The organism is Paraburkholderia sp. GAS41 (genome assembly GCF_050436545.1).
Taxonomy (GTDB): Bacteria; Pseudomonadota; Gammaproteobacteria; order Burkholderiales; family Burkholderiaceae; genus Paraburkholderia.
This window is the reverse complement of the sequence record NZ_JBNDMK010000002.1, coordinates 230687-344584: the sequence shown is the minus strand read 5'-3', so window position 1 is coordinate 344584 and position 113898 is coordinate 230687. Positions and strand designations below refer to the sequence as shown.

Genomic DNA, 113898 nt, shown 5'->3' with positions numbered 1-113898 from the left:
CATACAGTTCGAGCATCGCTGTTTCAGCTTGCGTGAGCGTCTCGTTGCCTTCCGGATAGAGACAGCATGAATACTTCAGATGCGCTCCGAGATGCAGATGAAAGAACGATGCGGGGACTTCGTAGTGCTGCGTGTTGGCGGCTTGGGTTTCAATCGCGATTGGACTCGCGCGTAACTCGTCGAGCAGACGATTGAGCCGTTGCGCACGCAACTCGCCATCGCCGATGCCCTCGTCTCGCAGGCGCTGAGCCATGAGTCGACGCATGCCGAACCGGATCAGCGCGTCCGGTAGCCAGCCGCGCTCACAGCAGCGGATCAGCCAGCCGTCATCGGAGTTGGCGGAAGCAAAAGCGGAAGCGGATGCAGGTGCGGCTGCGTTCCGGTCAAGCGTCGAGAGGCTCATGAAACGGGCTCCTTGTCTGTCGCAGCGCCGGCTTGACCGGCATCGCAGGGGTCTAGTCGTGACATCGTCGAATGGATCCGGCAGCTAGTCGCCTGTCGAGCGGCGCGGCGGCCAGGGAATCAGGGCGTTCGTGGTGCGTATATATTCGGCGTAGCCGGCGCGGTTTTTCGCCAGGCTGGCTTCAAGCAACGGGATGCCCGAGAGCTTGAGCAACAACCACGCCATCAGCACGGGCGGCAGAAACGTCAGCCAGATCCACGGCGAGCCGATCGACAGCACGAGGTACGACACCCAGTGCACGCATTCGAAAAAGTAGTTCGGGTGCCGCGAGTAGCGCCACAAGCCCACACGGCAAACCTTGCCGTGGTTCGACGGATCGTCCCTGAAACGGCGCAACTGACGATCCGCGAGCCCTTCGCCCGTCACCGAGACGATCCAGACCGCTACCGCCAGCAGGATCCAGATCGCGGCCGGCTCGCTCGAGCGATAGGCCGGCACCAGAAAAGCGGCCGAAAGCAGCAGCGAAATCACCACTTGCAGCTGGAAAAACCAGAACATCCGGCGCGGCGCGGCATCGCCCCACTCCTCGCGAAAACGCCGGTAACGGGCATCTTCCGGCTGGCCGAAATTGCGCCGCCACAGATGCGTCCCTAGGCGCGCGCCCCAGATCAGCCCGCCGAGTGCGGCGAGCGCACGAGCGGAAGGATCGCCCGTGCCAAGCACCGCATAGAGCACCGCGACAGCGCCGAGCGAATACGCCCAGACCGGATCGACCATGCCCGCGTTTTCCGAGCGGAGCTGCCATGCCCAGACGGCGGAAAACACGAGGATCAGCCCAATCAGGGCAATCACGGCGGCAGCGACAGGCGGCATGGCATCCTCGGGGAGGGGCGATGCAGGTTTATACGCACGCAAATGGGCAATGGATGCGATCCACGGGGCAGCAAGGCAGCGGGCGGCCCGCGAGGCAGCGTGCCGCCCGGCGCTAGTTCTTGTCTCCCGGCGACGCAAAGCCCGGCATGCCGATCTGTTCGGGCCGCTGCGGCACCCGTTTGAAGCGCGAGGTGTCGTAGCCCAACGCGTCGAGTTTCGCCAGCATGGCGTGATACGTGTCGTCGCTCATATCGGGGTCACGCGAGAAAATCCAGCCGAGGGTCTTGCCCGGATAGCCGAGGATCGTGTAACGGTAGTCCGGATCCACATACAGCGTGAGTTGGGTGAAGCGGACCGGCCAGAACACCTGCACGCTCCACTGTCCGCCCCCGCTGCCGGGCACCGGTGTATCGAGGAACTGATAGTGCTTCAACGGCGCGTTGAAACTGCCTTTGTGAGCGAAATACGAGTCCTCGATCTTCCCATCCGGGCGCAATTTCCATTCCGCGTAGCTGTTGACGAAGTCCCGTTCGGCAAAGTACGGAATGTTGGCGATGATGTACCAACGTCCCATGTAACGCGGCAAATCGACCGGCACGCTCTGAAGCGGCACACTGGCGCGCGGATTGGGATTGGGTGGCTCGGCGGAACAGGCGTTCAGCATCGACAGCAGGAAAACGGCGGCAGCAACACAAGCAAAGCGGCGCATGGTGGCCTCGGACGTCGTGACGATATGTCTTATTACGCTCAGGACACGCAGGCGGATGCACCCGCCTGCTAACGCCGTCACGGTCCACCGAACGGATTGCTACACTGTGTGTGAATCCAGCACTCTTCATCGCGCCGCCGCCCACCGCAAACTGCGCGCAGTACGAGATCTCTCACCATGTCAGCCCGTCTCAACGCCCCCTTTACTGCGCTGCTCGCCGCGGCGCTTTTCGGTGCAACCACACCGCTAGCGAAGGCCTTACTCGGCACACTGTCCCCTTTCATGGTGGCGGGGTTGTTTTATCTCGGCAGCGGGATCGGTCTTGCCGTCACCATCCTCGTGCGCCGGATCGCACGTAGCACGCGCGAGCAGGCCAACGCAGGACACATTCCGCTGCGCGAAGTCCCATGGCTGCTCGGCGCAATCGTCACCGGCGGCGTTGCCGGTCCCGCGTTGTTGATGCTCGGCCTGAACTCGACGCCAGCCGCCACCAGTTCGCTGCTCTTGAACCTCGAAGGTGTTTTCACTGCGTTGATTGCATGGCTCGTCTTCCGTGAGAACGTCGATATCCAGGTGTTTCTCGGCATGGTCGCGATTGTCGCGGGCGGGGTGGCGTTATCGTGGCATCCCGGCGCTGGGGGCTGGCCGCTCGGCGCCATGCTGGTCGCCGCAGCATGCGGGTGCTGGGCGATCGACAACAATCTCACGCGCAAGGTCTCAACCCACGACGCGATGGTGATCGCCTGTCTGAAAGGACTGGTTGCCGGCTCGGTGAACTTTGCGATCGCGTTGCTGCTAGGCGCGCGATTGCCGCATATCGCCACCATGGCGGCGGCCATGCTGACCGGCTTCGCAGGCTATGGGGTCAGCCTCGTGCTGTTCGTGGTCGCGCTGCGCAATCTCGGCACGGCACGCACCGGCGCGTATTTTTCGGTGGCGCCGCTGTTCGGCGTCACGCTCTCGCTGATCCTGTGGCCCGAAATGCCCCCGCTCCTGTTCTGGGTCGCGGCAGCGCTCATGGCGCTCGGTATCTGGCTGCATATCCGCGAACGCCACGATCATCCGCATACGCATCGCGCGCTGGAACACAATCATCGGCACCGTCACGATGAACATCACCAGCACGAGCATGATTTCGAGTGGGACGGTCAAGAACCTCATTCGCATCCGCACCACCATCTTCCGATCACGCATTCGCACGCGCATTTCCCAGATATTCATCATCTTCACTCGCACTGAACGGCAGCATCGCGGCTTGCGATCGGTCCCTTTCGCGATTGCAAGCCAGATCGTGTAGCAGGCTGTTACGTCATAGAGCGATTCAATTGGCAGGATCGCCGGGCACGTCCTGTAATGGAACTCCTGTTGTTTGCAATTTGCCCCTCGCCAAACCCGGAGAACCACATGGCTCAGCCTCAGACCAACGTTGACGAAGTTGTACAGGCCATTGCCGCGGAAACCAATACGCCCGCGGAAACGGTCTCGAAGATCTACGCCGATACTTTGGCCGACTACAAGACTGACGCACGCGTGTTCGATTACATGCCGCTACTGGTTGCCAAGAAAGTGCGCGACCGGCTACGGCATTCCGCAAACAGGAAGAACTAGCGCTGCGGCATATCGCGTCCAGGCGCGCTACGCGTTGCTCCGTGAAGTTCGACACCAACAGGTTCTAGTCCCGATGCGTGGCCCCATATTTTCGTGGCCGCGTGGAGCTAACAATGGCGCCATAAATTTCTTAAGCTGACGGGGTGGTCGTGCTACTCGCCACGACACGCCAACAAGGAGCCCCGCACGTGACGCAATCTTTTCGCATTCGGCCCGTAGCCACCGACGACTTCCCCGCCTGGTTGCCGCTATGGGACGCGTATAACGCTTTCTACGGACGCTCCGGCGAAACCGCGCTGTCACGCGACATCACGCTCCTAACGTGGAGGCGGTTTTTCGATGGTTATGAGCCGATGCATGCGATGGTTGCGGAGCGCGACGGCCAACTGCTCGGTATCGTGCACTTTCTCTATCATCGGCACACGACAATGGCCGGCCCGATCTGTTATTTGCAGGATCTCTATACGCTGGAGACCGAGCGCGGCAAAGGCGTAGGACGTGCGCTGATCGAAGCGGTCTATGAACGGGCGAAGACCGATGGCTCGAGCCGTGTGTATTGGCAAACCCACGAGACCAATCAGACGGCGATGAAGCTCTATGACGGCGTCGCCGACCGATCGGGGTTTGTGGTTTATCGTAAGGCGTTGTAAAAGCCCGCGCCGCCGACTTACAACATCTCCGTTTTCGGACAATTTCGATATCCGATATATTTTGTCCTGCTCAGATTGCCGTTTGTTCTTCCGCTACGCGCTTCGATGCGATGCGTGAAGCCGGCCGAAATCTGAGGAGACCAAAAGTGGATAGACTTGTTGGAAAGGGCGATCGCACAACGACGGGCGGATACGTGTGTGGCGCATCGTCGATGTTCTTGGACAACGACAGGCCCATGTCGCGCAAGGGCGACATCGCAACCTGCGGCACATGCGAAGGTATGTTCCCGATATTCGGCACGTGCTCGACATGGCTGGACGAAGGCCGACCCATGGTAAAGGACCGCGATCCCGTGCTATGCCCATGCGGGAAAAATCGGGTTCTGGCCGTTTCGAGCACGACCTCGTTTTGTGGAAACGGTACTGACAAGGCCGACACCCAGTCCCCTCGCGCTGCGCCCTCTCAATCTTCCTTGATATACACGTTCAATGAACAGGTCCTCGCGTCCGTGCCGGGCGCGTCATGCGAAGGTTATCCGTATCTGATTGAAACCGATGATGGACAATTTTCTTCGGGGCGGCTGGATGGAAATCAACGGTTGCCTCGGGTCCACACCGAAGGTCCCGAAAACTTCGTCATCTATTGGGGTGACGAAGCTCTCGACAGACAGGACACAGCCCGGGAATGCCGAACAAATCAACGGTAGTCCGAACGAATTCAATACCAAACTCCGTCCGTGTCGTGCAGCTGAAAGTGACATTCGACGAATTATGGTCTGCATATCCAGACGAAGAGGATCCTTTCGTCGACCCCAAGACTGGAAAAAGCCCCATACCCTGATAATCAATGTGCGATTCGCATGAGTATCATGCTGCACAATCTCGGCGTCGAAATGAAATCGTTCCGAGGGGAAGAGCAGATTCGAATTGATGGAAAGCGAACCGCCCTCCGCGCTCGCGAGATGGCAGACTGGCTAAAGTTGCGTCCATTCGCTGGACTGCCTTCACCCGAAGACGTCACAGGGCGAAACTGGCAAGCGCGGATCAAGGAACGCACCGGAATCGTGTACTTCGCCGGGTACTGGGCCCGCGATACTGACAGTCAAGGACAGACAACCGGCGATCACATCGATCTGTGGAACAAGGACACACTGAGTTCACCAGGGCTCGAAGGTCGGGTCACCTCGTTTTTTCGGCTTCGCATGGGATTGTCGCGGGCATGGTATTCCGATCTCGCGAAATCCAAGGAAATCCTCTTTTGGGAAATCAAGTGAGGCGCGCGGCGTGGTCTGTGGGATGTATCGTCATAGGGACTCTGGTCTCCTGGCGATCAGCCTTGTTCGCTAGCCGCTTCACAGAGAGCCACCCTTGGCCACCCGCTCATGACCACTGGCGCAGGTGCTGGGATATTGAACACTGCAGCGTTTCGTGGCCCGGCTATGCAGCGATCGTTCTATTCATTTTCGCACCCGTCGTGACTTGGGCCCTCGTGGACTTTGCACAAGCCCGAACGCTCACCGTATCTCGTGCTTTCGTGACTGGGTCAGTCCTGACTCTGGGAACAGTCCTCTTTTATCTGTGCTTTTACGGTGCCGTTTGGCCATAGCGACAGAGGTCCAAACATCCGCCGGGTTGTGAAAACCAAATAAAAATGGGCGCACCCACCGTGCGCCCTTCCCCTGCACGTACGTGCTAGCTGACTCGACCTCCCTAAGCCTCCAACTGCTCCAGCACTTTCCCCTTCGTCTCGATCCCGAGAAAGTGCACGGTCAAAGCAGCGAGGAACGGGACGGCGGCGAGAATATAAAACGCGATGTTGAGATGCCCGCCCACCATCGTCTTTGAGACGATGGCAGGAGCGAAGATCGCCGCCACCTTCAACCACGCGCCACCCACGCCGCACCCAAACGCTCGAATGCTGGTCGGGTACAACTCCGGGGTGTACACATAAGCCGTGATGAAGCCGCATGCGAGGAAACCGAGCGCAAACGCGCAGCACGCGGCAACGACATACACCGACGAGTTATGCAACACACCCGCCAGCACCAGCGACACGGCACACAATACAAACGACAGGTTGATAATCGGCTTGCGTCCCACCTTGTCGACCAGCAGCGCACACGTCAACGATCCAAGTACGCCCAGCACTGACGCCGCCACCGCCAGATTCAACGCCAGTTGCAACGGTGCGTGATACACCGTGCGATAAATCGTCGGCAACCACGTGGAAAGACCATATTGGATAAATCCGCACGTTATCCACAACATCGCCACGGCCAGCGTGCGTTTCAGATAAGCGGGACCAAACAGATCGCCGATGCGGCGCTTCGGATGCCGGTTCGCCATGGCATCGAATTCCGCGGCATGCTCGACCGGCGGCAACGGGCCCTTGGCCGCGCGTTCGAATGCCGCCACGGCTGTGTCCGCGTCGGCCATGCGCTCGCGCTCCGCCAGCCAGCGCGGCGATTCCGGCACCAGTTTGCGCAACACGAAGAACAGGATCAACGGCATGCCGCCGATGAAATACATGGCCTGCCAGCCAAAGCGCGGCACGATCCACGCGCCCAGCGCATTCGACGCGAGCAGCCCCACCGGAAACACGATTTCGTATAGCAGCACGAAACGTCCACGGCCATGCGCCCGGCTGATTTCGTTGATGTAAGTCGCGGCGACCGGTAGCTCACCGCCGAGACCCAAGCCCTGGATGATCCGTAGTACAACGAACACCGCGAACGATGGCGCAAAGCCGCAGGCAATACTCGTCACACCGATGATCCCCGAGCTCAGCGCGATCGCCCGCACCCGGCCTTTCCGTTCTGCATAGCAGGGGAACACGAACGCGCCGACCAGTTGCCCGATCGATCCCGACGCAATCAGAAAGCCGATTTCCCACGGCGTGAGTGCCCATTTCTGGATCAGGATCGGCAGCGTGGCGGCGATGGCGATGACATCGAAGCCATCGAAAAACGTTGCCAGCCCGATCAGGACACGCGCGCGAATCTGCATTGCGTTGGCCGGCAAACGTTCCAGACGCGCAATGATCGAGCCCCGGGTCACAGGGCCTGAGACACCGGCGCCGCTGCGGTCCCCCATGGTGTTGTCGATGGTTCTCATGCCGTTATCGCCGTCCGAAAAGAGTTACGCGAGCGCCGTGCTGGCGTCAGTCAGAGTTGCAAGGTCGATCGTGCGGCCCTGGTTCATCCATTTGCGCGCGAGTTTCAGATCGCGCGGTGTGTTGATTGCAATCGCCCCGCGAATCGCGCTGTCTTCCACATAGAAAAGCGTCGCGCGCCTGGCCTGCAGATCGCCGCGCACGGCGAGTTGAGCGTCGTTGGGGATGTCGCCGAGTATCTGCAGGTTCACGTCGTACTGATCGGACCAGAACCACGGAATATCCGCATACGCTTCGAAAACGCCGAGCAACGCTTTCGCCGCGGAGATGGCCTGGTTCTGCGCGTTTGCCCACGACTCGAGCCGCACACGGCGCTTCAACCACGCGCTCGGATGATTCGCCACGTCGCCGCAAGCGAAAATTCGCGGGTCCGAAGTCGCGCCGAAATGGTCGACGACGATGCCGTCCGCCACGGCGAGACCCGCGGTTTCAGCGAGCGCCGTATGCGGCGTAAGGCCGATCCCGGCGACCGCGAAGTCCGCATCGAGTGTCGTGCCGTCGGCCAGCGTGGCGCGCACGCGATGCGCGTCGTGCGGATGATCGTCCAGCGAAACAAGGCCCGAATTCAGCCGCACCTCGACGCCGTTGGCGCGATGCAGTTCGACCAGAAAATCCGAAATCACCGGCGGCACCGAACGTGCGCATAAACGCGGCGCACCTTCCACCACGGTTGCGGCGACGCCCAGCTTGCGTGCTGTTGCCGCCACTTCGAGCCCGATCCAGCCGCCGCCGATCACCAGCACACCCTGGCTCGCCCGCAGCCGCTCGCCGAGCGCGACGGCTTCATCGAGCGTGCGCAGATAGGCAATGTTCGCGGTCTTCACCAACGCGGCCGGCAAGCGACGCGCCGCGCCACCTGTGGCGATCACGAGCCGGTCGTACTGCACTTCGCGACCGGAATGCGTCCGCACCACGCGTTGCTCGCGGTCAATCGAACTGGCGGTGTCTGGTTGCCATGCCTCGATATCGAGCGCGGCGAAGTCGTCCGGTTTGACGAGGCGCACGGTGTCGATGTTCGCCTCTCCCGCCAGCACCGCTTTCGAGAGCGGCGGGCGTTCATACGGCAAATGGATCTCATCGGCGATCATCACTAGGCGGCCGTCGAAGCCCTCCTTGCGCAGCGTCTTCACGACCCAGCCTGCCGCCTGGCCACCGCCGATCACGACGATCGTACGCGGTGCTTCCAGTCCAGCGTGCGCCGCCTGTGCGTGTTGAGTAGCAGCATCAGTCATGTTTGCGCTCCGTCATGAACTTGCCTTCCGGCGCCTTGGCGTTTTTCTGCCGGCGCGTGTTGCCGTCGATACCGCCGTCGATCGCCCATTCGGCGAACACCGTCGGGCCCGGTTCGAAATCGCGCGGCTGCCACTCGGGCGTGAGCTGGTCTTCATCCGCGTAGTACTCGATCAATGCGCCGGCCGGGTTCTGGAAATACCAGAAGTAAGCCGACGACACGGGATGGCGGCCCGGCCCGAGTTGCGTGTCCCAACCGCAGCGGCTGATATGCATGCCACCGCCGAACACTTCGTGAATATCGCGCACCGTGAAGGCGACGTGATTCAGGCCACGCTTGCCGTTGGGCAGCGCCAGCAGGAACAGGTCGTGGTGACCGCCGTGCGGCGCGCAGCGCAAGAACGCGCCACGGTCCGGATAACGGTCGGACACTTCGAAGCCCAGCCGTTCCCGATAGAATTTTTCCGTTTCCGCGAGGTTGTTCGTGAAGAACACCACGTGCCCCACTTCCACGGGCTCCGCGCGCTCATAGATCGGCGAGGGCTGATTGACGCGTAACGTCTGACCCCACACATTCGACGGCGAACCGTGCGTTTCCAGCTCGCGCTTACGGGTCACTTCTACACGAATTGCCATGCCGTTCGGGTCGATGCAACCCACCGCGTCGTCGTGTTCGAAGTGTCCCGGCTGACCCGCGAAGCGGCCGCGCAGGGCATCCAGTTCAACGCGTGTCGCCACACCCCACGTCACTTCCCGCAACGTCGGACTTTCTTCGAACGCAGGCGGCAGCGACGGATCGTTCGCGTCGACGACCAGAACCGTGCAACCGTTCAGCGATTCAAAGCGCGCGCGGGTTTCGTCGTGTGCGGTCTCTTTCAAACCCCAGTCGGCGAAAAAGCGCCGACTGGTTTCGAGATCCGTTACACCGTAGGTAATCTGTTCAATGCCAAGAATCGTCATGTCGTGCCTCTTACTTAGTTCGCCCGCGGCGCATTGGCCCATGCCAAAGGCGCGTCGTTCAAGCCCCAGTAGAGGCTCTTCTGCTGCATGTATTCGCGGATGCCAAGACGGCCTTTCTCGCGCCCCAGACCGCTGTCTTTCCAGCCGCTGAACGGCGTGGAGATCGAGAACAGCTTGTAGGTATTGATCCACACGGTGCCCGCTTCGAGCGCGCGCGCGACGCGCCATGCGCGCTTGTAGTCGCGCGTCCAGATGCCCGCGGCGAGACCGAACACGCTGTCGTTGGCTTCCTTGAGCAACGAGGCTTCGTCGTCGAACGGCATGGCGACCAGCACCGGTCCGAAAATTTCTTCCTGGCAAATGCGTGCGCTATTCGCGAGGCCCTCGAGAATGGTCGGCTGATAGAAATTGCCTGCTTCACGTCCGTCGCCTACGGGACGTTCACCGCCACACAACAAACGACCGCCTTCCTCCAGACCCAAAGCAACATACCGCTCCACCGATTCGCGATGTGCCGGCGTAATCAGCGGACCCATTTGCGTTTCAGCGCGCGAGGGATCGCCGACCCGCAGCTTGCGCGCACCTTCGGCCAGACGCTGCATGAACGCGTCGTAGATGGGACGCTGCACGAACAGGCGCGAGCCCGCGATACACGCTTCGCCCGACGAACTGAAAATGCCGTACAGCACGCCGTTGACTGCATGCTCGATATCGGCGTCATCGAACACGATGGTCGGCGACTTGCCGCCCAGTTCCAGCGAGACCGGCATCAGCTTGTCCGCGGCAATGCGCGCGATGCCGCGGCCCACTTCGGTACCGCCGGTGAACGACACTTTCTTCACGAGCGGATGGCGCACCAGCACGTCGCCGATCACCGAGCCTTTGCCCGGCAGCACACTGAGCACGCCTTTCGGCACGCCGGCTTCTTCGCAGATGCGCGCAAGTGCGAGCGACACCAGCGGCGTCACTTCGGCGGGCTTCAAAACCACCGCGTTGCCGCCGGCAAGCGCAGGGGCAAGTTTTTGCGCGTCCGAGGCGATGGGCGAATTCCACGGCGTAATCGCCGCGATCACGCCAATCGGCTCATGCACGCTCATCGTCATATAGTCGCCGCGCGAAGGCGTGAGTTCGTCGTCCAGCGTTTCGAGGCAAGCACCAAAATAGCGGAAGGTGTTGGCAGCGCTCGCCACCAGCACGCGCGTTTCGTTGATGGGCTTGCCGTTGTCGCGCCGTTGCAGTTGCGCAAGCGCTTCGTGCTTCGCCATGATCAGGTCGGCGATGCGGTACAGAACCAGCGCGCGCTGATGCGGCTTCAGGCCTGCCCAGTCCGGTTTGCGCCATGCTGCGTCAGCCGCTTCGACTGCCTCGCGAGCATCATCGGCGTTGGCCGTGGAGATTTCCATATTGACCGACTGATCCGCCGGATACAGGCTTGTGAACGGGTTGCCACGCCCTTGCCGCCATTCGCCGCCGATGAAAACATCGCCGGTGGGCACAAGGCTGGTATCGAAGTGAGTCATGTCGGTCATCCGCTCGGTTACGTCAATTCAATCAGGTCAGATCACACAGCGCGCCGCGCGGTTGCGCAAGGCACGGATCGCGCTGAATGCGGTCAGCGCGGAAGTCTTCGGGTTGTCGGGCAATGGCTTGCCGCACATTTCCAGCGACATCTCGCCGAACGCGCCGCGCGCCAGAATCCGGTGCACGTTGCGCGTGACCGTCGGATCTGCGATCAGCCGTACGATCGTCTGATCGAGGCCGAGACCCGCCAGCGCAATCGTCGCCGCCACATTGGCGTTCTTCGGATACAGCCGCGCCGCTTCGCGCGCGCTGCCTTCGAAAATGATCCGTTCTTCCGTGAGCGTCTGCAGATCGCACACGTCTTCGGCGGGCGTGCCGAGCCAGCCCGTGGGCGGCTTGCGGCCGGTGTACAGCACCTCGTCGAGGCCACCCAGTTTCGCCGCAGCCAGCGCATCCACGCCGCCAATCGCGCCGGACAGCAACGTCAGCGTCGCGTCGCCTTCGTCCGCCGCTGCGGAGAGCGCATCGAGCAACATCACGTCGGATAGCGCACCGATCGACGCCACCGCGCAATCCGTTCCAGCCTTCAGCAACGGGACCACGTGATCGACCAGGGCGCTGTGGCCTGCACATTCGAGCGCGAACTGCGGGCGGCTATTCAGCGCCGCCACCGACGACACCACGTCCACCGACGCGCCCACCACGTCCCGCACCGCCGCCGCATGCCGCTCGGGCACGATCACGTGCGAGACGCGCACCTGAGGATCCGCGACGACCGAGCGATACACGGCCTGGCCGATCGCGCCGAAGCCGATCATCGCAACATCGACAGGCGCGTGATGCCCAGGATGCCCCAACTGTCGGCCATCAAGCATGTTCAGGCTCCTGCTTCTTGACCGGCGGCCCGGCAAACGCGGTGGCGAACGAGCCCACCGACAGCATGTCCACTTCGACCAGCACCGGGCCAGTCTTCGCCAGACCCTCGCGGATGATTTCGTCCGCGTCGTCGAGCGACTTGATGCGGTAATGCGTGAGCTTCAGGCTTTCGCAGAACTGCGCGAAATCCGGCTGATGCAGATCGACGAAGCAGCGGCGGCCGCCATAATGCGCGTCCTGAATGTTGCGGATCACGCCATAGCACTGATCGTTCATCAGCACGATCATGACGTTGGCGTTTTCCTGCACGGCCGTCGCAAGTTCGCCGACGTTGACCATCAGACCGCCGTCGCCCACCAGGCACACGGTTTTCGCGGCGGTTTCAGCCAGTGCAGCGCCAATCGCCATCTGCATGCCCTGACCGATGCCACCGCCCAGCGCATGCACGCCTGCGCGCGGCGCGAAGATCCTCAGCAGGCGGTTGCCCCACGTGCTGTTCGAAATGGTGACGTCGCGCACCCAGTTGTAGTCGGTGCCGACCGAGCGCTGCAGCGCGTCGACCAGACGCTTGTACGGGCCGAGGCCCTTGCCCACGTCGGCCACGGCGATTTCGCGAGCGGCGGCCAGATCGGCGCCAAACGCCGGATCGACCTTCAGACGACCTTCGAGCCGCGTGGCCAGTTCTTCCAGTACTGCAACGGCGTCGCCATGCACGAACAGATCGTTGCGATAGCCGCGGTTGTCGGCGAGCGCATCAGCGTCCACGCGATACAGCGGTTGCGGCAACGCGAGCTTGTACTTCAGCGTTTCGTTGCCACGCAGACGCGAGCCGACCACGAGGACTGCGTCGCAGGTCTTGTAGAAGCTTTCCACCGATGCATGCACGTTGAACGCACCGAGTGTCGCCGGATGATCTTCCGGCAGAATCCCGCGACCCTGCACGCTGGTCACGACGCCGAAGCCCAGCGCCACCAGTCGCTCCACCGCCGCGCGAGCGTGACGCGTGCCGCCGCCCAGCCACAACAACGGGCGTTTAGCCTTGACCAGCGCGTCCGCGAGTTGCTCGACGCGCTTGCTGTCATGCGTGAGGGTGGTCACGTGCGGCGCGCCCATATCCGCCGGCCACTCGATTTCGGCGGCCTGAATGTCGATCGGAATCTCGACGCTCACCGGACCGCTCGGCGCGGTTTGCGCTACGCGCACGGCTTCGCGGATCGTCGGCAGCGCGGTTTCGACGGTACGCACGCGGTACGCCGCCTTCGAGATCGACGACAGCATCGACAACTGGTCCGGCGCTTCGTGGATATACGCGAGGTCCCGATCCAGATACTCGGTTTCGATCTGCCCGGTGATGTGCAGCAGCGACGTGCCCGCGGTCAGCGCTTCGACCATGGCACCCGCCGCATTGCCGGCTGCCGTGCCGGTGCTGGTGAACGCAACGCCCAGGCCACCCGACACGCGCGCCAGGCCGTCGGCCATGTTGACCGCGCCGGCTTCGCCGCGCGCGCCGACATAGCGGATGTTGCCGCGCTTGTTGATCGCGTCGAGGATCGGCATGTTGTGGATCGAAATGACGCCGAACGTAGTATGAACGCCGCATTGCTCGAGAAAGGCGGCAATCAGCTCGCCGACGGTGGTGGTGTTAGACATGTCGTGCATTGCCTCCAGAGACATCGATATGACTGCCGGTCGTATACGACGACAGGTGGGTAGCCAGATAAAAGAGTGCCTGCGCGGCCTCTTCGGGACGGCCGAAGCGGCCAAGCGGGATGTTCTTCTTGCGTGCGAGTTCTGCGGTCCAGTCTTCCCAGCTCTGACCGGGCGCAGCTTGCGTGTCGAAACGACGGCGCCATTGGCCGGACTCGACGATGCCGATCAGGATCGAGTTCATGCGGATGCGCTGCGGCGCCAGTTCGACCGCGAGCGACTTGATCAGACTGAGCAGACCGGCGCGTGCCGAGGACGTCGCCACCATATGCGGCTCGGGTTGTAGCGCCAGCAGCGAATTCACGCAGACGATCGACGCGTTGCCTGTCCCGGCTGCATCGCGCAACATCGGCAGGAAGGCGCGGGTCGGGCGAATCACGCTGAAATACTTCAGGTCCAGTTCTTCACGCCAGGCGTCATCAGTTGTGTCCGCGAAGGTCGAAACGCGGCCTTGGCCGGCGTTGTTCACCAGCATGTCGGTGCGGCCGAAACGGCGCTGCACGGTTTGTGCGAAGGCGTTCACTTCGTCTGCGTCGAGCACATCGCAGCGCGCAGCCAGCAGTTGCGCGGTCGGGAAGCGCGCCTTTAACGACGCCTCTGCCTGCGCGAGCCGTTCGGCATCGCGACCGCAGATCGCCACCGACGCGCCCGCCTGAAGAAACAGTTCGGCAGTTGCGAGGCCGATGCCGGACGAACCGCCCGTCACCACCGCCACCTGCCCGGTCAAATCGATCTGGATCATCAGAGCCCCAATGCCTTCATGTATTGGCTGCCCGCACCCGGCCCGTGCTTGGGCCGGTAGTTCAGGCGCTGCGAGAGTTCGTCGGCCGCGTGACGGACCTTGTCGATCAGGCCGCTGTCGAGCAGCGACGCATCGATTTCAGCGCGCGGAATGGTGGTCGTAATCACTGCGACGATACGGCCCGTGTCGTTCCGCACCGGCGCCGTCACAACCGAAATGCCGCGTTCGAACGACGACTCGCTGACGGCAAAGCCGCGTTGAGCGTCGTCACGAATCCGCTCGTAAAGCTCGTCGACGGTTTCCGGCGTGAGCTTCGTATAGCGGTGGAGTTTCGACTCGGGGTACAGCGTGTGCAGTTCGTCGAGCGTCAGATCGCCCATCAGCACCTGACCGTGCGTCGTCGCATGCGCTGGCAGGCGCGTTCCAACGTTCACCTTCACCGAACTGAAAATCGGCGTATGACTTTGCGCCTTGGCGACGAACACCACGTCGCGTCCGTCGCGAATCAGGATGTGGCTCGTCAGGCCAGTCTCATTGCGCAAGGCCTCGATGATCGGCAAACCGAGGTCGGTCAGTTCGAGCGAACTCAGGTATTCAAAGCCGAGCCGCAGCACCGCGACGCCAAGGCGGTAGTTGCGGTCCTTGTCGGCGCGCTCCAGAAAACCGAGCGACTCGAGTGTCTGCAGCAGACGGAACACCGTCGTGCGGGGAATCTTCAGGCGCCGGGACAACTCCGGCGCACCGAGTACCGGCTCGCGAGGCGAAAACTGGGTAAGAATCTTCAGTCCGCGTTCGAGACCAGGCACCTTGTAACCGGAGTCGGCACGGTCGTCGTCCTGGTCTTCGTCGGCTACGCGCTCGGCGCGAATCGTGTCGGGCGTCATTCAGTGGCTCCGTGGTGCCGCGCTGGCGCGGCAGAAGGTATCGATGATCGCGGTGTACGTGTCAGCGGCTTCGATATAACCGGCGTGGCCGGCGCGCGGCACGACCTGCAGCGGCGTACGCGCGGCCTGGGCCAGGCGTTCGCAAGCGGACGGCGGCGTGATCGCGTCCTCCGCACCCACCGCCACGTTGATGCGACCGTGAAACTGGCTGAGGTCGGCGGCGAGATCGGCGTTGGCGAGCAGGTGTGTGGCTTGCGCATAACCTTGCGGCACGATGCGCGCCATGTTCCAGCGCACCCATGCGCGCGCGGTGTCGTCCGCATGTTGCGAGAGCATGTTTGCGCTGCGCTTCTCCGCGAGGCCTGCGGGACCGAGTTCGGCGAGCATGGCGAGACGCTGGTCGCGCTTCGGCTCGCGCACATCGGGCGCCGCTGCGCCATAACCGGCGGCAGGCGAGATCAATAACAGGCCCGCGACCCGCCGCGGATTTGCAGCAGCAAATGCGCCCGCGATGATCGCGCCCAGCGAATGGCCGACGAGCATGCAACGTTCAATACGCAACGCGTCGAGCCAATTGCACAGTACTGCTGCGTAATCCGAGGCGTTGGGGGAAGCGGGTGCGACCGGCGTGGAGACACCATACCCCGGCGCATCCCATGCAAGCACCTGCCGCGTCGCGCCGAGCACTTCGAACTGCTGCAGCCACGACGCCGCACCCGAGCCGATTCCATGCAACAGCACGAGTGGCAACGTGTCGTGGCTCACATAAGCGTTGCCTGTTTCGCGATACCCCACCGTCCTGCCTGCCGCAACGACAGCCTGCTGCGCGGGAAAGCGCGCAAGACGCGCTTCGAGCCGGGCAGCGAGATCAGCAGTGACGGACGGGACAGCGGACATGGTTTCTATCTGCGAGTACAAAATTTCGTAGGGTCAAGATGGCAACCGCTTGGTGCACGGATTGCCGTTTGCAGGATTGCTGGCGCGTGGCGCTCAATCAGCGGCGTCGCGTGCCGCCTGACGCTTCGCGCCTAACGCTTCAAGCTGGCCAACGGCGAATCCGGCGGATAGGTCGGCGTGATCGGCTTCGGTGAACCCAGCATGACGCACATCAACGCATCTTCTTCACCGATATTCACTTCCGTGCGATACACGCCCGGCGGCACCGAAATCAGGTCACGTTCGCCGAGCACCGATTCCCAGGTCTCGCCGTCACGCTCGCAGATCACTTTCATCTTGCCGCGCAGTACGAAGAAAATCTCTTCGACATCCATATGAATATGGCTTGGCCCGATATTGCCGGCCGGAATCACCATCGTCGAGAACGTGAAGCCGCCAGCCGGCACCGTGTTGACGTCCTTCGCGACACCCGTGCCGCCCGTGCCGACATAGCGCATCTGCGCACGGCGATACTTCGGGTCATAGTCGGCCTGGAACTTCAGCGCGTCCCAGTCGTAGCGACGGGTTGCAAGGCGTGCGACGCGTGTTTCCATCCACTGCGCAAAGCTGGCTTCCGTGGGTTGATCCCACGATTTACGTTCGATATCGGTGTCCGCCATCTCTTTCTCCTTTCACTTAAGACAAGATCAATTCATCACGAAGCCGCCGTTGACCGGCAACAACTGGCCGGTCACGAAACGTGCGGCATCGGACAACAGGAACAGGACCGGTCCCGTCACGTCGTCGGGGACCTGGGCGCGGTTCAGCGCGCGGCCTTTCAGGTAGTACTCGTGGCGTTCGGCCGGCACGTAGGCGGTGGCTTCGACTTCGGTCAAGCCCGGTGCAATCGCGTTGACCGTGATGCCGTGCGTGCCAAATTCGCGGGCCAGCGAGCGAGTCATCGCGATCACGGCCCCCTTGCTGGCGACATACGCCAGCAGCTTCGGCGCTCCCCACATGGCGGTATCCGAGGCAATGTTGACGATCGCCCCGCGGCCCGAGTCACGCAGATGCGGCAGCGCCGCCGCGCTCATCAACCAGGTGCCGCGCACGTTGACGTTCATCACCGCGTCCCATGTATCCACCGCCAGTTCGCCGGCGAACTTGCCGCCCGAGCTGGTAATAGCGGCGTTGTTGATGAGCGCGTCGAGCCCGCCGAGTGACGCAACAGCCTGAGCGACGAAGTCCTGGATATTCGAAGGGTCCGCGAGATCCAGCGGCACAAAATGCACGGCGTGGCCTTCACGCTGTAGTGCGTCGGCGAGGGCTCTGCCTTCGTCGTGCAGGACGTCGCCAAAGGCGACCCGCGCACCGGCTTGCGCCAGCGACCGGACAAACACCGCACCGAGGCCACGCGCGCCGCCCGTGACGATGACGCGTCGGCCGCTCAACGTCGCAGCCGCAGCGGTAGCGGTAGCGGTAGCGGTAGCGGTAGCGGTAGCGGTAGCATCATGCATGGCTATGCCCTGCTGCAGCGCCGGTTTCAGCCGTGGCAGCTTGCGCGCGGTGTGTCGCCAGCGCGTCAAAGTCCTGCTGCGCACGCTGGCGCAACATGCGCCGCACGCGCGTCATGCCGACATCGTGCTGGTAGAGGAATTCGTGCTTGCGTGCATTCGGCGCCAGGCTTTCGAGGACATAGCGGTCCTGTTCCAGCACGTCCCAATGCAAACCTTCAAGGCGGTTGCGGTACAGGAAGCGCCATGCGTCGCGCTGCCAGCCCGAGACCTTGCGGGTACGCCAGAAGTACACCTGACAGTTGTCTTCATCGACAGGAACCGCGAAGCCGATGATCCCGAAGTTGCCGCCGGGGCCAAACTTCTTCTTGTACGGAATCGCGAGACGCATCCACAGGCAGCCGGTTTCGCCAAGCTCGACCCAGTCGAAATTGACGTCGCGCTGGCCAACTTTCTCGAACATCAGACCGGTATCGGTCTTGCGCACGCGCATGTCGGCCTGTTTGTCACCCTCGGCCATGGAATGCGACGTGGCATGCAGATACGCGCCGTGCATTGGGTCCATCACGTTGTCGATCGCGTACTGGTAATTGCACTTCCAGTTCGACATGCACAGGAAGCTTGCGTACTCCTCACCAACCAGTTCTTCCGGCAGCGCGAGCGGAGCGGGTTCCTTATGGGCGTCGTCGCCGAACCACAGGAAGACCGCGCCGGCGCGTTCTTCAACCGGATACGACTTCACGCACTTCTGGCCTTCCAGCGGGCAGTTCGAAACGGCCGGCACCTTGGTGACAGTACCGCCGCCGTCGATCTCGATGCCGTGATACCAGCATGCGACGCTGCCACCCAGATTCCAGCCGAGCGACAGGCGCGCGCCGCGGTGCGGGCAACGGTCTTCGAGTGCATGGACATGGCCTTCCTGATCGCGCCACAGCACGATCTGATCGCCAAGACGCGTCAGCCCGATCGGCGCGTTGCCCACCTGCCAGCTCGGCGCAACCGGATACCAGTAGTTGCGCAGACCGAGGTCGAGATAAGACTGAAGCGGATCGGCCGTGCCGTTGTCCGTCGTGGTGTGGGATGTGGGGGACGTCATGGAGAAACTCCGGATACGTGAACGTGCGACGGGTTCGCGAGGTGTGTCTGGGTAGCGCGCTTATTCAGCGAGCAGGCGGAATTCGGCAGTGAGGCGTTCGGCCGTCCAGCTCGCGCCTTCCGGCGTGCGGAAGCCTGCGCGGTTCAAACCCGCCACGACATCCTCCAATTCCACCGCGCCGGCCTCGAAAACTTTTTCGAGCGCGTCGCCGAAATCGTTCTCGTATTGCGTCGGCTCGGCCTTGCGGTTTTGCCACACGAGGTTTTGCGCCTCACCCGGCTTTTCGATGACACCCTTGCCGGCCACGTTGTTCGGCTGCGGCGCGAGCCACGGCTTCAGGGAGGGATTGAATTTCACGGCTTGCTCTTGCATGTCATTCCACCTTGATCTGGATTTCTTCACCGGCAAGACGGACCGCATACACCTTCAGGTCGCGGCCGCCCGGCTCTTTCAGGCATTTTCCCGTCGGGATATGAAATACGGCTTCGTGCAGCGGGCATTCGACGGTATCGCCGTCGACAAACCCTTGCGTCAGCAACGCGTATGCATGCGGGCAGACGTTTTCCAGCGCGTACAGCGCATCGCCCACCCGGTAGATGCCGATCTCCGTGCCGTCGAGCTTGAACTCGAGCGGCGCGTCTTCGGACAGTTCGCCGGCATGTCCGGCGCAACGCCATTGTTCAGTCATGTGCCACCTTCTCCTGAAGTCTTTTGTTCCATCTAAGAAACATCAGTTCGTGTATGGACAATTATAGGAGTCGTCCAAGCAGGAAAAAAAGAAAAATCTGCGGCGTTAGGGGAAAACACCGATGTAGCGCCGTAACGAGACCTCGCTGCCTCCGAGGCTCACCGTCATCCATGCCGTACGTGTCTATTTCATAAGACTTTTCCTTCGTCATCCGAAGCAATCGCTCACACGGCATTCGGGTTTCCTCGGGGCCCAAAAATTTATTTTGACCACTTCTAAAGACCCTATACTTTCCATAGGCGATACAAACGTCCATAGGTGGAACACAAAGAAGCGAAGTTCTGGCGCTTGAACCACGACTACCGCTCCCTCATTCAACGCAATACGGACGACGCAATGGAAGCGAGCCATTCGTCAGGAGAACCAACGGTGAAACGAATCATTGCAATCGGTCTTTTCGCGATGTGCGCCGCGCCAGGGACGTGGGCACAAAGCAGCGTCACGCTGTACGGCAGTCTCGACGCCGGCGTCGCGTACGTCAGCAATGTGGGTGGCGCAACGAAATGGATGGCGGAACAGGGCAACATGCAGCCCGACCGTTGGGGCTTCAGGGGTGTGGAAGATCTGGGCGGCGGTCTGCACGCCCTCTTCCAGCTGGAAAACGGCTTCGCCACGACGACCGGTGCGATGTCATCGCCCGGCACGCTATGGAACCGTCAGGCGTATGTAGGGTTGACCTCGGATCAGGTCGGCTCACTGACGCTGGGCCGCCAGACGCCGTTCAATTTCGACGTGCTCGGCCCGCTCAGCACGGGTTATCTCGCCGCCAGCTGGTATGCGTTTCACCCGGGCAATATCGACGAACTCGCCGACACGAGTGTCGTCCCGTTTAATAACTCGGTGAAGTTCCGTTCGACGACCTTCAGTGGCTTTTCATTCGGCGCGATGATGGGTCTCGGCAACACAACCAACTTTGCGACCGGCCGCACCTTGAGCTTCGCGGCGAGCTATGCGAACGGTCCGTTCAAGGCCGGCGCGGTGTATTCGGACGAGCACAACCGGACGCCGTCGATCATCACGACGGGCATCACGAACTTTCAGGGTGTCGCGGCCGCAACTTACACGGCAGACAAGATGCAGAACATGGGCGCCGGCCTGTCGTACCAGTTCGGCAAATTGCTGGTGCATGGCTTGTACACCCGCGTGAAACTGGACAACCCAGGGTACTCGACCACGTATCAGAGCTACGACGCCGGCGCGAACTATCAGTTCACGCCGTTTAACAGCGTCGCGGGCGGCGCTGCGACGACGAGCTTCGACGGCCATCGCTGGACGCAGTTTGAGATCGGCGATATCTATGCGCTGTCGAAGTCCACACAGGTGTATGTGAATGCGCTCTACGAGCGCGCGGGGTCGAATACGGACGCTGCGTTCTTTACGGCGGGCGTTTCCAACAGCCGCAATCAGACGATCGTCCTGACCGGGATTCATCACTCGTTCTGAGTGCGTTTGCGGCGGGTTGTGAGATGGGCGGCGGCGGTGGTTTCTGCAGCACTCCGCGCGCCTGGTTCGCTTAGTTCGCCTGATTGGCTGCCAGAGCGCTGCGGCGTGCCGCGACCATCGTCGGATCGTCCGGACGCGGTCGGTAGTTGAGGCGCGTCGACAGATTGATCGCCGCGTTGCACACCGCCGCGATCAACGGCTCGCGTTCGCCGGCCTCGCCGATATCCGAGCGCGGCACCGTCACCGTCAAAGCCGCTACGATGCGACCGGTCTGGTCGCGCACCGGTGCCGTCACCACTGAAATGCCCCGCTCGAATGATGCCTCGCTCACCGCGTAACCCAGCGCCGCGCTTTCCCGCACGCGCTCGTTCAACTCTTCGACTGTTGCCGGCGTGCGATCCGTAAAGCGTTCCAGTTGCGCGTCCGGATAAAGCTGGCGCAGCTCCTCGTAGCTCAGATCGCCCATCAGCACCTGACCATGCACGGTGGCGTGTGCCGGCAAACGCGTGCCAACGTGCACCTTGACCGAGCTGAACATGGGATCGTGCGTCTGCGCTTTGGCCACGAACACCACGTCGCGCTGATCGCGAATCAACAGATGCGTGCTGAGTCCGGTTGCGTCGCGCAGGCGTTCGAGGAGCGGCGTACCGATGTCGGTCAATTCGAGCGAACTCAGATACTCGAAGCCCAGCCGCAAAACCGCCACGCCCAGCCGGAAATGACGGTCGCCGTTCACGCGCTCCAGAAAGCCGAGCGCTGCGAGCGTCTGCAGCAAGCGGAAGGTCGTGGTGCGAGGAATGCCGATGCGCTTCGATAACTCCGGTGCGCCGAGTACCGGCTCACGGGCGGTGAATTCCGCGAGGATGCGCAGACCCCGTTCGAGGCCGGGCACAAGGTAGGTCGAGCCGCCAGCGCCCTCTTCGTCGGCGGTTTCGTTGGGATCGACGGATTCTGTGGCCTCGTCGCGAGCCGGCGGCGCATCGCCGCGCGGCCTGGCCGGTTTGCGTCCCGCTCCTGTCATGTCTTCTTTTGCCATATACGGCTGTGGTTTGTACTGGTCGTCTACAGGTCAGCATGATAGCGCGAAGCGTCGCGGGCCTATCGGGCACGCCCGGCACGACGGGCCGTGGCGCCGGCGTGGCGGCATGGCGTAGCGGCATCGCAGCGTTTCGGCATGGCGGTATCACGGCATCGCGGCGTCTCGGCCGTTCCGAACGCCGTTCCACTCATGCGTTGACCGAATCCGCCGCGGTCACCGACGATCGCAAGGCAATCGAAATGTCGATCCTTCACAACATTCGCCCGTCCGAACGCCGCCTGACACACAAAAACAACCTCTCTCGCGCGATCATTGGCAGATCGTCGACGCGCGCCCACATCGTGCGGTCGACGAAGACATTTCCCCGCTTCAGCAAGCGAGCCGCAAAAACGAAGTGCGAAATACCCGGTGTAAAGCGCCCCGGATAACGGACGCGCCGAAGCACCCCGACCGGAGGAACCCGCTCAATGAATCAGAAGGACGATTTGCCCCTGCCGCACGCGAACCCTGAACCCGGCGTGGACGAGGGCCCCGACAATCCCGAGCGCCGCCGGGTCCTCACCGGGATCGCGGCGGTCGGCTTCGGACTTGCGCTCGCCGGCTGCAATACCGAACAGCAGGCGGCAGCCACCTCGAAAAGCGCAGCCGACCTCAGGCTCGACGCCGCCTTGCATGACCAGGTGCGCCACATCGTGGTGATTTACGCCGAGAACCGCAGCTTTGCGAACCTGTATGGCAATTTCCCCGGCGTGCAGCATCCGCTCGACGCGGTGCCGGCAGAACGCTACGTGCAGCTCGACCGCGACGGCAAAACGCCGCTGGCGCAGTTGCCGAAAATCTGGGGTGGACTCGTGCCGCAGGCGCAGGACGTGGGCGGCAAGCGCTACATGATCGGCGAGAACGCGATTGTCGATCTGCGCAACCAGCCGTTCCGTATCGCCGATACCGAAGGTGCGCCGCTGCCGACTGGCGTGATCACCCGCGACCTCGTGCATCGCTTCTATCAGAACCAGATGCAGATCAACGCCGGCCGCAACAATCAGTTTGTCGCGTGGGCCGACTCCGGCGGGCTGGTGATGGGCCACTACCGCAATTCCGCCGAAACGCTACGGATCTGGAACCTCGCGCAGCAATACACGCTGTGCGACAACTTCTTCATGGCGGCCTTCGGCGGCTCCTGGCTGAACCACATCTTCCTGATCTCCGGGCAGGCGCCGTTGGTGCCCGATGTGCATAACGGCGCGGCCAAGGCGTTCGTCTCCGCAGTCGAAGGTGATGATCCCACCGGTACGCGCTTGAAACTTGCCGACCATTCGCCAGCGTCGGCGCTCGACGGTCCGCCCAAGTTCGTCAACGACGGCCTGTTTACGCCCGACGGCTATGCCGTCAACACCATGGCGCCGCCGTACCAGCCGAGCTTCGTGCAGCCTGCGGCGGGAGGCAACCCGGCGTTTGCCGATCCGTCGAATCCGCGCGTGTTGCCGCCGCAAAACTACGCAACGATCGGCGATCGCCTGTCGGACAAGGGCGTCGACTGGGCGTGGTACTCCGGCGCGTGGCAATACGCGATCGACCATCGCGACACCGGCAATGTGCCCGACTTCCAGTACCACCATCAGCCGTTCAATTACTTCGTGAGCTTCGCGCCGGGCACCGACGCGCGCCGCCAGCATCTGCGCGACGCCGGCGTGGGCGACGATGCCTCGACCAACCGCCTGATCGCCGACATCGAAGCTGGACGCTTGCCCGCCGTCACGTTCTATAAACCGCAAGGCAATCTGAACATGCACGCGGGCTACGCGGACGTCGAATCGGGCGACCGTCATATCGCTACGGTGATCGAGCATCTGCAGCGCGGTCCGCAGTGGGCGAATACGGTGGTGATCGTGACCGTCGACGAAAACGGCGGCTGGTGGGATCCAGTGTCGCCGCCAAAGGGCGACCGCTGGGGTCCGGGTTCACGTATTCCGGCGCTGGTCGTTTCGCCGCTCGCGAAAAAGGGTTACGTGGACCACACCGTCTACGACACCAACTCGATCCTGCGCTTCATTAGCCGGGTGCACGGCTTGCCGCCACTTGAAGGGGTGGCCGCACGGGACCGCGCATTCGCGCAAAACGGCCTCGCGCCGCTAGGCGATCTCACCGGAACGCTCGATCTCGCGTGAGATGTTGATAGCGATCCCGCTGGCTCGGCGGGATCGCGATTTGTGCGCATAAAGTAATGAGTGGGCACTCACCTCAGTGAGAGGCAAGCCTGTGCGCCTGTCCTGCGGTCACTGCAGTTTGGCTTTCAACTTCGCCACCACCGCATCTGAAATCTGCTGCGCCGTATTTTTGATGGTCGATGCCTCATCGTGACCGGCCATCACGAACTTCGCGGCGATCACGTAGGGGTTGAGTTTGATGAAGGCGCCGGGTTTGTCTTTGCTCGTGCCTTCCTCGGTGCTCTCGTAAAGCGGCGGCTGATCAGGCACGGAGAGGTCGTCGAGCGTGACGGCGACCTGCAAGTCGTTCTGCCCGGCGCCGAAACCCACCACGGCACGTCGCAGCCGGTTACCGTCATCGACGCTCAGGAACACGCCGCGCACCTCCCAGCCTTGCGCTGGCGCGGCCTCGCCTGCCATGACCCGGCGCGCGTCGACGCCTGCCTGCTGCAGATCGCCAACCAGGTCGTCAGCCATTTTGTTGACGATCTCTTTCGCATGCGTCTGCGGGTCTTTCGACGACCGCAACGGTCCGCCCGGCAACACGCCGCCGAGAAGCCGCAGACGGCTGCCGGGACCGCTATCCGGCTTGACGCTGGCGGCATCGAGATCGAAATCCGCCACATAGACGACCGGCGCGGGCGCCGGAAAAGGTGGACCGCCAGCCGCCAGGCTGGCGACGCTGATCGCACTGAGCCACACCCCCGCAAGGGCGGACTGCAACCATTGACGCACCATGACGCGCCTCCGCGTTCGTCCTCTCGACGCCCTATCCTACATGGCCGTACGCGTCACCTAAAAGGCCCGCACGCGCGCAGCGCACAGGCTTGCGTTCATTGCGCGCCGTTCGCCCCGCCCGATCACGTGAGATCTTTCGCCAACGCCGTGCGCACGCGTGGCTCGACGGTTTGCGTGGGCACCGGATAATTCGGATGATCGCAGCCAATCTGCAACGCCGCCCCGTCGCGTAGTCGCGCTTTCATTGCGGGCGTAAATTCGAAGCGCACAAAGTGCACGGCGGAGGTCTTCTGATCGTTGTCGCGCTCCAGATCCTCATCGGCGATCGCGTAGACCGGCGCCTCGTCTTCTACCTGCATGAAGACACGATCCTCGATGCCAATGAGGCGCGCCAGCGCCGCAGCCCGTTCGATTTCGTTTTCGTATTCGATCTGCATCGTCGCCTTCAGATTGCTGCCGTCGGGGACCAGCGGCAAATAGGCGTTCAGTTCTCCTTGAATTCCGTCTTCGTCGAAAATCTTCTCGATATGGAGCATCTCCTGAATCTGATAGCGGATCGTCGTTTCGTCTTCGAACAGGAACGTGACATGGTTGCCAAGCGGCACGGTGCGATCCTTCTTGTGCTCGATCACCTTGGCGCGCATGGCGATGCGTGATTTCGAATAGCTTTCGAGCGACAACAGCGAATTGCGGGCGATGCTCATCATGAGTCCTTACAGACAGTCAGGGTTGTCAGAGGCCGTAGGCCTTGCGCAGCAGCGTGAGCGGATGCGCAAGTTGTCCTTTCGACAAGCCGTTCTCGTCGAGCCCCTGTTCAATATGATGGCCGGCCAGCTGGCAATCCGAGGAAATGTAGTCGGGGTGCGGCCGCGCCATCGCCTTGAAAACCGGCGTGCCGATCTGCATCGCCGTGCGGTGAAACTCCTTTTTGACGCCGAACGTGCCGGCATGCCCGGAACATCGTTCGACTACGGTGACCTGCGTATCCGGCACGAGTGCCAAAGTTTCGGATGTCTTACGGCCGATGTTTTGCACCCGCGCATGGCACGGCACGTGATACGACACCTTGCCGAGCGCGGTCTTGAAGTCGGTCTTCAGGAGTCCGTCGCGATGACGCGATACGAAGTACTCGAACGGATCCCAAAACGCCTCGCTGACGGCGCGCACGTCGGCATCGTCGGGGAACATCAGCGGCAGCTCGTGCTTGTACATCAGCACGCAACTTGGAATCGCGCCGACAATCGCGTAGCCCTCGCGAGCGTATTTGGCGAGCACCGGCAGGTTCTTTTTCTTTTTACCGGCGACACCCTGCAGGTTGCCCTGCTCGAGCAAAGGCATGCCGCAACACGCTTCGCTTTTCACCAGTTCGTAAGGAATCTCGTTGTGTGCGAGCACGGCGAGCAGATCGTGGCCGATGCCCGGCTCGTTGAAATTGACGTAGCAGGTCGCATAGATCGCCACTTTGCCAGGCGTGCGTTCTCCGTCGCGCACCTGAACGGCCGGCGACTTTTTCGCAGCACTACGGAATTTGCGTGGAGCGAAATCGGGTAGCCACGCGTTTTTGTCGACACCGAGCGCGCTTTCCATGATGCCGCGCACCGCCGCCGTGCGATTCACCGCGTTCACCGTTTGCGTCACCACCGGAATGCCTGCAATGTGCCCTAGCGCATCGGTATTCGAAAGAAACTTGTCGCGCAGTTTGACGTCGCCCCTTTTGTAATCAATCGCTTTGGCGCGCAGCATCAGATGCGGAAAATCGACGTCCCATGGATGCGGTGGAACATACGGACACTTGGTCATGTAACACAGGTCGCACAGATAGCACTGATCGACCACCTTGCCGAATTCGGCTTTGTCGACCTCGTGTGCTTCGCCGGTGTCGGTGGCGTCAACCAGATCGAACAGCGTCGGGAAAGCACCGCACAACGAGACGCAGCGACGACACCCCGCGCAGATGTCGAAGACGCGCGCCAGTTCCAGGTCGAGCGCATCCTGATCGTAGAACGCATCCGAAAGCCAGTCGAGCGGATGCCGGGTGGGCGCCTCGAGGCTGCCTTCTTTGTGGGGCATGGAGTTGGACTCCTTGTTTGCACACGAACGGGAGAGCCTGCGGACCCTTTCCGCAAGCTCCCAGTGCCTGTTTCAGTGAGGCGGCGCTCGCGCCGCTGCGTACCGTGTCAGTCGACGAGTGCTTCGAGCGCTTTCGTATAGCGATTGGCGTGGCTACGCTCGGCTTTCGCGAGCGTTTCGAACCAGTTGGCGATTTCGTCGAAGCCTTCTTCGCGCGCCGACTTTGCCATTCCCGGGTACATGTCAGTGTATTCGTGGGTTTCGCCCGCAATCGCCGCTTGCAGATTTTGCCGCGACGAACCAAACGGCAGTCCGGTGGCAGGGTCGCCTACCGCTTCCAGATATTCGAGGTGACCGTGGGCGTGACCGGTTTCGCCTTCAGCGGTTGAGCGGAACAATGCCGCTACGTCATTCTGACCCTCGACATCCGCCTTGGCTGCGAAATACAGATAACGACGGTTCGCCTGCGATTCGCCGGCGAATGCTGCCTTCAAATTTTCCTCGGTCTTCGAACCCTTGAGTTGCGACATCTGAGCCTCCATGCAAACCTGTATTGTGGGGCGCGCGACGGTGGACGATCGATCGTCTCGGTAGCTTCCGGGCAGACGCGCGTGGCTGCGCCGTACCTATAAATCTAGAAGCTGCGTCGAACGTTCCCCAATAGTGTTTTTCAATGCCGCCGATAGTCGTTGGCCTTGCATAACGTGATCCTGCGTCTAGACTGGTAGTGGACGACTTCGCACTCTGAGTAACGGAACTACCATGCGCTTGACGATCCTCATCAATGGTTCCGATCCCACCGTCAATCATGACTATGCCGTGCTATGGCTCGACACCGACGAACACCGGTGGTCGCGCGAAGCGCATCAAGGGATCGATCTGCCCCCCTGGGGCGAATTGCACGACACCGACGGCGTCACGACGCTGTGTGCCCCGAGTACCGACGCGCCACTGTGCACGTTGCGCGGTCTGCATGTAGACCGTAAGCAACGGGTGAGCTCGGCAGAGGGTTCGGCCGCGTGGACGGGCATCCAGGCGCGCGCGCCGGCGACCGGCTATTGGCGTTTGCAAGCGGTCGACCGTCAGCCGGTTCACGCGGAACACCGCGTTTTCGACAGCTGATTGCCACCAGGCACATCGGGTTGCCGTCTGCTTTTCATCTATAACGCATGCTGCAATGCGACGGGCGGGTGTGCGCCCGCGCTCGCGTAACACTCGCTGGAATCCTGCGGGCGACGCTATACTTTTGCCCCCCGTTCCTCCGATGCCCGACTCATGAAGAAGTGGTTTGCGTTTCTATTGTTCGTCGTCGCGGCCCACGCGATGGCCGCCCCCTCCTGCACGGAATTCACGCCCAACGCGCAGTGGCCGGTGCTGGTCAATCCGAAGATGGCGCCGAAGACGCGCATGCTTTGCTATGCCGATTTCGCCGTTCTGCATTCCGGTATCACGCACGGCCCGTTGTGGTCCGCGGAACATCTCACGCGCGACCATATTGAAGCCGCGCAAGACATGGTGCGCACCAACAAGTTTTTCGAAGATGCGCGTTTGCCCGACGGCGAAGGTGCGACGCTCGCCGACTACAAACGCAGCGGCTACGATCGCGGCCATATGAGCCCCGCCGGCAACCGCTGGAATCCGCAAGCCATGGCGCAGTCGTTTTCGCTGGCCAATATCGTGCCGCAAAATCGCGAAAACAATCAGCGCCTTTGGGCGCGTATCGAAACCTCGGTGCGTTACATCGCGCTGCGTAATGACGATACATACGTGGTGACCGGACCGATGTTCAGCGGTCAGCAGTTGCAAACCATCGGACCGAGCCGCGTGTTCGTGCCGACCCAGTTTTTCAAGCTGATCTATGTGCCGTCGAGGCAAACCGCGTTTGCGGTGGTGGTCGACAATGTCTCGACAAATCGCTACGACATCAAAACCGTACATGAACTGGAAACGATGAGTGGGATCCGCTTTCCAGGCATTCCCGAGTCGTTGAAGGATCAGCGTCCAGGAGGACTTAAAGGTGTTTAACGCTTTCTCGAATGACGACGACGTACTCAACATTCAAGGCGACGCGCTCACTGTCAGCAATGGCACGACGCGGGTCACGTTGAGCGGCACGCTTGCGTTGACCAGGGATCAACGTGGCCTGAAGGCCGCACTCGCGCTGCAGCAAGCGCTCGATAGCATCGTCGGTGCGCTGCGGGCAGAGGCAGACCTGCCTGAACGGATCAAGGATGAACCCAACGCACAATCGGGCGTTGTGGATAATCCGTTCAATTAGTTTTCCTCTACACCTGTGGCGACGGCGTGACGCGTGCGAACATTCGCGCGCGCGGCATGAAAAGCATTTATTTCAGCCGTTACGTTTTGTCACCAGAACAGCGTCAACTCCTGTGATCCGGCTAGCGTTAAACCGGCAGCGCTGAACCTTTTTCAGCCGCGACATCAGGAGTTAAACCATGAAGACGATTTTCGCTGCGCTTGCTTCCGCCCTGCTCGTTTCGACGGCCTTCGCACAAACGGCCGCACCGGCGATGTCAGGCGAACAACCCACTCAAGCGGCTGGACAGGCAAATCTCAAAGCCGGTGGCGCAACTTCCACTGATGCAGCGAAGGCCGACACGTCGACGAAGCAAGCCAGCACGTCCACCGAGAAATCCGACGCAAAGGTTCACGCCAAGAAACCCGAGGTCGCGCATACGCAAAAGACTCAGGCGCACAAAGTCGGCAAGAAGAAGCACGCCGCCGTTGCCAGCACCGAAAAGACCAAGGCCCAGGGGGATAGCAGCAAAGAGGCCAGCACTGCGCCGGTCAAGTCCGACGGCGTCAAGACCGACACCACCAAGACCAACTAAGGTGATCGGTCCTCGACATCATCCGGCCACCACGTTGTCATAGTCGATGCCGAATATGTCGTTTGGGGAGGGGCGAGTCTGCGGACTCGCCTTTTTTGCCTTGCAGTCCGGCAAGCGAATGAGCGTTACACCATCGAACGTTGCGTCGCGTGCGGATCAGCTAGCGCGGCGAGTTTGCCGGCATCGACAATTTCAATTTCCGCATACCGCAGTTGCAGCGCGCCTTGTGCTTCGAACTGCTTAAGAATCTGATTGATGGTTTGCCGTGACAGCGCCAGCATCATCGCGAGATCTTCTTGCGGCACCTTCAGCACACGCCGCAGAACGCCGGGCTCGCCGTAGCCGCCCGCCATCAGCAGCAGGCGGCGAGCAATGCGCTGTGCCGCCGGCAATAGCGCCGCTTCCTCGATCGCATCGAACGCGAGGCGCAGCTTTTGCGTCAATAGCAAGCCGAACCAATGCCAATACTGCGGTGAGCGGTTGAGTAGCCCGGCCAGTTCCGTCCGCGGAAGATGAAACAGGACAGACTCGCGCTCGGCATACGCATCATGCGTGCGCGCAAGGCCGTCAAACAGCGCGATCTCCCCGAACCAGTTGACCGGCTCGATCACCGCGAGGAGCGCTTCCTTGCCGGCAAAACTCGCTGCGCCGATCCGCACGAGACCATCGAGCAAGCAATAGATGCCATCATCGGGATCGCCGCGCATGAACAGGCGCTCGCCTGCCTGAAGGCGTTCCACACGGCCAAGCTGAACCAGTTGCGCGCGCAACGTCTCGGGCGCCGCGCGAAACCATGCGCTGCGCTCGAGCATCGCAAGCGGCTCATGCGTGGAAGAAGATGGCGAACTCATAGGCTGGCACCTTGCGTGACTGGAGTGCGGAGATTGTCGGCTACCCGAAGGTTTCAGATCGGCTTGAGCGCGATTATGATGACTTTGATCGAGGAGCGGCACCCATGAGAACGCTGACCCAGCAACTGACCCAGTACGCGGCGTACCACCGTGACAGGCGCAACATCGCCACGCATTGCGTCGGTATTCCGATGATCGTGCTGGCGGTCGCGGTGTTGTCGGGCCGCCCCGCGTGGCTGTTCGCCGCATTCCCGGTACCGCTCTCGCCGGTGTGGGGGCTATTTGTAGTGGCCGCACTCTACTACCTCGTGCTCGACGTGCCACTGGGCCTGATGATGGCGGTCTTCCTGGCGCTGTGTCTCGCGTGCGGTCAATGGCTGGCGGAACAATCCACGCTGACCTGGCTCGCCGCCGGGGTTGGGCTGTTCGTCGGCGGCTGGGTGATTCAGTTCGTCGGCCACATGGCGTACGAGCATCGCAAGCCTGCCTTTGTCGACGATCTCGTCGGCCTGCTGATTGGGCCGTTGTTCGTGCTGGTTGAAGCGTTATTCGCCTTTGGCTGGCGTCCGGCGCTACGCGAGGCGATCGAGGCGCAAGTGGGTCCGACGCGCATCAATCCCGAGCGCGCTGCGGCACATCACGGGCGGTGATCCTTACAGTAAATCCATGTCGCTTTCACGACGCAGCACGAAGTAAAAACGCCTGACATAGTCCGGGGCAACGTCCCGCATGCATCCATGCAATGAGGCAACCTTACCAGGACAGGAAGCACCGCCACCCTTTCGCCTCACTCGCGAACCCGGCAGATTATTGACGCCGAAAGCCTGCGCATAGCTGCATTTAGTCCTGCACAATCGCTTGCGATGATCTAGAACATAACTTCACGCGTGCGCCGGTCTTGCAGCGCACGCTGCGGGAACCGCGCGCAAGCCTGGTTCTTGCTTGTTCTCCCCGGCCTGTCCGGTCAATACGCCGTCCATGCCGTCCACGCGGACCCAAAATCCGCACCTCCGCGATGCGTGCGACACCTTTCAATGTCGCGCACAGCAACACTCACACCCCGACAGAAAATCGTCACCGGAAAGTGAACATTGGAGCAAGCATGACTCAGCCAGCCCTATCGCAGGATGTCTCGCCCGATTTCGCCGCCGAGGTTCGCGCCGGACTCTCACACGCGCCGCAGAAGGAGTTGCCCTCCAAATATTTGTACGACGAAGTCGGCTCTGCGCTTTTCGAAGTGATTACGGTACTGCCCGAATACGGTGTCACGCGCGCCGAAGAACGCCTGCTTGCCAGGCATGCGGCGGATATCGTGGCGCACTTTCCGCACGACGTCACCGTCGCCGAACTGGGCAGCGGTAGCGGCCGCAAGACCCGGCGAATCCTTGAAGCGCTGTGTAAAAAGCGCCCCACTTCTTATTGCCCGATTGAAATTTCGCGCAGCGCGTTGCAATTGTGCAGACGTGAATTGGGCGACATCGAACGCATTTCGATCGTCGGTTACGAACGCGATTATCTGGCGGGTCTCGCCGAAGTCAGCAAGAAACGCGCGTTAGGCGAACGGCTGCTCGTGCTGTTTCTCGGCAGCACGATCGGCAATTTCGGGCGGCTCGCGGCAACGCGCTTCCTGCGCGCCATCCGCAGCATGCTGAGCCCGGGCGACGCGTTGCTGCTCGGCACCGATCTGGAAAAACCGATCCCCGTGCTGGTGGCCGCATACGACGATCCGATCGGCGCGACGGCCGCCTTCAATCTGAACCTGCTGGCGCGTATCAACCGCGAACTGGACGGCGATTTCCCGCTGGACGCTTTTCAGCACGTGGCGCGCTTCAATCCCGACGCGCGCAGCATTGAAATGCACCTGCGCGCGCGGCGTCCGGTCACCGCTCACATCCGCGCGGCGCAACTGACGGTGACCCTAGAGGAAGGCGAAACGATCTGGACCGAGAGTAGCCACAAATATCGGCCAGAAGAAGTCCACGCGATCGCCGACGACGCCGGCTTTCTGTGCAGCCATCAGTGGGTCGAGCGGGATTGGGGGTTTGCGGAGAGCCTGCTGATCGCCCAGTAGCAATGTAGCAATGGCCCAGGGCCAACGGTGTCGACGGCGCATCCAGCCATTGGCGCCGTCGACACCGTTGGCCGCACGCACCCGCGTCGTCATGGCACGGCGCCAGCGCGCTCAGTGCTGCTCGAAGCGATCGTAGCGTTTTTCCGTGAACCGTTCTTCGCCGGCCACTTCGCTCACGCGGGCGGCCGGTGGCCCGTGGCGCAGCCACGAAAGCATTCGGTCGACCTGATTGGCCGGCCCCTGCAAGATGGCCTCGACGGAGCCGTCCTCAAGATTGGCCACCCATCCTTTGATGCCAAGCGCGTGCGCCTGGCGCACCGTCGCGTGACGGAAGCCGACGCCTTGCACGACGCCGCGTACCCGCACGTAATAGGTTTCGATCCGCGAATCCAGATCCGGGGCTGTCATGCCATTCTCTCCTTGTCGACCGGAGCGCGCGCCTTGGCGCTGACTCCGGTTCCATGCCACGCAAAATCTTTCAAGCCGGCATTCTAGTCGCGTCGTGGCGAGTTTGCCCGGAATGCGTCGGACAAGCGCAACGCGACACGCGGGACAGACGCCACGTACAATCCGACGACCGTTATGCAGGGAATTGGAAAAGAATGATTGATCAGAATCGCGATCTCGTACTCGTCACCGGCGCTTCCGGCTTTGTCGGTTCGGCGGTGGCGCGCATTGCGCAACAGAAGGGTTTCAACGTGCGCGTGCTGGTGCGCGCCACGAGTCCGCGCCGCAATGTCGAAGCGCTCAACGCGGAGATCGTCGTCGGCGACATGCGCGACGAGGCATCGATGCGCACCGCACTGCGCGGCGTGCGCTACCTGCTGCACGTCGCCGCCGACTATCGCCTGTGGGCGCCGGACCCGAGCGAAATCGAACGTTCGAATCTGGAGGGCACCGAGGCCACCATGCGTGCGGCGCTGAAGGAAGGCGTCGAGCGCATCGTCTACACCAGCAGCGTGGCCACGCTGAAGGTGACGAGCTCCGGCCAGTCGGCGGACGAAACCTCGCCGCTGAAGGCGGACCAGGCGATTGGCGTGTACAAGCGCAGCAAGGTGCTGGCCGAGCGCGCAGTGGAGCGCATGATCGCCGAAGACGGGCTGCCCGCGGTGATCGTCAATCCGTCCACGCCAATCGGTCCGCGCGACGTGAAGCCCACGCCGACCGGCCGCATCATCGTCGAGGCGGCGCTCGGCAAGATTCCGGCCTTCGTCGACACCGGGTTGAACCTCGTGCACGTCGACGACGTCGCGGCCGGGCACTTTCTCGCGCTCGAACGCGGCCAAATCGGCGAGCGCTATATTCTCGGCGGCGAAAATCTGCCGTTACAGGCAATGCTCGGCGATATCGCGGCGCTGACCGGGCGCAAGGCGCCGACCATCAGCCTGCCGCGCTGGCCGCTCTACCCGCTCGCCGTGGGCGCCGAAGCCGTCGCGAAGATTACGAAGCGAGAACCGTTTGTGACCGTCGACGGTCTGAAGATGTCGAAGAACAAGATGTACTTCACGTCCGCCAAGGCGGAACGCGAACTCGGATACCGCGCCCGGCCGTACCGCGAAGGCTTGGCCGACGCGCTCGAATGGTTCAGGCAGGCGGGTTATCTGAAAGCATGAAGACAGGTGCGTGCCGGGTCGTGTCCCAACCTGGCGCCTAACATAAGGCCAGGCTTATGCACGAATCTGCACGCACTTTGTTACAACGTCGTCCGACCCACGGTGGGTCAAAGCCCGCACGCAACATGTAAAATCGCGGGTCTTACCAGAGAATCCTCGCATGAACCTTCACGAACAGCTCGGCGCGCTTGAAGTGGGCGTCGATCAGCTCATTCAGGCTGTCGTGGCCCCGCAGGCCCAAAACATTCCCGAGACATCCGCAGCACCTGCAGCGCCCGAGGCATCTGCCGATCAGGCTGAAGCCGCTACGCTCGCGGTAACGGAAGCCCCAGCAGAAGCCGTGGCAGAAGCACCTGAGGCCGCAGCGGTACCGGTTGAGGAAAAACCCACCTTGTCGATCGGTCGACCGGCGCAGAACGTCATCACCATGACGATCGCCGGCAACACCGTGGCGCTGCATCCCGAGCAGGTCGGTCAGTTGATCGAGGAGTTGTCGAATGCGCGCGCCTCGATGACGCCGGAGCCGGCGATGGGCGTGCCGTCCGGCTGGCGCTTCGTGTCCACCAAAAACCCGGTGTTGGCCGTGCAGAAGCAGTCGAACGGCGACCGCGTGGTGATCATGCGCCATACCGGCCACGGCTGGGTGCCGTTCACGTTCTCGCCGGACAACGTGATCCAGATGTACGCGCTGCTGACGCAGCGCTGAGATGAACGGCGGCGCGTCGCGCGCCGCCTGCCGGGCGCCTGCGGCGCCCTCAGCCACTCACCGATCCTGTTGCACGGGCGCCTGCACCCGCGCCTTCCACTGCCCGCCCTTGCCGCGCCAATACCGCACAGCGGACGCAAAAGTGGCACCGACATAGAACAACGCCACCAGCGGCAAGAACGGCGCCCACAGGGGCGCGCGACCGTAATAGCGCAGCATCGGCGCATACGCGGTGCACATTGCCGCCCATGCCAGCCATGCCGGCAACCCTCGCGCCCCGAGCGCCAGCGCGGCCACCGGCGGGATCAGATAGATGATCGCCATCCCCGCCAGCGTGCCGGCCAAGAGCCACGCGGAGTAGTGCAACTGGGTGAAAGCCGTGCGCGCAATCATGTTCCAGATCTCGCGCCAGTTGTCGTAAGGACGCAGCGAGACGCTCCGCGCCGCCACATCCAGACGGATCGGATGACGCCCCTCGCCGCGATGCTTGATGCGTGCGGCAAGACTGCAATCGTCGATCAACTCGGCGCGGATCGATTCGATGCCGCCCGCTTCTTCCAGTGCCGTGCGCCTCACCAGCATGCAACCGCCCGCCGCCGCGGCCGTCTTGTTGCGCGGATTGTTGACCCACGAGAACGGATACAGCTTGGCGAAGAAGAACACGAAGGCCGGAATCAGCGCCTTTTCCCAGAACGAGTCGCAGCGGAGCCGCACCATGAGCGACACCAGATCGCGCTGTTCTGCCTCGGCCCGGACGACCAGTTGCATCACGGCGTCGGTGGGGTGGCCGATGTCGGCGTCGGTCAGCAACAGAAAGTCAGCAGGCAGGCCCAGCGCGCGCACCGCCTCGATGCCTTGCGACTGCGCCCAGACCTTGCCGGACCAGCCCGGCGGCAGCGGCTTCGCGCTCAACACCGTCAGGCGATCGGGACATTGAAGCGCTAGTGCCGCAGCGCGGGCCGCGTCGGCAGTACCGTCCGTGCTGTGGTCGTCGACCACGATCACGTGAAACGGGCCTGGATACGCCTGGGCGAGCAGCGTACTGACTGCCTGCGCGATAACGTCGGCCTCATTGCGGGCCGGCACCACAGCGGCCACGGCCGGCCATGCGTCACGCGGCGCGCTCGCGAGCGGCGCAGCGGGACGTGCCCGCCAGAAACCGCCGCGGGCAAACAGCAGCACACACCAGATCAACAGGGAGAGACACGATAGACCAAACAGAACCACCTGCATTACGCGTTGCCCTCGATTGAAGTGGCGCGCACACCGACGCGCCGGGACAGCCACATTGCGAGCGCGCGCGCCGTGACGACAAACCAGTCGAAGCCATCGAGCGCCGGGCGATGACGGAAAACGTCATAGCCCGCCTGTTCGATGCGTTCGAGAATGCGCAATCCGCCGTGGACGATACCGCACAGCACCAGCCGCGCGCGCCCGGGCATGCGCAACGCGAGCGGTGCCCCACGGACCAGCATCGTACGGGCATACGCGACCTCGTAGGCCATTAGCCTGCGCCACGCGTCATCCGTGACGCCGCTGGCCATGTGGGCTTCGGTGACATGAAAGCGCTTGAGGCTGCTCTGCGGCAGATAGATACGGCCGTTTTTCAGGTCAATCGCGATGTTCTGCCAGAAATTGATCAGATGAAGCGCGGTGCAGATCGTATCGGAATCGGCGAGGTTGGCGGGCGTTGCGGCATCGAACAGATGCAGCATCAGTTGGCCCACGGGGTGCGCGGAACGGCGGCAGTATTCGAGCAAGGCTGGGCGGTCGGCGAAGCGCGTGGTGTCGATCTCCTGATCGAGCGCTGCGACGAGGTCGTAAAATGGGGCGAGCGGCAGTTTATGCTGCGCCACCACACCGGCCAGCTTGCCGAACATGAGCGGATGAACGGGCGCCTTCACGCCGTTTGCCACAGCGTCGAGTCCTGCCCGAAAATCGGCAAGACGCGTGTGACGCTCGGCAGCACTCCAATCGCCTTCTTCGACGATGTCAGCGGCCGTGCGGGCAACCTGATAGATCACGCCGATCGGCACGCGCAACGGTTTGGGTAACATGACGCTGGCGATCGGCAAGTTTTCGTAGTGGTCGGCTTCCATACGGCGAGCCTCAAATACATGCATAAGGTAATGCGGTTGTAAGCATCAACCGCAGGAGCCCATAGTTTAAGGGTTCCGCAACTTGACTGCAGCGCGCCACTCATGCCGGACGGCCCTCGCAGGCTACGCTGGACGGGGCCACAGCAGAGCAAAGCGCGCCCGATAGCGTTAGAATGCGCGTTTAGTTTTCGACTACCGGTTTTGCACCGGTTTTCAGACATCAATTATTATCAATGTCGCGGCGATAAAGTCCTTTGAACGACTTCTTCGAAACCTGCGTCAGTCGGAGTTCGGTAGCCTATGCGAGTCATCCTTGCTCAACCCCGTGGCTTTTGCGCGGGGGTGGTCCGGGCGATCGAAATCGTCGATCGCGCGTTACAGCAACACGGCGCCCCCGTGTATGTGCGTCACGAAATCGTCCACAACCGCCATGTGGTGGATAACTTGCGTCAGAAGGGCGCGCGCTTCGTCGAGGAACTCGACGAGGTGCCTGAAGGCGCGGTGGCAATTTTCAGCGCACACGGTGTTGCGCAGACCGTCGAGCGCGACGCGGAACAGCGCGGCCTCGACGTGCTCGACGCCACCTGTCCGCTCGTGACCAAGGTGCACGTGCAGGGGCGTCAGTACGTGGGCGCAGGCCGCACGCTGATCCTGATCGGCCACGCGGGGCATCCTGAGGTCGAGGGCACGATTGGCCAGATTCCGGGCAAGGTCCTGCTGGTGCAGAGCGAGGCCGAGGTCGCACATCTGGACTTGCCGTTGGACGCGCCGTTGGCTTATGTGACGCAGACAACACTCTCGGTCGACGATACGCGCGGGATCATCGACGCGCTGTTGCGCCGATTCACGAACATCGTCGGTCCGGATACGCGGGACATCTGCTATGCCACGCAAAACCGTCAGGCGGCGGTGCGCGAGTTGAGCACGCAGGTTCAGGTGTTGCTGGTCGTCGGTGCGACCAATAGTTCGAACTCGAATCGCTTGCGGGAGATTGGCAGCGAGACGGGCGTCGCGAGTTATCTGGTTGCCGATGGCTCTGAAGTGAAGGCGGAATGGTTCGCGGGTGTGCAGACCGTAGGGATTACCGCGGGGGCTTCGGCGCCTGAGGAGATGGTCGAGAATGTGATCGATGCGCTGCGCGCGCTTGGGCCGGTTGATGTTTCTACTATGGACGGCCGCGAGGAGAAGGTTGAGTTCAAGCTGCCTGCCAAGTTGATTCAGCCGTTGGCTGCTCGGGAGGTTTGAGGTTTTTTTGTTTGTCTGGTTGCTGGTTTGTTTGTCTGGCTGATGGCTTTTGGTTTGCCTGCGGCGTTGGGTTGTTTTCCTGCGGTGTTGGCCTTTCCTTGCATTCTTAGTGGTCTATTTGCTTCGCCCCTGTGCGGGGCAGCACCTACTTTCTTTGCCGCCGCAAAGAAAGTAGGCAAAGAAAGCGGGCTACAACCGCTAGCCAGTAGTGAGCCGTCTAGGTCTGCCAGTGGAAACGGCGCAAGACGAGACGTGTCCTCGCGTTTCCCCTGTCCGTGACAAGGCGCTCATCCACCCCACTCCGCACTCTGTGCGTCGCGGATGGGTTTGCTGGGGAAAGCGTGGGGCGCCACACTTAGTTTTCCTACAGACTTTACCGAAACGGTTGTGCCCGACGGCGGGCCGCGAAGCGCGACGCTGGAACGGATGACAGCTTTGTCACTGAGGTGTGTGGTGCGAGGGCAGCTCTCGTGTTGGGCCGTTTCCGGATCACGGCAGAGATGGCTCACTACTGGCTGGCGGTGTGAGCCCGCTTTCTTTGCCTACTTTCTTTGCGGCGGCAAAGAAAGTAGGTGCCGCCCCGCACAGGGGCGAAACTAATAGACCAATAACAAAACAAGGAAAGGCCAACACCGCAAGAAAACAGCCCAACGCCGTAGGCAAACAAAAACACCAAAAAACCAGACAAACAAAAACCCCTACCCAGCACTCCGAGCATTATGCTCAGTCAAAAATTTAATCAGACCATCAACCCCGCCCTTGGCGAGCTGATCCGCAAACTGCGTCTGATAAACCTGAATGAGCCACGCCCCCATCATGTCGATGTCATACACCTTCCAGCCCGAGTCGGTCTTCTCCATCCGGTAACCGACCGAATCATCCCCGCCGTTGCTGATCACGTGCGACTGCACCACCGCGTCCTTGCCCCCCGCCACCACGTTGGCCGGCGCGAACTTGAACGTCACCGTCTCATCGCGCAACTGCGCCAGTGAAGCCGCATAGGTGCGCACCAGCAACGTCTGGAATTGCTCGTACAACTGCTTCTGCTGTTCCGGCGTCGCCGTCGTCCACGCCTTGCCCACGGCAATCCGCGTCGTGCGCTGAAAATCCGTCGCAGGCACGAAATGTGTTACCACCACCTGCGTGATTTTGCCCATGTCGCCGCTGCGCGCCTGCGGATCAGCCTTCATTGCCGCAACCGTGCCTTCCACTGCGCTCTTCACCACCGCGTCTGGGGCGGTCTGCGCATAAGCCGTAGTGGAAACCACTGCGGCCGCCAAAAAAGCAGACAGATAACGTTTCATAAGCTCTTCAGGACAGAAAAAATGACCACTGGATGACCCGCCGGGCCACGCTGAAAGCCAGTATACCGACTTTGTACCTTTGTCCGCTCCCTACAACCCTGAGCTAATTAGTCCCACGTCGGTATACTTAGGCCCTCATGCTCAAAACGCCGTCTGTGACAGGGCCAAACTCGCCTACATGCTGAAGTCATCTATCGTCCGTCTCGTCGCCTGGTCGGTGAGCCGACCATTGCGCGTCATCCTGCTCTCACTGATCCTCGCGGTCCTGAGTGGCCATTACGTTGTCGACCACTTCAAGATCAATACCGACATCAGTCGGCTCGTCGAGAACGATCAAGCCTGGTCCTCCCTCGGTGACGCCATCGACAAAGCGTTCCCGCAACGTGGCCAGACCGTGCTGGTCGTCGTCGAAGCCCGCGCCCCCGAGTTCGCCGACGCCGCCGCCAACACGCTCACCGCCGCGCTCAAAAGTCAGCCCAAGGAGTTCGTCGCCGTTACGCAACCGGCCGGCGGTCCATTCTTCGAACACAACGGCCTGCTGTTCCCTTCGCTAGACGAGGTCCAGTCCACCACCGGGCAACTCGTGCAATCGCGGCCGCTCATCAACGCGCTCGCCAAAGATCCCAGCCTGACGGGTCTCGCAGGTCTCCTCACCACCAGCCTGCTGTTGCCGCTCCAGCTCGGCCAGGTGAAGCTCAGTGACATGGGCCATCTGCTCGCCCAAAGCGCGGACGTGCTCGACCGGGTGCTCGCCGGCCAACCCGCCGCGTTCTCATGGCGCGCGCTCGTCGACAAAGACATCGCCACCAACCCCGCACGTGCCTTCATCACCGTGCAGCCGGTAGTCGACTACGGCGCGCTCGAACCGGGCGCACGCGCCTCGGCGGCCATCCGCGCCACCGCGGCATCGCTCGACCTCGGCGCACACTACGGCGCCTCGATTCGTCTGACGGGCGAACAGCCGCTCGCCGACGAAGAGTTCGCCTCCGTGCAGGACGGCGCAGCGCTCAACGGCGCCATCACCTTCGTTGTCGTTCTGGTGATCCTGTGGCTCGCGCTGCGTTCGGGTCGCATGATCCTCGCCGTGCTCATCACGCTATTCGTCGGCCTCGCCATTACGGCGGCGCTCGGCCTGATGATGGTCGGCGCGCTCAACATGATTTCGGTCGCCTTCATGGTCCTGTTCGTCGGGCTCGGGATCGACTTCGGCGTCCAGTTCGGCGTGAAGTACCGCGAAGAGCGCCATCACGACGACCGCATCGCCTCCGCGCTCATCAACACGGCCCATACCATCGGCGTGCCGTTGACGCTCGCCGCCGTGGCGGTCGCCGAGGCGTTCTTCTCGTTCCTGCCCACCGCTTATCGCGGCGTCGCAGAGTTGGGGCAGATCGCGGGCGTCGGCATGTTCGTCGCGTATGGGACCAACATGACGCTGTTTCCAGCACTCCTGAAGGTCTTCAACCCGCCGGGTGAACCGGCAGCGCCGGGTTTCAAACAGTTGGCGCCAGTCGACGACTTTCTCGACCGCAACCGCAAGCCCGTGCTGATCGGCACGCTCGTCGTCGTGATCGGCGCGCTGCCGTTGCTCACGCATCTGCGCTTCGACTTCAACCCGTTGCATCTGAAAGACCCGCATACGGAATCGATGGCGACGCTGCTCGCGCTGCAGGACTCTCCCGAAGCGGCGGTCAACAACGTGCGCGTGCTGGCGCCTTCACTCGCCGCAGCGGATCGGATCGCGGCGCGTCTGAAGAAGCTGCCGGAAGTCGGCCGCGTGACTACGTTGAGTACGTTCATCCCCACCGACCAGCCGCAAAAGATCCTGCTGATCAATAGCGCCGCTCAACAATTGCTGCCAGCGTTGACTCAAACGCCTGCTGCGCCCTCGAGCGACGCCTTGCGCGTCGCTGCATTGAAGCGCGCAGCAAACCAGCTCGTGCTCGCGGCCGAGGACCATCCGGGTCCGGGCGCGGCCGAGGCACAGCACCTTGCCGCCACGCTGCAAAAGCTCGCTGCGGCCGATCCAGCCACGCGCGACCGCGCTGAGACCGCAATGTCGGGCACGCTAAAGATCGCGCTGGCGCAACTCGCCGCTCTGCTGCAACCCACCGAAATCACACGTGCAAGCTTGCCGGCGGAGATCTCGCGCGACTGGGTTTCAACTGACGGACAGGCACTCGTGGATATCGCGCCGAAGGTTGCGCCCGGCGCTGACTCCGGCGACGATGCAATGCTGCGCCGGTTCGCGCATACTGTGAAAGCCGCTGAGCCTGGAGCGATCGGCGGCACGATTTCGATCCTGCATTCCGCAGACGTAATCATCAAGGCGTTCCTGCAGGCAGCGTGTTGGGCACTGCTGACGATCACGATTCTGTTGTGGCTCGCGCTGCGACGTATCGGCGACGTTATGCGTACACTGATCCCGTTGCTCGTGTCCGCACTGGTGACACTCGAGTTGTGCGTAGTGTTTGGCATGCCACTGAATTTCGCCAACATTATCGCGTTGCCACTCATGCTCGGTGTGGGCGTTGCGTTCAAGATTTACTTTGTCATGGCATGGCGTAACGGGCAGACGGGCTTGCTGCAATCGAGCCTGACTCACGCCGTGATGTTTAGCGCAGCCACTACGGCGACTGCGTTTGGAAGTCTCTGGTTGTCGCATCATCCGGGAACGTCGAGCATGGGACGGCTGCTTGCGCTCTCCCTCCTCTGCACACTGATTGGTGCCGTGGTGTTTCAACCCGTCTTGATGGGTAAGCCGCGCGCGCGTCGCGCTTCAAAAGAAAAGCAAGGAATCGTCAAATGAAGATGCGAACCACCGCCCTGGCCCTGGTCCTCGCAGGTGCTGTCACAGGGTGCGCGACGGGTCCGGACCGCAAGCCCGGCGACCCGCTGGAGCCGATGAACCGCCAGATCTTCAAGTTCAACGACGCGCTCGACCGCACGATCGCGCAGCCTGTCGCGCGCGGCTATCAGAAGGTGACGCCGCAACCTGTCCGTCAGGCCATCAGCAACTTCTTCTCGAACCTGGGCGACGTCGGCAATGCAGTAAACAACATCCTGCAACTGAAGATCACCGACGCGACCGAAGACATCATGCGCTTCGTGATGAACTCGACGTTCGGGCTTGGCGGGCTGCTCGATTTCGCCACTCAGGCGGGCCTGCCGAAACACCATGAAGACTTCGGGCTGACGCTCGGACGTTGGGGCGTGCCGGCGGGTCCGTATCTCGTGCTGCCGCTGTTCGGTCCGAGTTCGGTGCGCGACAGCACCAGCTACATCGTCGACTTTCGCTTCAGCGTGATCCATTACCTGAAACCGGCGGTGCGCAATCCGATGTACATCGCCCAGTTCATCAGCGCGCGTTCGGACCTGCTCGGCGCGTCGGATCTGCTGCAGGCGGCGGCGCTCGACCAGTACTCCTTCGTACGCGACGCGTATACACAGCAGCGCGCCTCGATGCTGCGAGGCTCGAGCACGAATACCGCGCCATTGCCGAACTATGGCGATCCGGACGCGCCGGGCGGCGCGGGCGCAGCACCGGCACCGGGCGCATCGGGCGCCGCGCCGGCTGGCTTGCCGGATTACAGCGATCCGGGTGATTCATCGGCGCCGGCGGCACCGGCGAATGGCGCGTCGGGTAATGAGCCTGCCGGATTGCCAAACTACGAGGATCCGGGCGAGACGGCGGCGCCAGCTAACGGTGCGTCGGGCGCCACGCCCACCAATCAGGCTAGCCCGGCAAACAATGCTCAAACGGCCCAGCCAGCGATGAGCGCAAGTTCGCCGAACGCAGCGAGCGCGCCGGCGATGGGTGCGCCGGTTCCGGTCAAGTAGCGACACCGCCCTTATCATGCAAAACAGCCCGACCGGCTCACGCCGTGTCGGGCTGTTTCATTTCCACGCTCGCACGTCTCCTGATCCGAGCCGCGTGAAGCCGCCTGAGTGCCGCTCAGGCCACTTTCGCGCGTGTCGTCTTCAGTGCATGGTGTCGGCTTCGACGCGAGCCGTCACTTCCTCGACGCTCGCGCTCACCGCGGGCTGCGTAGCCGGGCTCAAATCCGCACGATACCGCTCGAACGCTTCGTCTGCGTAGCGAATCCGGGTGCGGCCATGCGGAGCCGGTTCGCCGTTTTCGCCGAGATTGACGAACACCATCTTCTCCACCGTCAGAATGCTCTTGCGCGTGACCTTGTTGCGCACTTCACAGCGCAGCGTGATCGACGTGCGGCCGAAATCCGTCGCGGTCATCCCGAGCTCGATGATGTCGCCCTGGCGCGCCGAGCTGACGAAATTGATCTCCGACATGAACTTGGTCACCACACGCTGGTTGTCCAGCTGGCAGATGGCGTAGATGGCAGCTTCTTCATCGATCCAGCGCAGCAGGCTTCCGCCGAACAAGGTGCCGTTGGGATTGAGATCTTCAGGCTTGACCCATTTTCTGGTGTGAAAATTCATCTGGTATCCCCTTCGTAAGGTGATGGGGGCTCGATCGGGGGATCGAAACCTAGGGTTAATACCTAGATTATACCAAATATAAGGGTTTTCCCTTGGTCACCAAAAAATGGCCTCCATAGGGCCGCCCGTCGTTATCGACTCTGACTCAGATCGTCAGCTGCAGTGCGCTCGCCGCACCGAGCGCCCGACGCGCCTGGACCAGCGCCGTGCGCGCGGCGCGGGCATCGGCGGCGACCTGTAGCAAGGGCCAAAGCTGTGACGGTTGCTTCAGCAATTCGCGCAGGATCGGTGCAATGGCGGTACTACCGTCGTCGCGCAGTCCCGCCGTCGCAGCAGACGGCAGCGTGCGCCACGCAGGATCGACAATCGCGCGGCACACGGTGAATGGCACACCGTGCGAGGCAGCAATGGCGCCAGCGATATGCGACTCCATGTCCACCGCGAGCGCGCCGTTGGATCGATGCAGCACGGCTTTGTCTTGTGCACCCGTCAGCGGCGTCGTAACGCCGGCCAGCAGACCACGGTGCAGGCGCGTGCCGATTGGCGTCGCCGCCAGCGCGGCGGCCAGCCGGTCGGACCAGCGTAAATCGGTGGCGAAGCGCCCGAGCGGGCCTTCCACCGCATCCGCAACGATCACGGCGCCAGGCGCCAGATCAGGAGCAAGACCTCCAGCGGTGCCAAAACTGATAATCCCCGAGCAGCCGCGAGCGACCGCGGCGCTCAGCGCCCGCTCGAGCAGATCGGCGCGTGCGGCGTACACCACCTCGATGCCCTCGCCGCGCACGATCCGCGCCTCGAAGGCCATGCCGGTGACGGCGATCACCGGCAAGCTGCCGCTCGCGACCCGCGACGACGCAACCGACTGTGTAGAGCGCGTGGACGTGCTCACCTTCACATTCCGACCACAACGCGCGTCAGCCCGTCGCGCTTCAGTTGCCGGTAACGCGCCAGCGCCCAGAGCGGGAAGAACTTGCGATAGCCGTGATAACGCAGATAGAACACGCGCGGGAAGCCGGTTGCCGTGAAGCGGGTTTCGTCCCACAGACCGTGTTCGCGCTGCTCGCGCAGCAGGTATTCGATGCCGCGCGCCACCGCCGGATGGTCGACGCAGCCTGCCGCCATCAGCCCCATCAGGCCCCAGGCCGTCTGCGACGCTGTGCTCGCCGCCCGTTCGTAGCCGCGGTAGTCCAGCTTGTAGCTCGTGCCGTCTTCGCCCCAGCCGCCGTCATCGTTCTGGATCGACACGAGCCACTGCGCGGCACGCTTGATACGCGGATCATCGTGCGCCATGCCGGCTGCATTCAACGAACAGAGCGCCGTCCAGGTACCGTAGACGTAGTTCATGCCCCAACGGCCGTACCAGCTACCGTCCGGTTCCTGCTCCTTGAGCATGTAGTCATAGGCGCGCCGCGCCGGCTCGCTGTTCGCCGGCAGCTCGCCCAGTTGCGCGAGCATGGACAGGCAGCGGCCCGACACGTCCGCAGTGGGCGGATCGAGCAATGCGCCGTGATCGGAGAACGGAATGTTGTTCAGGTAGTACTGGGTGTTTTCCGGCTCGAATGCGCCCCAGCCGCCGTCGCTGCTCTGCATGCCGACCACCCACTCGCGGGCGCGGGCAATCGCCTGATCGTCGACGTTCGACCGCGTGAGCCCGGCCGATCGCTGCATCGCCATGACGACCACGGCCGTATCGTCGACGTCCGGATAATAAGGATTGGCGTACTGGAACGCCCAGCCGCCGGGCCGTACGTCCGCGCGGCGCGAGATCCAGTCGCCGCGCACGTCGAGAATCTGCAGCGGACGCAGCCATTCCAGGCCGCGCTCGGCGGCCTGTTCGGCGCGCGGGTCGCCGGTTTCGAGCAGCGCATGGGCGACGAGCGAGGTATCCCATACCGGCGAGAGGCACGGTTGGCAATACGCTTCGTCGTCCTTGATGACGAGCAGCTTGTCGATCGACTGACGGGCAATCGCGCGACTCGGGTGATCGGCCGGATAACCCAGCACGTCATACATCATCACCGAGTTGGCCATGGCCGGGAAAATCGCGCCGAGTCCGTCTTCGCCGTTCAGGCGTTCGTCGACGAAGGTCTGAGCCGCCTTGACCGCGCGCTCGCGCGTGTACTTCGGAAACAGGCCGTCGACCAGGCGCAGCACGTGATCCACGCCACGGAAGAAGGTGAACCAGCCCTTGCTCTGATGCGGCGCACGCGGCAGCAAGCCGGTCGTGACGGGCGCGCCGTGGAACAGTTCGTCGATCCGCACGCCGCGCGGGTTACGCGCCACCGGCCGCTTCGCGTTCAGCACGAGCAGCGGCACGATCACGGTCCGCGCCCAGTACGACACCTTCGACAGATGGAACGGGAACCATTGCGGCAACAGCATGATTTCGACCGGCATCATCGGCACGGCGTACCACGACACCACGCCGAACAACGCCAGCAGGATGCGCGTGAACACGTTCACGGCTTCCGCGCCGCCGTGCGCCAGAATCGCTTCGCGAGCGCGGCGCATGTGGTCGGCGTCTTCCGGCTCGCCGATCATCTTCAGTGCGAAGTAAGCCTTGACGCTCGCGCTGACGTCGAGCGCGCCGTCGGTGAAGAGCGGCCATCCGCCGTTGGGCAGCTGGATGCGGCGCAGATAGCGCGCAATCTTCTGCTCCAGTTCCGGATTCGCCGCTTCGCCGAGATAGTGGACCAGCAGCACGTATTCGGCGGGGATGGTTGCGTCCGCTTCGAGCTCGTAGACCCAGTGGCCGTCCGGCTTCTGCGCGGCAAGAATCGCGTCGGTGGCTCGCGTGACGGCGGCGTCGAGTGCTGCGCTGGTCTGCGTCGCCGGAATCGCCGCGGCGTCAGGTGAAATGGACACTGCGGTTTCATTAGCGGCGGCCGTGCTCACTACCGCGTCGGGCGTCGTAACGGCTGCGGCCGCCGCGTCGGCGCCAGCGGCGAGACCACGCGTCTCGGGTGAATCGGGCGATTCGTTGCCGGTCGTCCGGGCAAGGGATAAGTCGTTCATCTGCGTTCCATCGGTTCGTTCAGCAGCGTATCCGCGGCCTTCTGGCCTGAGCGGATCGCCCCTTCGATCGTCGCGGGCAGGCCGGTGGCCGTCCAGTCTCCCGCGAGCATGAGGTTTTTCCAGCGTGTGCGCGTGCCGGGACGATGCATCTCCTCGCCAGGCACAGCGGCGAACGTCGCCTGCGATTCCATGACGACGCGCCACGCCGGCATGGGTTCGAGCGGCAAGCTGGCAACCTGGGCCACTTCCGCCCACAGCGTCTGCGCGAGGATGTCGTGCGGCGTATCCAACAGCCGCTCCGCGCCGCTGATCGTCACGCAAAGGCGTCCGTCGAACGCGAACAGCCACTCGGCGGTGCCATTGAGCAGGCCGGTCAGCGGCGGCACGCCGAATGGCAGTTCGACCGCGAAGTGCACATTGACGGTCGCGCTAAAGCGCCGCGGCGCCTGCAACCCGGGCACCAGCGTGCGCGCGACCGTTGGCGGTACCGCCAGTACCACGGCCGCGCCGGCGTCGAGTGCGAGGCGCTCCTCGCCGGCGAAATCCAGCGCGCTCACCCGGCCCGTGTCCGCAAACACGATCTGCTGCAACCGCGCACCCAGCCGGATCGCGGCGCCGCCATGCTGCAACAGACGCAACGCCGGATCGACAAAGGCGCTCCCCAGGCCATTGCGCGCGACCAGCGGGCGGCTCGCCGGGCCGCCTGCCGCAAGGGTTTCGCGCGCCACCGCCGCCGCCAGCTCGGCGCTGGCATCACGCGGTTCGTGGTTGAGCACCATCCGGAACAGCGGCCGCAGCAAGCGGTCCCACAGCACGCCGTCGCAGCGCATGGTCTGCGCCATGGTGCGGCCAGGCTTCGCGAACAGCAGCGGCGCGAGGGTCAGATAGTCGCTCGGGTGGGTGTTCGGCACCCGCGCCGTTTGATCGAAGATCCACCAGGGCAGGCGCCCAGCCGACAGGCGTACGGTCCAGCGCGCGCGCGTTGCGAGGTCCATGAACGGGTACTCGGCCTGGGCCGGTCCCGTCAGTTCGTCCGCAGCGCCGATCGCGCGTAAATAATTCAGCGTCGCGGCATTGCCGGACAGCACCACATGATTGCCACTGTCGATGGTCGCGCCAAGTGTGCGATCGTAATACGAGCGGCACCGTCCACCGGCCTGTTCAGCCGCCTCGTGCAGCACGACCTGCGCGCCGCGCCGCTGCAATTGCACCGCAGCGGCCAGACCGGCGAGGCCCGCGCCGATCACGTGGACGAGCTTTGGCATCAGAAAAAGGCGTACTTCGCCAGGATCCACAGCAGGCGCGCGCGCGGCTTGCCGACCTTCGTGCGCGGCAGATCGAAACCGCGCTCAACGGTGCGATCGAGTAGACAGCGATAGACCCCGGACATGATGCGCGGGGCGCGGACCTGATTGCGCGGCGTGGCGTCCATGATCGCGTCCGCCTGGGCGAAGTGCTGTCGGGCGCGCGCCACCAGCTTGGCGCAGACACGCGGCAGCGACGGGTCGTCGGTGACGGTATGCGGCGTGGTGGTGGCGATGCCTTCCAGCGCCAGCAGTTCGCGCGGCAGATAGCAGCGGTTGATGCCGGCGTCTTCGTCGATATCGCGCAGGATGTTGGTCAACTGCAGCGCGCGGCCGAGGTGGTGCGCCAGCAGGCGGCCAGGCTCTTCCTGCATCCCGAATACCCTCACCGATAAACGACCCGCGGCACTCGCGACCCGATCGCAATACAGATCGAGCGTGTCCTCGTCAGGCGCGCAGATATCGGCGGCGGCATCCATCGCCATACCGTCGATCATCGCGTGAAAATCTTCGCGTTGCAGGTGAAACGTATGGATGTGCCGCGTCAGCGCGCGCAATGAAGCGCGCGGCGCGCCGGCATAGCAGGCGTCGATGTCGGCACGCCATTGTTCGAGCCCTGCGGCACGCTCGGCGCGCGGCAGATCGCTGTCGGCAATATCGTCGACAGCGCGGCAAAAAGCGTAGACCTGATACATCGCGTCGCGCTGCGCAGCCGGCAGGATGCGCATCGCAAGATAAAACGAGCTGCCCGATGTTGCGGCAGCGGCGTCGGTTTCTGTATCGTCCACGACAAGATTGGAAACAGCCAAGACGATCTCCGCTGAGGGGCCCTCTGGAGGCGGTCAAGAAGTCGCGCCCACCGCAGGGTGAGCCGCGCGCGCGGACACGCGCAAATACGCCGGCCAGGATGCCGGAAACGCCGAAAAGTATAACAATCTTTGCGGGATAACGCAGTTTAGGCCGGTAGAGTCGGCCATTATTGCCGGATCACACGCCGCGTGGTACGCCCGGCGCGGCTCGCGGCCGCACCTCAGATAAAGGCGACCGACCGGTTGCGGCCCTGCCGCTTGGCGCTGTAGAGCGCCGCGTCGGCTTCGTTGATCAGGACGTCGTAGTTAGGCACCCCGACGCGCGCCGCGGCACCCCCCACGCTTGCCGTCACCGGCACGGACACGCCCTGCACGTCGACCGATACGTCGCCGATCGTATGGCGGATCTTTTCCGCGACCTGCATGGCGTCTTCAAGCGGCGTGCACGGCAGCAGCAGCGCGAATTCCTCACCGCCGAAGCGGCCGAACGTATCCTGCACCCTCACGACCTGGGCGACCCGCTGCGCCATCTCGCGCAACACCGAATCGCCGACCACGTGACCGAACTGGTCGTTGATCTTCTTGAAGTGGTCCAGATCGAACAGCAGCACCGACATATCGCCGCCATAGCGCTGCCAGCGCGTGTATTCGTCGCGTAGCCGGGATTCGAAGAAGCGGCGATTGGCGATGCCGGTCAGGCCGTCGCGGTCCGCATATTCCTGCAGCTTGGCGACCGCTTCTTCGCGTTCGCGTTGCACGATGCTGACGTGCGTCACGTCCGAGATGGTCACGCACACGGCCACCACTTCCCGCTCACGCGTGAGCGGCATGAAAGTGCAGTCCTGCTGCATGAAATCGACGCCGCCGGTAATGGGCCGGTCGTGGTCGAACTTGAACAGATACGGGCGCTGCTCCCACGAACTGAAGGCAAAGCTGCCGAGCTGGAACACGCTCTCGAGCTTGCGGGTCAGCCACACGCGCGGCAGTTCGGGGAAACTGGCGAAAATCGACTTGCCAACCACCCGCTCGGCCGACAAGCCGCTGTGGTCCTGCATGAAGCGGTTCCACATCAGCACCTTCATGTCCCGATCGAGAACGAAAATGCCGAAGCCGACGCGCTCGACAACGAGGTCGCTTAACGAAGCAGCGGGCCCATTCATAGACTGGACAGCAACGCGTCGAGCGCGTGATTCATGTGACGGATCGATTCCTGGGCCATGAGCATCACCAGATGAGCGCGGAAACTCTGGTCTTCGAGCGCGAAATTGACTTCGACCAGCAGCGCCACTTCCCAGGCGAGCACGCCAGGCTGGAACACGTCGTCAAGCGACATCGCCTCACCGAGCAGGCCGGGGGCCGAAAACACCGGCGTGCGACCGAGTTGCTCGAAAATGCTCGAAACGCATGCCCCCGTCAGCACGTTGGCGACGTCGAAGATCAGTTCCTGCTGGCTCACCTGCTCGTAGGCGGAACGCGGGTACGGGTCGTTGACCAGCGAGCACAGCTGCTCGATGCTGCCGCTGCGGCAGATCACCAGCGCCTCGCCCTTGATGTCCGAGCGAAAGCCCTGGCGCACCGCGCTCACGGACTCCTCGATGCCGGTCATTTCGCGCAATGCCGCCGCCGCCTTGCTGATCTCGACGACCTGCACGCGCGGCACCGACAGTTCGATGAACGTGTCGAGCAGCCGCCCCAGGCGAGTCGCGGCCTGGCCCATCGCGAGGTTGGCGACCTCTTGCAGCGCGTCGCGCTGATCTTCGTTGAGGACTGGCTCAAACATACAACCCGTACTCCTTGAGGATGGGTAGTAGCGCCTCGGGGCCGACCGGCTTGGGGATGAAGGCAATCGCGCCGAGCGAACGTACGCGCTCCTGCGCCATGGGCTGCACGTCGGCGGACACCACGATAACGAACGTGTTGAGGTCCTCGTGCTGCAAAGCCTCCAGCACCTGATAGCCGGTCATATCCGGCATGGTCAGGTCGAGGAACATGACGGACGCCTTGCCTTCGCGGTACAACGCGAGCGCTTCGCGGCCGTTCGATGCGTAGCTGATGTCGACATCCCAATCCGGCGGCAGCGCCTTTGTGAGCACCTTGCGGGCAAGCAGCGAATCGTCGGCGATCACAATGGGCAATGACATGGCGGGGTCTGGATACGGGATTATCTCAGTCGCGTTAACGGCTCAGATCAAAAATTCTTTAGCAAAGCCGAAGTCGGGCCGGCGGCAGGAAATCCCGCTGCAAATGGGAATACAGATTGCAAACAGCCGAGGGAGCGCACGCGAACGCGCGTGCGAGAGGAACGATGCGGGTGCGCGTGAGCGCACGTGGGACGATAACGATGACCGGCATGTTCGAGCCTACCCCGTAGGTGATTCTGCGCGGCTGAGTGGAAAAGGCGAACTCCAGCCTGTCGCGCGCGTTTCCGCGAGCTCCCTCCGTCACGCCTGATGTGCGTTGTCTGGCTGGCCCTCGCGGCTGTGCATCTGAGCATGGCAGACGCACTAATTATCGTGTGACAGATTCTGAGATTAATTGAGCGAAAAGGCAACTCGTCAAAACGGATTTAACGAACAGAAGTCACTCTCATTTCGCCATTACAGGAAAATTTTCAATCGTCAGACTGATGGGTTACGCTGTTTATACTTTTGTGTACGTTTGCGCTTCCGGATTCGTCGCTAACTTCCGAATATGCTGTGTGGTCTATTCTTACCGCCCCGACGGATCTTTTCCGGTCAATTTCGGGGTTCTCGTATGATGGTAACTGTAAGTTTTCCCGTCTCTGACGATTGCAGCGGTATTCAAGATGACACCCGATCGGTCCGACCCGCGTGAAGCGAGCCGCCTCTCCCCTGACCGGGAGGACGACGCACTGTTCCCGGCTGTGCCCGAACAGAATTTCCATGTCCGGCGCATGACGCTGATCGCCCTGCTGCTGGCGGCGATCGTGCTGCCGTGCGTGTACGTTGCGGCCATGGCCTTCAGCGATCTACGGGCCCGCGAAGCGGACGCAACCGACCTGACGCTGCGCACGGTGCGCGTCGCCGAGGAACACGCGCTGAAAGTGTTCGATATGAACGAGGCGCTCGACGCGCGCGTCGTCGATCTCGTGCAGGGTCTCGACGACGACGGCATCCGCGCCCGCGAAGCCGATATTCACGACAAGCTGCGCACCATGGGCGGCGGCTATCCGCAGGTTGCAGCAGTGTCGATTTTCGGCCAGGACGGCACGCTGCTCGGCAGCAGCCGCTTTTACCCGGCCCCGCCCTTGTCGATTGCGAAGCGCGACGACTTTATCGGCATTCGCGACGGCGAAGTGCTCGAGCATGTCTCGAAGGACATGCTCGGCCAGGTAGCCGGCGAAAACGTCTTCAACACCGGTGTCCCACGGCGCGGCGCGGACGGTGCGTTCGCCGGGGTCGTCTCGGTCGCGCTGCGGCCCGATTATTTCAGTGCGTTCTATCAGGAACTGCTGGGCCGCCACGACACGCCAATGACCATGAGCCTGATCCGCGCCGACGGCTCGGTCCTCGCCCATTACCCTGCCGCGCCCGGTCAACCAGCCATGATCGCGCCGCACACGCCCTTTTCCGACGCCCTCGCCAATGGCAGCCACGCCGGCGTGGTCCGGATGCGCTCGGTGTTCGACCACGACAATCTGATCCTGGCCTACCGGCGGGTCGGCGCTTATCCCGTGTATGTCTCGTGCGGCTACCGCACCTCGGCAATCTGGGCCGCGTGGTATCGCCATCTGAGCGTGCTGATCCTGTCGATGTTCACGCCCTCCATCGTGCTGTGGTGTGTGATCTGGCTCTCGATGCGGCGTCTCGGGGCGGAAGAGGAAGCGTGGGAGCGCTGGCAGGCCGAAGCGTCGATGCGCCGTTCGATCGAATCGGCCTACCGGCAGTCGCGCAAGATGGAGGCGCTCGGCAATCTGGTCGGCAGCGTGGCGCACGATTTCAATAACCTGCTGATGATCGTCTCGGCGAACGTGCAGATCGCGCGGCGGCGCGGCGCGCCCGGGCTCGATCGCGAACTGTCCGCCATCGAGCGCGCGCTCAAGAGCGGCCAGTCGCTTACCCGGCAATTGCTGGGCGTCGCGCGCAAGCAGCCGCTGCGCAACGAGACGCTCGCGGTCGATGGCTGGCTGCCGGCCTGTCGCGAACTGCTGAGCGCCTCGCTGGGCGCAAAGGTTTCGCTGGTGATCGACATCGGAACCGACGTCTGGCCCATGCGGGTCGACGTCGCCGAACTCGAACTTGCGCTGATCAACATCGCCGTCAACGCGCGCGATGCGATGCCCAACGGCGGCCGTTTCACGGTGCGCGCGGCCAACATCACTTTCCGTCATGACGATGGCTTTCCGCTGACGGGCGATTTCGTGCAGCTTTCGCTCGAAGACACGGGCGTCGGTATGCCGCCGGATGTACTGGCGCGGGCTTTCGAGCCGCTGTTCACGACCAAGCCGAAAGGCATGGGCACGGGACTTGGCCTGCCGCAGGTTTTCGCGTTCTGCGAGCGCTCCGGCGGACTCGCCGCGATCGACAGCGCGATCGGCGCGGGCACCTCGATCAGGCTCTACCTGCCGCGCGCGGCTGCGCTTCCGGAAGCCGAGCGACCGCCCGAGCCGAACGTCGAAGACACCAGCGCGCCGCAGGGTCTGCGCATCCTGCTGGTCGAGGATAACGAGGAAGTGGCCGCCGGCACCGAAGCCCTGCTACAGATGATGGGGCACCAGGTCACCGGCGTCTTCAACGCCGATACCGCGCTGCGCCTGTTCGACGACGCCCACGCGAAGCAGGCGCGCACCGGCGAGCCATTGCCGTTCGACCTGGTGATTTCCGACATCCACATGCCGGGCGCGACGAACGGTATCGATCTGGCCGAAGCCATCCAGGCGTTCGAAACCCGCCTGCCGGTGATCCTCGTCACGGGTTATGCGGAAGAACTCGACCGGGCGCGCCACGTCGATGTGCGGGTGCTGTCCAAACCCTTCGATATCGCACTGCTCGAAAAGCTTCTGCTCGATCTTCAGCGCCAACTGGCGCAAACGAGCTCGCACTCCGCGGATTAGGCCCGATCTCGCGCTTCGCTGCGCGAATTACCGGGTTTTGTAAAACCGCCCGTCCCATTCTGGCGGTCGCTCGCCGCGCCGCCAGGCAAGCGCGGTGAGGTTCCGCCGGCCGGCCACTGCTGAGACGCCGCGGGACCCGGCACGATCGTTGCGCTTCCGACTTATGTCAGGCCCTGCGCAATTGCGGCGGCCGTCAATAAAAGTCGGGAGACAGCCATGCGACATACCGTGATCGGATTATTCGACACCTATTCCCAAGCGGAAAACGCCCGTGACACGCTGGTGCAGACCGGGTTCGCCATTGACACCATCGAACTGCAGGCCAACCCCGTGCCGACCGCCACTGCAGCGACCGACGCGGTGGCCAATGCCAGCGTTCTCGCCAACATCGAGCGCTTCATTGCCAGCCTGTTCGCCAAGGAACCGCGTCCGGAGGAAGCCGAGCGCTATACGGACGCCGTGCGCCGCGGCGCCGTGCTCGTCTGCATCAGCGCGGCCAGCGAAGCGCACGCGGAACTCGCGGGCGCCGCGCTGACGCGGCTCGGCGCCAGTGACGTAGGCGAACGTTTGCCGGGTTGGGACACGACGCTGAACGATCCCGTGACGCGCCGCGAACACTCGGTGCTCGACGAACTTGGCATTGGCGGTGCAAACCGCCGGGCCGCCGAGATCCAGCCCGGGGATGTGCCACCGCGGAGCGACCCGCTGCGGGATGATCCGCTGCGCAGCGCGTCGCGCGTGCCGCCTGAACCGTCGCCCGTGCCGCGTGATCCGCTGACAGACGATCCGTTGACGATGCAACCGCCGTTCAGCGAAGCGGCGACGCTCAACACCATTGCCGCGGGTAGCGCGCCGGGCTTCGGCGCGGTGTTTACGCCCGTCGAGACCGCGCCGGCTGCGCGCCGTCCCGAGCCGCTCGAGGAGCAGGTCATTCCGGACGAGTTTCTCGAGTACGAAGAGGACTTCCGGGGTCACTACGACGAACTGTATGCGAGCGATCAGGATCGCTATGAAGACTATGTGCCCGCATACCGGTACGGCGCGACGCTTGCCCATGACGCACGCTATCGCGACCGTCCGTGGGAGGAGGTCGAGCCGGAAGCACGTCGCCACTGGGAAACGACCTCCCCCGGTACATCTGACACGTGGGAGCGCGTCAAGGCAGCAGTGCGGCATGGCTGGGATCGGGTAACGGGACATCACCACGTTTGACGGATACCGTCGTCGGACTTCGCAGGCGTGCAATCAAGAGCTAGTAGCGCGGACTGCGCCACTAGCTCCTTGGACGACGAAGGCGATCTTCGCGGTACGCGCAGTGGATAACCGTGAGCGCACCAAAGTTATCCACAATTTCACTGAATAACCTTGTGGATAAGTGACAGTTTTGCCTTTCCAGTCAAGCATGTCTCCGGTCTGAGACGATTTCAGGCAAAAGTCCCGTTTATTAAGAACACAAGAGAAACTGTGACAACCGAGCAGGAATTTGTGACAGGTGTCGATGCCCGGTCAGTAAAACCGCCCGTAGTCGACCCCGCGGGCGCGTGCTTGGCACTGCGCGATCTATTCCCGCACTCATTCCGGCACCGCAATGTCCCCATCGACCAGTTGCAGGCCATACGTGTGTGCGTAGAGTTCGGCCGCTTGCGCGTTATCGAAGAGTGGCATGTCGGCGTGCCCCTGAAACGGATAGATCACGCGGGCGTCGCTCAACCGTGTGACCTTGAGCGTGGGCACCGTCCCGCTCGATGTACGGCGCGACGACACCGCGACGAGATAGTTGCCGCGGCCGGCGCGGTCCGATTGATCCTGTGGCGCTTCGCGCCGGGCATGGGTGGAATAGGTCATCGATATGCGACTCACAAGCCGACGATCGACTGTCCGGCAACCATGCCGTCAATGACGAGTTCCGCGTGACTCGCCGACGCCATGCGTGCGTCGCCCGTGGTTCCGAAGGGAGAACGGCTCGGCACGCGGAATACGCGGCTCGTCGTCACGGTGTTGTCGGTACCACGCCGGCAGATTTTCACCGCCGCATCGAAACCCTCGTCGTAATGACGTGTCCCGTTCGCGCCGCGCGGCTGATGCGGATACACCAACGGATAGATCTCGAGACCGCGGTAAGTTCTAACGATGTTATTCATGATAGTCGTCTCCGTTGAATGACCTGCCAGCCGAGAGCAGTGGCGTTTGCGTCGATGATGTGCCGCCCGCGCTACTGCGCACTGCATTGTCAGCGGCAGGCGGTCCTGCGATGGGCGCAGGGGCTGTCGCTGCACGTGCACGACGGTCGCATCCATGAGATAGGGCCGGCGATCACGCGAAGTGACATAAAAGACGGGATCCTGATCGATCCGGGGAGCGCAAAAAGGCGAAGACTTGGGTGGGTCGGCGCTAGCGCGCGAGAGATCTACAAGCGGCTGACCCACTGTAGCACGTGTGCGACCTGAAAAGCTGGGATATTCAAAGCGGAGTCGCATGCAGAGAAAAACGCCTGTGGGCGCGACACGCAGATTGTTTTTTAAGGAAAGCAGAAATTCTGTTTTCCTTAGTAAAAAAAAGGGCGCCTCCACGGCGCCCATCTTCAAGCAAATTCAACCGCGCTTACTGACCGAAAAACACATTGCAATACGAAGCAGGACCGTTGCACTTGGCCGGCGCAGCAGCGTCGGCGACACCCGAGACAGCGGCAAACAGGGCGACGGATGCGATCAGGGCGGAAATGACGCGTTTCATGGTGATACTCCTCAACTCAGCGTAGGCGTGGCGATCGGGGGCCGATCGGTTCGGTGGCTGAAGGATATCGATGAAGCCCCTCCTTAAAAACCGCAAATTTGGGAAGATAGTGTCCCTGTAGACGCAATAATCGACGTGTCGGCAGCGGAAACTGCGCTTGATTTCTACCCCTACGGCGTTGCCAGGCAAGGCGGAGCGCGCATCTTCCCGATCGGAGCTCTCAAATCTCACAACAATTAATTTCCGCGGCCGCGGCTGTCATAAATGAGGTCTTCGAGCGACTTACCCGAGTCGAAGTCACCGAAGACGGACGCAGCCATGTTGAATTCCAGTTCGCTCCAGCGAGAGCGTGCGAGAGAATGGGCGCGGGAGCCACCTCGAGCGCCCAGAAAAACACCACCTCATGAAGACCATCGATCTTGCAAATCTCGCGGGCAGACGCAGCAGACTAGCTGGGAGGCGGATTGCGGAGCGCCTGCGCACGACACGCCGGAGGCTCGCATGACGCAGACGGCTGGCCCGGCGCTCGACGACCCGATCTATCTGATGCGCTTGCGACGCGACCTGTTGCGCTTCGCGCGGCTGCAATTGCGCGATGCGACCGCTGCCGAAGACGCGGTACAGGAAGCGCTCGCGGCTGCGTGGTCACAAGCCGAGCGCTTCGCCGCGCAATCGGAGCACAAGACGTGGGTGTTCGGGATTCTGCGACATAAGCTCGTCGACACCTTGCGCGCTCGCAAACGGACCGTGAACCTGTCCGATCTGGACTCCGAACTGGACGGCGAAGCGTTGCTCGACCGCGAGCTCTTCAAGGACAACGGCCACTGGTCGCGAGAGGGGAAACCGCGCCCCTGGCCAACACCCGAGACCGCACTACGACAACAGCAGTTCTGGCAACTCTTCGAAATGTGTCTTGACCATCTGCCGGAAAACATTGGCCGGGTGTTCATGATGCGCGAGTTTCTCGACCTGGAGACGGACGAGATCTGCACCGAATTGCAGATGACCGCCAACCACTGCAGCGTCCTGATCTATCGCGCGCGACTCAGGCTGCGCACCTGCCTGACCGAGAAAGGGCTATCGAGGGAGGATGCGAATGGGGAAGTGTAAGAACATCACGCGTCTGCTATCGGACGCGCTGGATCGGCCATTGACAACCGGTGAATGGATTGCCGTCGGCCTGCATCTGCCGACGTGCAGCGGATGCCGCAACTACCGCAAACACATCGGTCTGCTGCGGGCGGCGTCGCGTGAGGTCAGCGGTCTTGAGCGCACGAGTGACAGCCATTCAGAAGACTGAGGCGTCGCATGGCGCGGGCAGCGTAATCGGCTAGCGCTCGCCGGGCGGCGTTGCGTGATCACGATCGATAAAGGCCGCGTGCGTGGGTTCGTCGACGTGCGGCTCGCGCCGCTGCGTGCTGGCTGGATGTTTCGTGGGCATCGCGCGCGGACGGATTGGCCGGTGCACGAAGTTGCCACCGCAATTTGGACACACGTTGCACTGTGCGCTCAACGCGCAAGCCTCACCGTGTCGCCGTGTCGCAATCGCCTCAGGTCAGCACACTCCACATCACGAGTGTGAGAGCGAGACCGACCACCGACACAATCGTTTGCAGGATCGACCACACGAATACCGTTTGCTTCAGTTTCAGGCCGAAATACTCGCGCACCATCCAGAAGCCCGCGTCGTTCACGTGGCAGAAAAATACCGATCCCGCGCCGATCGCCAGTGCCATCAGCGAATTGTGCGTGGGACTCAGGCCGATGACGACCGGAGCGACAATGCCAGCCGTCGTGGTTGTCGCGACGGTGGCCGAACCCGTGGCCTGACGCAAGGCGACGGCGATCAACCAGGCGAGCAGGATGAGCGGCATATGGGCGCCCACGGCGATCTTGCCGACCGTCGTGCTGATGCCGGCGACTACCAACGCCTGCTTGAGCCCTCCGCCTGCGCCGATGGTCAGCAGCAGGGCAGCGATCGGCGGCAGACTCTTGCGCAGGATGCCGCCAACACGATCACGTGGCATGCCACGCGACCAGCCGAGCGCGACGATCGCGAACAGGACCGTGAGCCCCAGCGCAACCAAGGGTTCGCCGAGAAAGTTGAGCGCGTTAAAAAGAAAGGTTTCCGGTTGAAGCAACAGTTTCGCGACCGTGCGCCCCAACATCAAAATGACCGGCAACAGAATCGTGATCAGCGAGAGAGCGAAACTGGGCGGCTCGGCAGCGTCCTGCTGCGCCGTGAACAGCTTGCCCATTTCCTCCGGTTCGACCACGAGCATGCGCTTCGAAAGCCAGATGCCGTAGAGCGGACCGGCCAGAATCACCGCCGGAATCGCGACAATCAGTCCGAGCAGGAGAGTCAAGCCAAGATCGGCGTGCAACGCGCTGACGGCAATCAACGGCCCCGGGTGAGGCGGCAACAGAGCATGCAGCGTGGTCATGCCGGCTAGCGCGGGAATCGCGATCAGCAGGATCGGTTGTTTGGAGCGTCGCGCCATGACGAAGATGATCGGTACCATCATCACCAGCCCGACCTCGAAGAACAACGGCAAACCGATGATGATCGCGACCAGCGCCATCATCCAGGGCAGCAGCCGTGGAGTGGAATGCTTGAGGATCGTGGATACGAGCCGGTCCGCGGCGCCCGATTCGGCCATCATTGCACCCAGCATCGCCCCGAGCGCAATGATGATCCCCACGTCGCCGAGCAGCGCACCCGCGCCCTTGCTGAATGCGCTCGCCACCGCTTCGAGCGGCAACCCTGCAGTAAAGCCCGCGGCGAACGTGCCGACCAGAATCGACAGGAACGGCGCAAGTTTCAGCGCGCTTATGAAAACGATGATGAGCGCGAGCCCGAGCACGCACGACAGGATCAGTTGAGTGTCGTGGGGTGACCACGGCGCGAGTGATGTCGGTAATTGCACGATGTCCCTTTCGATGGTTGACGCGACTGCGGCGATACCTGGCTGACGGCGATTGTAGCGGGTGCCGAGGTGATGCGTGCCGGGGCTCGGGGACCTACTTTTAGGGGATCGTATTCATCGCGATCAGGCGCACGCCAGCGGCTGCGGGACGACGTCGCCGTTTCTGGTAACACGCGATCTTGTCGTGCTCTGCCTGGGTGGTGTTAGTTGGTCCGTGGATTTAATCGAAGAGCGCTTCGACATTCTCCGGTGGCCGTCCGATCACCGCTCGTCCATTGCGGACCACGATCGGACGCTGCATCAGGATGGGATGTTGCTCGATCGCTTCGTATAACTGATCGTCAGAGAGCTCGGGGTGGCTCAGACCTAAGTCTTTGTACACCTCCTCCGTGTCGCGCAGCATCGCGCGGACTGGACAACCCAGCATTGCGTTTAGCGCTTTCAACTGGGCCACCGTTAGAGGTTGCTTCAGGTATTCGACAATTTCCACGGGCTCGTTTGCGACGTTGTGGGTGTCGACGATCAACTCGTATGCACTGCGCGACTTGGAACAGCCCGGGTTGTGATAGATCGTGATCATGGGAGGCGTTTTGTTTGGAGAGGGTGGACGTAGGAGAGAGGATTCTAGCGGCCGGTCTGGAGTTGCACGTTGGCGAACGAGCGACAGAGTTGAAGGTTAGTTCTGTCGCAGCACTGAGGCTCCGTTCTGACGCAGGGCTGAGGCTTCGTTCTATCGCAGCGCTGAGGCCGTCGTAGCAGACACGTTTATTTCTCACTCGTAGTTCGCCCGATGTTTATGCGCATAAAGTGCGGACCTCGCTCGGATTCAAGCGACGTTTTGCGGTGGCTTCAGTGAGACGGTTGCCACGTCCGTTCATCAGCAGCGACCGCGTGGCACTTGAAGCACCTCCTGCAGCGGTTCGGAGAGCTGACTCGCCAACGCCCAGATCGCCCACGCCTGTTTATGCGCATAAACCTCTGCCGAATGGCTAACGCGTCGTGCATTTCAGATAAAACAGATTGAAATACAAATACATCAAGGTAAAATCCATCAGCGTCTAAAAAGAGGAGGTGAAGATTGGCAGCAGAAATCATCGCGGTAACACAACAGAAGGGCGGGGTCGGGAAGAGCACCATCGCGATGCACCTCGGCGCTGCATTTCATGAGAAAGGTAAGCGTGTCCTTGTCGTTGACGCTGACGGGCAAAACACCCTGGTTCACTGGACCAGCGCATCATCGGATAACGAGAACGGGATCCCGTTTCCGGTGGTCAACCTCTCCGAGTTCGGCGGCCAGATCCACCGCGAGATCAAGAAGTTCGTAGGGGACTACGACATCATCGTCGTGGACTGCCCGCCCTCCATCACTGAGAAAGTTTCTGGCGTAGTCCTGCTGGCCGCGACCGTGGCCATCATCCCGACGTCCTCATCACCGGCCGATTACTGGTCGAGCGTGGGTCTCGTCAAACTGATCCAGCAAGCCCAGGCGATGAACGAAGACCTGCGTGCGGTCTTTCTGCTCAACAAGACAGAAGAGAAGCGCATGCTGACGCGCGAACTCAAGCGCGCGCTGGAAGAACTCGGTTTTCCCTTGCTCAAAACCCAGATTCCCACCCGCGAAGCTTATAAGCAGGCCATGGCCCTAGGGCAGACCGTGCTGCAAATGAATGACCGTGGCGCCAAACTCGCCGCCGCCGAAGTACGGGCGTTCGCAGATGAAATCGCCGCCCTGCTCCCCTGAATTTATGCGCATAAAGGACTCTGAATGAAACCCTCCCAATTCGCCAAAGGCTTTCAAGCACGTCCGGACACGACTAGCAGTGAGAAGCGAACCGCCCTTGATCGCCTCAACGCCATCGATGGCCTGGTACAGAACGCACCGAAGGCGAGCGAGATCGCAGCCCGCTCCAGTCAGCCGGTTTCTACCCCCGTCGTTGCCGAAGCCGACACTGCGGAGTCGCTGCATGAGTCAGCCGCGTATCACGCATGGCGTGTCGAACATGGCTACCGCGCCGGACAGGTCATCGAGCTTGCGCTGAAGGCCATCAAGCCCAGCCCGTTCAATCCGCGCCACTTCTATCTGAAGTCATCGATCGCAGAACTCGCGGTCAATCTGGCGAAGCAGGGGCAGCAGCAGGCGATCCATGTCATCCCCGACTACGACAATCCCGGCACGTATTTCGTCAGTGACGGCGGTCGCCGCGTACGCGCCCTGAAGGAAGCCAACAAGGAGTCGGTGAAGGCAATCGTCATTGATTTGCCTATCGGCCTGCAGAGCTACAAGCTCGGTTACGACCTGAACGTGCAGCGCGACTCACAAACCGTGTTCGATAACGCAGTCGTGTGGAAGCGCTTTCTGGATGAAAAGTACTTTCAAAGCCAAAAAGAACTGGCCGAACATCTGGGGTTGGACGAGTCGACGGTCGCGGTTGCGCTGTCGATTGCCAAGTTGCCCGAGGTGGTCATGCAGGAGATGGTTGCGAGAACGGATCGGTTCGGCTCGAACATGGCGTATCAGGTTGGCCGGTATCACACGGCCCGCGGATCCGATTCCACGTTACGGCTGATCAATAAGATCCTGTCCGACGATCTGAGCACGCGGCAGGTCGCAGACATCGTGAAGGGGCGGGCGAGCGCGCACGAGAGTACCAAACCCGCAGGACGGCAACGTTACGCCCAGCGTCTGGAGATCAAGCTGGATGGTGTCGCGGTTGGCGATCTCAAGTCGTACGGCGACGACCGCATCGAACTCCGCCTCAAGGGTCTGTCGAAGGAAAAGCGCGATGACATCCTGAGGCAGATCGAGCAGATGCTGCAGCAGAAATGACATGTGGGTGCGGCGTCAGAAACGACACCGCACCCACACGATCAGGCAGCGAATAAAAGCAGGTTTGTCAGGCGGCGCGCGATTGACTCAAGGTGAAAGCGAGCAGGTCGCCGTCTGTGGGCTCACCCCACGTCTTACGAGCCAGCCAGTCGAAGAACACCGTTTCCGTGATCTTCGATTCGAGACCGCGGCGACGCCAGTCGTCGCGCATGTGCGTACCGAGACCCGGCAATTCGTCTTCTTCAAACGATTGACGCGCCAGTTCGCGCTCAGACTCGCCTTGCTCTTCATACAGCGCACGCGCTTCCTTGCGGCGATAGGCTGAGTATTCGCCAAGCAGGCGCGCCTTGAGATCGTCCGCCGGCGCCGCAACGGCCTTGCCGCTGCCGCCCGACGCCAGTGATTCCACCGGCGGTGCATAACCCTTCTTCAGCGCGTCCTTGAACAGCGCAGGCGCACTGCGCACCGGTGGCAGCGAGGTGCTGCGCATCCGCTGCTCCGTCATCTGCAACGCTGCGCGAATGCGGTTTTCTTCGCTGTCCGCATAGAGCGTCTGGGCTTCCTTGAGCGGAATACCAATCTTGACCATGCGGTCGACGAGCGTGCTGTCGAATACATTCGGGTGCTCATCGAGCGCGAGCATGGGCTGCTTGCGCTCCGTCACCCGGAACTGGATTTCAGCGACACGACGCCCCTCGCGATGTTCGATCAACTCCACGAAGATATTGGTCACCGCGTTGACTTCCGCAATAGCCGGGCGCAGGTAATCACGCTTAAAGTATTTGTACTCGCGCTTTGCCTCGTCGCCTGCTTCCGTGTCCGGCGTGCCCGACAGAATCGGACGCCACCATTCCCACGACTCGCGCATCGTGAGGTGGCTTGGATTGGTGAGGTAACGCACGCAAATCTCGTACAACGCCAAGCCCGCGCTGCTGCGCAACTGGCTCTGGAACTGCAAGCTCAGACGAGCGTACTGAACCGGGTCGAGCAGCTTTTTCTTGATCTTGGGAGCAAACGAGAATTCGACCCACACGCGCCGCGTAGTGGGATCTTCGAGAATTTCGGCGTCTGCGATCAGGGTCGAAATACCCCATTTGCGGCCGGGCTTCTGGCTAGAGGTGCCGGTACTCCATTCGACCTGCACCGACACCATCCGTCTCAAGTGTTCCTTGACGAGCGCGGTGTCGTTTGAATCGAATGCCGAGTTGGCCACAATGTCCGAAAGCAATGCGCGGTACGTATCGCCTGATTCGTCGGCCTGCTGGGCAACCGCCAGCAAAACGTTGAACAGTTTTCGGGTGAGGAGGGTGATCTTGCCGCTTTTCGGCTGAATGGCAATCGCCTCAACGGCTTTGCGCAATTCGGCGGAGCTGGGGCTCACCACATCAGTCTTCTTCGCGCGCTTCGTGGCCATGCGTCGGGTCGAGGAGGGATTTGGCGAGAGCATACCGACTGTGGTGATGCACGTCTATAGATGCCCCCTCACCATTCCCGGTGAAGTGAGTTTACAGGCCACGACTCACCTCCATTCACTCCCGAAAATCCTCACCTCACGCGTTTCACGCCAGGTTGCGGGCATCGTTGCTCGTCGCGGGATAGGCAAAAATGGTCCGTTCCTGGGGATGTCGTGAAAGGGAAGTTTTATCTCCCGTATCGACTCACCCAAAAATTTTTCGCAAACTCGCCACTCGATTCGCACTCCTGGGCGATCGGCACCGGTCGACCGTTCGAAACGCGTCCTTTATGCAAAAACGCCGACCGGGTCGGCAGCCGCAAACCCTGGAACCAGGCACTGGTAAGGGTTTGCCGGTCCTCGGCCGGCCGTCCAGCATCGAACCTCTTGCAGACGAAAATGCATCGAGGACGCGCGCAGCGACGTCGCTGCGCCCCCACGGGACCGGGGCCACCCCGTGAGCGAACCGTCGCCCATGGTGAGGCCGTCCGGCACGCAGCAACGCACCGCTTGGATGTCGTCACCTTATCGCGAGGCCGGATTGCCCGCAGTCCACGGTGATGCGCTCCTGTGTGTATCAACGCACCGTTCGCACGTCATCGCTTATAGGGGCGACGGCATCACCGTCAGGGTCGCGGGGAAACACGCTCAACCGGGCACCTTCCGCGCCGGTCGACAGCATTGCCGCGACCCCATCGCGTCTGCTCGACCAAACGCGAATCGCCACTCCACGGCCGCAGCCATTCCCAATGAATAAGGCTCGCAGGCCTATATCACACGGGCCATTGACGGCTGCCATGCCGGAGCGGGGCGGTGTTTTCGCGGCACCGCAGCAACCCCACGCCGATCGCCGCCGCTCATCCGCTTCTCCACGCATCGGCAAGTGCAGCGCAACCATTGGCTCGCACTTACGAGATAGCCCCCCGAAAAGCCTCACCTTTGCTCTCGCTGAAGCCGCGAAAATACGTGGTCTAAGCCAAATCGCACCTGGATATGGCATCCAAATGCTCCCGAAAACCCTCACCTTTGGCCGAAACAGCCCTCTTGTTGCGCACCCGCAGCACGACCGCATTCTGCTCCCGAAAAGCCTCACCTATTGTCTCAAATGCAAAAATAAGCAATGACTTCATAGGCTTAGCGATAACACATCGAGTATTGCCTGAAATGATGGGGCCCCGAAAAGCCTCACGTTGGCGATTGCCCTCTGACTTCGACCGCCAAATTGGTTCGTCACTACAATCCCCCGAAAAGTCTCACCATTGAAGATTCAGCGCCGCCAAGTCGCGTCTCACTAATCAAGCCCACTGGGGCATTTCCGGTAAGTAATCGCAAACTTCTTCCTGAAAACCCTCACCTGACGGGATTTTTGCCATCAAAAATGCTCCCGAAAATCCTCACCTTATCCACTAACGGGGTGGTTTCCTGCCTCGTAAAAACGCTTTCCGACCATCTCCCGAATAGCCTCACCTTTACGCTTCAATGGCCTTTTCCTGGCCCATTACCCCCTCTCCACCCACCGTAAGCCGCAGGGAGGTCCCGCAAACCCTCACCCTCGAGCCCAAATGCACAAAATTCGGGCACAAATGCGGTCCGCTCCCCGAAAAGCCTCACCTTGAGATCGCGTTTTCTCCCGGGTTGCCTCACCGAAGGCTTTTGAGGCCCCCAAATTCCCCCGAAAACAGGGAGTAAACTCGCTCCTGAAAGCGCTCACCGTAACGATCTGGTGACTTTCAGGTATTTTTTACGCCCAGCCGGGCAATGCGGACCGCCAGCTCCCGCAAACCCTCACCTTTCCCAAATCGGCACTTTGTAAGCGGCTCCTGAATCCGCTCACTTACTGTCCCGCAGCCCCTCACCACGGCCCCCGAACCCCATCACTCGACCCTCCCGCAAGCCCTCACCACGACTCCCGTAAAGCTTCACCTGACCTCGCTGAAACCCTTACCTGGTAAGGATCTGCCGTGGCGTTAACGTTTTTAACTAGGGTTCAAAGGTGTTTACTTTTATTACTCTCTAGACTTTCTACCCCGTGTGTCCTTCGGACAGCACCAGTCTCCAACCCTGCCCCGCATTCCGCTTCGTGAAACAGTGACAAAACATCGGAAAACCAACAAAACCCCTTTGCTTACAAAGAGTTATTGACTATTCTTCGTTTTGTTTCACGGAAAAAGCGGCTTTGCCTACGACAAATACCTCGACATTGATCCAAACTGGCTCGAAGTCATCCAAATCGCTTCCACACCCACACGCCTGTATCAATTGCTACGTAATTTGTTATTATTCCCAGAATTCCGGCAATATCGAGGTGTAAATGAATCTGGACGAAGAACGCCAGGCGATCCGACGAGAGCTCGAATCCATGCGCGAAAATGGCGCTCGACGTCAGGAATTGTCGCTGCATGCCTGCAAGCGTCTTTTTTTCGATCTCGGCATCCGCCCATCAATGGCTGCAGTGCGGGATCTGACTCAAACCGGAAGCGCGAGTGATATTCCGAAGGACATCGATACCTTCTGGGAGCGAATCCGCAGTGCATCCCGCGTCCGGATAGGCGCCGGGACCCTTCCCAAGGTGCTCGAAGACCGCGCCGGCGAATTGCTCGGCGTCTTGTTCGACGAAGCCATTGCGCATGCACGCTCTACCTTCGACGGCGAGCGCGAAGGCATTCAGGCACAGATCTCAGCGGCAGAACGTGACATAAGAGAAGCGGACATCCGCCGCGAGGCATCCGAGGAGGCCATTCGCCGAAGTGACGCACGAGCCGACGCAGCCTGGGAGCGCGTTCGCGCACTGGAATCGGAACTGGCCATGGCCAACACTCACGGCAGTGTTCACCAGGATAGTTTGCAATCCAGCGTCCGTCGTCTCGACGCAGAAAATGAAGCGTTGCGCAAACGGCTTGAAACCGAGCAATCAACCAACGCGGCGCTGCGCGACCGGATCGATGCACTGCATATCGAACTGCGTCAAAGCACTGAGCACTATGCGCAACAGATCAAAGACGCCGTGGCCGAGGCTGAACGGCGCGTCAAACCCATGCTGGTCGAGCTCGACTCGTTACGCACCATGGCCGTGACCTATCAGTCCGGCGTACGCGACGCCAGTCGCAAGGAATTTGAATTTATTCAGCAAATCGCCGCGGCGAAGGCTCGAGGTGACCGTTTGGACTCGCAACTGCGCGAACAGTCGGACGAACTCGACGCGCTGACGAAGGAAATCGCGGCGCTGCGCGCGCAACAGGACGTCGACCCAACCATCGCAAGTGTGTTGTGCGCACTCGCGAATGCCGGTCGCCTCAACTCACAAGAGATGGCGACAATCGGGACAGTCGCGGACGGCCACGTTGCGCTGCCGTTGCGGTGTCCAAAATGTGAAGAAGGTGAACCCGAACTGTCGGAGGTCAATCACCGTTACGAAGTCCAATGCCCGGAGTGCGAGCATGCTTCGGGGCCGGGTCACTCGCGGCTCGAGGCCGTAAGCCGATTTTTGGCGCTGAAACCGGTGACCTCGCTTGCATAGCGCATCGTGCCTGCCTGTGTCGCAGACAGGCACGCGGCTAAAGGTGAGGTCATTCGGGACCAGAAAGGTGAGCCTTTCCGGGACGATTTTCACACTCTTAATCGGCTGAAGCCCCGCCGTCCGGTACTGCGGGAGCAACAGAGTCGTCAGCAAGCGGCGCGTCGTCTGTAGGAATTTTCTGCTGATCGGACCATATTTTCCATGCGCGATGGAGTCGATTGGCGGAAACAGGTTGCATGAACCCGAGCCACTGGCCGACCAACTCCGGCGAAACACCGGTTTCGAACAGGTCGGCGGCAAACGTATTGCGCAACGTCTGCGGACTCGCTCGCGATAGACGCGATTCGGCAAAGCCTGCGGCTTCGATCAACGCATCGACTGAACGCAGGACCGTGGCCTTATGCATTGGGCGTCCAGAAGGCGACGCGGGAAACACGAGATTTCCAGCCAATTCGGCCTGCCGCCTTTCCGCAAGCCACGCGTCCAGAGCCGCGATCGCGAAAGGCGATAGCCGGGTACGCCGAGTCATCATGGGGTTGGGCGCCTCGATCACAACCCATGGTGAACCTGATGTCACGCAACTAACCGTTAACACCCGAGCCTCGCCGGTCTTTATTCCTCCGCCAAGGAACAGGGCAATCAGCGCCCGATCGCGCCGTTCTCTCCAACGCTGCGCGGCAGAGAGTTCAGAGACCGGCGAAAACAGATGCGCAACGAGTAAGGCCCGTTCCTGGTTGGCAAGAAAGCCAGTGGGTTCGTTGTCGCGTGCGTTGCGCCAGGCCGCCTCGCCGTCTTGCGCGATGAATCGCGCGGGGTTGGTCGACGCGCGTTCAATTTCCCGCACGTGATCAAGCACCCGTTCGATCAGCCTTAAATAGCGGATTCGCTGGGGTTTACGAATGGCGAGTCCAGCGACGAAATCGGCGATCGTACGTGTGTCGACCGTAATAAGATTGGCATGCCGAACTTTCAGCCAGTCAAGAAAAAGTCCCCATTGTGCCTGGTACACTTCAGCGGAAGACTTGCGGAAGTGTTGCGTGGCGAGCCACGCGTCGAAGGCGATACGCGGATCGCGATGCCAGTCTTCGCGTTTCTGATCGAAGAGATCGGCAGGAGGATTATCTCGGCCGGCAGAGCCGGTCGAGTCGGGAGAGGCCATAGTCTATCTTACTGTTAGTTGCGTCTTATTGTAGGTCAGACTCGACCTGATAGGTAGCCGATCTGACCGCAGTTAACCTCCCCAAGCTCGCGCACGGCGGGGCAGATTGGGTCGTAGCACCGCTTGCGCCGCATGACGATGCGCTTCCTCGTAGACAGCGACCGCAAACGCGAACACTGCAGGTAGCGCGTTTGACGCGCCAAAATCGACCGGCTCATCGGTCTCTGGATAGGGCAATGCCGAGGGACGTTGGAAAAGCCCGAGCATTAGCGCCTCGTGCCGGCTGGCGAATCCGAGGTCGGCGAGGGCTTCCGCCTCAATGGCATGCAGAAGCCGCCACGTTAGCGGAACCTGCTGCACGATATAGCGCGCAGCGATGTTGCGGACGATGTGTTCCAGATCGCGCGCCGCGTTCTGAAAGCGCAGCGCAGCCAAGCCGTGATCGGCATGGTTGGTGGTCAGTTCGTTCATTTCGGCTCCGGGGAATCTGCGTATACTGTACAAACATACAGTACTCAGCGCAACCAGGCCAACCGACCCATTCTCCTTTTATCTGCCATGCATATCTCTATGCGGGTGCGTTTTTCTGCTTAGCCGTGAATCACCACGAGCAATGCCTTGGCCTCGCTCTTGCCGGCATTGCGGATGGCGTGCGGTTCGTCCGCCACGTACCGTGCCGTGTCCGCTGCCTTCAGACGCCTGGTGGTGCCGGCCGCCTCAATTTCGATCGATCCGTTCAGCACAGTCAGGTGTTCACGTGTGCCGGGCTCGTGCGCGTTCGACACCAACGCGCCGCCAGGCTGCAACGTCAGTTCGTACCATTCGAACTTACCAGCCAGCTCGATGGGCCCCCACACCCGCAACTGATATTTGGCGTCATGCCCGCTCAGCGTCGGGATCTCGTGCGGCCCCGAGACGGCAATCGCCTCGGGCGCCTTCTGCTGCGCGAACAGCGAATCCAGACTGACGCCGAGCGCATTGGTCAGCCGCCACGCCACTGCGATAGTGGGATTCGCCTTGTCGCGTTCGATTTCCGACAGCATCGACTTCGACACGCCGGCCGCGCGGGACAGGTCGTCGAGCGTCATGCGCCGCTCGCTGCGCAGCCGCTGGATCTGTTCGCCCACCCGCGGCGGCGCCGCGACGGTTTGGGCTAGAGTGGGGGCAGCGCTGCTTGCTGCGCGCCGGGTGCCCGAACTTGCCATTTTCTGACCTATCGTTTAAAGTTGTTCGACATACCGAACTTAAATTCGGAATATCGAAGTTGTTCGATAAAACCGATGTCCGACTATAGCAGGCCGCCACACCGCCGAACATGGCGGCCGCGCGGCCTGGCGTCCATTCAGGAGTCTGATGTATGAGTGAACCTTACCTCGCCCATCTGCGCAGCACGCTCGAGCAGATCCGCGCCGACGGCTTTTACAAGACCGAGCGGGTTATCGGGAGCCCGCAATCGGCCGACGTGCGGCTTGCAAACGGCACCGACGTCCTGAACTTCTGCGCCAACAATTATCTGGGTCTCGCCAATGACGCGCGCCTGATCGAGGCCGCCAAAGACGGGCTCGACCGCGACGGCTTTGGCATGGCGTCGGTACGTTTTATCTGCGGCACGCAGACGGTGCACAAGGAACTCGAGCAGGCGCTGGCTGCGTTCCTGCAAACCGACGATTGCATCCTTTATTCAAGCTGTTTCGACGCGAACGGCGGCCTGTTCGAGACGCTGCTCGACGAATCCGACGCGATCATCAGCGACGAACTGAATCACGCCAGCATCATCGACGGCGTGCGGTTGTCGAAGGCGAAGCGCTTTCGCTACAAGAATAACGATCTCACGGATCTCGAAGCCCGGCTGAAAGAAGCCGACGCCGCGGGCGCGCGCTTCAAGCTGATCGCGACAGACGGCGTGTTTTCCATGGACGGCATCATCGCCGACCTCGCCGGGATCTGCGATCTGGCGGATCGCTACGGCGCCCTGGTGATGGTCGACGATTCGCACGCGGTCGGTTTCATCGGTGAGCACGGACGCGGCACGCCGGAGCATTGCGGTGTGCTCGCCCGCGTCGACATCATTACCGGCACGCTCGGCAAGGCACTCGGTGGCGCATCGGGTGGCTACGTGGCCGCGCGCAAGGAAGTGATTGAACTGCTGCGGCAACGCTCGCGTCCGTATCTGTTCTCGAATACGCTGACGCCGAGCATCGCGGCCGCGTCGCTCAAGGTGCTGGAACTGCTCGCGAGCGCTGAAGGTGCCGCGCTGCGGGAACGCGTGCGGGCCAATGGTGCGCACTTCCGCAGCAAGATGAGTGCGCTGGGCTTCACGCTCGTTCCGGGTGAACATCCGATCATTCCGGTGATGCTCGGCGACGCGCAACTCGCCTCACGGATGGCCGACGAACTGCTGAAAGAAGGCGTCTATGTCATCGGCTTCTCGTTCCCGGTGGTGCCCAAGGGGCGCGCGCGCATTCGCACGCAAATGAGCGCCGCGCATACGCCGGAACAGATCGACCGCGCCGTGGACGCCTTCGCGCGCGTGGGCCGCTCGCTCGGCATCATCTAAAGACCTGGAGCGCACATGAAAGCACTCGCAAAACTCGAACGCGCGCCGGGCCTCACGCTCACGGACGTGCCGAAACCCGAAGTCGGCCACAACGACGTGATGATCCGCATCAAGCGCACGGCCATCTGCGGGACCGATATCCACATCTGGAAGTGGGACGACTGGGCGCAGAAGACCATTCCCGTGCCGATGCACGTGGGTCACGAATACGTTGGCGAGATCGTCGAAATGGGCCAGGAAGTACGCGGCTTTGCGATTGGCGACCGCGTCTCCGGCGAAGGACATATCACGTGCGGCTTTTGCCGCAACTGTCGCGCCGGCCGCCGGCATCTGTGCCGCAACACGGTGGGCGTGGGCGTGAACCGCGAAGGCGCGTTCGCGGAGTATCTGGTGATTCCGGCCTTCAATGCCTTCAAGATTCCGCCTGAAATCTCCGACGACCTCGCGGCGATCTTCGACCCGTTCGGCAATGCGACGCATACGGCGCTGTCGTTCAACCTGGTCGGCGAAGATGTGCTGATCACGGGTGCCGGGCCCATCGGCATCATGGCGGTGGCGATCGCGAAACATGTCGGTGCACGCAACGTCGTGATTACCGATGTCAACGATTACCGGCTCGAACTCGCCCGCAAGATGGGCGCGACGCGCGCGGTGAACGTCGCGCGTGAAACGCTGCGCGACGTGATGGCCGATCTGCACATGACGGAAGGCTTCGACGTCGGTCTGGAAATGTCCGGCGTGCCGAGCGCGTTCACCAGCATGCTCGAAGCGATGAACCACGGCGGCAAGGTCGCGCTGCTCGGCATTCCGCCGGCGCAGACCGCAATCGACTGGAACCAGGTGATCTTCAAGGGCCTGGAAATCAAAGGCATTTACGGCCGCGAAATGTTCGAGACCTGGTACAAGATGGTTGCGATGCTGCAAAGCGGGCTGGACCTGTCGCCGATTCTCACGCACCACTTCCCTGTCGAAGACTACCAGCGTGCGTTCGCGACGATGCTCTCGGGTGAAAGCGGCAAGGTGATTCTCGACTGGACCGCTTGAGACTGTCTGCGCCGCCCGGACGCGCTTAGGGCTCAAGAACCCTGACGCTTCCGGATGCTTACGCCTTAAACCGCGCACGTTAGGCACGCGGTCGCACGCTCATGTGTGCTGCCGCCACCGCCACCGCTTTCACGGCCACTTAAGCGCCTGCGACCGGCCGCACGAATTCCGTCTGAATGCGCACGTGAACGTCGTCCCCCACCGCCGGATACCACGTCGCCAGCCCAAACTTCGCCCGGCTGAAAGTGCCCTCCGCCGAAAAGCCGAGCGTGTCCTGTTTGGTGAGCGGGTCAGGACCGAAACCGTTGAACACCACGTCGAGCGTCACCGGCAGCGTCGCACCGTGGATGGTCAGATTGCCGGTAAGCTTGCCACGCGCGTCGCCCGTCCGCTCGAAGCTCGTGCTAACGAAGCGGATCTGCGGATACTGCGTCACGTCGAGCACGCTGTCGCTTTTGACCTGCTTGTCGAGAAGCGGCACGTTGGTGTCGAGGCTGGCAGCGTCGATGGCCACCTCCACCGAACTCTTGTCGAGACCACCCGCCTTCCAGTCGAGCTGGGCGGTGGCGCGGTCGAAACGCATGGTGAAGCGCGAGTATTTCAGGTGCTCGACATCGAACGTAATGCTCCAGTGATGCGGATCGAGCGTGTACTGTCCCGCCGGCACGCTGGCTTCAGTCTGTGTGACCGTGTGCGTGACGACCTGTAGCGGCGTACACGCGGCAGCTGCGGCAACCACCGCAATCGACACCACGCGTACCACGGCTGCGCGAACAGCGTGCTTCTTCATCGTTTCGCTCCCTGATTTTGTCCCTGCCACGCCAGAATAACGTAGCCGCTCCACACGGAGGCATTCATCTGGTGATACGCCGAGGCGCTCGTGGGTGTACGTTCACGTTAACGCCGTGGACGCCCGAAAATTCCCATCGACAAATTTTTCTTGACTGGGTAGAACGATCGTTCTACCCTTTGTTCATGTCTACCTCCACCGACTCTTTGACCCCAAACGGTGCTCGCGAACGCCTGCTTGCTGCCGCTGAGGCGCTGATTTACGCCGGCGGCATTCACGCAACCGGGGTGGATGCGATCGTCAAGCAATCCGGCACCGCTCGCAAAAGCTTTTATACGCACTTCGAATCAAAGGACGCGCTGGTCGCCGCGGCGCTCGAACGCCGTGACGAACGGTGGATGAACTGGTTCACCGAAAACACGCTGCGTCACGGCAAGAGTGCCCGTGCGCATCTGCTCGGCATGTTCGACGTGTTGCGCGAGTGGTTTCTCTCGGAAGATTTTCACGGTTGTGCCTTTCTCAACGCGTCCGGCGAGATCGCCTCGGCGGACGACCCTATTCGCGTGGTGGCACGCGAACACAAGGAGCGTCTGCTCGCGTTCGTGCGTGAGCAGTGCGATGAACACATGGCTGAATGCGGCGCTGACATCGTGCGCGCGACACGCCTCGCGCGGCAATGGCTGATCCTGATCGACGGCGCCATCGGCGTGGCGCTGGTCAGTGGCGATGCCGATGTCGCACTGGATGCGCGCGCCGCGGCGGAGCAATTGCTGAACGCCGAAGCCAGTCACACTCACCCGCCCTCGAGGCATTCCCCGACCTGACCTTTGGAGCAAACCATGGCCGACCCTATCGAAAGCCGTCCTCCGTTTCCCCCTTTCACGCGCGAAACTGCCATCCAGAAAGTGCGCGGCGCAGAAGATGGCTGGAATACGCGTGACCCGGAGCGGGTCTCGCTTGCTTACACGCCGCAGAGCGTGTGGCGCAATCGCGCGGAGTTCGTGACGGGCCGGGCGGAGATCGTCGGGCTGCTGCGCCGCAAGTGGACGAAGGAGCTCGATTACCGCCTGATCAAGGAGTTGTGGGCCTTCACGGATAACCGTATCGCGGTCCGCTTCGCTTACGAGTGGCACGACGATTCAGGCCATTGGTTCCGCTCGTATGGCAACGAAAACTGGGAGTTCGATGAACATGGGCTGATGGCGCATCGTCACGCGAGCATCAACGATCTGCCCATTCGCGAAGAGGACCGTCTGTTTCGCTGGCCGTTGGGACGTCGTCCGGACGATCACCCCGGTCTCTCCGATCTCGGGCTATAAGCGGCTCAAGCATGACGGCGTGGCCACGACACGCCGCGGAAAATGCGCGAGCCTCGCCGATGCATGGCACGCCTTGGGCATTCACCGATCTGCCATGGCTTTTCCGCTATTGTGCTGAGTGGGTGGCGCGCACAGCGCGCGCCCGCGTTTCCGAGGGTTGCCTCAACATGGACGCTACATGTTGAGGTACAGTGCCCGACGGACGACCTACCCAATATAACCAGCCCATTCATGACATCGGCGCTCGACCGGTGACGGAGAAGATATGCATCTGCGGCCAACCCTTCATCGCTTCGCCCGTCTGCTTGCCGCCCTGACCGCCAGCTTCGCGGTGGCCTCCACTGCACAGGCGGCGGACTGGTGTGGCGGCGGCGTCTGGGTTGACGCCATGCTGGGTTCCTACCATATCGATCCTGATCCCGGCACCCACTTCAACGAGTTCAATCCGGGCCTCGGCGCCGAATGCTGGTTCAACGGCCAATGGGGCATCACGGCAGGCGGCTTTCGCAACTCGTTGCGTCGTCCGTCGTACTATGGCGGCGGACTGTGGGCCCCCGAATTTGCGCACTTCGGCTTCGTCCGGATTGCGGCGATTGCCGGCATCATCTCCGGCTATAACTATGGCAACTGGGGCCTTGGCCGGAATCACACCGTGGGGCCGGTTGCCGCGCCGGTCGTGATGTTCGATTACAAGCGTGTGGGGGCGAACCTGATCTTCATTCCGCCGATTCCTTCCGACAATCTACCGTTCACGATCGGGTTTCAGGTGAAGGTGAAGTTCTGAGGCAGTATCACCGGACAATAAAGTCGCGACCTCACGTCTCGGGGAATCCAACCTAACCTTGAGACGCTATCGCAGATAGGTGAGCGTTTCCAGGATGGTGAGGACTTCCAGGAGATGGCATCTGCGAAAACCACCGTCGCGCAGATAATGGCATGCAGACGTACATCGGCGTGATCAACCCGTTTCACTGCGTGCATCTTCAGTCTGCATAAAGGCGAAATCATTGTTGATATCAATCGGCAAATGCGCCTCGCTATTCGATGAGACGATCATGGTCGTCTCACTCCTCCCAGCTTCTAACGCCCACGGGTTTTAGATGCCTTTCGACCAGCTTGCATCGGTCGACCCTTTGTTCATAGTGATGTTCACGCCCGCCAGAAGGCGTATCCGTCAACCGAAGACTCGCCCATGGTTGACTGAACGTAACAACTGAGTTGCCTCGGCCCACGATGATTTCGCGTCGAATCTCGTCCACAATATATTCAGTTCCAAACTTGAGTGGAACGTCTCGGTCGCGATGGGTTGATGCTGGATCTGAAGATGTCCTCGTGCTGAGGGTAATCAGATAATTAATTTTGAGTCCTAATCGTATCTGATCCTGGTCGAGTGCCTGAGACGGCATTCAAATCCGTATCGCAGTATGGATCTTGCAAATGCTGAATAGATTGAAACCAAGGAGAGCGCAGTGCGAGGTCATCCCCCACCACCCGCTGGTCTACCTACGCACCCGGTAGCAACGCACGGCAAGATCATCATGATGGCAATCATCGCGGGCGCCGTCATCACCAACATCTATTGCACCCAACCGATCCTGCCGCTGATCAGAGCCGGCTTCGGGGTCGACCTCGCAATGGTCGATCTGGTTGCCGCTGCAGCGCTGCTCGGCTTCTCCACCGGGCTGGCGCTGCTGTTGCCACTCGGCGACCGCTTCGACCGCCGCAAGCTCGTGCTTGGGCAGATTGCATGCGCCTTCGTGTTTGCCATTGCCGCTTCGGTATCGCCGGGCATCTGGGCCTTGATTGCGGCTTCCTTCGGGCTGGGTATCGTCAGTTGCGTGCCACAGCAACTCGTGCCGTTTGCGGCGGTCATGTCCTCGCCGCATCAGCGAGGGCGTAATGTGGGCACGGTCGTCAGCGGCATCATGGTCGGCATCCTGCTCGGGCGCACGATCGCCGGCGTGGTCGGTGCGGCCTACGGCTGGCGCGCGGTCTACGCGATGGAAGCGGCGTTCATGGTGCCGGTCTGGTTCGCTGCCGCTGCGCTTTTGCCGCAGGGTATGCCCTCCACGGACCTTTCCTATGGCCGGCTGCTCGCTTCGCTCTGGCCTCTGGCGCGGGACCATCGCCCGATTCGTGAATCGATGCTCGTCCAGGCGCTGTTGTGGGCCTGTTTCAACGCCTTCTGGGTCAATCTGGCGGCGCTCCTTGCAACCGGACCCTGGCATCTGGGCAGCGCATGGGCGGGTGGCTTCGGCATCATCGGCGCGGCCGGTGCATTTGCGGCTTCACTCGGCGGCCATATCTCCGACCGGCGCGGCGCCCGTTATGTCGTAGGACTCAGTATCGGCATTGTCACGCTGGCCTATTTGCTGCTCGCCGGCGCGAACTCGTCGATGGCCTTGCTGGTAATCGGCGTCATCGTGCTCGATATCGGCGTGCAGGCCGGTTTGGTATCCAACCAGACGCGCGCCTTCGCGGTCGATCATAAAGCGCAAGGGCGCATCAACAGCCTGTATATGACGGCAACCTTCTTCGGCGGCGCCGTCGGCGCGACGATCAGCGGCGGGCTGATGAGTCACTTCGGCTGGAACGGCATCGTCGCCTTTGGCATTGCGCTCGGACTCGTCGCTGCTGCCATTCACTGGGTCGCCACCTCTCAAAGCAGCGGCGGGCAGCATGCTCAACACGCCGACGCGCCGGTCAAGGTCAGCGTCATGTCATCAGACCCAGATTGAGGTAAGCCACAGAGAATCGGGTACCCGGAGGCCAACATAGGCTGCTTTTCTGCCGGCTTTAAAAAGCGAGATTTTTATGATCGGGATTGTGCGCATTGCGCTAAGCAGGCCTTACACATTCATTGTTCTGGCCATCTTTATTCTTATCGTGGGTCCATTGTCCGCGCTTCGGACACCTACGGATATCTTTCCCGCTATCAATATTCCGGTTGTCAGCGTGGTGTGGCAGTACACGGGTCTGTCGCCGGACCAGATGGAAGGGCGCATCATGGCGCCGTTCCAGCGGGTGTTGACCACGACGGTCAACGGCGTCGAGCACATTGAAGGCACTTCGCTTAACGGCTATGGCGTCATCAAGATTTTCTTCCAGCCGGGCACCAACATCGCGACGGCGAATGCCCAGGTCACATCGATTTCGCAGGAAATCCTGAAGCAGTTGCCACCTGGCGAGACGCCGCCATTTGTTCTCAATTACAACGCCTCGACGGTTCCTGTCATCCAGCTCGCGCTGTCCGGCAAGGGTCTCTCCGAGCAGAATCTGGCGGATCTGGGCCTGAACCAGTTGCGGCCGATGTTGACGTCGGTAGCCGGCGCAGCCATCCCGTTTCCATTCGGCGGTAAAACCCGCCAGGTGCAAATCAACGTCAAGCCGTCTGAGCTCGAGGCACGAGGGCTGTCTGCCCAGGACGTACAAAACGCCTTGAGCGCGCAGAATCTCATCACACCGGTCGGCACCGAAAAGATCGGCAAGACCGAGTACACCCTGCTGCTGAACGACGCGCCGACGACCATCGCCGCGATTGGCGACATGCCGGTCAAATCGGCTAACGGCACCACCGTGTATATGCGCGACGTCGCCGATGTGACCGACGGCGCACCGCCGCAACCGAACATCGTGCACGTGGAAGGCAAGCGTTCTGTGTTGCTTACGGTGTTCAAGAACGGCGCGGCATCCACCTTGGCGATCATCGCCGGGATCAGGCAAAAGGCGCTGGATGCAAAAGCCTCCCTACCGGACAACCTGCAGATCGATCCGATTGGCGATCAGTCATTGTTCGTTCGTTCGGCCATTACTGGTGTCGCCCGAGAAGGCGTGATCGCCGCTCTGCTCACAAGCGTCATGATCCTGCTGTTTCTGGGTAGCTGGCGTTCGACCGTCATCATCGCAACCTCCATTCCGCTTGCGATTCTCGGGTCGATCTCAATCCTGTCCGCCCTCGGCGAGACGCTGAACATCATGACGCTCGGCGGGCTCGCGCTCGCGGTGGGGATTCTCGTCGACGACGCGACGGTGACCATCGAGAACATCAACTGGCACCTGGAACATGGAAAGGAAGTCGAGCCTGCGATTCTCGATGGCGCCGCGCAGATCGTCACCCCGGCGTTCGTTTCGCTGCTGTGTATCTGCATCGTGTTTGTGCCGATGTTCTTCCTCGGCGGCGTGGCGGGCTTTCTGTTCGTGCCGATGGCAGAAGCGGTGATCTTCGCGATGATCTCGTCGTTCATCCTGTCGCGCACGCTCGTGCCGACAATGGCCAAATACCTGCTGAAGCCCCACGTGCTGGACCACACGCCGGGCCACACAGAAGGACACGAAGCCGACCCCGAACAAGGCCCGCGCGTTTCTTCCAACCCGCTGGTGCGGTTTCAGCGCGGATTCGAGCGGGGTTTCGAGCGCGTGCGTATGAATTACAGCGGGATTCTCGAACTGCTGTTGACTCACCGCCGCATCTTCGTCATCGGGTTTTTCGGGTTCGTGGTCCTATCGTTCGCGCTGGTGCCGTTTCTCGGGCGAAATTTTTTCCCGGATGTTGACGCTGGCCAGATACTGTTGCATGTCCGTGCGCCGGTGGGTACGCGGATCGAGACGACGGCCGAGATTTTCGCGGATGTGGAAAATCTCGTGCGGGCGACGATTCCGAAAGCCGAACTCGGCACGGTCGTCGACAACATGGGACTGTCTACCAGCTCGATCAATACGGCCTACAACAACACGGGAACGATTGGTCCGCAAGACGGGGACATTCAGATCTCGCTGAAGGCGGACCATCGGCCCACGGCCGGATATGTTCGCAAGTTGCGCGAAGAGTTGCCGCGCCAATTCCCAGGCGTCACGTTCTCGTTTCCGCCGGCGGATATCGTCGGTCAGATCCTGAACTTCGGCTCGCCGGCACCGATTGACCTGCAAATTCGCGGCAAGAACCTGCCGGCCGACTTTGCGTACGCCAACCTGATGCTGCGTCAGATCCGCCATGTTCCCGGAATTGTCGATGCGCGTATCGAGCAGTCACAGGCCAATCCCCAGTTCAATATCGACGTCGATCGTGTCCATGCGCAGCTTCAGGGCATCACCGAACGCGACGTCACCAACAGTCTGGTCGTACATCTGGCAGGATCCGGTCAGATCGCGCCGACATACTGGCTCAACCCGGCCAACGGCGTGGAATATCCGATTGTCGTGCAGACGCCGCAGTACGGTCTCGATTCGCTGCCGTCCCTGATGAATCTGCCTGTCACCGGCAGTTCAGCGGCAAACGAAGGACAGATCCTCGCCGGCGTGGCCAATGTCCATCGCACGGCCAGTAACGAAGTCGTCAGCGACTACGACGTGCAACCGATGGTGGAGATTTTCGCCACCACTCAAGGGCGCGATCTCGGTGCGGTGTCCGAAGGAATCCGCGACATCGTTGCCGCGAATGCCAAGGGCGTGCCGAAAGGCGCGAAGGTGGTCCTGCTCGGCCAGGTCAAGACGATGAACAGCGCCTTCGGCGACCTTCTGTTCGGGCTACTCGGCGCGGTCGTGCTGATTTACCTGCTCATTGTCATCAACTTCCAGTCGTGGACCGATCCGCTGGTGATCGTCACGGCGTTGCCCGGCGCGCTCGCCGGCATCGTGTGGATGCTGTTCGCGACCGGCACCACCCTGTCGGTTCCCGCGCTCACGGGCGCCATCATGTGCATGGGCGTGGCCACCGCCAACTCCATTCTGGTGGTGAGCTTCTGCCGCGAACGGCTGGCCGAACACGGCGATGCGTTCAAGGCGGCGCTCGAAGCCGGCGCCACCCGTTTTCGTCCGGTCCTGATGACCGCGTTGTCGATGATCATCGGCATGTCGCCAATGGCGCTGGCCCTCGGCGAAGGCGGCGAGCAGAACGCGCCGCTCGGCCGTGCGGTGATTGGCGGATTGCTGTTCGCGACAGTCGCCACGCTGCTCCTCGTGCCGGCCGTCTTTTGCCTGTTCCATTCGAATCGGGGCCACACCTCGCCCGCGACGATTTCCGGAGATTCGACTCATGTCGTTTGAACCCACCCCGCGTGCGGCGCTGCCGCAACGCCAGCTTTCGTATGTAGCGATTGTCGGCGGTGTGCTCGCCGTCGCCATCGTCGTTGTCGGTATCGCACTTCGCGTAAAGGATGAGCACCAGCTCAAGGACTGGACGGAAACTCAGGCGGTTCCGTCCGTGAACGTGATCGTGCCCATCAAGGAAGCCCCGGGCGCCGTGCTGGCGCTGCCTGGCCGGCTGGAGGCCTTCGAGAGCGCGCCGATCTATGCGCGCGTCAACGGGTACCTGAAGTCGTGGCGTGTCGATATTGGCAGTCAGGTCAAGGCTGGTGAAGAACTCGCCGTGATCGATACGCCGGAACTCGACCAGCAGTTGAATCAGGCGCGGGCCGACCTCGCCAGCGCAAAAGCCGATGCGGCTCTCGCCAAGACGACGGCCGAGCGCTGGCAGGCACTCCTGGATTCCGATTCGGTGTCCCGTCAGGAGGTCGATGACCGCACGCAGGACTATGTGGCGAAGCAGGCCCGCGTGGTGGCGGCTCAGGCGAACGTGGACAGGCTGGTTGCGACCAAGAGTTTCGCGAAAATCGTCGCGCCGTTCGACGGGGTGATCACCGCTCGCGATACGGACATCGGCGCGCTGATCAATGCAGGCGGCGGGACCGGGCCGCAGCTCTTCTCGGTGGCGAGCGTGGACAAGTTGAGGCTCTACGTGCGTGTGCCGCAGGAAGATGCACCGATGATCAAGTCCGGGGGCACCGCCACCTTCACCGTGCCGGAGTACGGCAGCAAGACCTTTACGGCCAAGGTCGTCGGTCTGGCGAGTTCGGTCAACGCGGCATCGGGAACGACGCTGGTGCAGTTGCTGGTCGATAACCCCGATCATCTCCTGCTGCCGGGTGGTTTCGTCAACCTCCACTTCGCGCTGCCGGCACGTGCGGGCGCCTTGCGCGTGCCCGCCAGCTCGCTGATCTTCGACAACCAGGGGCTCCGTCTCGCGACCGTCGATGCGCACGACGCCGTCCGGTTCCGCTCCGTGGCAATCCTTCAGGACCTCGGCAACGCGGTCGATATCGGTTCCGGACTGGCCGACAACGACCGTGTGATCGATACACCGCCCGATGGTCTTGTCGAGGGTGACCATGTCGAGGTGATCAAGCCGGGGGCTAAGGGTACAAGCCATGGCTAAGTATCGAACTTGGGCTTCTCTGGTGAGTGCGACGACGTTTGCCGGGTGCTCGCTCGCTCCGCACTACGAAATTCCGGAAGCCCCCGTTGCGGCGCAGTACCAGTCTCACGGACCCTGGAGCGCGGCTAGTCCGGCTGACCAGCTTGATCGGGCTGGATGGTGGAAGCTCTATCAGGAGCCCGAACTAGACGGCCTCGAGCAACGCCTGATCGCGAATAACCCCGATCTGCGCGCCGCGCTGTTTCACTATGAGCAGGCTGAGGCGTACATCAAGCAGGTCAGCTCGCAACTCTATCCGCAGGTATCCACTGCCGGCAATCTGCAGCGTGAGCGCGAGTCGGACACGCGGCCGCTGCGCAACGCCACTGCACCGGCCGACTACAACTCGCTCACGCTGGGTGTCGAAGTCGACTACGAAGTCGACCTTTGGGGACGCGTGCGCGATTCCGTTGCGGCAAGCAAGGACGAGGGCCTCGCGTCGAACGCCGATCTGGCATCGACGCAATTGAGCCTCGAAATCGATCTGGCGCGAAGCTACATCGACCTGCGCGGCTTCGATCAGCAAATCCAGTTGATCGAGGGGACGGACGACGCCTACCAGAAAGCGCTCGATCTGACGCGCAGACGGCACGGCGGCGGCGTCGTATCAGGACTCGACGTGGCGCGTGCAACCAATCAGCTGTCGGCGACCCAGTCCGAGCTCACTCAGGTCAGGGCCAAACGCGAGGTACTGGAACACGCCATTGCGGTTCTGGTCGGCGCGTCGCCATCGGACTTCCGGATCGCAGCGAGTACCCGTCCAATCCAGCCGCCCATGGTCCCGGTGGGTGTGCCGTCGACATTGTTGCAACGGCGCCCGGATGTAGCCGCCGCCGAGCGGCGCACAGCAGAGGCCAATGCGAAGATTGGCGTTGCGCGTGCCGCGTACTTCCCGACATTGACGCTCAGCGCGCAAGGCGGCTTGCAGAGCTCGGTGTACGCGGATCTGCTCAGCGCGCCCAGTTCCTTCTGGGCGATTGGGCCCACGCTTGCCGTGTACCTCTTCGACGGCGGCCGGCGGCGGGCCCAGGTGGAGTCTGCGAAGGCGGCCACGGCAGAAGCCGGCGCCCGCTACCGCAGCGTGGTGCTGGCGTCGTTCAGACAGGTGGAAGACGACCTCACGTTGCTCGACGAGCTAGGTACCGCAACGGATCAGCAGCAAGCGGCTGCCAGCGCAGCGGACACGTCGGTGAATCTTTCGCTTGCACTCTATCGGCGCGGTGCGGTCAGCTATCTGGACGTGGTCGAGTCGCAATCGGCGGCGCTCGAGTCGGAACGCAGCGTCATCCAGCTTCGAACCCAGCAACTGGACGCGAATGTCGACCTCATTCGCGCGCTCGGAGGGGGCTGGACCAAGGGCGATATGGAGCCGACCGAGGCGTCGGTACCGCCGGGTTGATTTCAGGGAGGAATGCAGAGAGAAGGGATGGAGCGCTTCTTTGCTGGGCGTGAGGCATGGTGGATCAAAGGCCAATATTTTTGGCCTTCTTCTGGATCGTGGGAAACGTAACTCAAATCGCGTCGTCATTCGATGCGCGCAGCCAGCCATCACGCGATACCGAAAAGGTGCGGATCGCCTGCGACGTGTCGGATTCGCCATTCAATGTTTCATCTGCTTCGATTGGATGGAGTCCGAGTTCAAGCAGGGTTTTGATGCTACGTTGATTCCAGGCCGCCGCGCCTGCCCAGATCTCCTGGATCGCCATGACGGTGAAAGCATATTGGACAGCAGCCGTAGCCGTTTCCACCGCCAGGCCTCGACCCCAGTACGCGGGATGCAACCAGAACGCCAGGTTCCAACTCGCCGATTCATCACGTTGAACGAGCGATACTTGACCGATGCAATGCTCGCCTGTTCGAAGATCAATTGAAAACACGCAAGCTCTCCCGTCTGACGACATCGCGAGGATCGAATCCAACCAGGATTTCAGCTTGCCGTGCCGTTGCAGATTGGCTAGTGGAAGTTGGGGAGGGAACGCCGGTGCTCCGATCCCGGCAACCAATGCGTCGTAGTCGCTAACAGTGGCGCAGCGAAGAAAGCAACGATCCGTGGAAACGATAGCGGTGGTGTGTTCCATACTTGTCCTCGCGTAGATTTGACCCATAGCGACACGATTGTTGGGCGGCGCGCGGTCTATCGCCATCACGTCAGCCCCCGCGCCACAAATTTGACGTGCCGATTGACGCCAATTTAGGCGCTCGTATTGAGTGTCGCGTCATGGCTGACCGATGGCTCCGATGACGACAACGCCTGCCTTCTAGCACGCTTTACTCATCAAGAGAGCATCGTGGTAAACGTTGTCAATTCGTAGTGCCTGGGGCTGGACACCGTACGCGGAAAATCCCAATCCTTCGTACATTGCCTGGGCTGCGACGCTCGGCAGATATAGGACGAGATAAACTCTCACCATCCCGCTACCACTGGCATGCGCCAGGCAGGCATCCACAACGCGAGCACCGATGCCCCGGCGCCGGTGATCCGGGCAGACCACAACGCCCCACAAGGTCGCAGTGTGCGCAGCCGAAGCCCGTTCGCCCACCGCGCTTATGGCCGCTGCACCGATGAGGTGTTCACCTTCGAAAGCGCCGAAGATGCGATTCTTGCCCTCGTTTGAAAGTAGCGAATCGAAGCGTGACGGCGATATGGACCGTTCTTCTTCAAGCGTTCCTCCCATAGGCAGGGACCCCTGCTCGGCGACCCGTAGTCGAAGTCTGATCAATGCACTCGCATCAGAAGTTTCAAGCGGACGGACAAAAGGCGCCAACAATGTCGATCGATGCGATTGAGTCATTGAATAATAGGTGAGGTTGAAAGCGCAAAGAGCGGATGACGACGGAAACTGTCTGCGATCCAGGCGACTGTGTAGAAGGTCTCAAGCGGCCGACCAGCGATGCGGCCTTTGCATATTGGGGTGTCGCGCCACAAGCAGGCGCTCAGGGCATTTTCGTTTCCACGCGCTGTTTAACCGCGGTATTCATCGCCTGGAAGTTTCGCTGCGTTTCCTCGATTACGTCTTTCGTCAACCGTCCAACGAGCAATCCCGAAAAGGACTCCGTTTGCTCAAGACGGGTGCGACCACTTACAGCCGTGAGGTGAATGCAATGTATACCGTCGAAGATGCCGCGAATCCATACATTGCCACGCCAGCAAAGGTCTTGGTCCGGGCGAACCACCAGAACAATCGGCTTGAATACCATCGAATCCGGTCCGACGCCTAGCACAATGCGGATGGTATCTCCCACCCTGAAATCGCCGTCAACATGAGTAATGAACGGATTCCAGTCGGGATACGCTGCGCTGTTCGATACAACCTTCCAGACATCGGAAGGCGGCCGATCAATGAGAATGTCAGCATGCGCACTAGTATCCTTGTGCAGGAAAAGAAGGGTTCCAATTGCGCCGACAACAATGGCCCCAATGCCTTTCAGAAGCAATCCTCGCAAGCTCATATTTGCCTCGGAATCGGTCGCAATTTTATTACTGTGAGTGTCGAACTGCCCAGATTGTTGACGACCTAGCCGGTGACATCGAGTGTCTGAACGTGGGCCGGTTGCTGCGCATACGTTATATAGCTCGCGCTCCTAGGGTGATATCAGATCCTGAAGGACGAGACGGGTTTGTTGAACGCTGCTCGTATGGTTCACCAGGATAGGAATCGCCGAGGTGTGAGGTTGCTGAAGCATGGCTCGTATCCTGAACAGGCTGACGAAATCAGCACGAACTGAGCCAACTTTCAGAATCACGTCACCTGTATGGATTCCAGCCTTTGCCGCGGGTCCATTCGGCGTTACATCGATTACGCGAAGCCCTCGCTGTTGAGATAGTCCTAACCACATGCCACTTCGGTCATAGAGATCCGGCGCCTCAAACCCGGGACCCTTCGAAAGCCACATAACATGGCGGCCATAATCGAAAGAGACTTTGAATCGCTTCAAGATCCCCATTCCGATGCTGCCCGCCCGATCAGTCCGGGTAAAAGCACCCGCCTTCTGAAGCGACAAGCGCGTGACAGGTGCCGGCACGGGAAGATTTCCGATCGAAAAGGGCGTTGCTCTGCCGACAATACCCCGAATAGGTCCCCCGCCGCCGTACCCTGTCATCGCCGCGACGGTCGTACCCATGTGGCGGTCCAATTGATGCGCGCGCCAAAAAGCGTCGAACAGCGTCAAGCTGAAACGGTCACCGGTGTCGATCTGAAACATCCCCGTCGTACCTCCGACCGAAGCCTTCACGACGGGCATTTCGTTCTCGTCCAAAGAAAAGTCGATCGGTATCGCATCCGCCATTGGCTTGAATTGATTCGGCTGCTGCAGAGTCAATTCCTCGCGAGCGGGGTCTAACGTCACAATGTATTTCCGGAATAGCTCTGCCCCAAGCACACCGTCGAAATGCTGAAATCCAATGACGCGACTGAGTTCCGCCGTATCCATTGCCGGGGTATCCAAAGCGCCGATGGAGAAGTGACCAACGCTCAAGTCGTTCAGGTGGACGATCTTGAATGCCAATGGCTGCTCGCCGGCTCCCGTTCCGGTCCCGTCCTGCTTAATGGCAAGCTTGAGTCTTGTCGCCAAAGTGGCACTCACCGTCGTGCTTGAGGAGCCCGTATCCAGAATGAAAGAGAACGGGCCCTTTGCATCGACATTCACGGCGATGAAAGGGCGATTGTCGATCACCGAAAGCGGAAACACCTGGGTTTGAGGACCGTTCAAGGCGAATGCGGAACTGGGCACAGTTCCACAGAACGAGATTAGCGCCGCAAAACTCCACCGTACGACACGCATGCTTTCTCCCTTGATCGTAGCGAGTGCTGACGGTAGTCGACCAGACAGATAGGTATTGTCTGCAAGCCGAAGCAATAGCGATCCAATATTTCGAGGTCTTGGCGGCATGGGAGACCCTGGCCAGGATGGGTTGATATCCGGAAACGCCCAGAGCACGCCGTTTGCTGCGTCGACACTACAACGATTGTTAACGATGCACGCAGTGTTGTCGAACGTCCATTCCTGACCGGACCCGGAAATACCCGGTTGGTGGATATTCAATGCGCATGGGCAGCTTTCATCGCCAGCTATGCACCTCTGATTTGACACGATATAGTCCGCGTAATTCTTTTGCCAGTAATTGCTCATAACCTAATAAATTGTTTGGATATTTTCCTATAACCGAGCAGATCCTCGAAGCCATCCCTCGTCCCAGTAATTCACGGCAGAAGTTTCGATCAATTTTCGTCTGGTTAGCTAAACACACCTCTTTTATATGACCGTCAGAATGCTCCGTGTATCAATTGCCATTCGTTCTCTATTCGGACTTTGTCTTCTTGCCGCAACTTTCAATCATGCGTATGCCATTCTGCAGCACGGCATGCTTTGGGACTATGGCTACGGAAGCGGGATCGCCCTTACCAGTCGGGCGTATTGGGATGTGCTGACGATTCTCGACCCGTTGGCCGTCGTACTGTTATTTGTTAAACCGAGAGCGGGGATCTGGTTGACGGTTGCAATCATCGTGAGTGACGTCATGCATAACACATACTATGTCGCGACGTACCATCAATGGCTTGCGCCATTTTATTTAGCTCAGGTCGGGTTTCTCGTGATTGTGCTGGGTCTCGCACCGGTGGCAGCGAGGGCGGTTCCGTCTCGGCGTCAAGCGCCGATTTGAACGGCCAGCGTAAATCAGGTCTTCACCATCCGTTTGCCGAGAGGATCTTTTGCAGATCTCCGTTTGAATCACGGCTTGCAGCTCACCACAAGCGTCCTGCTCATGAAGCTACCGGTGTCCGTATAGGTCTTCTTCTCCTGACGGTCGATCACATCGAATCCGCCCGGGCAAACCTTCGCGGCAGCCCGGTCGCATTTCTTCCACGTAGCGGTAAGGCCGTTACAGGAAATGGTGGCGCCATTGCGTCCGTCTGCTGTCCGCGTACGGTTGACGGTTGCTGCGCACCCTGCCAGCACAATCACGAGAAGAATTGCAATGCGTTGCATGACATTCCCTTCGGGATGGATCAACTGCCCGATTAAATCATGACGATGCGGCCACTGTGCGCCATCTTTGGACTTGCGGAGATTCAACCGATTCGCGGCTTCGACACTTTCTGCAGGTTGAGCCGCGGAAGTCGCCCTCTGTGTCGTGCCTCAATTTACGGGGATTATCTCCCACGCGCCCGATCGAGCCGAGCGGAACACGGCGTCGATCACTCGCATATTGGCGCGCGCATCTTCCAGCGGAATAGCCTGCGGGCTTCCACTCAATATTGCCTCAGCGAACGTCGCGGCCGCAATGCCATATTGATCGCACACAGGAACCTCCAGCCAGCGGTCCGTCCCGACACCGGCGCTGGTGGTTTCACTGATCAGCAGACGCGTCGGCCGATCGGCGGGTGCATTGAATGGAATCTCGACCTCGATGCGCCCCTTCGTCCCGTGAAACTGCATTCGTTGAAAGGGATGGATCTGAGTCGAATAAAAGAAACTCGCCTGCACACCGTCGAAATCCATCAGCACTGAGCCCAGCCGGTCCACTTCGAATTGTGGATCGCGCTCCATCAAGGCAACCACTCGCCGTGGCTCGCGCCGGGTAATGAAGCGCGACGTCGTGATGGGATAACAGCCAATATCGAGCAGACCGCCGCCGCCCAGCTCGCTCTGGTTGCGGATATCGTGAGGGTTCGTGTTGTTATAGGTAAAGCCGCCGGTCACCGCCCGCAAATCGCCGATCGCACCTTCATCAATCAAGCTCCGCACTGTCAACCACTGCGGATGCGTGCGAACCATGAAGGCTTCCTGGATATGTCGGCCGTTCTTGTCGCGCGCGGCAATGAGTCGATCAACCTGTTGGGTGTCCAGCCCGATCGGCTTTTCACACAGGACGTGCTTGCCCGCCTCGACGGATTTGATCGTCCATTCCACGTGGATGTGATTGGGCAGCGGAATATAGACCGCGTCGATCTCCGGATCCGCCAGCAGCGCCTCGTAACTGTCGTAGGCGACACTCAAACCGTATTTGGCAGCGGCTTCCCGAGCCTTGTCCGGAGAGCGCGACGCGATACCCTTCACCCGACACTTTGGCGCGCTGTGCATGGGCATGACGACTTTGTCGTTGATCTTCGCGGCGCCGAGGATTCCCCAGACAATCTCATTCTTCGACATGACATTCCCTTTTTTCGATCAGATATCCGAGGCGTAGAGCAGGCTGAACAACCGGGTGAGCCGGCAAGTCCATGAGCCCGCGAAGGACCAGAAACGTCCGGTCGCGCCAGTTTACACTCGGCGATTGTGATCGCCGATACAAGTTCGTTCTCGACCCTTTGCGTATTCGGCCGCCCGTGTACCGGCGTGGGACCATTTCTGGGAGACATTTTCGCGCTTGTTGTCGTCGCAGTTGAGCGGGTATTTCTAATGCGGCGCCGCACTGCCGAGGTAGGTCACAGGCAGAACGAGGTATCGGCGATCAAGGCATAATTCACTCGTGCCAACCGTCAATACACTTGAGGAGATCACGATGAAGCGGCGAGATTTCATTGGGGCAGGGGCCGGCGCGCTTGCGACTACCGGTTTGTCATTGGTGGGGCTGACCGCCACCACCAGTCAGGCCGTAGCGAGCGAGAGCAACGCGGCAAAACGGCGCTCGATTGACGCCAAGGTGCAGGGCACGCTGTCGCGGCTCTACTCGATCGTCAAAGGTTCACACGAGCTTGTCGCGAAGGCAAACGGCGTGCTCGTGTTCCCATCCGTGCTTCAGGCCGGTTTCGTGGTGGGCGGGCAGTACGGTGAAGGTGCGTTGCGTGTGGGTGGGAAATCGGTGGGTTACTACAGTACGGTGTCCGGATCGTTTGGCTTTCAGGCGGGCGCCCAATCGAAAGCCATCATTTTCCTGTTCATGACGCACGATGCATTAGCCGATTTTCGTGGCTCGAAAGGCTGGTCTGCAGGCGGGGAGGGATCGGTCGCGCTCGTGAAAGTCGGTGCGAATGGGGCGATTGATACGACCACCGCAACCGCGCCAGTTGAAGTGATCGTGTTGACCAATGCCGGTCTCATGGGCGACGTCTCGCTCTCCGGTACCAAGGTGTCGCGCCTGAGTATTTGATGCGGGGCACGCCGGCAGCGTGTTCGCTGCCGGTATTCCATGCGCTAGCGCCAGCCAAGGCCCGGCGCGACGTGCGTGAGAATCGATTCGATGACGTGTGCGCAGTATTCGACGCCCAGTTGATTCGGCACGGTGAGAAGCAGGGTGTCGGCCGCGGCGATCGCCTCGTCCTTCGCCAACTCTGCGATGAGAACTTCCGGCTCCGCGGCGTAGTTGCGTCCGAAGATCTTTTGGACGTCGTCGTCGAGAAATCCGACCGAGTCGCGGCTCTGGGCATCTCGCCCGAAATACATCCTGTCCTGGTCGTTCATGAGCGCAAAGATGCTCCGACTGACCGACACGCGCGGCTCTCGTGTGTGTCCCGCCTCTTTCCACGCGTCACGATACGCACGGATCTGCTCTGCTTGCTGGATATGCAGGGGGCGGCCCGATTCGTCGTTCTTCAAGGTCGAGGTCTGCAGGTTCATGCCCATTTTCGCGGCCCACACGGCGGTTGCGTCGGAACTCGAACCCCACCAGATGCGCTCGCGAAGCCCTTCGGAATGCGGCTCGATCCGCAGAAGACCCGGCGGGTTCGCAAACATGGGTCTGGCATTGGGCTGCGCAAAGCCCTTGCCGCGTAACACCTCATAAAAGACTTCCGTATGGCGGCGCGCCAGATCGGCATGCGTTTCGCCTTCGTCAGGTGCGTACCCGAAGTACCGCCATCCGTCGATCACCTGCTCACCCGAGCCTCGGCTTATGCCCAGTTGCAGTCGTCCGCCGGCAATCAGATCGGCTGCGCCCGCGTCTTCGGCCATGTAGAGCGGATTCTCGTAACGCATGTCGATGACACCCGTGCCGATTTCAATCCTGCTGGTTTTTGCACCGACAGCCGCGAGGAGGGGAAACGGCGACGCAAGCTGTTGCGCGAAATGATGGACGCGGAAAAAGGCGCCATCCGCGCCGAGCGCCTCGGCGGCGACCGCGAGGTCGATGGATTGCAGAAGCACATCGGCCGCCGAGCGTGCCCGGGAATGCGCAGAATTGGCCCAGTGGCCAAAAGAAAGAAAGCCAATCTTTTTCATGGAGACTTCAACAGAAGTAGAGCGCGTGCAGGATCGCAAGCTTTGCGACGATCTTACTGGAACCACGTAAACGTCGCAGGATGCGTGACTTGTGCCTCGCTGGAAGGTGAGGACTTCCAGGAGGTCGCATTCCACTAGCGTCCCGCGAACGAATCGATGGCCCGCGCCAGTGCGACCGGGTATTGATACATCATCGCGTGTCCTGCGTGCTCAACCAGCAGAAGGTCCGCGTGGGGCAACAGGCGCGTGAGGGCTGCGGCGTTCTCTTTGACGACGACGGCATCATCGGTGCCGGACAGCACCAACGTATGCGTACGGACCGAGCGCAGCGCGTCGGCGGCGCTGTCGTCCGCTTCCCACTCTTTCAGCGATGCGGATTGACCCTCCGTGACCGCGCTGGAAATGCGGGGCGACTGATAGTCGGACGGCTTGAACCTATCCCTGGAGAAGCACCGGTCAGCTTCCTTCACACGTGCCGCCGGGAACAGAACGGCCATGACGTCGCTGAACGTAGTACCCGGCTTACCCGCCAGTTTCGCCATGATGTCCGCGGGCACCGGAATGCCGGTGCGCCCCGGTGGCAAAGCGCTCATTAGAACCATCTTGCTGATGGTCTGAGGCTCGTCGATCGCGAGTTGCTGCACGATCGAGCCACCCATCGACCATCCGACCACCGTCGCGTGCTGCACTTTCAGCGTGTCAATCAAGGCGGCCGTGTCGCTTGCCATGTCGCCGATCGTGAAGCTCGACGCGTCCGGCATCGAGCGTCCAATACCCCGGTTGTCGAAGACGATCACGTCATGATGTTTCGCAAGCTCGGCGAGGAAGGCGGCGTCCCATTCGGACAGAGGCGCGCGATAGCCGGTGACGAGCAGAAGCGGGCTGCCGTGGCCAAACCGGTAGTAGGCGAGCGGACCGCGAGACGTGTCCGCGATCTGTTCGCGAAGCCCTGCGTAAATCGACGAGGTAGCGGCCGGAGCCATACAGGCTGCTTCATACGGATAGCTAACGGTTCGCGCGTGAGCGACGTCTGATAGTGCGGCACACAGCAATGCAATGGCGAGTGCCGTGGCGCCAAGCGGCTTCTTCATGTGGAGGCTCCGTGACCCGGTGATAGTCGAGGCAATGCATCGAATATATCGAGTGACTCTGAGCCCCGAATGAGGCGCGATGCCGCGCGGCGCGCCGTAATTCTGCGCTAAGTTTCGGCGCAGATCATGCCGTCAACACACCATGGATCAATGGACCCGCTCGGAATCCCTGGCCTTTCGCCCGTTGATGGCGAGTCCAGCGTGTCAACCCCAAGAGGACGATGATGAAGCTCAGATGGACCACTATTCTGCTTGCACTAAGCGCTAGCATCCTGATTGCCGGATGCTCCACGCCTGTCGAACGAGCCAACGAGAAAAATGACCTGCTGGCGGCAGCGGGCTTCCATATCGTGCCGGTGACGACCGATCAGCAACGCTTGCAATTGGAAACGTTGCCGGCGAACCGGGTCGTTCAGAAGGTGAAGGACGGAAAGGTCATCTTTCTCTACGCTGACCCGTATTCATGCGGCTGCCTGTATATCGGCGACGAAAATGCCTGGGATAACTACAAGCGCGAACAGATCCAGCAAAGGGTTCTGAATCAGGAAAGCATGAACGCCCAGATGAATGAAAACGCAGCCTGGAACTGGAACATGTGGGGCCCCGGCTGGTGGGCGTACTGATCGAGCAGCGGCGCGTATGCCTTCGAAAAGACTGCCGGCGTGCGGCCCGGGCAGTCTTTGGCGCTCGCGTTCAGGTGTCGGCGAAGTCGATACCGGTCAGCACACCCAGGTGAGCCACGGTAGTGAAATGCGCTTCCTCTTTCGTATCGATGTCCAGTTCGCGCACGCTGCCGCCCAGATCGGTCACAAACGCGCGACGCCCTTGTGCGTCCAGCGACACACCGATTCCCTCCTGTAGCTCGCGCGCGAGCACCTGGCGCTCGACCAGTCCGGATGCCGTGATTCTGGCGCGATTCAGCGTGTTGCCGTCATGCGTGTCATCGCCGCGATCCGTCCAGTAAAGCATGTGGTCGCGTTGATCGATATCGAGGTCGATCGGCTCGGGCAGATCGGCCAGCAAGCATTCGATGTCCGGGCGCCGGTCAGGTGTCGCACCGGCCGGCAGTTCAATACCTGCCCTGAAGATGCGACCCTCTCCGGCATCCGGCGCTCCCTTTTGCGTCCAGTAGACGTGGCCGTTCGCCTTATCGAGCACGATGCCTACGCAATGGCGGGTGGCGTCGGCGGTATCCTCGGGGAAATTCCCGGTGCGCACGAGTTCCGTCACCTCGCTGCCGTCCAGCCGCGCGCGCATGACCCGCATGCCTTCACGGTCGCACCAGTACAGATGACCGCCCTCCTTGTCCAGCACGAGTTCCTTGGGGGTGCCGGCCTGACCGGACGGCACCAGCACACGGTGCTCGCTGCCGTCGAGCTTCGCGCTTTCGATGGTGCCGTCGTTCGGGGGAACTGCGCCGGAAGCGGGATCGCCGTCGACCAGATGGATGCCGGTTCCCATGTTGGTCCAATAGACCATCTGACTTTCGGCATCCACCTTGATGCCGTCAGGCGTGCGCGTCAGGTTCGCGAGAATGACCTCGTGCGAGCCGTCCGGCGAGAGTTCGATGATTGCCGGTGGACGTGCCTGCAGGACATACAACGTACCGCCATTCTTGGTAGCCACAGTAAGTACCCTCCATCAGGTCTATACAACTTTCGTCGTAGTGACGGCGTCCATTCAGATTCATAGACCCGTCACTGCCAAACCATCGCCAACAGACTACCTCAGGTTGTGCGAGAACTTTATGAACGTTGGCCACTTCGGGCGAATTGCGGCATCGCGGATTGGTCTTCGTAAAAGCTGGCCCCTTTTCGAAGTCCGAACGACATCCGGTTTCAACCATTGATCGCAACATGCGAATTGCGCAACGCGTTCGGACGTTCTACAACGCGTACCGTGTCGACACACCTCTGTTTCAAGGGTCACTGGTGCAATGTCGAATCCTGGAAGTCCTCACCTTCCTGGAAACGCTCACCTTATGCGGATGACATGGGTGTTGGGAATGGCCGCAGAAACAAACCGAACTCGAGCGACTGCCACGCGTCCGCTCAATCACGGGTTACCGGACGGGAAGCTTTATTCCCTTTAGTTTCAATTCAGACTACACTGAATTCGACATTTCCCACTCTTTCAAGCCTGCCAGTCTTCGGTAACAGTTGCTTTTGTCGTGCTCCGCGAGCCGAAGCAAGCCGAGTCGGTTCGTGCCCAAACACCATTTGAACGGGACGACTCATCATGGCTGATACGAGTTACATGGCACGGAAATCCGTCGCCGATATCGTCGGAAGCGCGGATGCAGAGGGTCACTCGCTATCGAAATCGCTTGGCGCCACCAGTATCACGGCAATGGGAATCGGCGCCATTATCGGCGCGGGGATTTTTGTCCTGACCGGCACTGCTGCAGCGCAGTTCGCGGGTCCTAGCATCATCCTGTCATTCGTACTCGGCGGTATCGCGTGCGCGTTCGTCGGCCTTTGCTATTCGGAGCTGGCGGCCATGCTGCCGGTATGCGGTAGCAGCTATACCTACACATATGCCACGTTGGGCGAAATATTCGCGTGGATCATCGGCTGGGACCTGATTCTCGAATACGCAATGGGTGCAGCGACGGTCGCGGTTGGCTGGTCCGGCTATATCGTGAGCTTGCTGCATAACGCGGGGATTGTCGTTCCGCCTGCTCTGGCCGCTGCGCCCGGCACCGTCATCAAGCTCGCCGATGGTTCGACAGTGACGGGCATCATCAATCTTCCAGCCATACTGATCATTGCGATCCTCACCACGATGCTGGTCATGGGTACGAAGGAGTCTGCACGGCTCAACAACATCATGGTGGCGGTCAAGCTGGTCGTGGTCGTGGCCTTCATTGCGCTAGGTATCTTTTTTATCAAACCGGCGAACTGGCACCCGTTCATTCCGCCGAATACGGGTGAGTTCGGTAACTTCGGTATGAGCGGCATTCTGCGTGGCTCAGCCGTGGTGTTTTTCGCGTTCATCGGGTTCGATGCGGTATCCACTGCGGCGCAAGAAGCAAAGAAGCCGCAGCGGGACATGCCGATCGGCATTCTGGGCTCGCTGGTCATCTGTACGGTGTTGTACATCCTTGTTGCCGGTGTGCTCACAGGACTCGTGCCTTACGGAGACCTGAATGTCCCGGACCCGATCGCCAAGGGCGTAGACGCTATCGGCCTCACATGGTTCTCGGTACTCATCAAGATTGGTGCACTAACGGGGCTGACCACCGTCATTCTCGTTCTGTTGTATGGACAAAGCCGGATCTTCTTCACGATGTCGCAGGACGGCCTGCTGCCGCCTCTGTTCGCGCGCGTTCATCCTCGTCTTCAGACGCCTCATCTAAGTCAGATCATGATCGGCACAATCGTTGCGATTGTGGCGGCGCTGACGCCGATCAGTGTGCTCGGAGAGATGGTCAGTATCGGCACGCTGTTCGCGTTCATTCTCGTGTGCGGTGCCGTGATTTATCTGCGCCGCAGCGACTCCGATGCTTCACGTCCCTTCCGCGTTCCTGGCGTACCGGTTATTCCGGTGCTGGGGATCCTGTTCTGCCTGTTGCTGATGGCGGGACTTCCGCTCGTCACGTGGGTGCGGCTCGTGGTTTGGCTGATCATCGGATTGATTATCTATGCTTCATACGGCCGGAATCATTCGAGGCTGCGCTTTCCCGGGCGCAGGTGAGAAGATTCGGGATGGTGAGGACTTCCAGGAATAGGCGTCCATGAGGTGAGCGTTTCCAGGGGCTCTGCGAAACTCTCGCCGCAGCATGCGAATGCAGAATGGTGAGGATTTCCAGGAGTCGGGATTGCGATGAGCGGAGCGCCTCGGATACTCGCAGGGCCAGCGGTCAAAGCATGATGTCGACGCGTCGGGTGTGCTCCGTGAGCGGTCTCGCGGGCACGGCCCATACCTCATCGAGACTGGGCCTGACCAGGTCAAGTTCGGTCGACACCCCCGCCTCGCGACGAAAGCGGGTTTTGTTCGCAGCTTGTAACTCCACGATCTTCTGGTCCTGCCGCGCCACCCGACGCAGGAATGGCCACGCCAACGTGCGCACCGCCCATTCCGGCGCCCAGCGATTTTCGACATGCAGGGTGCCGTGTACCTGCGTAAGCGTTGCGCTCACAGGACTGAAATGAAGCGTGAAGTACAACACGCCGCTGTCTTGATAGCGGTACTCGAGCTGCGCCGAGCCGGCTGCCGTGCCAGCAAAATGCGCTCGCTCGAGCTCACGCGGAGATTCGAACAGACGGTACAGCCAGCCGCTTTGCTGTGGCTGGCCGCGATAGTCCACCTGCAGTACGCCCGCCGAACGCGTGACGGTTGCCTCGACGCGCTGGCGATTACCTTCGGCGCGCACGAGTCCGGAATGCACGAAATGGGTATGGAGCGGGTCGAGAAAATTCTCCAGCGCGTCGACCGCGTGCGCCTTCCATGTGGCGCTCCAGATAAAGCGGCGGCTCGCTGGCGGTAACCTGCGCAGAAAGGCGGGCAAGTCTTGCGAACCAAGGCTGCCTGACGCCTCAGGTCTAACCCAGATGAACCCGTCGTACTCCATAACGTCAAGCGAACCGACTTGCACGGCGGGTTGGCAAGCATGCTCCGCCAGCCCAGGCAGTGCGGTGCAGCGTCCGTCTGCGCCGAAGGTCCAGCCGTGATAGCCGCACTGCAACCCGGCGGCCGTGACGCGTCCTGCCGAGAGCGGCGCATGCCGGTGCGGGCAGCAGTCGTCGAGTGCGAGGAGTGTGCCCGACTGCAGGCGCGCGAGCACGAGCGGCCGGTCGAGCAGCGTGACGCTCAATGGTTTCGACTTTAGCCGCCGCGATTGCGCGACGACAAACCAGCTGCGATACAGCGCCGGATTCCATGCGTTCATAACTGAAAGCGTCTCATGTTCGGTACGCCGAGTCGCGTGGTCAGAATCTGCAAGCCACGCAGTGTGCGGCGCGTTGCAACCGGCAAATGCCGGCTGAGTACGGCGCTGTATTCGATTGCGGGCTCGCCACCACGAAGCCGTTTGAAATGGGCCGCGCCGGCGCTCAGGTTGAGTATCGCTTCGCGTTCGAGCGTGGTCTTGAGAACGTGCGCCATCAGCAGACGATACAGGCCCGCCGATACCGGCCAACCCGTGTCGTAACCGACGATCGGCGCGCTCAGCAACGGCCCCTGTCCGAACATGCCGACCACCGCGCGCAACTCGCCCGTGGGGTCTCGGAAGCCGGCGAACTCGAGCAGTCCCGCGTGGTGCCACGCTTTCAGAAACGCCGCGGTGTAGCTCGGGTTGAGCCGCGAATATTTGTCGAGGTAGAGCTGCGCGTAGAGCGTTTCGCTGCGCACGAAATCTGCGTCGGTGAACGCTTCGTGACCGACCGGCGTCAACGGCGTGCTGCGCAGCAACTGCAGATCGCGGCGCAGATTCTGATGTTGCCTCGCGCGTTGCTTCATGTCGCGAAAGAGGTAGACCTGGCGCGTGGGGATCAGGTCGAAGCCGGCCGCCATCAACGCGTGCAGCCAGTCTGCGTGCTGCACGAAGTTGAGCGAGCGGAACCAGAACGCGTGGTGCGGCCAGCGCGCCTCGCAGGCTGCGGCGAGCGCCGTGAAATCGATGTCGTCCGCAGCGGGGTACAGGTTCGTGCTGAGCAGCCAGTTGTTGACTGACACCGCACGGTCCAGTCCGGCCCGACGCAGCAACCGGCCGGCCCCGCCGATCAGGCCGCCTAGCGGTGCGGCGAGGACGCGCGGCGCGACTCGCCGGGTCTCTTCCAGCGCATACCTGCTGTAGGTCGTCAAAGGCGAGCACACCCATGCGTTTTCCGTCGTTGCACTGTTGACGGTAACGGGCAGCGTCAGGTCCGCGGCGTCGATGGTTTCCACGCGCGCGTCGATGTTCGAGACGAAGCCGCGCGTCGCGACACCTGCATGCAGCGCGGCGAAAGCCGCGACCTTGCTGGCGAAACATGCGTGCGGCACGTATAGGCATAAACTCATGCTTCGGGCAGCTCCTGGCCGTCCCACTCGATATCCTGCGTCGCCGCTTCGCGCATATTGCATCGCTGCGCAAGCGCGAGCCGTGCATACGAGGCCAGATCGCGGATCGCGCCGGCAATCGGACCACGATCGCCTGGCGTGCCGATGACATCGAAGGCACGGCGATAGTCATGGGCCCAGCGACGCAGCTCGCCCCGTCTCAACGCGTCGATCAGGCCTGCGCTGAGCATCACCGCGCTGACCATCCGGGGCGTGTTGGAGGACGGTTCGACGAGCGTTCCCGGAGCATCGCCGCGTGCATCGTGCTGCGCGTGAGGAAGCGTGCCGTTGAGCGCGTTCGGCAATGGATCATCAGGCGCGAAGAGATGGCAACCGCTTGTCGCGCGCGGATTGCACTCGAGCACGCTCATCCGCCCGTTTTCATGCTGGATCCAGTCGAACGACACCTGACCGGTAAAGTCGAGCTTACGCGCGAAGTGCTCGACGAAGCGGCGAACTGCTTCGATACGGACTGCTTCGAAATAGAAACTTGAACTCGTCGACATGCGCCAGCCGGGTCGATAGACGCTATGGGCCACGAGTCGACCGCGATCCGCCACGCTATACGAGCAGAACTCGCGGCCCTCGGCGAAGGCCTGCACGATCCAGTGGCCGAGTGACGCCAGAGGCGGCGCGGCGGCGGGAATGCCATGGCGATAAATCCGCACGTGAACCCCGAATCGCGAGTACTCCGGTTTCAGCACAACGGGTTGTGCGCCGGCCCAATCGCGGGCCTCGTCGAGCGAGGCGACGCGTGCCGAGTCCGGTACGTCGACACCGCAGTCACGTGCGAGCGAAAGAAAGCGCCACTTGCTGTGGACGGCGCGCATTTTTTCGAAGTCATCGGCCACGACCCGCACATGCGCGGGCAAGCGGTCGCGATAGCGCGAGACGAAGAACACCTCCTCGCAGGTGGGCACGATCAGGTCGATGTCGTACGTCAACGAAGCGCGCCGCAAGTCATCCACGAAGCGGGCTGGTGCGTGGCGCGGGGACGCGACCCGCAGCGTCGCGCTCACCGCGCGCGATGCGCCGCTGATCTGACAAGGAATGCTGTCCGCCACGCGCACGGTCCAGCCCTGATGCGCGAAGCGGCGCGCGTGATCGAGCGCCGCGGGCGCGCGGCCACCGAGGATGAGTACGTTACGCGTCACCATGCAGCCTCGCAATCGTGCCATGCCGTGGGCGGCAAATGCGTAACGGAGCGTCGGAGTGCATCTGCATGGGCATCTGCATGGGCATGTCAGTACACCAGCGCCATGCCGCCGATCGTCAGGCCTGCGCCTGAGCCGATGAGCATGATCGGGTCACCGCGCTCGACGCGTCCGGCCGTGAGCGCGTGATGCAGCGCGGACGGCAGTGACGCCGCGACCTGATTGCCGAAATCCGCGAGGATGTCGATGGTGCGGGCCGCTTCGACGTGCAATCGTTTGGCGAGGTGATCGAGCGCAAGGCGGCTAGCCTGATGCGGCACGACGAGACGCACCTGATCGAGGGTCAGCGCTGCATCATCGAGGAGGTCGTCGACGAAGCGCGGCATCTCACGCGACACCGTTTTGAACAGGCGCGGTCCGTCCATGTGGAACAGGGCCAAGGGGTCGATGCTGCCGGCGAGCCGGCGCGGATGGTAGCGCGATCCGCCGGCCTTGATGTGGCAATAGGCGGCACCCTCGGGATAGGTTTCGATGCGTGAGGCCAGGATGGACGAGGCTTCGCCCGGCGCGGCTTTGCGGATCACGGCGGCGGCGGCACCGTCGCCGAAAATCGCCGATTCGCCGAGCGTGGACCAGTCGAGCGAGAACGTGGCGATATCGGCGGAGACGATCAGGACATTCCGGTGCCGGCCGCTTTCAACGAGATAGCTGAGCGTATCGAGCGCCACCAGAAACGATAGACAACTGGCGCCCACGTCAAAGGCGGTAATCCGCCTGGCACGGCCATCGAGCGCCGCCAGAATCATGGCGGCGTTGTAGGGCAGCGCTTGATCCATCGTGGCGGACGCGCTGACGAGGCAGTCGATGTCGCTCCAGCGCAGATCCGCCTGCGCAAGCGCTGCATCGCAAGCGGCGACCGCGAGCGAAGCCGAGTTTTCGTGCACCGTGCGATGACGCGTGCGCACCCCGTATCGCCTGAAGACCGTACCGGGCGGCAGGCCGAAACGCTGGTCGATCTCATCGCTCGTCAACACCTGCTCGGGTACAGCGACGCCCGTCCCGCAGATGCGGATATTGCGTCGATGATTCGTCATATCGCCACCTCCGCGTAGCGGGCCGTGCTGGTCAGCGCGTCCAGCAATAGTGCCTTGTTGACCGTGAGAAACACTTCGCGGCCCTCCTTGCTGCTCGCCAGCAGACCGGCTGACTGCAGCACGCGAACGTGATGCAGGACGGCGGTACGGCTGAGTGGGAGCACGTCGGCGATCTGCTTGATTGTCAGCCGCTCACCCGGTTCGAAGAACAGCAGGATGCGCTGCCGGTAGCTGTCGCCTAACGCAGAGAACACGGCGGCGAATTGCTCCCAGTCAGCGGGAATGCTGTTGGCATAGGCGTTTTGCATATCTATAAATCTAGATATGTAGTTATGTGAGGTCAAGGTTTTTATTCGGCATAGGGTGAGGATATTCGGGAGCGGGAATGGATATCGTTGCGAGGCAACGCAGGGTGCGGATCAGGCCTGGTCGCTATCAGGTTGTGTACAGGGTGTCTTACCTGGGAATGCTGACTAATAAGAGATTTGTTGCAAAGGTGAGCTTATTCGGGAGCTGCGCGTGATGATGAACAGGTGCGGTCACGCATGCGTATTGCGTTCATCTTTCGTCGAACGCAGGTGAAGATCCTCGTGCGACTGAAGATCACCTTCCCAACTCGCTCGCGTTGCGTTCATCGACTGCAAGGCCGAATTCTGCACGCGTCTGACTCCCGGATCGTAACCTCAAGTGTTTCAACCACTTGCCTCAATTGCCCGCAAGTTATTCACAGCCTTGCGAACAGAATCTGTGGATAAATTCTTCCTGCAACGCAACACACCCACAAACATCTGTTCTGTTTAATCGTAAGCGGTCTTTGAAGGACACCCTTCCATTGGGCGGCTGATTCACAGAGGCTACGTGTCCATGTTCAACGAACGTGGGCACGTGTACATGAGCGACGAAGAGGAAGGATTGCAGAGCCGTCTGGTAGTGGGTAGCAAGCGGGGCGGACGGCGCAAGTACGACGAGGAGGCGAAGCGCGAGCTGATACAGGCATGTCTCAGGCCTGGCGTATCGATAGCGCGGACAGCCATGGATCATGGCATCAACCCGAACCTCGTCCGGACCTGGATTTCGCAGTACCAGCGCGAGCAAGGTCGGGCCGGATTGGCCGGCATCGCGCATGAACTGGCCAGCCAGGCTCCGGGAGAGGTACCGGCGGCCGCGTCGTTAGACGAGCCAGCCTTCATGCAGGTCGTTCCCTCGACGGCGACGCCGGCACCGGTTAAGGCAGCCACGAGGTTCTTGCTGAACGTTCGTTTGCCCAACGGCGTTTGTTTGGAACTGGGCCAGACGGGGATTGAGGAGCTTGCGACCATTGTCCAGATGCTCGGGAGGGTACCGTGTTCCGGTTCGACGACGGACTGAAGGTCTACCTGCATCGGGAGCCCATCGATTTCCGCATGAGCATTAATGGGCTGTCGATTCTGGTTGAGCAGGCAATGCGGCTGAACCCGATGGCGTCGGCGCTGTTCGTGTTCGGAAACCGGCGGCGCGACCGCATCAAGATACTCGGCTGGAGTGGCAACGGCTTCTGGCTGTTGCTCAAGAGACTTGAGGCCGACCGCTTCATCTGGCCATCTGGAAGCGAGACCATCGCTCTAAGCGTCGAGCAACTGCACTGGCTGCTTGATGGCATCGATCTGGCCGTCATCCAGAAGCATCCCCGACGATACTACGAACGGATTGGCTGAACGCACGACACACCGGTGTGGTCTAACTGGCCATGCCGAACGACAACGTCACGCTGAGTGCCGAGGAGTACCAGGCACTGCTCACCGCCCGCGCCGAACGCGATGCGTTGCGCGGCGAGCTGCGGCTTGTGACGGCCGAACGGGATCTGGCAGAAGAGCGGCTGCGCGCCTACAAGCGCGAGCTGTTCGGCGCATCGAGCGAAGCACGTGAAGCTGATCAACTCGGTCTGTTCAACGAAGCCGAGGCGCTGGCACCTGACGCCGACGCGGCGCCAGCCCGCGAGGACGAACCCGGCACACAGGTCGCAGGCCATACCCGTAACAAGCGCGGTCGCAAGCCGCTTGATCCAGGGTTGCCTCGTGAAGTCGTGCGCCACGAACTGCCTGAGTCGGAGCGGTTCTGCTCACATGACGGCCATGCACTGGTCGAGATCGGCGTGGAGACGAGCGAACAGCTCGACGTGATTCCCGAGCAGGTGCGGGTCATCCAGCATCAACGGGTCAAATACGCTTGTCCATGCTGCGATCTGGGCATCAAGGTCACGCCAGCGCCTGCCCGTATCATCCCGCGTGGCCTGCTCACTGAATCTGCGCTGGCGTGGATCATCACCGGCAAGTATCAGTACGGCATGCCCCTATATCGCCAGGCGATGTTATTACGCCGTTTCGGCGGTGACATCTCTTCGAACACGCTGGCCGCAAGTGTGGTGCGAGTGGGTCTGGCCGTACAGCCGGTGATCAACCTGATGCGCGATGTCCTGCTTGAATCGGAGGTGATTCATGGAGACGAGACGACCTTCCAGGTGCTGAAGGAGCCGGGGCGAAGGCCGCAGTCGAAGAGTTACCTGTGGGCGCAAGTCAACGGATCGGGACCGCCCGTGCGGATGTTCTCTTACTCGCCGGGGCGAGGTGCGCAGCATGCGCAGCGGCTGTATGCCGGTGTAATGCCGGGAGCCGCATTCATGACTGATGTATATGAGCTGTACAACGGCATCGCGCACGACTACCAGCTTGTGCATCTGGGATGCTGGGCGCACGTGCGCCGTGGCTTCATCAAGGCTGAGGAGAGCGTGCCCAAAGCCGCACGTTCACCAGCGCTGCTAGCCACGCGGTTCATCGCACTGATCGGCAGACTGTTCGCTGCCGAGGCGCATAGCGCGAAGTGGAAACCTGAACGTCGGCACCGGCTGCGCACGCGCTACAGCACCCGCGTGCTCGCCATCCTTGAACGTATGCTGGTCGAGAATCTGCCGACAGTCGTGCCGTCGAGTCTGCTGGGCAAGGCACTGCAATACACCAGTGGCCAATGGCCCAAATTGATCCGCTATGTTGAGAACGGCAACTGGCCGATCTCGAATAACCTGTGTGAAAACGCGATCAGACCGTTTGTCGTCGGTCGCAAGGGCTGGATGTTTGCCGATACGGTGGCCGGCGCACACGCCAGTGCCAATCTGTACTCGCTCGTCGAGTCTGCGAAGGCCAACGGAATCGAACCCTACCAATACCTTGTGCGCCTGTTTGCGGAACTGCCTAAGGCGACAACCGCCGACGACTACGCTGCGCTTCTGCCATGGGCCACGACCGGGCATCTCTGAGGGGCGTCATTTAAAGAGCGCTTACAACAAGACAGTAACAACCATTGAGTACAGTGACAGCAGTTCGCTGCGCCCGCATCTGGTCGCGACACCTGGAAAGATCAGGGCGTTCGTCTACGACACAGCAGGTAACGTCACCGGCTACGCAGAGTGGCAGACAACCGACCTGACGGGCGAACAGGGGATGCAGGCGGTTGCGGCGGGCGATCAGATGACAGTAGGCTCGCGCTACGATCAGGCGGGCCGTCTTCTGTCTGCCACTGTCGTACGGAATGGTGCAAAGACTGAAGACTGGACCTACACGTATGACGCGCGTGGCAACATCGCGACGACGCTGGACGCCGTATCGGGTTGGGCAATGCGAACCCTCGGTCGTGACGCCGAGAACCGCGCGACGCAAATAGCGGGTAATAGTGGTCAGGCAAGCATCGGATACGATGAACGCGGTCGCGTAAAGTCCTTTGGGTATAACGAGCCGGCAAGTTCAGTGAATGGGGGACTCGCGCGTGTACTGGCAGTCGATTACCAGTACGCGGCGAATGGCTCGGTTTCGTCACATTCAGCGAAGGTTTCAACTAACGGCGCATGGTGGCAGCCGATCAGCGACGCAGAGCTGGGCGTTTGGCTTACCAACTGGGAGCTGGGCAATGACCCGGTCGCGCCGCCTGCTAATCTCACTGGACTCCAGACAGATGCCCAGCCCTTCGTGCCAAGCATGTGCGTCGAGTGCTACATGCCGTGGAAAGCTGAGCCAGTGGGGAAACTTTTCGGACGTGAACTGAGCGCTACACTTCTAGTATGGGCCGAGACGATAGAGTTGATGCTGAGCGACCAGGCGCAGATCCCTTATCCTGTCCTCGTACCCGATGTGACCAGCTCAGCGAAAAGGTCGACGCTTTACAGCGCGCTCTTTGGGGCTGCTGGTGGTGATGGCGGAATGGTTAGGTGCGGCGGCAGGGAGGATCACGAGAGTGAGTGCTATAGCCAATTCGAGTACGATCGAGATTTGTGCACCGCGCTCGCCGGCCCGAGAAGCAAGCGTATGCAAGCGCTGTGTATGGTAGGCGTTCGCAAGATATCAAGAATGCAGAGGCTATTGATGGCTAAACATCCGCCGTATTCCGTGGTTCTAAGCTACGACGAGAACCTGCAACAGTTAATCGCTTACACAATTGAGCCAAACATGCTGACTCCACTCCTGGCCGGGCGAATGGGCGTGGTGCTGGCTGATGAAGACGATTTCAAGCTTGACGACGAATTTGCGCGACAGCTTGGCGTAGGGATGCTTAACACGATTGCGCTGGGGCAGCCGAGTATCAAGCAATTCATGAGCGTTTCGGAAGGGCCGATCGATCGGCCGTCAGAGGAGTAGCCTGTCCATCGGGTAGCCCGCTAGTGCCATGAATCAGGCCAGCATCGAAGCGGGCTGCTCGTCACTGGGCCTCCGCAGAAGCGGTAGCGTGAACCGGCAAAAAATCATGGAGGTGTGATTTATGACGTTGGGTGTCCGGCCAGGCATGAGCGCCTGCGCCTTTATCACGGATGGGCTTTACCGGTATCTGAAAGAGCATCGGGGCGAGGAACCTGTGGAGCTGGTTCTTCATCCCGGGCACAAGCGCATGTTACGCAAGGAACTGAGCATACGGCGTTCTGGCGTCACATACGACGGGTGCTGGTTCAATAACATTCCAGTGCTTGAAGACCCATGCTGCCGTACGCCTGGCTGGTCACGGAAGACGGGCAGCGCTGGGAGCTGTAGCCCTATCATCGCGCGTCGTGGGGAACGTTCCTGACGTTCCCCATCGTGTGTGCACCACAGCGTGCACAACCAACCCGTCAGCTTCCGGCTTCAACACGTGACTTGTAGAAACGGCACCTGAATCGCCGGTAGGTTGAGTGTTTTACAAAACACATGTCTAATGTGTCGGCCTTTTCCCATTGAGGGGAAAGACGGTTTCCCCGCGCCGCAGCGTGTGGGGAAACTTGGGGGAACGATGCTTGGCGGCCTGTGGGGAATGCGCAATTTCCCCTCACATGGCCCGCAAAGCCTTATGGCATGGGGTTCAGCGCTGTGGGGAGAAACTTATCCACAGCCTTGCGAACAGAATCTGTGGATAAATTGATCCCAGGTCGCATAGGGTCCGTCAGCCGCGCTTAGACTCGCGCGTGTATTGAGTCGCAGCAGGACCGATGTATTCGGCGTGAGGTTCCAGTTATCGAAGCGTTTTGGCGAGAGCTTCATTGACGACACGCCGTTCTATCTGGACTAGCGCATCGCCGGGAGAACAGGACAAACGATATATACTCTTTTCACTGTTTCCCCGACGGAGATGATGACTATGGCCACATCCAGCACCAGAAAGCCGGCAAAGAAGGCAACTCCATCGCCCGCTCGTCCGAATGGCAGTGCGGAAGGCGTTAGCGCAGCGGTCGAGCCGCCGAAGAAGACAGCGGTGACGGCCAAGACGGTCCGGTCGAATCCGACGCGTGCGAATGCGAAGCGTGGCAACACTGCAGGAGTCGAACCGGTCAGCGTGGCGGTCGAGCAAAAATCGAAACGCGTGAAGAAAGAGAAAGTGGTCCGCGACAGTTTCACCATGCCGAAAGCCGATTACGAGAAACTCGGCGAGTTGAAGCAGAAATGTCTGAGCGCGGGCGTGGCCGTCAAGAAGAGCGAATTGTTACGAGCCGGTCTGCTGCTGCTCGAAGCGGCTCCGCTGACCCAGTTGCTCGACGCGATTGCTGCGGTCGAAACGGTCAAGACAGGGCGCCCAGCCAAACCGTCGCACCAGACCAACGCGCCGAACTGAGCAGGATCAAGCGGTCAGTAACAACGAGGGAACGCCGCGAGCACGAGCTTGGGTTCGCGCTCATGCCGTTGCATTCCATAGAGGTGAGCTTTTTCGGGAGCGTGCGTCGCAAAGAGACGTCGGGCATGTTCGATCCAGACGCAAAATCGGTCCGGTCAGCATGCCTGATACGCAGCCGACTCCGCATATCCGGGAGCCACTCACGCCAGCGGCCCGAGTGCATCAGCAAAGCGCCGAGCCGCATCGAGCCCAAAGCGGCTCGGCAACAATTTCGTATCGCGATCGTGCAGTACCTCGAAGCCCATGCGCCACGCGGCGATGCGCTTGCCGTAGCAGATTAGCGTATCGAGCGACTGCATCACGAACACGATGACCGGCAACACATCCCGGTAGAGCGCCTCCGCTTGAGCGAGGTCCCCGCTCGTGAAAGCCTGATAGATGCGTTGTTGCCAGTCGAAACAGTCAGGCGCCACGATCATGCCTGCACATCCGGCGCGCAGATTGTCGATTAACTCCAGGCCGCCGCGTCCGTTCAGTACTGGCATCAGATGACCGATTCGCGAGATTGTCTCCGCGAGGACGATTGCGGGCCCTTCTCCTTTGAGCACCCGGAAGTTCGGACACTGTGCGGCGAGCCGTTCGAGGTTGTCGGCCGAAAGACCCACGCCGAGATATTCGGGGGCGTTCTGAATGCCCACTGGTACGTCGAACCCTGCCATTACGGTGGCGAAGAAATCGAAGTAGAACGTCTCGGGCTTACGCGCGCTGCCCGGAAGTAACGCAGGCGGTTGCAGGATCAGCCAGTCTGCACCGTGTTCCACCGCGAAGCGCGCAAGCTCGCGCTGGGCCTCGACGGTCGCGCCGCTGATGGTGACCGCGCGCGGCAACGCGCCGCCGCTATCCTCGCGCGCCCACTGGATAACCTGCTCGCGTTCCGCGCGCGAGAGCTTGTTGACTTCAGTCGCCAGACCGAGCATGGCGACGCCGGGGGCGTTCGCACGGACCACGGCTTGCATCTGTCTGCGCATCGCTTCCCGATCGAGTTGATTGTCGCGATCGAAGAATGCGTAAAGGATCGGATAGATTCCCGCGATGTCCGGCGGATTTGCGTTTGACGGGTTCATGGCGGCTCTCGCTCGATCAATGAGAATCGCGCGGCACCGCTGCGCCGCTGGAGCCGACGAGGAACTGCAGATCGGCGCCCAGATTGGCTTGTTGCACGCTCTCCACATACAGCTTGTACCAGCCGCGCTGTGGCGTGGGCGGTGCTTGCCACGCCGCGCGGCGGCGGGCCAGTTCCGCATCGTCGACATCGAGATGAAGGCGCCGTCCCGCGACGTCGAGTTCGATCATGTCGCCGTTCTGCACGAGCGCCAGCGTCCCGCCGGCCGCCGCTTCCGGGGCCACGTGCAGGACCACCGCGCCGTAGGCGGTGCCGCTCATGCGGCCATCGGAGATACGCACCATGTCTGTCACACCCTGCTTCAATACCTTGGGTGGCAAGGGCATGTTGCCGACCTCCGCAAAGCCGGGATAACCCTTCGGGCCGGCACCTTTGAGCACCATCACGCAACTGGCGTCGATATCGAGGCTGTCGTCGTTGATCCGCGCATGCAGGTCTTCGACGCTCTCGAACACGACCGCGCGGCCGCGGTGTTGCAGAAGTGCCGCGGTCGCGGCCGAAGGTTTGATGACGGCGCCATCCGGTGCCAGATTGCCCTTCAACACCGCAATGCCCGCTTTGGCCTTGAAAGGTTTCTCAAGCGGGAAAATGACGTTGCGCTCGAAACATTCGGCGTTGCTGACGTTGTCCCAGAGGGTGCGGCCGTTGACGGTCAGCGCGTCGCGATGGAGCAGCTGCGCTTCACCGAGTTCGCGCAGCACCGCAGGCAAGCCGCCGGCGTAATAGAAATCCTCCATCAAAAACTCGCCCGACGGCTGAAGGTTCACGAGGCACGGTACTTCAGAGCCGAGTTCCCAGTCTTCCAGTTTGAGGTCGACACCGATCCGTCCGGCAATCGCCAGCAGATGCACCACAGCATTCGTCGAGCCGCCAATGGCCGCATTGACGCGGATCGCGTTTTCGAAGGCGGCGCGCGTCAGGATCTTATCCATCGTGAGATCTTCGTTGACCATCTCGACGATGCGGCGTCCGGCCATGTGCGCGAGGACCTGGCGGCGCGCATCGACAGCGGGAATCGCGGCATTGTGCGGCAGTCCCATACCGAGCGCCTCGACCATGCTCGCCATCGTCGAGGCCGTGCCCATGGTCATGCAATGGCCGCGCGAGCGGTTCATGCAGCTTTCAGCTTCGATGAACTGCTCCATGTCCATGGTCCCTGCGCGCACCTGTTCGGACATTTGCCAGACGCCGGTACCCGAGCCCAGCGTCTGGCCTCGATAGCGACCGTTGAGCATCGGGCCGCCTGAGACGGCGAGCGTGGGCAGATTGCACGACGCTGCGCCCATCATGAGCGCGGGCGTGGTTTTGTCGCAGCCGCACAGCAGGATGACGCCGTCGATCGGATTGCCGCGAATCGACTCCTCGACATCCATCGAAGCCAGATTGCGAAACAACATGGCCGTCGGCCGCAGGTTCGATTCACCGAGCGACATAACGGGAAACTCCACCGGGAAGCCGCCTGCTTCGTACACGCCCTTCTTGACGTATTCGGCCAGCTCGCGGAAGTGGGCGTTACACGGCGTCAGTTCCGACCACGTGTTGCAGATGCCGATTACCGGCCGGCCATCGAACACATGATGTGGCAATCCCTGATTCTTCATCCACGAACGATGAATGAAGCCATCCTTGTCGGCTTTGCCAAACCAGGCCTGGCTACGCAGCGGTCTCTTGACGGGGCTGTTCACACGTGTCTCCTTTCATGTGCTTCATGAGCGGGATCGGTGGATGACAGGCAAGTCGTCTCGCAGAGTCAACGAGATTCGAGCGAAGTCTCGACGCTGCGACGTTGATTGCCTGCCTTGGACTCTACGAGCGGCTCCGATGTCCGTCAACCTGCGCGCGACGGTCCATCAATATAGCGCATGTGTTCTGAAAGCGGAGGCGGCAAATCACGTCCACGTAGGCGTGACCCGTGTATCGTTCAGCGAGCGGTGAGGGTTTTCGGGAGTACAAAAAGCGTGTGGGCATGACGTCGAACCTTCCGGCGAAATGGCTCGTTCCAGGGCGGCCTGGTGCAGGGCTCATGCTGGACGCAGCCAAGCCCGATCCCGCTTAAATGGCATACAGGAGCGCGATTTATGAATAAATGGTGTGCGGCGAGATCAGCGCCGCGCAGGCGCGTGCAAACGTCTCGCGTTAGACGTTTGCACACGTGCGAAGCGGTGACAGGTGAGGATATTCGGGAGTGAAGCGCCGCAGCGCCTTAGGTGAGTCGGGCGTGCAACTTCAACTCACGGTTATCTGCCGGATATCCGCGACGGGTTCTTGTCCGAAGGTATCGCTCAGCGCGAAGTCGATCAACTGGGTGGCGCATTGCTCTGGCGAAACCAGTTGGCCGTCGCGTTTGAGTTCTTCGAACTTCTCGCGCAACGGGAATTTCTCTTTGCCGCTGCCGCGAATCTCGCCTTGCATGTCAGTGTCGATCACGCCAGGTGCCACGCTGCAGATTCGCAGCGCGCGATTCGCGTCGAGGACCACGCTGCGCGCATGGTGATCGAGCGCCGCCTTGGTTGCGCAATAGATGCTCCAGCCGGGGTAGGCGTTGCGGCCCGCGCCGCTCGAGATGTGCACGATGCGCCGGTCGCTGGCGTTGACGCTGGCCGTGGCGACGGCGCTCGCCAGCATCATGGGCGTCGCGACGTTGAGACCGACGGCGCTGGCAATGACGGCCACGTCCTGGGTATCGAGCGGGCCGATCGGCTGCACGACGCCCGCATTGTTGATCAGCAGCACGGTATCCGCGCCGTCGACGAAGCGCCGTAACGTGTCGCCCGCGATCCATTGCGCGACGCGCTCCGGATTCGCGAGATCGAGCTCGACCTCTTCGATTGTCTGAGGATAACGCTGGGCGAGCGCCGCGTTGCGCGAGCGCGAGAGTGCCAGCACGGCAATGTTGCGCGACAGCAGTTGTTCCGCGAGCGCAGCGCCGAGGCCGCGGGTGTGGCCGGTCACGATGGCGCGAATGATGCGTTGGGTCATGAGAGTGCTCAAGAAAAACAGGGAAGACCTCGTATTTTCCTCCATGCACGCGAAGTCTGCTGTAACGCGTACCGCGCACTCCTCATGTGGAACGGAACCGCTCCCGGTACTGCAGCGGCGTCGCGCCGATGCGCCGCACGAACACGATGCGCATGCGGTCGGCGGTGCCGAAGCCGCAGTCGTAGGCGATCGCCTTGAGTGCGGCGGCACTGCTTTCGAGCAGCTTGCGGGCCGCGTCCACGCGGGCTCGTTCGACGAACTCGTGCGGCGTGACGCCGGTTTCCTCCACGAAAACACGGGCGAAATTGCGTGCGCTCATGGCGGCGACATCGGCGAGTTGCTTGACCGTGAAGCGTTCACCGATGCGTTCCATCACATGGGCCTGCACCTTTGCCACCGCCGACGTTTCGTCCGCAGGCGCGGTCAGATACGGACTGAACTGCGATTGCCCGCCCTGGCGCTGGGCAAAGACGACGAGGCGCTTGGCCACCGCGAGCGCAGTGCGGGGTCCATGATCTTCGGCGACGAGCGCGAGCGACAGATCGATCCCCGCTGTGACGCCGGCTGACGTCACGAGCCGCTCGTCGCGTAGATAGATGCGGTCCAGGTCGACGCGGGCGCGTGGAAACTGCATGGCGAGTTGCTCGGCGTGTTGCCAGTGGGTCGTTACGCTGCGTTCATCGAGCAGACCCGCGTGACCGAGCGCGAAGGCGCCCGTGCAGATCGACCCGTAGCGTGTGCAACGCGCAGCGACGCTCGTGAGCCACTCCGTCAGTTGCGGGTCGGGCTCGCGCTCCGGCAACGCGGGGCCGCCGGCCACCAGCGCCAGATCGAAGCTGCGTCGGGTTCCGTCGAACGTGTCGTCGGCGACGAGTGCCATGCCATTGGAGGCGCGCAATGCGCCTGGTTGCGCGCTCAGCAAGGTCACTTCATAGTGCGCGTCGCGCGGAAGAAACCGGTTGGCTTCCGAAAAGACATCCACCGGTCCTGCGACATCAAGTGCTTGCACTCCGGGAAAGATCGCGACTGCGACGGTTGGCATCGAATAACCTCTTTGATAACAGGTGCTACCTGCCTATTGCATTGATCCAGACTGCGCTTCAATGATCGGGTCCGGCAGCCAGGTCTCGGAGCAGCATAGCAAACTGCGGAAAAGGTGAGGATTTCCAGGGACTCGATTTTGCATGCAAAGGTGATGGGCCTGATAAGCGGACGACTCACGTCTCGCGGTCCCGAATAGTCTCACCTTTACGTACGTTGCGCGGCCATTTGCATGGGGCGTTGCATCAAAGGTGAGGATTTTCGGGAGCGGCGAGGCGAGACTGTTGCGTGCCGCGCAAGATCATCCGTGTCCATGCTGTGCAGCGATCTCCTGAAGGTCGAGATCGTATTGAGAAGGGTGAGCAGTTTGTCGTCGATCTGCCCCGACCGATGCATGCGCAACAATTCCGTGCGTCCCGCCGCAATCGCCGCGAGGACGACGTTGTAGTGCGCGGCGCGTTCTTCGGCTGGGTAGGCGGCTTCGAGTTGATGGGCTTCTGTGAGGCGCGCCCAGGCCTGCGGCTCGGTCAGGAGTGGATCCTCGGTGTCAGGTGCATGCGCGGGTTGGATGCAGCGGATCAGCGGACCGATGGTGGTGCCTTGACCCAGCACCGTCACGAGAATCACCGCAAATGCGGCGACCAGAATCAGATCGCGGCCGGGCATCGAATCGGGCAACGACAAGGCGATCGCGAGCGTGACGACGCCGCGCATGCCGGCCCAACTTGTGACCGTCGCGGAACGCCAGTCCGGCGCGGCACTGCGGCGTCGCAAGAATTTGCATAGCGCGCCGTTCAACGCTTCGACACTGAAGACCCAGACAAAGCGCGAAACAAGGACAGCGGCCAGTACCGCAGCCACTGCTGGCGCAAAGACGACGAGCGCGTCACCCAGTCCACCGAGCCGAACGATCACGCCTCGCAGCGACAAGCCGATGAGAATGAAGACCAGCGCTTCCATCAGGAAGATTACGACCTGCCAGAAGGCCGCACCGCGGCGGAGAAAATTTCGTGCTGATGCTAGCCGAGCATCATGCCGCAACTCACGGTAGCGATGACACCGGAGACGTGGAGCATTTCGCCGACGATATAGCTGATCCACGCGGTCAGTACCGACGCCGTAATCATCAGGTATTCCGATCAGCAACGAGGAGACTAACAGTGGATCGCTGCTTTCCCTTAACGGTACGACTGACTTTGCCACTCTGGTGTTGAAACCGGACCCGTTTGATTACTTTAATTTTCATTTTGGAAAGTACCCCGGTTTCGTGCATCGGGCAGCAAATACGGACGACGAATTCTTCGAATTTCTGCTGGAAGATCCGGGTGGTAGTCTCGCCGATTCGTTGGGGACCAATTCTGAACACTATGTTGTGATTCCCGTGCGGGGTGAGTGGATCGCATTTGGCGATAGGTCATGGGGCACGGGGGTCCTGTACGGGCCGACAGAGGTAATGGAATGCGCGAGAAATTTCTATCCGTTCTTCAACTGCCCGCCAGAGCACTTTAAAAATAGAGCCGTCGTCAACGTGATCTAAACGACCGAGCCAACGGCTGTTCTCCCTTGTGCCCCCAACATCAGGGACATGAGGGGAATGAGCCGTTCGGCTTGATCGTTGAATACAAGGCTACACTGCCCCTCAAGCCTTCAACGTCCCCCCCGCCGCATCCTCCCGTGACTGCACCTGCAACACCGCATCCCGCTTATCCAGCAGATGCTGCCGCAAGATCGCGCTCAGCCTCTTGCCGTCGCGGGCTTCCAGCGCCTCCAGCATCTCGCCATGATCGTGCACCGCGCGGTCCCACTTCGGGATCTGAAAATTCGAGCGAAACCGTAGCGCCTGCAATCGTCGGTTCACCGAAATATAAGTCTGCCGCAAGGCCGAATTGCGCGCCGCTTCGTTGATCTTGTCGTGGATCGCCTGATTGCGGCTGTAGTAGCCCGCGAGGTCGTTTTGCGCGCGGCACGCCAGCATCGCGTAGTGCAGCGCCTTGATCTCGGCCAGCTCCACCGCCGT

General features: G+C 61.4%; 108 protein-coding genes and 1 pseudogene (2 of these 109 only partly in view). 43 read left to right on the top strand and 66 right to left on the bottom strand.

Features of this window, described 5'->3' with window-relative positions; all coding sequences use genetic code 11:
• The 3 genes from P3T43_RS04695 to P3T43_RS04685 form a co-directional block, all read right to left on the bottom strand.
• Nucleotides 1–403: the 5' end (the start) of an SAM-dependent methyltransferase gene (locus tag P3T43_RS04695; protein WP_429279873.1), read on the bottom strand. Its footprint begins 722 nt before the window's first position; 403 of the gene's 1125 nt are visible here — the first part of the coding sequence; the start codon lies at nt 401–403; its stop codon lies beyond the left edge, outside the window.
• Between the two features lie 84 nt (nt 404–487).
• Entirely contained in the window at nt 488–1276 is a 789-nt protein-coding gene (locus P3T43_RS04690; RefSeq protein ID WP_429279872.1) for a DUF1295 domain-containing protein, read from the bottom strand.
• A gap of 112 nt (nt 1277–1388) precedes the next feature.
• Nucleotides 1389–1985: a lipocalin family protein gene (locus P3T43_RS04685; RefSeq protein ID WP_429279871.1), complete on the bottom strand. Its 597-nt coding sequence runs from the start codon at nt 1983–1985 to the stop codon at nt 1389–1391.
• A 177-nt stretch (nt 1986–2162) separates the two neighbouring features.
• Between P3T43_RS04685 and P3T43_RS04680 the strand changes: the two genes are divergently transcribed.
• The 5 genes from P3T43_RS04680 (at nt 2163) to P3T43_RS04660 (ending at nt 5517) form a co-directional block, all read left to right on the top strand.
• Nucleotides 2163–3224, top strand: a complete 1062-nt coding sequence (locus P3T43_RS04680) for a DMT family transporter (RefSeq protein WP_429279870.1) — start codon at nt 2163–2165, stop codon at nt 3222–3224.
• 165 nt (nt 3225–3389) lie between these two features.
• Nucleotides 3390–3593 (top strand): DUF3562 domain-containing protein, encoded by a 204-nt coding sequence (locus P3T43_RS04675; RefSeq protein ID WP_429279869.1) that lies wholly within the window; start codon nt 3390–3392, stop codon nt 3591–3593.
• A gap of 188 nt (nt 3594–3781) precedes the next feature.
• On the top strand, nt 3782–4243 hold the full coding sequence (locus tag P3T43_RS04670; RefSeq protein WP_429279868.1) for an N-acetyltransferase family protein: 462 nt from the start codon (nt 3782–3784) through the stop codon (nt 4241–4243).
• A gap of 110 nt (nt 4244–4353) precedes the next feature.
• Nucleotides 4354–4950 (top strand): PAAR domain-containing protein, encoded by a 597-nt coding sequence (locus P3T43_RS04665; RefSeq protein ID WP_429279867.1) that lies wholly within the window; start codon nt 4354–4356, stop codon nt 4948–4950.
• 162 nt (nt 4951–5112) lie between these two features.
• Nucleotides 5113–5517 (top strand): T6SS effector amidase Tae4 family protein, encoded by a 405-nt coding sequence (locus tag P3T43_RS04660; RefSeq protein ID WP_429279866.1) that lies wholly within the window; start codon nt 5113–5115, stop codon nt 5515–5517.
• Between the two features lie 436 nt (nt 5518–5953).
• Here P3T43_RS04660 and P3T43_RS04655 read toward each other — a convergent pair whose 3' ends face one another.
• From P3T43_RS04655 to P3T43_RS04590, 14 genes are all read right to left on the bottom strand, one after another.
• Nucleotides 5954–7357: an MFS transporter gene (locus P3T43_RS04655; protein ID WP_429279865.1), complete on the bottom strand. Its 1404-nt coding sequence runs from the start codon at nt 7355–7357 to the stop codon at nt 5954–5956.
• Nucleotides 7358–7381: 24 nt separating this feature from the next.
• On the bottom strand, nt 7382–8647 hold the full coding sequence (locus P3T43_RS04650; protein ID WP_429279864.1) for an NAD(P)/FAD-dependent oxidoreductase: 1266 nt from the start codon (nt 8645–8647) through the stop codon (nt 7382–7384).
• Nucleotides 8640–9605, bottom strand: a complete 966-nt coding sequence (locus tag P3T43_RS04645; RefSeq protein ID WP_429279863.1) for a VOC family protein — start codon at nt 9603–9605, stop codon at nt 8640–8642. Before P3T43_RS04645 ends, P3T43_RS04650 begins: the two co-directional genes overlap by 8 nt.
• Before the next feature lie 14 nt (nt 9606–9619).
• A complete protein-coding gene (locus P3T43_RS04640) occupies nt 9620–11125 on the bottom strand; it encodes an aldehyde dehydrogenase (protein WP_429279862.1) in 1506 nt (501 codons plus the stop codon).
• A gap of 36 nt (nt 11126–11161) precedes the next feature.
• Nucleotides 11162–12001, bottom strand: a complete 840-nt coding sequence (locus tag P3T43_RS04635) for an aspartate dehydrogenase (protein ID WP_429279861.1) — start codon at nt 11999–12001, stop codon at nt 11162–11164.
• Entirely contained in the window at nt 11994–13652 is a 1659-nt protein-coding gene (locus P3T43_RS04630; protein ID WP_429279860.1) for a thiamine pyrophosphate-binding protein, read from the bottom strand. Before P3T43_RS04630 ends, P3T43_RS04635 begins: the two co-directional genes overlap by 8 nt.
• Complete coding sequence (locus P3T43_RS04625; RefSeq protein WP_429279859.1) at nt 13645–14451, bottom strand: SDR family oxidoreductase; 807 nt, start codon at nt 14449–14451, stop codon at nt 13645–13647. Before P3T43_RS04625 ends, P3T43_RS04630 begins: the two co-directional genes overlap by 8 nt.
• Nucleotides 14451–15335, bottom strand: coding sequence for an IclR family transcriptional regulator (locus P3T43_RS04620; protein ID WP_429279858.1), 885 nt, complete (start codon nt 15333–15335; stop codon nt 14451–14453). Before P3T43_RS04620 ends, P3T43_RS04625 begins: the two co-directional genes overlap by 1 nt.
• Nucleotides 15336–16232, bottom strand: coding sequence for an alpha/beta fold hydrolase (locus tag P3T43_RS04615; RefSeq protein ID WP_429279857.1), 897 nt, complete (start codon nt 16230–16232; stop codon nt 15336–15338).
• A 131-nt stretch (nt 16233–16363) separates the two neighbouring features.
• The gene (locus tag P3T43_RS04610) at nt 16364–16891 is read right to left on the bottom strand and encodes a cupin domain-containing protein (RefSeq protein WP_429279856.1); all 528 of its coding nucleotides are present in this window, start codon (nt 16889–16891) and stop codon (nt 16364–16366) included.
• A gap of 27 nt (nt 16892–16918) precedes the next feature.
• Complete coding sequence (locus tag P3T43_RS04605; RefSeq protein WP_429279855.1) at nt 16919–17728, bottom strand: SDR family oxidoreductase; 810 nt, start codon at nt 17726–17728, stop codon at nt 16919–16921.
• On the bottom strand, nt 17721–18821 hold the full coding sequence (locus P3T43_RS04600) for a Rieske 2Fe-2S domain-containing protein (RefSeq protein ID WP_429279854.1): 1101 nt from the start codon (nt 18819–18821) through the stop codon (nt 17721–17723). The genes P3T43_RS04605 and P3T43_RS04600 overlap by 8 nt, the downstream gene beginning before the upstream one ends.
• Nucleotides 18822–18881: 60 nt before the next feature.
• Nucleotides 18882–19193: a recombinase-like helix-turn-helix domain-containing protein gene (locus P3T43_RS04595; protein WP_429279853.1), complete on the bottom strand. Its 312-nt coding sequence runs from the start codon at nt 19191–19193 to the stop codon at nt 18882–18884.
• Between the two features lies 1 nt (nt 19194).
• Nucleotides 19195–19509 carry a non-heme iron oxygenase ferredoxin subunit gene (locus P3T43_RS04590; RefSeq protein WP_429279852.1) on the bottom strand — a complete coding sequence of 105 codons (315 nt, stop codon included), beginning with the start codon at nt 19507–19509 and terminating at the stop codon, nt 19195–19197.
• A gap of 462 nt (nt 19510–19971) precedes the next feature.
• Between P3T43_RS04590 and P3T43_RS04585 the strand changes: the two genes are divergently transcribed.
• On the top strand, nt 19972–21012 hold the full coding sequence (locus tag P3T43_RS04585; RefSeq protein WP_429280159.1) for a porin: 1041 nt from the start codon (nt 19972–19974) through the stop codon (nt 21010–21012).
• A gap of 70 nt (nt 21013–21082) precedes the next feature.
• On the opposite strand, the gene P3T43_RS04580 is transcribed toward P3T43_RS04585, so the two are convergent.
• Nucleotides 21083–22048: an IclR family transcriptional regulator gene (locus P3T43_RS04580; RefSeq protein WP_429279851.1), complete on the bottom strand. Its 966-nt coding sequence runs from the start codon at nt 22046–22048 to the stop codon at nt 21083–21085.
• 470 nt (nt 22049–22518) lie between these two features.
• Between P3T43_RS04580 and P3T43_RS04575 the strand changes: the two genes are divergently transcribed.
• Nucleotides 22519–24216 carry an acid phosphatase gene (locus tag P3T43_RS04575; protein WP_429279850.1) on the top strand — a complete coding sequence of 566 codons (1698 nt, stop codon included), beginning with the start codon at nt 22519–22521 and terminating at the stop codon, nt 24214–24216.
• Between the two features lie 108 nt (nt 24217–24324).
• On the opposite strand, the gene P3T43_RS04570 is transcribed toward P3T43_RS04575, so the two are convergent.
• From P3T43_RS04570 to P3T43_RS04555, 4 genes are all read right to left on the bottom strand, one after another.
• Nucleotides 24325–24993 (bottom strand): DUF4410 domain-containing protein, encoded by a 669-nt coding sequence (locus P3T43_RS04570; RefSeq protein ID WP_429279849.1) that lies wholly within the window; start codon nt 24991–24993, stop codon nt 24325–24327.
• 122 nt (nt 24994–25115) lie between these two features.
• Nucleotides 25116–25697: a DUF3501 family protein gene (locus P3T43_RS04565; protein WP_429279848.1), complete on the bottom strand. Its 582-nt coding sequence runs from the start codon at nt 25695–25697 to the stop codon at nt 25116–25118.
• Between the two features lie 28 nt (nt 25698–25725).
• A complete protein-coding gene (locus tag P3T43_RS04560; RefSeq protein WP_429279847.1) occupies nt 25726–27063 on the bottom strand; it encodes a heterodisulfide reductase-related iron-sulfur binding cluster in 1338 nt (445 codons plus the stop codon).
• Between the two features lie 107 nt (nt 27064–27170).
• On the bottom strand, nt 27171–27593 hold the full coding sequence (locus P3T43_RS04555) for a rubrerythrin family protein (RefSeq protein WP_074293883.1): 423 nt from the start codon (nt 27591–27593) through the stop codon (nt 27171–27173).
• A gap of 232 nt (nt 27594–27825) precedes the next feature.
• On the opposite strand from P3T43_RS04555, the gene P3T43_RS04550 reads away from it, so the two are divergent.
• From P3T43_RS04550 to P3T43_RS04535, 4 genes are all read left to right on the top strand, one after another.
• Nucleotides 27826–28185 carry a DUF3564 domain-containing protein gene (locus P3T43_RS04550; protein WP_429279846.1) on the top strand — a complete coding sequence of 120 codons (360 nt, stop codon included), beginning with the start codon at nt 27826–27828 and terminating at the stop codon, nt 28183–28185.
• A gap of 153 nt (nt 28186–28338) precedes the next feature.
• Nucleotides 28339–29088 carry a DNA/RNA non-specific endonuclease gene (locus P3T43_RS04545; RefSeq protein ID WP_429279845.1) on the top strand — a complete coding sequence of 250 codons (750 nt, stop codon included), beginning with the start codon at nt 28339–28341 and terminating at the stop codon, nt 29086–29088.
• Nucleotides 29081–29341, top strand: a complete 261-nt coding sequence (locus P3T43_RS04540) for a hypothetical protein (RefSeq protein WP_429279844.1) — start codon at nt 29081–29083, stop codon at nt 29339–29341. The genes P3T43_RS04545 and P3T43_RS04540 overlap by 8 nt, the downstream gene beginning before the upstream one ends.
• A gap of 178 nt (nt 29342–29519) precedes the next feature.
• A complete protein-coding gene (locus tag P3T43_RS04535) occupies nt 29520–29915 on the top strand; it encodes a hypothetical protein (RefSeq protein ID WP_429279843.1) in 396 nt (131 codons plus the stop codon).
• Between the two features lie 125 nt (nt 29916–30040).
• On the opposite strand, the gene P3T43_RS04530 is transcribed toward P3T43_RS04535, so the two are convergent.
• Complete coding sequence (locus P3T43_RS04530; protein ID WP_429279842.1) at nt 30041–30766, bottom strand: Crp/Fnr family transcriptional regulator; 726 nt, start codon at nt 30764–30766, stop codon at nt 30041–30043.
• Nucleotides 30767–30870: 104 nt separating this feature from the next.
• Here P3T43_RS04530 and P3T43_RS04525 point away from each other — a divergent pair, with 104 nt between their 5' ends.
• Together P3T43_RS04525 and egtD are read left to right on the top strand one after the other, a co-directional pair.
• Nucleotides 30871–31416 carry a DUF962 domain-containing protein gene (locus tag P3T43_RS04525; protein ID WP_429279841.1) on the top strand — a complete coding sequence of 182 codons (546 nt, stop codon included), beginning with the start codon at nt 30871–30873 and terminating at the stop codon, nt 31414–31416.
• A 452-nt stretch (nt 31417–31868) separates the two neighbouring features.
• Nucleotides 31869–32837, top strand: a complete 969-nt coding sequence (egtD, locus tag P3T43_RS04520; protein WP_429279840.1) for an L-histidine N(alpha)-methyltransferase — start codon at nt 31869–31871, stop codon at nt 32835–32837.
• Between the two features lie 111 nt (nt 32838–32948).
• On the opposite strand, the gene P3T43_RS04515 is transcribed toward egtD, so the two are convergent.
• Entirely contained in the window at nt 32949–33245 is a 297-nt protein-coding gene (locus tag P3T43_RS04515; protein WP_429279839.1) for an acylphosphatase, read from the bottom strand.
• Between the two features lie 194 nt (nt 33246–33439).
• On the opposite strand from P3T43_RS04515, the gene hpnA reads away from it, so the two are divergent.
• Together hpnA and P3T43_RS04505 are read left to right on the top strand one after the other, a co-directional pair.
• Nucleotides 33440–34450, top strand: coding sequence for a hopanoid-associated sugar epimerase (hpnA, locus tag P3T43_RS04510; protein ID WP_429279838.1), 1011 nt, complete (start codon nt 33440–33442; stop codon nt 34448–34450).
• A gap of 160 nt (nt 34451–34610) precedes the next feature.
• Nucleotides 34611–35156 carry a hypothetical protein gene (locus P3T43_RS04505; RefSeq protein ID WP_429279837.1) on the top strand — a complete coding sequence of 182 codons (546 nt, stop codon included), beginning with the start codon at nt 34611–34613 and terminating at the stop codon, nt 35154–35156.
• 57 nt (nt 35157–35213) lie between these two features.
• On the opposite strand, the gene P3T43_RS04500 is transcribed toward P3T43_RS04505, so the two are convergent.
• Nucleotides 35214–36389 carry a glycosyltransferase gene (locus P3T43_RS04500; protein WP_429279836.1) on the bottom strand — a complete coding sequence of 392 codons (1176 nt, stop codon included), beginning with the start codon at nt 36387–36389 and terminating at the stop codon, nt 35214–35216.
• Nucleotides 36389–37255 carry a squalene synthase HpnC gene (gene hpnC / locus P3T43_RS04495; protein ID WP_429279835.1) on the bottom strand — a complete coding sequence of 289 codons (867 nt, stop codon included), beginning with the start codon at nt 37253–37255 and terminating at the stop codon, nt 36389–36391. Before hpnC ends, P3T43_RS04500 begins: the two co-directional genes overlap by 1 nt.
• Nucleotides 37256–37555: 300 nt before the next feature.
• Here hpnC and ispH point away from each other — a divergent pair, with 300 nt between their 5' ends.
• Nucleotides 37556–38500 (top strand): 4-hydroxy-3-methylbut-2-enyl diphosphate reductase, encoded by a 945-nt coding sequence (gene ispH, locus P3T43_RS04490; RefSeq protein WP_429279834.1) that lies wholly within the window; start codon nt 37556–37558, stop codon nt 38498–38500.
• 698 nt (nt 38501–39198) lie between these two features.
• On the opposite strand, the gene P3T43_RS04485 is transcribed toward ispH, so the two are convergent.
• A complete protein-coding gene (locus tag P3T43_RS04485; protein WP_429279833.1) occupies nt 39199–39804 on the bottom strand; it encodes an MlaC/ttg2D family ABC transporter substrate-binding protein in 606 nt (201 codons plus the stop codon).
• Between the two features lie 178 nt (nt 39805–39982).
• Here P3T43_RS04485 and P3T43_RS04480 point away from each other — a divergent pair, with 178 nt between their 5' ends.
• Together P3T43_RS04480 and P3T43_RS04475 are read left to right on the top strand one after the other, a co-directional pair.
• Nucleotides 39983–42610, top strand: a complete 2628-nt coding sequence (locus P3T43_RS04480; protein ID WP_429279832.1) for an MMPL family transporter — start codon at nt 39983–39985, stop codon at nt 42608–42610.
• Nucleotides 42607–43641 carry an MlaA family lipoprotein gene (locus P3T43_RS04475; RefSeq protein ID WP_429279831.1) on the top strand — a complete coding sequence of 345 codons (1035 nt, stop codon included), beginning with the start codon at nt 42607–42609 and terminating at the stop codon, nt 43639–43641. The genes P3T43_RS04480 and P3T43_RS04475 overlap by 4 nt, the downstream gene beginning before the upstream one ends.
• A 141-nt stretch (nt 43642–43782) precedes the next feature.
• Here the strand turns inward: P3T43_RS04475 and P3T43_RS04470 are convergent, their stop codons facing one another.
• The 8 genes from P3T43_RS04470 to P3T43_RS04435 all read right to left on the bottom strand — a co-directional run bounded on the left by P3T43_RS04470 (nt 43783) and on the right by P3T43_RS04435 (nt 51531).
• Nucleotides 43783–44262 carry an acyl-CoA thioesterase gene (locus P3T43_RS04470; protein ID WP_429279830.1) on the bottom strand — a complete coding sequence of 160 codons (480 nt, stop codon included), beginning with the start codon at nt 44260–44262 and terminating at the stop codon, nt 43783–43785.
• A gap of 145 nt (nt 44263–44407) precedes the next feature.
• On the bottom strand, nt 44408–45067 hold the full coding sequence (locus P3T43_RS04465) for a phosphorylase (RefSeq protein WP_429280158.1): 660 nt from the start codon (nt 45065–45067) through the stop codon (nt 44408–44410).
• A gap of 86 nt (nt 45068–45153) precedes the next feature.
• Entirely contained in the window at nt 45154–47277 is a 2124-nt protein-coding gene (shc, locus tag P3T43_RS04460) for a squalene--hopene cyclase (protein WP_429279829.1), read from the bottom strand.
• Nucleotides 47274–48542, bottom strand: a complete 1269-nt coding sequence (gene hpnE / locus P3T43_RS04455; RefSeq protein WP_429279828.1) for a hydroxysqualene dehydroxylase HpnE — start codon at nt 48540–48542, stop codon at nt 47274–47276. The genes shc and hpnE overlap by 4 nt, the downstream gene beginning before the upstream one ends.
• Nucleotides 48542–49390 carry a presqualene diphosphate synthase HpnD gene (hpnD, locus tag P3T43_RS04450; protein WP_429279827.1) on the bottom strand — a complete coding sequence of 283 codons (849 nt, stop codon included), beginning with the start codon at nt 49388–49390 and terminating at the stop codon, nt 48542–48544. The genes hpnE and hpnD overlap by 1 nt, the downstream gene beginning before the upstream one ends.
• A 221-nt stretch (nt 49391–49611) precedes the next feature.
• Entirely contained in the window at nt 49612–50550 is a 939-nt protein-coding gene (locus P3T43_RS04445) for a sensor domain-containing diguanylate cyclase (protein ID WP_429279826.1), read from the bottom strand.
• Nucleotides 50547–51170 carry a chemotaxis protein CheC gene (locus tag P3T43_RS04440; RefSeq protein WP_429279825.1) on the bottom strand — a complete coding sequence of 208 codons (624 nt, stop codon included), beginning with the start codon at nt 51168–51170 and terminating at the stop codon, nt 50547–50549. Before P3T43_RS04440 ends, P3T43_RS04445 begins: the two co-directional genes overlap by 4 nt.
• Nucleotides 51163–51531, bottom strand: a complete 369-nt coding sequence (locus tag P3T43_RS04435) for a response regulator (protein WP_429279824.1) — start codon at nt 51529–51531, stop codon at nt 51163–51165. Before P3T43_RS04435 ends, P3T43_RS04440 begins: the two co-directional genes overlap by 8 nt.
• Before the next feature lie 665 nt (nt 51532–52196).
• Here P3T43_RS04435 and P3T43_RS04430 point away from each other — a divergent pair.
• Nucleotides 52197–54464, top strand: a complete 2268-nt coding sequence (locus P3T43_RS04430) for an ATP-binding protein (RefSeq protein WP_429279823.1) — start codon at nt 52197–52199, stop codon at nt 54462–54464.
• Between the two features lie 216 nt (nt 54465–54680).
• Nucleotides 54681–55676, top strand: a complete 996-nt coding sequence (locus tag P3T43_RS04425; RefSeq protein WP_429279822.1) for a hypothetical protein — start codon at nt 54681–54683, stop codon at nt 55674–55676.
• 360 nt (nt 55677–56036) lie between these two features.
• Here the strand turns inward: P3T43_RS04425 and P3T43_RS04420 are convergent, their stop codons facing one another.
• The 3 genes from P3T43_RS04420 to P3T43_RS04410 all read right to left on the bottom strand — a co-directional run bounded on the left by P3T43_RS04420 (nt 56037) and on the right by P3T43_RS04410 (nt 57197).
• Nucleotides 56037–56309: a DUF6723 family protein gene (locus P3T43_RS04420; protein WP_429279821.1), complete on the bottom strand. Its 273-nt coding sequence runs from the start codon at nt 56307–56309 to the stop codon at nt 56037–56039.
• An 11-nt stretch (nt 56310–56320) separates the two neighbouring features.
• On the bottom strand, nt 56321–56605 hold the full coding sequence (locus tag P3T43_RS04415) for a hypothetical protein (protein WP_429279820.1): 285 nt from the start codon (nt 56603–56605) through the stop codon (nt 56321–56323).
• Between the two features lie 460 nt (nt 56606–57065).
• Nucleotides 57066–57197, bottom strand: coding sequence for a hypothetical protein (locus P3T43_RS04410; protein ID WP_429279819.1), 132 nt, complete (start codon nt 57195–57197; stop codon nt 57066–57068).
• 501 nt (nt 57198–57698) lie between these two features.
• On the opposite strand from P3T43_RS04410, the gene P3T43_RS04405 reads away from it, so the two are divergent.
• Entirely contained in the window at nt 57699–58307 is a 609-nt protein-coding gene (locus P3T43_RS04405) for an RNA polymerase factor sigma-70 (protein WP_429279818.1), read from the top strand.
• On the top strand, nt 58294–58497 hold the full coding sequence (locus tag P3T43_RS04400) for a zf-HC2 domain-containing protein (protein ID WP_429279817.1): 204 nt from the start codon (nt 58294–58296) through the stop codon (nt 58495–58497). The genes P3T43_RS04405 and P3T43_RS04400 overlap by 14 nt, the downstream gene beginning before the upstream one ends.
• Before the next feature lie 30 nt (nt 58498–58527).
• Here P3T43_RS04400 and P3T43_RS04395 read toward each other — a convergent pair whose 3' ends face one another.
• The 3 genes from P3T43_RS04395 to arsC all read right to left on the bottom strand — a co-directional run bounded on the left by P3T43_RS04395 (nt 58528) and on the right by arsC (nt 60704).
• Nucleotides 58528–58743, bottom strand: a complete 216-nt coding sequence (locus P3T43_RS04395; protein ID WP_429280157.1) for a DUF1272 domain-containing protein — start codon at nt 58741–58743, stop codon at nt 58528–58530.
• A 4-nt stretch (nt 58744–58747) separates the two neighbouring features.
• Nucleotides 58748–60124 carry a gluconate:H+ symporter gene (locus P3T43_RS04390; RefSeq protein ID WP_429279816.1) on the bottom strand — a complete coding sequence of 459 codons (1377 nt, stop codon included), beginning with the start codon at nt 60122–60124 and terminating at the stop codon, nt 58748–58750.
• Nucleotides 60125–60344: 220 nt separating this feature from the next.
• Nucleotides 60345–60704, bottom strand: a complete 360-nt coding sequence (arsC, locus tag P3T43_RS04385) for an arsenate reductase (glutaredoxin) (RefSeq protein ID WP_429279815.1) — start codon at nt 60702–60704, stop codon at nt 60345–60347.
• A 498-nt stretch (nt 60705–61202) separates the two neighbouring features.
• Here arsC and parA point away from each other — a divergent pair, with 498 nt between their 5' ends.
• Together parA and P3T43_RS04375 are read left to right on the top strand one after the other, a co-directional pair.
• The gene (gene parA / locus P3T43_RS04380) at nt 61203–61865 is read left to right on the top strand and encodes a ParA family partition ATPase (protein ID WP_429279814.1); all 663 of its coding nucleotides are present in this window, start codon (nt 61203–61205) and stop codon (nt 61863–61865) included.
• A gap of 24 nt (nt 61866–61889) precedes the next feature.
• Nucleotides 61890–62951, top strand: a complete 1062-nt coding sequence (locus tag P3T43_RS04375) for a ParB/RepB/Spo0J family partition protein (RefSeq protein WP_429279813.1) — start codon at nt 61890–61892, stop codon at nt 62949–62951.
• A 67-nt stretch (nt 62952–63018) separates the two neighbouring features.
• Here the strand turns inward: P3T43_RS04375 and P3T43_RS04370 are convergent, their stop codons facing one another.
• Nucleotides 63019–64365, bottom strand: coding sequence for a replication initiation protein (locus P3T43_RS04370; RefSeq protein ID WP_429279812.1), 1347 nt, complete (start codon nt 64363–64365; stop codon nt 63019–63021).
• A gap of 2350 nt (nt 64366–66715) precedes the next feature.
• Here P3T43_RS04370 and P3T43_RS04365 point away from each other — a divergent pair.
• Nucleotides 66716–67921, top strand: a complete 1206-nt coding sequence (locus tag P3T43_RS04365) for a DNA-binding protein (protein WP_429279811.1) — start codon at nt 66716–66718, stop codon at nt 67919–67921.
• Nucleotides 67922–68018: 97 nt separating this feature from the next.
• Here P3T43_RS04365 and P3T43_RS04360 read toward each other — a convergent pair whose 3' ends face one another.
• The 3 genes from P3T43_RS04360 to P3T43_RS04350 all read right to left on the bottom strand — a co-directional run bounded on the left by P3T43_RS04360 (nt 68019) and on the right by P3T43_RS04350 (nt 70285).
• Complete coding sequence (locus P3T43_RS04360; RefSeq protein WP_429279810.1) at nt 68019–69080, bottom strand: tyrosine-type recombinase/integrase; 1062 nt, start codon at nt 69078–69080, stop codon at nt 68019–68021.
• Nucleotides 69081–69152: 72 nt separating this feature from the next.
• Entirely contained in the window at nt 69153–69551 is a 399-nt protein-coding gene (locus tag P3T43_RS04355) for a DUF2471 family protein (RefSeq protein ID WP_429279809.1), read from the bottom strand.
• A 119-nt stretch (nt 69552–69670) separates the two neighbouring features.
• Complete coding sequence (locus tag P3T43_RS04350) at nt 69671–70285, bottom strand: helix-turn-helix domain-containing protein (protein ID WP_429279808.1); 615 nt, start codon at nt 70283–70285, stop codon at nt 69671–69673.
• A gap of 152 nt (nt 70286–70437) precedes the next feature.
• Between P3T43_RS04350 and P3T43_RS04345 the strand changes: the two genes are divergently transcribed.
• Both P3T43_RS04345 and tdh read left to right on the top strand, forming a co-directional pair.
• On the top strand, nt 70438–71637 hold the full coding sequence (locus P3T43_RS04345; protein WP_429279807.1) for a glycine C-acetyltransferase: 1200 nt from the start codon (nt 70438–70440) through the stop codon (nt 71635–71637).
• Between the two features lie 15 nt (nt 71638–71652).
• The gene (gene tdh, locus P3T43_RS04340) at nt 71653–72681 is read left to right on the top strand and encodes an L-threonine 3-dehydrogenase (protein ID WP_429279806.1); all 1029 of its coding nucleotides are present in this window, start codon (nt 71653–71655) and stop codon (nt 72679–72681) included.
• Between the two features lie 139 nt (nt 72682–72820).
• Here tdh and P3T43_RS04335 read toward each other — a convergent pair whose 3' ends face one another.
• Nucleotides 72821–73471 carry a YceI family protein gene (locus tag P3T43_RS04335; RefSeq protein WP_429279805.1) on the bottom strand — a complete coding sequence of 217 codons (651 nt, stop codon included), beginning with the start codon at nt 73469–73471 and terminating at the stop codon, nt 72821–72823.
• A gap of 185 nt (nt 73472–73656) precedes the next feature.
• Between P3T43_RS04335 and P3T43_RS04330 the strand changes: the two genes are divergently transcribed.
• From P3T43_RS04330 to P3T43_RS04300, 7 genes are all read left to right on the top strand, one after another.
• Nucleotides 73657–74295, top strand: coding sequence for a TetR/AcrR family transcriptional regulator (locus tag P3T43_RS04330; RefSeq protein ID WP_429279804.1), 639 nt, complete (start codon nt 73657–73659; stop codon nt 74293–74295).
• Nucleotides 74296–74310: 15 nt separating this feature from the next.
• Nucleotides 74311–74790, top strand: coding sequence for a DUF1348 family protein (locus P3T43_RS04325; RefSeq protein WP_429279803.1), 480 nt, complete (start codon nt 74311–74313; stop codon nt 74788–74790).
• Nucleotides 74791–75055: 265 nt separating this feature from the next.
• The gene (locus P3T43_RS04320; protein ID WP_429279802.1) at nt 75056–75574 is read left to right on the top strand and encodes a hypothetical protein; all 519 of its coding nucleotides are present in this window, start codon (nt 75056–75058) and stop codon (nt 75572–75574) included.
• A gap of 685 nt (nt 75575–76259) precedes the next feature.
• Nucleotides 76260–77528: an MFS transporter gene (locus P3T43_RS04315; protein ID WP_429279801.1), complete on the top strand. Its 1269-nt coding sequence runs from the start codon at nt 76260–76262 to the stop codon at nt 77526–77528.
• Nucleotides 77529–77604: 76 nt separating this feature from the next.
• Nucleotides 77605–80832, top strand: coding sequence for an efflux RND transporter permease subunit (locus P3T43_RS04310; protein WP_429279800.1), 3228 nt, complete (start codon nt 77605–77607; stop codon nt 80830–80832).
• Nucleotides 80822–82000 carry an efflux RND transporter periplasmic adaptor subunit gene (locus P3T43_RS04305; RefSeq protein WP_429279799.1) on the top strand — a complete coding sequence of 393 codons (1179 nt, stop codon included), beginning with the start codon at nt 80822–80824 and terminating at the stop codon, nt 81998–82000. The genes P3T43_RS04310 and P3T43_RS04305 overlap by 11 nt, the downstream gene beginning before the upstream one ends.
• A complete protein-coding gene (locus P3T43_RS04300) occupies nt 81993–83438 on the top strand; it encodes an efflux transporter outer membrane subunit (RefSeq protein WP_429279798.1) in 1446 nt (481 codons plus the stop codon). Before P3T43_RS04305 ends, P3T43_RS04300 begins: the two co-directional genes overlap by 8 nt.
• 112 nt (nt 83439–83550) lie before the next feature.
• On the opposite strand, the gene P3T43_RS04295 is transcribed toward P3T43_RS04300, so the two are convergent.
• From P3T43_RS04295 to P3T43_RS04280, 4 genes are all read right to left on the bottom strand, one after another.
• Nucleotides 83551–84117 (bottom strand): GNAT family N-acetyltransferase, encoded by a 567-nt coding sequence (locus tag P3T43_RS04295; RefSeq protein WP_429279797.1) that lies wholly within the window; start codon nt 84115–84117, stop codon nt 83551–83553.
• A gap of 180 nt (nt 84118–84297) precedes the next feature.
• Nucleotides 84298–84714, bottom strand: a complete 417-nt coding sequence (locus tag P3T43_RS04290; RefSeq protein WP_429279796.1) for an N-acetyltransferase family protein — start codon at nt 84712–84714, stop codon at nt 84298–84300.
• A 259-nt stretch (nt 84715–84973) separates the two neighbouring features.
• Entirely contained in the window at nt 84974–85489 is a 516-nt protein-coding gene (locus tag P3T43_RS04285) for an SRPBCC family protein (RefSeq protein ID WP_429279795.1), read from the bottom strand.
• 132 nt (nt 85490–85621) lie between these two features.
• Entirely contained in the window at nt 85622–86749 is a 1128-nt protein-coding gene (locus P3T43_RS04280; protein WP_429279794.1) for an aspartyl protease family protein, read from the bottom strand.
• A 559-nt stretch (nt 86750–87308) separates the two neighbouring features.
• On the opposite strand from P3T43_RS04280, the gene P3T43_RS04275 reads away from it, so the two are divergent.
• A complete protein-coding gene (locus P3T43_RS04275; protein WP_429279793.1) occupies nt 87309–87701 on the top strand; it encodes a hypothetical protein in 393 nt (130 codons plus the stop codon).
• 68 nt (nt 87702–87769) lie between these two features.
• Here P3T43_RS04275 and P3T43_RS04270 read toward each other — a convergent pair whose 3' ends face one another.
• Nucleotides 87770–88114, bottom strand: a complete 345-nt coding sequence (locus tag P3T43_RS04270; RefSeq protein WP_429279792.1) for a hypothetical protein — start codon at nt 88112–88114, stop codon at nt 87770–87772.
• Between the two features lie 63 nt (nt 88115–88177).
• Nucleotides 88178–89191: a Gfo/Idh/MocA family protein gene (locus P3T43_RS04265; protein ID WP_429279791.1), complete on the bottom strand. Its 1014-nt coding sequence runs from the start codon at nt 89189–89191 to the stop codon at nt 88178–88180.
• 352 nt (nt 89192–89543) lie between these two features.
• On the opposite strand from P3T43_RS04265, the gene P3T43_RS04260 reads away from it, so the two are divergent.
• The gene (locus P3T43_RS04260) at nt 89544–90131 is read left to right on the top strand and encodes a BPSL1445 family SYLF domain-containing lipoprotein (protein ID WP_429279790.1); all 588 of its coding nucleotides are present in this window, start codon (nt 89544–89546) and stop codon (nt 90129–90131) included.
• 44 nt (nt 90132–90175) lie between these two features.
• Here P3T43_RS04260 and P3T43_RS04255 read toward each other — a convergent pair whose 3' ends face one another.
• Together P3T43_RS04255 and P3T43_RS04250 are read right to left on the bottom strand one after the other, a co-directional pair.
• A complete protein-coding gene (locus P3T43_RS04255; RefSeq protein WP_429279789.1) occupies nt 90176–91198 on the bottom strand; it encodes an LLM class flavin-dependent oxidoreductase in 1023 nt (340 codons plus the stop codon).
• Nucleotides 91199–91332: 134 nt separating this feature from the next.
• Nucleotides 91333–92289: an alpha/beta fold hydrolase gene (locus P3T43_RS04250; protein ID WP_429279788.1), complete on the bottom strand. Its 957-nt coding sequence runs from the start codon at nt 92287–92289 to the stop codon at nt 91333–91335.
• Nucleotides 92290–92510: 221 nt separating this feature from the next.
• Between P3T43_RS04250 and P3T43_RS04245 the strand changes: the two genes are divergently transcribed.
• On the top strand, nt 92511–92912 hold the full coding sequence (locus P3T43_RS04245; protein WP_429279787.1) for a hypothetical protein: 402 nt from the start codon (nt 92511–92513) through the stop codon (nt 92910–92912).
• A 70-nt stretch (nt 92913–92982) separates the two neighbouring features.
• On the opposite strand, the gene P3T43_RS04240 is transcribed toward P3T43_RS04245, so the two are convergent.
• Nucleotides 92983–93915, bottom strand: coding sequence for a hypothetical protein (locus P3T43_RS04240; RefSeq protein WP_429279786.1), 933 nt, complete (start codon nt 93913–93915; stop codon nt 92983–92985).
• Nucleotides 93916–94527: 612 nt separating this feature from the next.
• Between P3T43_RS04240 and P3T43_RS04235 the strand changes: the two genes are divergently transcribed.
• Entirely contained in the window at nt 94528–95985 is a 1458-nt protein-coding gene (locus tag P3T43_RS04235; RefSeq protein WP_429279785.1) for an amino acid permease, read from the top strand.
• Nucleotides 95986–96151: 166 nt separating this feature from the next.
• On the opposite strand, the gene P3T43_RS04230 is transcribed toward P3T43_RS04235, so the two are convergent.
• The 5 genes from P3T43_RS04230 to P3T43_RS04210 form a co-directional block, all read right to left on the bottom strand.
• Nucleotides 96152–97180 carry a Rieske 2Fe-2S domain-containing protein gene (locus tag P3T43_RS04230; protein WP_429279784.1) on the bottom strand — a complete coding sequence of 343 codons (1029 nt, stop codon included), beginning with the start codon at nt 97178–97180 and terminating at the stop codon, nt 96152–96154.
• Nucleotides 97177–98292 (bottom strand): hypothetical protein, encoded by a 1116-nt coding sequence (locus tag P3T43_RS04225; protein ID WP_429279783.1) that lies wholly within the window; start codon nt 98290–98292, stop codon nt 97177–97179. The genes P3T43_RS04230 and P3T43_RS04225 overlap by 4 nt, the downstream gene beginning before the upstream one ends.
• Nucleotides 98289–99488 carry an ATP-grasp domain-containing protein gene (locus P3T43_RS04220; protein WP_429279782.1) on the bottom strand — a complete coding sequence of 400 codons (1200 nt, stop codon included), beginning with the start codon at nt 99486–99488 and terminating at the stop codon, nt 98289–98291. Before P3T43_RS04220 ends, P3T43_RS04225 begins: the two co-directional genes overlap by 4 nt.
• Before the next feature lie 86 nt (nt 99489–99574).
• Nucleotides 99575–100579: a 3-oxoacyl-[acyl-carrier-protein] synthase III C-terminal domain-containing protein gene (locus tag P3T43_RS04215; RefSeq protein WP_429279781.1), complete on the bottom strand. Its 1005-nt coding sequence runs from the start codon at nt 100577–100579 to the stop codon at nt 99575–99577.
• Nucleotides 100576–100887, bottom strand: coding sequence for an ArsR/SmtB family transcription factor (locus tag P3T43_RS04210; protein WP_429279780.1), 312 nt, complete (start codon nt 100885–100887; stop codon nt 100576–100578). Before P3T43_RS04210 ends, P3T43_RS04215 begins: the two co-directional genes overlap by 4 nt.
• Nucleotides 100888–101443: 556 nt before the next feature.
• Here P3T43_RS04210 and tnpA point away from each other — a divergent pair.
• From tnpA to P3T43_RS04185, 5 genes are all read left to right on the top strand, one after another.
• A complete protein-coding gene (tnpA, locus tag P3T43_RS04205; protein ID WP_429279779.1) occupies nt 101444–101947 on the top strand; it encodes an IS66-like element accessory protein TnpA in 504 nt (167 codons plus the stop codon).
• Nucleotides 101923–102273: an IS66 family insertion sequence element accessory protein TnpB gene (gene tnpB / locus P3T43_RS04200; protein ID WP_429279778.1), complete on the top strand. Its 351-nt coding sequence runs from the start codon at nt 101923–101925 to the stop codon at nt 102271–102273. Before tnpA ends, tnpB begins: the two co-directional genes overlap by 25 nt.
• A gap of 32 nt (nt 102274–102305) precedes the next feature.
• Nucleotides 102306–103868, top strand: coding sequence for an IS66 family transposase (gene tnpC / locus P3T43_RS04195; protein WP_429279777.1), 1563 nt, complete (start codon nt 102306–102308; stop codon nt 103866–103868).
• Between the two features lie 184 nt (nt 103869–104052).
• A complete protein-coding gene (locus P3T43_RS04190) occupies nt 104053–105240 on the top strand; it encodes an RHS repeat domain-containing protein (protein ID WP_429279776.1) in 1188 nt (395 codons plus the stop codon).
• A 967-nt stretch (nt 105241–106207) separates the two neighbouring features.
• Complete coding sequence (locus P3T43_RS04185; RefSeq protein ID WP_429279775.1) at nt 106208–106678, top strand: hypothetical protein; 471 nt, start codon at nt 106208–106210, stop codon at nt 106676–106678.
• A 200-nt stretch (nt 106679–106878) separates the two neighbouring features.
• Here the strand turns inward: P3T43_RS04185 and P3T43_RS04180 are convergent, their stop codons facing one another.
• From P3T43_RS04180 to P3T43_RS04155, 6 genes and pseudogenes are all read right to left on the bottom strand, one after another.
• Entirely contained in the window at nt 106879–107802 is a 924-nt protein-coding gene (locus P3T43_RS04180; RefSeq protein ID WP_429279774.1) for a dihydrodipicolinate synthase family protein, read from the bottom strand.
• Nucleotides 107803–107818: 16 nt separating this feature from the next.
• Entirely contained in the window at nt 107819–109546 is a 1728-nt protein-coding gene (locus tag P3T43_RS04175; RefSeq protein WP_429279773.1) for an IlvD/Edd family dehydratase, read from the bottom strand.
• Between the two features lie 541 nt (nt 109547–110087).
• Nucleotides 110088–110840 (bottom strand): SDR family oxidoreductase, encoded by a 753-nt coding sequence (locus P3T43_RS04170; RefSeq protein WP_429279772.1) that lies wholly within the window; start codon nt 110838–110840, stop codon nt 110088–110090.
• Between the two features lie 82 nt (nt 110841–110922).
• On the bottom strand, nt 110923–111882 hold the full coding sequence (locus P3T43_RS04165) for a GlxA family transcriptional regulator (protein WP_429279771.1): 960 nt from the start codon (nt 111880–111882) through the stop codon (nt 110923–110925).
• Nucleotides 111883–112182: 300 nt separating this feature from the next.
• A pseudogene (locus P3T43_RS04160) lies at nt 112183–113017 on the bottom strand (cation:proton antiporter); the annotation flags it as partial.
• 503 nt (nt 113018–113520) lie between these two features.
• A protein-coding gene (locus tag P3T43_RS04155; RefSeq protein WP_429279770.1) for a GntR family transcriptional regulator crosses the window boundary here: on the bottom strand, nt 113521–113898 show its 3' portion. The gene runs 348 nt beyond the window's last position; only the last 378 of its 726 coding nucleotides appear in the window; its start codon lies off the right edge, out of view; its stop codon occupies nt 113521–113523.

What these genes read in the sequence shown, in the direction of transcription:
- P3T43_RS04690 (WP_429279872.1), bottom strand. Translation starts at nt 1,276, where the DNA reads ATGCCGCCTGTCGCTGCCGCCGTGATTGCCCTGATTGGGCTGATCCTC.
- P3T43_RS04685 (WP_429279871.1), bottom strand. Translation starts at nt 1,985, where the DNA reads ATGCGCCGCTTTGCTTGTGTTGCTGCCGCCGTTTTCCTGCTGTCGATG.
- P3T43_RS04680 (WP_429279870.1), top strand. Translation starts at nt 2,163, where the DNA reads ATGTCAGCCCGTCTCAACGCCCCCTTTACTGCGCTGCTCGCCGCGGCG.
- P3T43_RS04675 (WP_429279869.1), top strand. Translation starts at nt 3,390, where the DNA reads ATGGCTCAGCCTCAGACCAACGTTGACGAAGTTGTACAGGCCATTGCC.
- P3T43_RS04665 (WP_429279867.1), top strand. Translation starts at nt 4,354, where the DNA reads ATGCGTGAAGCCGGCCGAAATCTGAGGAGACCAAAAGTGGATAGACTT.
- P3T43_RS04660 (WP_429279866.1), top strand. Translation starts at nt 5,113, where the DNA reads ATGCTGCACAATCTCGGCGTCGAAATGAAATCGTTCCGAGGGGAAGAG.
- P3T43_RS04655 (WP_429279865.1), bottom strand. Translation starts at nt 7,357, where the DNA reads ATGAGAACCATCGACAACACCATGGGGGACCGCAGCGGCGCCGGTGTC.
- P3T43_RS04650 (WP_429279864.1), bottom strand. Translation starts at nt 8,647, where the DNA reads ATGACTGATGCTGCTACTCAACACGCACAGGCGGCGCACGCTGGACTG.
- P3T43_RS04645 (WP_429279863.1), bottom strand. Translation starts at nt 9,605, where the DNA reads ATGACGATTCTTGGCATTGAACAGATTACCTACGGTGTAACGGATCTC.
- P3T43_RS04640 (WP_429279862.1), bottom strand. Translation starts at nt 11,125, where the DNA reads ATGACTCACTTCGATACCAGCCTTGTGCCCACCGGCGATGTTTTCATC.
- P3T43_RS04635 (WP_429279861.1), bottom strand. Translation starts at nt 12,001, where the DNA reads ATGCTTGATGGCCGACAGTTGGGGCATCCTGGGCATCACGCGCCTGTC.
- P3T43_RS04630 (WP_429279860.1), bottom strand. Translation starts at nt 13,652, where the DNA reads ATGTCTAACACCACCACCGTCGGCGAGCTGATTGCCGCCTTTCTCGAG.
- P3T43_RS04625 (WP_429279859.1), bottom strand. Translation starts at nt 14,451, where the DNA reads ATGATCCAGATCGATTTGACCGGGCAGGTGGCGGTGGTGACGGGCGGT.
- P3T43_RS04620 (WP_429279858.1), bottom strand. Translation starts at nt 15,335, where the DNA reads ATGACGCCCGACACGATTCGCGCCGAGCGCGTAGCCGACGAAGACCAG.
- P3T43_RS04615 (WP_429279857.1), bottom strand. Translation starts at nt 16,232, where the DNA reads ATGTCCGCTGTCCCGTCCGTCACTGCTGATCTCGCTGCCCGGCTCGAA.
- P3T43_RS04610 (WP_429279856.1), bottom strand. Translation starts at nt 16,891, where the DNA reads ATGGCGGACACCGATATCGAACGTAAATCGTGGGATCAACCCACGGAA.
- P3T43_RS04605 (WP_429279855.1), bottom strand. Translation starts at nt 17,728, where the DNA reads ATGCATGATGCTACCGCTACCGCTACCGCTACCGCTACCGCTACCGCT.
- P3T43_RS04600 (WP_429279854.1), bottom strand. Translation starts at nt 18,821, where the DNA reads ATGACGTCCCCCACATCCCACACCACGACGGACAACGGCACGGCCGAT.
- P3T43_RS04595 (WP_429279853.1), bottom strand. Translation starts at nt 19,193, where the DNA reads ATGCAAGAGCAAGCCGTGAAATTCAATCCCTCCCTGAAGCCGTGGCTC.
- P3T43_RS04590 (WP_429279852.1), bottom strand. Translation starts at nt 19,509, where the DNA reads ATGACTGAACAATGGCGTTGCGCCGGACATGCCGGCGAACTGTCCGAA.
- P3T43_RS04585 (WP_429280159.1), top strand. Translation starts at nt 19,972, where the DNA reads ATGTGCGCCGCGCCAGGGACGTGGGCACAAAGCAGCGTCACGCTGTAC.
- P3T43_RS04580 (WP_429279851.1), bottom strand. Translation starts at nt 22,048, where the DNA reads ATGGCAAAAGAAGACATGACAGGAGCGGGACGCAAACCGGCCAGGCCG.
- P3T43_RS04575 (WP_429279850.1), top strand. Translation starts at nt 22,519, where the DNA reads ATGAATCAGAAGGACGATTTGCCCCTGCCGCACGCGAACCCTGAACCC.
- P3T43_RS04570 (WP_429279849.1), bottom strand. Translation starts at nt 24,993, where the DNA reads ATGGTGCGTCAATGGTTGCAGTCCGCCCTTGCGGGGGTGTGGCTCAGT.
- P3T43_RS04565 (WP_429279848.1), bottom strand. Translation starts at nt 25,697, where the DNA reads ATGAGCATCGCCCGCAATTCGCTGTTGTCGCTCGAAAGCTATTCGAAA.
- P3T43_RS04560 (WP_429279847.1), bottom strand. Translation starts at nt 27,063, where the DNA reads ATGCCCCACAAAGAAGGCAGCCTCGAGGCGCCCACCCGGCATCCGCTC.
- P3T43_RS04555 (WP_074293883.1), bottom strand. Translation starts at nt 27,593, where the DNA reads ATGTCGCAACTCAAGGGTTCGAAGACCGAGGAAAATTTGAAGGCAGCA.
- P3T43_RS04550 (WP_429279846.1), top strand. Translation starts at nt 27,826, where the DNA reads ATGCGCTTGACGATCCTCATCAATGGTTCCGATCCCACCGTCAATCAT.
- P3T43_RS04545 (WP_429279845.1), top strand. Translation starts at nt 28,339, where the DNA reads ATGAAGAAGTGGTTTGCGTTTCTATTGTTCGTCGTCGCGGCCCACGCG.
- P3T43_RS04535 (WP_429279843.1), top strand. Translation starts at nt 29,520, where the DNA reads ATGAAGACGATTTTCGCTGCGCTTGCTTCCGCCCTGCTCGTTTCGACG.
- P3T43_RS04530 (WP_429279842.1), bottom strand. Translation starts at nt 30,766, where the DNA reads ATGAGTTCGCCATCTTCTTCCACGCATGAGCCGCTTGCGATGCTCGAG.
- P3T43_RS04525 (WP_429279841.1), top strand. Translation starts at nt 30,871, where the DNA reads ATGAGAACGCTGACCCAGCAACTGACCCAGTACGCGGCGTACCACCGT.
- egtD (WP_429279840.1), top strand. Translation starts at nt 31,869, where the DNA reads ATGACTCAGCCAGCCCTATCGCAGGATGTCTCGCCCGATTTCGCCGCC.
- P3T43_RS04515 (WP_429279839.1), bottom strand. Translation starts at nt 33,245, where the DNA reads ATGACAGCCCCGGATCTGGATTCGCGGATCGAAACCTATTACGTGCGG.
- hpnA (WP_429279838.1), top strand. Translation starts at nt 33,440, where the DNA reads ATGATTGATCAGAATCGCGATCTCGTACTCGTCACCGGCGCTTCCGGC.
- P3T43_RS04505 (WP_429279837.1), top strand. Translation starts at nt 34,611, where the DNA reads ATGAACCTTCACGAACAGCTCGGCGCGCTTGAAGTGGGCGTCGATCAG.
- P3T43_RS04500 (WP_429279836.1), bottom strand. Translation starts at nt 36,389, where the DNA reads ATGCAGGTGGTTCTGTTTGGTCTATCGTGTCTCTCCCTGTTGATCTGG.
- hpnC (WP_429279835.1), bottom strand. Translation starts at nt 37,255, where the DNA reads ATGGAAGCCGACCACTACGAAAACTTGCCGATCGCCAGCGTCATGTTA.
- ispH (WP_429279834.1), top strand. Translation starts at nt 37,556, where the DNA reads ATGCGAGTCATCCTTGCTCAACCCCGTGGCTTTTGCGCGGGGGTGGTC.
- P3T43_RS04485 (WP_429279833.1), bottom strand. Translation starts at nt 39,804, where the DNA reads ATGAAACGTTATCTGTCTGCTTTTTTGGCGGCCGCAGTGGTTTCCACT.
- P3T43_RS04480 (WP_429279832.1), top strand. Translation starts at nt 39,983, where the DNA reads ATGCTGAAGTCATCTATCGTCCGTCTCGTCGCCTGGTCGGTGAGCCGA.
- P3T43_RS04475 (WP_429279831.1), top strand. Translation starts at nt 42,607, where the DNA reads ATGAAGATGCGAACCACCGCCCTGGCCCTGGTCCTCGCAGGTGCTGTC.
- P3T43_RS04470 (WP_429279830.1), bottom strand. Translation starts at nt 44,262, where the DNA reads ATGAATTTTCACACCAGAAAATGGGTCAAGCCTGAAGATCTCAATCCC.
- P3T43_RS04465 (WP_429280158.1), bottom strand. Translation starts at nt 45,067, where the DNA reads ATGGCCTTCGAGGCGCGGATCGTGCGCGGCGAGGGCATCGAGGTGGTG.
- shc (WP_429279829.1), bottom strand. Translation starts at nt 47,277, where the DNA reads ATGAACGACTTATCCCTTGCCCGGACGACCGGCAACGAATCGCCCGAT.
- hpnE (WP_429279828.1), bottom strand. Translation starts at nt 48,542, where the DNA reads ATGCCAAAGCTCGTCCACGTGATCGGCGCGGGCCTCGCCGGTCTGGCC.
- P3T43_RS04445 (WP_429279826.1), bottom strand. Translation starts at nt 50,550, where the DNA reads ATGAATGGGCCCGCTGCTTCGTTAAGCGACCTCGTTGTCGAGCGCGTC.
- P3T43_RS04440 (WP_429279825.1), bottom strand. Translation starts at nt 51,170, where the DNA reads ATGTTTGAGCCAGTCCTCAACGAAGATCAGCGCGACGCGCTGCAAGAG.
- P3T43_RS04435 (WP_429279824.1), bottom strand. Translation starts at nt 51,531, where the DNA reads ATGTCATTGCCCATTGTGATCGCCGACGATTCGCTGCTTGCCCGCAAG.
- P3T43_RS04430 (WP_429279823.1), top strand. Translation starts at nt 52,197, where the DNA reads ATGACACCCGATCGGTCCGACCCGCGTGAAGCGAGCCGCCTCTCCCCT.
- P3T43_RS04425 (WP_429279822.1), top strand. Translation starts at nt 54,681, where the DNA reads ATGCGACATACCGTGATCGGATTATTCGACACCTATTCCCAAGCGGAA.
- P3T43_RS04420 (WP_429279821.1), bottom strand. Translation starts at nt 56,309, where the DNA reads ATGACCTATTCCACCCATGCCCGGCGCGAAGCGCCACAGGATCAATCG.
- P3T43_RS04415 (WP_429279820.1), bottom strand. Translation starts at nt 56,605, where the DNA reads ATGAATAACATCGTTAGAACTTACCGCGGTCTCGAGATCTATCCGTTG.
- P3T43_RS04410 (WP_429279819.1), bottom strand. Translation starts at nt 57,197, where the DNA reads ATGAAACGCGTCATTTCCGCCCTGATCGCATCCGTCGCCCTGTTTGCC.
- P3T43_RS04405 (WP_429279818.1), top strand. Translation starts at nt 57,699, where the DNA reads ATGACGCAGACGGCTGGCCCGGCGCTCGACGACCCGATCTATCTGATG.
- P3T43_RS04400 (WP_429279817.1), top strand. Translation starts at nt 58,294, where the DNA reads ATGGGGAAGTGTAAGAACATCACGCGTCTGCTATCGGACGCGCTGGAT.
- arsC (WP_429279815.1), bottom strand. Translation starts at nt 60,704, where the DNA reads ATGATCACGATCTATCACAACCCGGGCTGTTCCAAGTCGCGCAGTGCA.
- P3T43_RS04375 (WP_429279813.1), top strand. Translation starts at nt 61,890, where the DNA reads ATGAAACCCTCCCAATTCGCCAAAGGCTTTCAAGCACGTCCGGACACG.
- P3T43_RS04370 (WP_429279812.1), bottom strand. Translation starts at nt 64,365, where the DNA reads ATGGCCACGAAGCGCGCGAAGAAGACTGATGTGGTGAGCCCCAGCTCC.
- P3T43_RS04365 (WP_429279811.1), top strand. Translation starts at nt 66,716, where the DNA reads ATGAATCTGGACGAAGAACGCCAGGCGATCCGACGAGAGCTCGAATCC.
- P3T43_RS04360 (WP_429279810.1), bottom strand. Translation starts at nt 69,080, where the DNA reads ATGGCCTCTCCCGACTCGACCGGCTCTGCCGGCCGAGATAATCCTCCT.
- P3T43_RS04355 (WP_429279809.1), bottom strand. Translation starts at nt 69,551, where the DNA reads ATGAACGAACTGACCACCAACCATGCCGATCACGGCTTGGCTGCGCTG.
- P3T43_RS04350 (WP_429279808.1), bottom strand. Translation starts at nt 70,285, where the DNA reads ATGGCAAGTTCGGGCACCCGGCGCGCAGCAAGCAGCGCTGCCCCCACT.
- P3T43_RS04345 (WP_429279807.1), top strand. Translation starts at nt 70,438, where the DNA reads ATGAGTGAACCTTACCTCGCCCATCTGCGCAGCACGCTCGAGCAGATC.
- tdh (WP_429279806.1), top strand. Translation starts at nt 71,653, where the DNA reads ATGAAAGCACTCGCAAAACTCGAACGCGCGCCGGGCCTCACGCTCACG.
- P3T43_RS04335 (WP_429279805.1), bottom strand. Translation starts at nt 73,471, where the DNA reads ATGAAGAAGCACGCTGTTCGCGCAGCCGTGGTACGCGTGGTGTCGATT.
- P3T43_RS04330 (WP_429279804.1), top strand. Translation starts at nt 73,657, where the DNA reads ATGTCTACCTCCACCGACTCTTTGACCCCAAACGGTGCTCGCGAACGC.
- P3T43_RS04325 (WP_429279803.1), top strand. Translation starts at nt 74,311, where the DNA reads ATGGCCGACCCTATCGAAAGCCGTCCTCCGTTTCCCCCTTTCACGCGC.
- P3T43_RS04320 (WP_429279802.1), top strand. Translation starts at nt 75,056, where the DNA reads ATGCATCTGCGGCCAACCCTTCATCGCTTCGCCCGTCTGCTTGCCGCC.
- P3T43_RS04310 (WP_429279800.1), top strand. Translation starts at nt 77,605, where the DNA reads ATGATCGGGATTGTGCGCATTGCGCTAAGCAGGCCTTACACATTCATT.
- P3T43_RS04305 (WP_429279799.1), top strand. Translation starts at nt 80,822, where the DNA reads ATGTCGTTTGAACCCACCCCGCGTGCGGCGCTGCCGCAACGCCAGCTT.
- P3T43_RS04300 (WP_429279798.1), top strand. Translation starts at nt 81,993, where the DNA reads ATGGCTAAGTATCGAACTTGGGCTTCTCTGGTGAGTGCGACGACGTTT.
- P3T43_RS04295 (WP_429279797.1), bottom strand. Translation starts at nt 84,117, where the DNA reads ATGGAACACACCACCGCTATCGTTTCCACGGATCGTTGCTTTCTTCGC.
- P3T43_RS04290 (WP_429279796.1), bottom strand. Translation starts at nt 84,714, where the DNA reads ATGGGAGGAACGCTTGAAGAAGAACGGTCCATATCGCCGTCACGCTTC.
- P3T43_RS04285 (WP_429279795.1), bottom strand. Translation starts at nt 85,489, where the DNA reads ATGAGCTTGCGAGGATTGCTTCTGAAAGGCATTGGGGCCATTGTTGTC.
- P3T43_RS04275 (WP_429279793.1), top strand. Translation starts at nt 87,309, where the DNA reads ATGCTCCGTGTATCAATTGCCATTCGTTCTCTATTCGGACTTTGTCTT.
- P3T43_RS04265 (WP_429279791.1), bottom strand. Translation starts at nt 89,191, where the DNA reads ATGTCGAAGAATGAGATTGTCTGGGGAATCCTCGGCGCCGCGAAGATC.
- P3T43_RS04260 (WP_429279790.1), top strand. Translation starts at nt 89,544, where the DNA reads ATGAAGCGGCGAGATTTCATTGGGGCAGGGGCCGGCGCGCTTGCGACT.
- P3T43_RS04255 (WP_429279789.1), bottom strand. Translation starts at nt 91,198, where the DNA reads ATGAAAAAGATTGGCTTTCTTTCTTTTGGCCACTGGGCCAATTCTGCG.
- P3T43_RS04250 (WP_429279788.1), bottom strand. Translation starts at nt 92,289, where the DNA reads ATGAAGAAGCCGCTTGGCGCCACGGCACTCGCCATTGCATTGCTGTGT.
- P3T43_RS04245 (WP_429279787.1), top strand. Translation starts at nt 92,511, where the DNA reads ATGATGAAGCTCAGATGGACCACTATTCTGCTTGCACTAAGCGCTAGC.
- P3T43_RS04235 (WP_429279785.1), top strand. Translation starts at nt 94,528, where the DNA reads ATGGCTGATACGAGTTACATGGCACGGAAATCCGTCGCCGATATCGTC.
- P3T43_RS04230 (WP_429279784.1), bottom strand. Translation starts at nt 97,180, where the DNA reads ATGAACGCATGGAATCCGGCGCTGTATCGCAGCTGGTTTGTCGTCGCG.
- P3T43_RS04225 (WP_429279783.1), bottom strand. Translation starts at nt 98,292, where the DNA reads ATGAGTTTATGCCTATACGTGCCGCACGCATGTTTCGCCAGCAAGGTC.
- P3T43_RS04220 (WP_429279782.1), bottom strand. Translation starts at nt 99,488, where the DNA reads ATGGTGACGCGTAACGTACTCATCCTCGGTGGCCGCGCGCCCGCGGCG.
- P3T43_RS04215 (WP_429279781.1), bottom strand. Translation starts at nt 100,579, where the DNA reads ATGACGAATCATCGACGCAATATCCGCATCTGCGGGACGGGCGTCGCT.
- P3T43_RS04210 (WP_429279780.1), bottom strand. Translation starts at nt 100,887, where the DNA reads ATGCAAAACGCCTATGCCAACAGCATTCCCGCTGACTGGGAGCAATTC.
- tnpA (WP_429279779.1), top strand. Translation starts at nt 101,444, where the DNA reads ATGTTCAACGAACGTGGGCACGTGTACATGAGCGACGAAGAGGAAGGA.
- tnpC (WP_429279777.1), top strand. Translation starts at nt 102,306, where the DNA reads ATGCCGAACGACAACGTCACGCTGAGTGCCGAGGAGTACCAGGCACTG.
- P3T43_RS04190 (WP_429279776.1), top strand. Translation starts at nt 104,053, where the DNA reads ATGCAGGCGGTTGCGGCGGGCGATCAGATGACAGTAGGCTCGCGCTAC.
- P3T43_RS04185 (WP_429279775.1), top strand. Translation starts at nt 106,208, where the DNA reads ATGGCCACATCCAGCACCAGAAAGCCGGCAAAGAAGGCAACTCCATCG.
- P3T43_RS04180 (WP_429279774.1), bottom strand. Translation starts at nt 107,802, where the DNA reads ATGAACCCGTCAAACGCAAATCCGCCGGACATCGCGGGAATCTATCCG.
- P3T43_RS04170 (WP_429279772.1), bottom strand. Translation starts at nt 110,840, where the DNA reads ATGACCCAACGCATCATTCGCGCCATCGTGACCGGCCACACCCGCGGC.
- P3T43_RS04165 (WP_429279771.1), bottom strand. Translation starts at nt 111,882, where the DNA reads ATGCCAACCGTCGCAGTCGCGATCTTTCCCGGAGTGCAAGCACTTGAT.